The organism is Caulobacter sp. CCG-8 (assembly GCF_037402475.1).
In the GTDB taxonomy this organism is placed as follows: Bacteria; Pseudomonadota; Alphaproteobacteria; order Caulobacterales; family Caulobacteraceae; genus Caulobacter.
Window position 1 is genome coordinate 57,672 of the sequence record NZ_JBBEUD010000015.1, and the last position, 83,683, is coordinate 141,354.

The following is an 83,683-nucleotide window of genomic DNA, read 5'->3' on the forward strand; positions in this document are numbered from 1 at the left end:
ACGTCGGGCTTGCCGACCGTGGCGACGATCTTCTCGGCCAGGGCCTTGCAGAGGCGCGCGCAGCGCTCGGGCCGCATGAACACCAGGTTCTTCTGCAGGAAGACGGGGCTGTGCAGGCCGGAGGACAGCACGAAGTGGCCTTCGCGCAGGGCGCCGGCGGCGCGGAATTCGTCGAGGACGTCGTCGTTGGTCATGAGAGGTGGATATAGCGAACCCGTGCGAGTCTACAAACCGCGACGCGCCGGATCGCCCGAGAAGGGAACAACGGCGAAGCTCGCGCGCTGTGGTGTGGTCCCCGCGTGCGCGGGGCGGGACGACCCAGGGGCTTCCCATGACCGAATACACCGTCGCGACCTCGGCCAACCTCTTCCACAAGGCCGCCGAACTCGACCTGTTGGCCATGCGCGCGGACGGTTCCGTCCACGCCGACGTCTATCAGCGCCTGGCCGACATGAACCGTGTCGCGGCCGCCTTCGCCAAGATCGGCGAGACCCTGGACTGGCGCGACGCGCAGGCCGGTGTAGGGAAGGACGCATGTCCGATGAATCATCCGTCCCTCTCCGCCCTCGCATAGGCTGCGGCGCCGCCATCCTCGACGGCCAGGGCCGCATCCTGCTGGTTCAGCGCAAGCGGCAGCCCGAGGCTGGCCACTGGGGCCAACCCGGCGGCAAGCTGGACTGGGGCGAGAGCGGCCGGACCTGCGCCGAACGCGAGATCCTGGAGGAGCTGGGGATCACCATCGTCGCCGGTCCCGTGCTGTGCGTCACCGACATGATCGCCGACGACAGCCACTGGGTGGCCGTCACCTACCGCGCCGACGGCTGCGTGGGCGAACCGGCGATCCAGGAGCCGCAGGCCCTGGCCGACTGGGGCTGGTTCCCGCTGGGCGCCCTGCCCTCGCCCCTCACCGCCGCGACGCTCGACGCGGTCGCCGCCCTGGCTTCAAAGGTTTAGAGCGGGCATAAGCGGCCGCAAATCGTCTTCCCCAGGAACACCGCCATGTCCGTCGTCACCCTCAAGCGCTGGAACATCTCGATGGGCGCCGGCCAGCCTCTGGCCGTGATCGCCGGCCTGAACGTGCTGGAGAACCTGGACCTGGCCCTGGAGGTCGGGCGCGAGCTCAAGGCGGTCACCGCCGAGCTGGGCCTGCCCTATGTGTTCAAGGCCAGCTTCGACAAGGCCAACCGCTCGTCGATCACCAGCTACCGCGGTCCGGGCCTGAAGGACGGCCTGGCCATGCTGGCCGAGGTCAAGGCCAAGCTGGACGTGCCGATCGCCACCGACATCCACGAGGTCGACCAGGCCGAGCCGGTCGCCGCCGTCGCCGACCTGGTGCAGATCCCCGCCTTCCTGTGCCGCCAGACCGACCTGATCGTGGCCGCCTCGCGCGCCACCGCCGCCCAGGGCGGCTGGCTGCACGTCAAGAAGGCCCAGTTCATCGCTCCCTGGGACTGCAAGAACATCGTCCACAAGGCCCGCGAGGCCGCGCCGGACCTGCAGATCGTGCTGTGCGAGCGCGGCGCCTCGTTCGGCTACAACAACCTGGTGGTCGACATGCTGGGCATCGGGCAGATGCAGAGCCTGGGCGTGCCGGTGACCATCGACGCCACCCACGCCGTCCAGCTGCCGGGCGCCGACCCGCGCACCAGCGGCGGCTCGACGGGCGGCCGCCGCGAGGGCGTACCGATCATCGCCAAGGCCGCCGTGGCGGCCGGCGCCGACGGCGTGTTCCTTGAATTCCACACCGATCCCGACAAGGCCCTGTGCGACGGTCCCAGCTGCCTGCCCCTCACCGACGCGGCGGGCCTGCTCAAGACGCTGAAGACCCTGCACGCGGCCGTACGCGCCTAGGGCCGGAGCTTTTTCCAGCAAGCGGCGTTATAGCGAAGCTGTTCGCCGCGTCGCTGGAACCCTCGTGGACCTCATGCCTCTCGACAGGAGCCTGACGCTCGCCCAGGTCTTCCCGGGCGACAGCGACATGGCGCGCCGGATGCGCGAGGCGGACTGGTCCGACTCGCCCCTGGGCCCGCCCGAGACCTGGCCCACCGGCCTGAAGACGCCGCTGGCCATGATGCTGACCTCGCGGTTCGAGATGTGGCTGGGCTGGGGCGACGACCTGCGCTTCTTCTACAACGACGCCTACATCCCGACCCTGGGGATCAAGCATCCGACGGCCCTGGGCCGGCCGTTCCACGAGGTCTGGCGCGAGGTCTACGCCGACGTCGAGGCCCAGGTCCATTCGGTGCGCCAGGGCGTCCCCACCTGGAACAAGGCCTTGCTGCTGCTGCTCGAGCGCAGCGGCTATCCCGAGGAGACCTACCACACCTTCTCCTACAGCCCGCTGCGCGAGGGGACCGACATCAAGGGCTTGATGTGCGTGGTCACCGAGGAGACCGAGCGGGTGATCAGCGAGCGGCGGCTGGGGACCCTGCGTCGCCTGGGCGAATGCCTGATCGGCGCGGTGACCCACGACACCGTGCTGCAGGGGATCTGCGACGCCCTGGCGGCCAACACCGAGGATTTCCCCTTCGCCCTGGCCTATGTGAGCGACCCACTGGGCGGGCTGGTCGGTTGCTCGGCCACCGAGGAAGGGCGCGACCTGCTCCAGCGTCGTTGGCCGCTGGAGGACATCGGCCCGGCCCCGGTCCAACTCCGCCTGCCCCAGGGGACCTATCCGACGGGCGCGTGGTCGATCCCGCCGACCGAGAGCCTGATCGTCCCGATCCCCAGCGCGCACGGCGAGCCGGCGGCGATCCTGGTGCTGGGCCTCAACCCGCACCGTCGCGACGACCAGGGCCTGCGCGACCTAGCGACCCTGGTCGCCGACCGCGCGGCCGGGGCCTTCGCCCAGGCCCGCAACGTCGAGGACGAGCGGCGACGGTCGGACCGCATCTGGACCAACGCCCGCGACCTGATGGTGGTGGTCGATAGTGACGGCGTCTTCCAATCGGTCAGCCCGGCCTGGACCCGCATCCTGGGTCATCGCGTCGAGGACGTGGTCGGCCGTCGCATCGCGGATTTCGTCGTGAACGAGGACGCCGTCGTCACCGACCACGCGCTCGAGGCGGTCTTCCACGGCTCTCAGGTCACCGGCTTCGAGAACCGCTACCGCACCCTGGACGGCGGCGTGCGCTGGATCTCGTGGAACACCGCCTTCGAGGACGGCCTGGTCTACGGCTACGGCCGCGACATCACCGACGAGAAGCAGCAGGCGCAGGCGCTGAAACAGGCCGAGGAGGCCCTGCGCCAGGCCCAGAAAATGGAGGCCATCGGCCAGCTGACCGGCGGCGTCGCCCACGACTTCAACAACCTGCTGACCGTGATCCGCTCGTCGGCCGACCTGCTGCGCAGCCGCGACCTGCCGATCGACCGCCGCCGCCGCTACATCGACGCCATCTCGGACACGGCCGACCGCGCCGCCAAGCTGACCAGCCAGCTGCTGGCCTTCTCGCGCCGCCAGGCCCTGAAGCCCGAGCACTTCAACGTCGCCACCAAGGTCGAGACCCTGGGCGACATGCTGCGGTCGATCCTGGGCGCGCCCATCCGGCTGGACATCTCGACCCTGTGCGAGGACTGCTTCGTGGAGTCCGACATCAACCAGTTCGAGACCGCCCTGATCAATCTGGCCATCAACGCCCGCGACGCCATGGACGGCGAAGGCCTTCTGGCGGTCCGCATCGACGCGGCCGACGCGATCCCCGCCATCCGCGGCCACGCGGCCAGCCGCGGCGACTTCGTCACCGTGGCCGTGGCGGACGGCGGCTACGGCATCGCCGAGGACGACCTCGCGCGGATCTTCGAGCCCTTCTTCACCACCAAGGAGGTGGGGCGAGGCACCGGCCTGGGCCTGAGCCAGGTCTATGGCTTCGCCAAGCAGTCGGGCGGCGACGTGGCGGTGGAAAGCCGCGTGGGACACGGCTCGACCTTCACCCTCTACCTGCCCCGCACCCGGCGCGTCGAAAGCGCCGCCGACGCCTCGCGCGCACCGCTCCGCAGCCGCCATGACGGGCGCGTCCTGGTGGTCGAGGACAACGCGGCGATCGGCGAGTTCGCGACCCAGCTGCTGCAGGACCTGGGCTACCGCACCGAACTGGCGTGCAACGCGGTGGAGGCCCTGGCGCGGCTGGAGGGCGGCGCGACGTTCGACATCGTGTTCAGCGACGTGGTCATGCCCGGGATCGGCGGCGTCGAGCTGGCGCGGATCGTCAAGGCGCGCTGGCCCTCGACCCGGGTGGTGCTGACCAGCGGCTACAGCCACGTGCTGGCCACCGACGCCCATCACGGCTTCCCGCTGCTGCACAAGCCCTATTCGGTCGAGGAGCTGTCGCACACCCTGCGCCTGGCGGCGACGAACGAGCCTGCGCCGGTCGGATAGGATTTTCGGGAACCCATCGCCAAGCTAAGCGTCATAGCCGACGGGCGGCGCGGGGTTCATGGCGTCGGGAAAGCCGTAGAGGCCTGGGGCGGGTGTCGTGACCATCAAGGATGAGGCCGAAGGGGCCGAGCAGGAAACGCGGGAGGCGCGACGACTCCAGGCGCTGCGCCGCTACGAAATCCTCGACACGCCGCGCGAAGCCGCCTTCGACGAGATCGTCCAGCTGGCGGCCGAGATCTGCGGCGCGCCCATCGCCGTGGTCAACCTGATCGACGAGGACCGGCAGTTCTTCAAGGCCGAGGTCGGGCTGGGCGTGCGCGAGACGCCGCTGGAGACCTCGTTCTGCGCCAAGGCCATCCTCGAGGACGACTTCCTGCTGGTGCCGGACGCCACGACCGACGCGCGGTTCCAGGGCAATCCGCTGGTGACGGGCCAGCCGGGCCTGCGCTTCTACGCCGGTGCCCTGCTCAAGACGCCCGAGGGCCTGCCGATCGGCACCCTGTGCGTGCTCGACACCGAACCCAAGGCGCTGACCGCCCTGCAGCAGCGCACCCTGCAGGTTTTGGCCCGCCAGGTGATGAGCCAGCTGGACCTGCGGCTGTCGCTGCGCAAGCGCGACGAGGACGCGCGGCAGTACCGCACCCTGTTCGACTCGATGGACGAGGGTTTCTGCATCATCGAGTTCTTCGACGGCCCGCACGGGCCGCTCAGCGACTATGTCCACGTGGACGCCAACGCCGCCTACGCCCGTCACGCCGGCATCCCCGACGTGGTCGGGCAGAAGCTGCGCGAGATGGTCGGCGACGAGGCCGACAGCTGGGTCGAGCGCTACGGCGCCGTGCTGCGGACCGGCCAGCCGATCCGCTTCGAGCAGGAGCTGATCGCCACCGGCCGCCACCTGTCGCTGTCGTCGTTCCGGATCGAACCGCCCAGCCGCCGGCAGGTGGCGGTGCTGTTCCAGGACGTCACCGAACGCCGCAAGGCCGAACTGGCCCTGCGCCAGCTGAACGAGACGCTGGAGGCCCGCGTCGCCTCCGCCCTGGCCGAACGCAGGATCCTGGCCGACATCGTCGAGGGCACCAACGCCTTCGTCCAGGTGGCCGATCTCGATTTCCGCTGGCTGGCCATCAACGGGGCGGCCGCGCGCGAGTTCGAAAGGATCTTCGGGCTTCGGCCCAGCGTCGGCGACAGCATGCTGGACCTGCTGGCCGACCAGCCCGAGAACCAGGCCCAGGTGCGCGAGGTCTGGGCCCGCGCCCTGGCCGGCGAGGAGTTCGTCGAGGTCGCCGAGTTCGGCTCGCCCGACCGCGACCGCCGCTGCTACGAGATGCGGTTCGGCGTGCTGCGGGACGAGCACGGAGAACGGACCGGCGCCTACCAGTTCGTCTACGACGTCACCGAGCGCCTGCTGGAGCAGGAGCGGCTGAAGGAGGCCGAGGACGCCCTGCGGCAGGCCCAGAAGATGGAGGCGGTGGGCCAGCTGACCGGCGGCCTGGCCCACGACTTCAACAACCTGCTGTCGGGCATCGCCGGCTCGTTCGAGATGATCGGCACGCGGCTGTCCCAGGGCCGCACCCACGACGTCGAGCGCTACCTGGCCGCCGGCCAGGGGGCCGCGCGGCGGGCCGCCGCCCTGACCCATCGCCTGCTGGCCTTCTCGCGCCGCCAGACACTGTCGCCCAAGCCTGTCGTGATCAACCGGCTGATGACCGAACTGGTCGACCTGGTGCGGCGCACCGTGGGGCCCTCGATCGCCGTGGAGACCGTCGCCGCCGCCGGCCTGTGGCCGACCCTGGTCGACGCCAACCAGCTGGAAAACGCCCTTCTGAACCTGTGCATCAACGCCCGCGACGCGATGCCGGACGGCGGGCGCATCACCATCGAGACCGGCAACACGTGGCTGGACCGCCGCGCCGCCGCCGAGCGGGGCATCGAGCCGGGCCAGTACGTCACCGTCTGCGTCAGCGACACCGGCGTGGGCATGGACAAGGCGATCCAGGAGCGGGTGTTCGACCCCTTCTTCACGACCAAGCCCCTGGGCGAAGGCACGGGCCTGGGCCTGTCGATGGTCTACGGCTTCGCCAAGCAGTCGCACGGCCACGTCCGCATCTATTCCGAACTGGGCCACGGGACGATGGTCTGCGTCTACCTGCCCCGCCATTTCGGCGACGAGGAGATCGAGGAGGTCCTTCCCCTCGCCCCGTTCCCCCAGGCCAGCGCCGGCGAGACCGTGCTGGTGGTGGACGACGAGCCGACCATCCGCATGCTGATCATGGATACCCTGGCCGAGCTGGGCTACGCCTGCGCCGAGGCGGCGGACGGCCCGGCGGGCCTGAAGGTCCTGCAGTCGGAAGCGCGGATCGACCTGCTGATCACCGACGTGGGCCTGCCCGGCGGCCTGAACGGCCGCCAGGTGGCCGACGCCGCGCGGGTGCTGCGCCCGGACCTCAAGGTGCTGTTCATCACCGGCTACGCCGAGAACGCGGTCCTCAACCACGGCCACATCCAGCCCGGCATGCAGGTGCTGACCAAGCCCTTCGCCGTCGCGGACCTGGCCGGGCGGGTGGATCGGATGCTGCGCGCCAAGTCGACGGCGGAGTGAGGCCCTAGCCCCGCGTCCGGTCCACGGTCTCGACCGTCGGGCAGGTGCGCAGCGCCGCCGAGATGTTGGTCAGGTGCTTGGCGTCCCGCACCTCGACGTCGATGTCGACGTCGAAGAAGTCGCTCTGGCGGTGGTGCATGCGCAGGTTGACGATATTGCCGCCGGCCTCGCCGATGATCGTGCAGACCTGGCCCAGCACGCCCGGCGCGTTGCCGATCGTGGCGTGCAGGCGGGCCAGCGACACGGTCTCGCGCTCGGCCTCGGGCGTCCAGTTCAGGTCGCGCCAGAGGTCCTCGCGGTCCTCGTATTCGGCCAGCTTGGGGCAGTCGATCGTGTGGACGTCCAGGCCCTCGCCGTCCTCGCGCACGATGCCGACGATGCGGTCGCCCGGCACCGGGCTGCAGCAGTGGGCGAAGTGCAGCGACACGCCGGGGGTCAGGCCGCCGCCGCGCACATAGAGCCGGGCGGCCGTGGCGCCCTCGATCTTGCGGCGCGCGGTGGCCTCGGCCATCACCGCGTCCTTCATGCCCGGGAAGGCCGTTTCCAGCACCTGGCCGGGCAGGACCCGGCCGCGTCCGACGGCGTCGAACAGCCCGTCCTCGGTCTCCAGGGCGAAGCGCTCCAGGATCGGCCGCAGCGACACGTCCTTCAGCTTCTTGCCGGCCCGTTCGAACACCTGCTCCACCGAGGCCCGGCCCAGGCGCAGGAACTCTTCCTTCTCGGTCTGGCGGATGTGGCGGCGGATGGCCGAGCGGGCGCGGCCCGTCACCGTCAGCGAGCGCCAGTCCGGCGGCACCACGGGCTTGGAGCCCCGCACCACCTCGACCACGTCGCCGTTGTTGAGCAGGGTGCGCAGCGGCTTGAGCTCGCCGTTGATCTTCACGCCGATGCAGGTGTCGCCGACGCTGGTGTGGACCGCATAGGCGAAGTCCAGGGGCATGGCGCCCCGCGGCAGGCTGACCAGCTTGCCCTTGGGCGTGAACACGAACACCTGGTCCAGGAACATCTCGAGCTTGGCGTGCTCGACCAGTTCCTCGGCGTCGCCGCCGTGCTCCAGCACCTGGACCAGCTGGCGCAGGTTGGCCAGCGGATCGCGGCCGCCGGCGGCCTCCATGCCTTCCAGGTCCAGGCCGTACGAGGCGTCCTTGTAGCGGAAGTGGGCGGCCACCCCGTCCTCGTTGACCCGGTCCATGGCCTCGGTGCGGATCTGCATCTCGATGCGCATGCCGCGCGGCCCCACCACCGTGGTGTGCAGCGAACGGTAGTTGTTGCGCTTGGGGGTCGAGATGAAGTCCTTGAAGCGGTCGGGCACGCTGGACCAGGCGCGATGCACGACGCCCAGGGCGCGGTAGCAGTCTTCCTCGGAGTCGACGATCACGCGGAAGGCGTAGATGTCGGACATCTGCGAGAAGCCGATCGACTTGCGCTGCAGCTTGCGCCAGATCGAATAGGGCGACTTCTCGCGGCCGAAGACCCGGGCCGGCAGGCCGGCCGATTCCAGGCGGGCCGAGATTTCCTGGCTGACCAGGGCCACCGCCCCGCCCTGCTCGGCGCGCAGGGTGTCCAGGCGCCGGATGATCGCGTTGCGGGCCACCGGATTGGTGTGCTCGAACGAAAGCTCCTCCAACTCCGTGCAGATGCGATGGCAGCCGATGTTGCGGGCCAGGGGCGCGTAGATGTCGCGCGTCTCGCGGGCGATCCGCTCGCGCTTGGCCTGGCTCTTGATGAAATGCAGCGTCCGCATGTTGTGCAGACGGTCGGCCAGCTTGACCAGCAGGACGCGGACGTCCTTGGAAATGGCCAGGATGAACTTGCGCAGGTTCTCGGCCTGGCGGGCGTGCTCGGCCTGCAGCTCCAGCTTCGACAGCTTGGTGACGCCCTCGACCAGCTCGGCGATCTCCTCGCCGAACAGCTTGGAGATCTCCTCCTTGGTGACCGGGGTGTCCTCGATCACGTCGTGCAGCAGGGCCGTGACGATGGTCGCGGTGTCCAGCCGGTATTCGGTGAGGATGCCGGCCACCTCGATCGGGTGGGCGTAGTAGGGGTCACCGCTGGCCCGGGTCTGCGAGCCGTGCATGCGCATGGCGTAGACATAGGCCCGGTTCAGCAGGGCCTCGTCGGCCGTCGGATCGTAGGCGTGGACGCGCTCGATCAGCTCGTACTGGCGGAGGAACTTCTGGCGCGGCTTGGGCGCGGGGGTCGGCGCCGGGCCATCATTGGCGGGGGGAGCGGCCGGGGCCACAGACGACGACGCGCCCGATCCAGGATCGGGCGCGCGTTCGGACGGAGCGGCGGCGGGCGCCGCTTCAAGGATCAGAGGGTCTGCGCCGTCGGGGCTCAGTACCGCTCCTCCTGACCGCCGTCGCGGTCGCTCTGCAGGGCGCGAACGAGTTCGAGTTCGCTCATCTGCATGTGGGTGGGATCGGCCAGCAGGGCGAGGGTTTCGGCCTCTTCCTCGGCTTCGGTGTGCTCATCGACGCGTTGCAGCGTGGTGATCAGCTGTTCCTTGAGGCCCTCGTGATCGACCACGTCGTCGGCGATCTCGCGCAGGGCGACGACGGGGTTCTTGTCGTTGTCGCGATCGACGAGCAGCGAGGCGCCGGCCGAGATGCCGCGCGCCCGGTGGGCGGACAGCAGGACCAGAGCGAAGCGGTTCGGGACCTTCTCGACGCAATCTTCGACGGTGACGCGGGCCATGAATTCCTCGGGCTATGAGCCTTGGTTATCGCAAAATAGGGTCTCGGGCGGCGTTACACAACGCCGCATCGGTAGAGTCCCGGCTTTCGCGAGGGGGCGCTTATGCCGTGTTCGTCGGGAGAAGTCCAGCGGAACGGCGCGGAGGCGCCCCGCCCTAACGGTTCTTCTGCGGATGGATCGTCTCGCCGCGCTCCAGCATGGCGACGAAGGTCTCGATCTTCTTCCTGCGGCCGGCCTCGGTCTTCATGTTGTGGGTGCGGAAGGCCAGGGCGAAGCGGTTCTGCGCCGACAGCTTGGCCAGCATCGCCTTGGCCTTCGGACTGGCGTCGATGGCGGCCTGGAGATCGTCGGGGATCTTCATGTCCTTGCCGGCGGCGTAGGCGCGGTCCCAGCGGCCGTCGGCCTTGGCCGCCTCGACCTCGCGCAGGCCGTGCGGGGTCATCCGCCCCTCGTCGACCAGGCGGGCCACGTTGTCGACGTTGATCTGGCTCCAGATGCTCTTGCGGCCGCGCGGCGTGTAGCGCTGGAGGAAGCTCTTGTCGTCGAAGGCCTTGCGGACCGCGTCAATCCAGCCCCAGCACAGCACCACGTCGATCGCCTGCTTGGCGGTGATCGACGGCAGGCCCGAGTCCACCTTGTGGATCTTGATCCACACCTCGTCCTCCTTGTCGTGGTGACGCGACAGCCAGTCATGGAAGGCGTCGGCGTCGACGAATTCGCGGACGTGGGCGGGATCAACCTTGATCGGGGCCATCGGCGGTTCTCGGGCAAGAGCGTCCCGGGCGCGAGGCCCGGGACTTGAAGGACCTGCCCTACCAGACCTTCACGCGCTTTTCTGGCGGCAGGTACAGGGCGTCGCCCGGCTTGATGTCGAAGGCGGCGTACCAGGCGTCGAGGTTGCGGACCGTGTCGGCGCGGTACTGGTCGGGGGCGTGGCCGTCGGTGACCAGCTGCTGGCGCAGGGCCTCGGGCCGGTCATAGCCGCGCCAGCTCTGGGCGAAGGCCAGGAAGAACCGCTGGTCGCCGGTCAGGCCGTCGATCACCGGGGCCGGCTTGCCGCCCAGCGAGGCGTGGTAGGCGTCCAGGGCCGCGGCCAGGCCGGCGACGTCGGCGATGTTCTCGCTCAGCGTCTGCTTGCCGTTCACGGCCAGGTCGGGGAACGGCTTGTAGCCGTCGAACTGGTCGGCCAGGGCCGTTCCGGCCTTCTGGAAGTGGTCGTAGTCGCTGGGCGTCCACCAGTTGCGCAGGCGTCCCTGGCTGTCGAACTGGGCGCCCTGGTCGTCGAAGCTGTGGCTGACCTCGTGGCCGATCGTGGCTCCGGTGCCGCCGTAGTTGGCCGCCGGATCGAACTCGGCGTCGAAATACGGCGACTGCAGGATGGCGGCCGGGAAGTTCAGGCCGTTCAGCATCGGCAGGTTCACGGCGTTGACGGTCTGGGGCGTCATCACCCACTGGCCGCGATCGACCGGCTTGCCCAGCTGGCCGATCCAGTAGGCGGTCTCGAACTTCTCCGAGCGCTGGACGTTGCCGACCGGGTCGCCGCGCACGATCTCCAGGGCCGAATAGTCGCGCCATTTGTCGGGATAGCCGACGCCGACCTTCAACACCTCGACCTTGCGGCGGGCCTCGGCCTTGGTCGCCGGGTCCATCCAGTCCAGCCCGTCGATGCGACGCACGAACGAGGCCTTGATGTTGTCGACCATCGACGCGACCTCGGCCTTGGACTGGGCCGGGAAGTACTGCTCGACATAGAGTTTGCCGACCACCTCGCCGAGCACGGCGTTGGTCGAGTTGACCCCGCGCTTCCAGCGCGCCGCCAGCTGCGGCGTGCCCGACAGCGCGTTGCCGTAGAAGGCGAAGCGCTCGTCCACGAACGCCTCGGGCAGCAGGTTCGAATAGTGGTCCAGGTAGTGGAAGGCCAGGTAGTCCTTCCAGGTGTCGACGCTCTCGCCGGCGGCGGCCTGCCCGAGGCCGACCACCATGGTCGGATGCCAGACGATGAAGCGCGGCTGGTCGCCCAGGCCGGCGGCGGTGAAGAAGGTCTTCCAGTCCAGCCCCGGGGCCTTGGTCGCGAAGTCGGCCTGGGTCCAGCTGTTGTTGGCCTTCTGGACGTCGGCGCTGTCGGCGCGGCTGCCCGAGGCCTGGGCCAGCTTGGTCTCCAGCGCCATGATCCGGGCGGCCTTGGCCTCGGCGTCGGCGACGCCGCCCAGGGCCAGGACCTTGGCGATGTGGGCCTGATACTTGGCCCGGACGGTCTTCATCGCGTCCTTGTCCGACAGGTAGTATTCGCGGTCGGGCATGCCCAGGCCGCCCTGCAGCAGGAACGGCGCGTACTTGCTGGTGTCGTCGAACGCCGGCGAAGCCCACAGGCCCAGGACGTTGTCGGTGTAGAAGTCGGTGGCGTTCAGGGCGTCGACGTCGGCGCGGACGTTGCCGCCCAGCACCTTGGCCAGGTCGGTGCGGGTCTTGATCGCCGCGATCCGCGCCAGGCCCGCCTGCATCGGCGCCAGCCCGGCCTTCTCGATGGCCGCCTCGTCCATGTAGCTGGCGTAGTAGTCGCCCACCTTCTTGGCGTCGGCGTTGCCGCCGGCCTTGGCCGCGTCCTGGATCAGGTCGACCGTGCGCTTGGCGGTCTTCTCGACCAGGATGGCGCCGACGCCGTAGCTGCTGCGGTCCGGCGGGATCGGATTGGCCTTGATCGCCGTCCCGTTGGCGTAGGTCCAGAACTCGTCGCCCGGCTTGATCGAGGTGTCGAAGGCCGACTTGTCGACGCCGCTCTTCAGGTCGGCGGCGAAGGCGGGCGCGGAGGTCAGCAGCGCGCCGACGGCGGCGCAGGCGAGCAGCGTACGGGTGAAGGTCATGAAGGATGGTCCCCAGGGGGCGCGGGCGCGAGGGCGCTCAGCACGATTTGGCGCGGACTATCGAACCGCCTTGGCCGGGGGGCGAATTAAAGTTTGGCAATGTCGCTGAAGCGGTTGGGGACACGCACAAGTGCATGTCCCCGTCGGAGCCGCGGCCGGGGACATGCGCATGCGCGTGTCCCCAAGTCTCACACAGGTCTCGCGTCCGTTCCCACCGAGGCGGTCGTAGTCAAATCCACCGCCGTCCGTCGGCTGACCGGGTGCCGCCACTCCGGCGCGATCTGGGCCAGAGGTCCCGTCACGAACAGCCGCTCGTGCGCCCGGGGATGCGGGACGACCACCGCGCCCTCCAGCACCGTCCGGCCGTGGGCGATCAGGTCCAGGTCCAGGGTGCGCGGAGCGTTGGCCTCGGCGCGGACGCGGCCGAAGCGGGCCTCGATGCGGTGCAGGGCCGCCAGGGTCCCGTCCGCCGTCAGGGCCGTCTCGACCAGCGCCACGCCGTTCAGATAGGCCGGCGCCGTCGGGTCGGGCCAGGCGGCCGAGGTCCACCAGGACGAGCGCGCGGTCACCGCCAGCCCCTCGGCCGCCAGGGCCTCGACGGCCGCTTCCAGCAGGGCCTCGCGACTCGGGTATGATCCAGGCAGGCTGCAGCCCAGGGCGACCACCACCGCCTGGTCCAGTCCATTTTGATCGAGCTGATTTTTCAAGGAATTCCGATCACGTGACCTTCTACCCGACCGAGCGCCTGGCGCTGTTCATCGACGGGGCCAATTTCTTTTCGGCCGCCAAGGCCCTGGGCTTCGATATCGACTACCGCAAGCTGCTGGACGAGTTCCGCAAGCGCGGGGTGCTAGTGCGCGCCTATTACTACACCGCCATCGCCGAGAACGAGGAGTATTCCCCGATCCGGCCGCTGGTCGACTGGCTGGACTACAACGGCTTCACCCTGGTGACCAAGCCGGCCCGCGAGTTCACCGACAGCCAGGGCCGCAAGCGCTGGCGCGGCGACATGGACATCGAGATCGCCGTCGACATGCTGGAGATGGCCGCCACGGTCGACCACCTGGTGCTGTTCTCGGGCGACGGCGACTTCCGCGCCCTGGTCGAGGCCGTCCAGCGCAAGGGCCGCCGGGTCACGGTGGTCTCCACCATGAAGAGCCAGCCGCCCATGACCAGCGACGACCTGCGCCGCCAGGCCGACAACTTCGTGGACCTGGCCGACCTGGGCAACATCATCGGCCGGCCGCAGGCCAGCCGGAACCCCCTGCCCCGCTTCGTCACCGATCCGGCGCGCGGCGCCGAGCGTGATCAGGACGACGAGGACTAGTCATGGCCCAGCACTCCAACATCCCCGGCGAGGTCGTCCCCTCGCCCGCCGAGCCGCCGCGCGACTGCCCGCTGTGCCCGCGCCTGGTGGCCTATCGCCGCGAGAACCAGGACCTGTATCCCGACTGGTTCAACGGCCCCGCCCCGTCGTTCGGCGACCATGAGGCCCGGCTGCTGGTCGTGGGCCTGGCCCCCGGCCGCAAGGGCGCCAACCGCACCGGCCGGCCGTTCACCGGCGACTATGCCGGGACCCTGCTCTACGACACCCTGATCAAGTACGGCTTCGCCACCGGCAAGTTCGAGGCCCGGCCCGACGACTCCCTGAAGCTGATCGGGGCGGCGGTGACCAACGCCGTCCGCTGCGCCCCGCCCGGCAACAAGCCCGAGACCTCGGAAGAGAACAACTGCCGGCCGTTCCTGACGGCGCGACTGGAGATGTTCCCCAAGCTGAAGGCCATCGTCACCCTGGGCGACGTCTCGCGCCGCAACCTGCTCAAGGCCCTGGGCCTGAAGGCCTCGGCGGGCCTGCCCGGCCACGGCACGGAGTTCCAGGCGGGTCCGTATCGGGTGTTCAACAGCTATCACTGCTCGCGGCTGAACACGAACACCGGCCGGCTGACCACGCCGATGTTCGAGGAGCTGTTCGCCCGGGTGAAGGCGTATCTGGACGCCAATCCCTAGGCGCCGAGCCCGCTGATGGGGACAGTCGCATGCGACTGTCCCCAGCCGGTTCACCAGACCAGACCCGTCGTCTTCAGCCGCACCCGCGCCAGGGTGTGGTTCGAGGCCAGGAACAGCGTCGAGCCGTCCTCGCCGAACGCGCAGTTGGCGATGGCCGTGCCGGTCTCGATCACGCCGATCAGCTCGGCCTCCGGCGTCAGCACCAGCACCCCGCCCGGTCCCGTGGCGTAGAGCCGGCCCTCGGTGTCCAGGCACATGCCGTCCGGCAGGCCCGGGCCGCCGGCGGCCCGCAGCGGCATGGCGTCAAAGAACACGGCCTTGCCCGTCGGCAGGCCGTCCGGCCCCAGGTCGTAGACCACCAGCTCAGGTCCGTCGGGATCGGAGACCGAGACGTACAGCCGGCGCTCGTCCGGCGACAGGGCGATCCCGTTCGGGTAGGTCAGCTCGGCGTCCAGCAGGTCCAGGCCGCCGTCGGGACGCAGGCGATAGACGCCGTTGAAGTCCAGCTCGCGCAGCGGCGAGGCGTTGCGGCCCTTCAGGCCGTAGGTCGGATCGGTGAAGTAGATCGCGCCCGACTTGGCTACCGCCAGGTCGTTGGGGCTGTTGAACCGCTTGCCCTGCCAGCGGTCGATCACGAAGGTCTTCTTCTTCGTCTTCAGGTCGATCCGGGCCAGGGCCCGGTTGCCGTGGTCGCAGGCCAGCAGGAAACCGGCGGCGTCCAGGGCCATGCCGTTCTGGCCCGGCTCGGCGAAGGCGTCGGTGGGCGGGCCGTCATAGCCGGACGGGTTGAGGAACTCGGACAGGCCGTCCGTCTCGCTCCAGCGGTACATGACGTTGCCCGGCACGTCCGAGAACACCAGGTAGCCGCCGTCGCGGACCCAGACGGGCCCCTCCGACCAGACGAAGCCGTCGGCCAGTTGCTGGATCCGGGCGTCCGGCGCGATCACGGCGTCGAGCTTCGGGGAGAGGCGGTGGATCCGGCCGACGATGGGGTAGGTCATCTGGGAACTCGTACTCACGAACGCACTCTGGGCAAGGCGTCGAGCCACCGCGCATAGGCCTCCTCGCGGACGTTGACGCTGACGCCCGGCGTCAGCATCTCCGCCTCGGGACGCGCCTGGACCGCCTCCTTGACCGAGGCGTAGACCCCCGCCCCGACCCCGGCGAACAGGGCCGCGCCCAGGGCCGTGGTCTCCTGGTAGCTGGCGCGGTGCACGGGGATGCCGGTCAGGTCGGCCAGGCGCTGGCTGAACCAGGCGCTCTTCGCCATGCCGCCGTCGATGCGCAGGGCCGCGTCCTCGAAGGCCGAGGGCGCGTCGGCCCGCATGGCCTCGATCAGGTCGCGCCCCTGGAAGACGCAGCTGTCGAAGGTGGCCTGGGCGATCTCGGCCAGGCCGGCGTCGCGGGTCAGGCCGAACACCGCGCCGCGCGCCTCGGCGTCCCACCAGGGCGCGCCCAGGCCGGTGAAGGCCGGCACCACGACCACCCCGTGGCCGTCGCGCGCCGAGCGGGCCAGGGCCTCGGCCCCACGCGGGCCGCCGGTGACGCCCATGCCCTCGTTCAGCCACTGGATCGCCGCCCCGGCCACGAAGATCGAGCCTTCCAGGGCGTAGGTCGTGCGGCCGCCCACCCGGGCCGCCACGGTGGTCAGCAGGCGCGAGGCGGAATGCGGACGATCCTCGCCGGTGTTGACCAGCATGAAGCCGCCGGTGCCGTAGGTGACCTTCATCTCGCCGGGCCGGATGCAGCCCTGCCCCATCAGCGCCGCCTGCTGGTCCCCGGCCACGCCGCGGATCGGCAACGGCCGGCCCAGGATGTCGGCCGTCACCTCGCCATAGTCGGCCGCGCAGTCCAGCACGGTCGGCAGCAGGGCGCGCGGCACGTTCAGCAGCGCCAGCATCTCGTCCGACCAGGCCTGGGCCTGGATGTCGAACAGCAGGGTGCGCGAGGCGTTGGTGGCGTCGGTGGCGTGGACCCGGTTGCCGGTCAGCCGCCAGATCACCCAGGTGTCGATCGTGCCGCACAGCAGCTGGCCGGCCTCGGCCCGGGCCCGCGCGCCGGGCACCTTGTCCAGGATCCAGGCGATCTTGGTGCCCGAGAAATAGGGATCCAGCAGCAGGCCCGTGGCGGCGGTGACGGCGGGTTCGTGACCCGCGTCGCGCAGGCGGTCGCAGACATCCGCCGTGCGGCGGTCCTGCCAGACGACGGCCGGATGGATCGGGCGGCCGGTGGCCTTGTCCCACACCACCACCGTCTCGCGTTGGTTGGTGATCCCCAGGGCGGCGATGTCGGCGGCGTCGCGGTCGCACTTCTCGACCGTGTCGCGCAGCACGCCCACGCAGGCGGCGTAGATCTCCTCGGCGTCGTGCTCGACCCAGCCGTCGCGGGGATAGCTCTGGCGCAGCGGCCGGCTGGCGTCGCAGACCGGCTTGCCGTCGGCCTGGAACAGGATGGCCCGGGTGCTAGTGGTGCCCTGATCGAGCGCGAGGATCAGAGGTTGGCCCATGCGTCTTTCGTCTCCCTCGCCGTGCTTCCGACGGTCTTGTCCTGCGGCATCGCGACGCTTGTCATCGCCCTGCGTGGATTCACCTGTTTAAGCATGTTTTCATCTGACGCCGCCAAGGTCCGTCTTGGTTAAGCTTGGATTTCGAGGAGGCTGGTTGAGCCAGGCCGCCCAGACCGCGCAGCTCCTGTCCCTGGCCCGCAGCCGCGAGCCGGCCGATCGCGAGCGCCTGCTCGCCGGCATCGTGGAGATGTGCGACGCGGGCCAGGCGCGCGGCCAGCCGACCGCGCCCGAGGTCCAGATCCTCCTCGATTCGATCTTCATGACCCTGGTGGTCGAGGCCGAGCGCGACATCCGCGCCCGCCTGGCCCAGAGCCTGGCCGACGCCACCTGGGCCCCGCCGGCCCTGATCAACATCCTGGCGCTCGACGAGATCGAGATCGCCCGGCCGATCATCGCCCGCAGCCCGATCCTGCAGGACCACGACCTGATCCGCCTGCTGGTCCAGGCCACCCTGGAGCACCAGATCGAGATCGCCCGCCGGCCCCAGCTGTCGCCGGCCGTGGTCGACGCCATCCTGGCCAAGGACGAGTCGGCCGTGCTGACCGCCCTGGCCAGCAATCCGACCGCCCAGATCTCGCCCGAGGGCCTGCGCCGACTGGTCGACAAGGCGCGCGACGTGGTCGCCCTGCGCTCGCCCCTGGCCCGGCATCCGAACCTGTCCAGCGACCTGGCCGAGCAGCTGTACCTGTGGGTGGGCCGCGCCCTGCGCGACAGCCTGATCAGCCGCTTCCAGCTGGATCCCGACAAGATGGCCCTGGCCGTCGAAGCCTCGCTGCGCGCCGCCCACGCCGGGGCGCCGCTGGTGGACAAGCCGACCGTCGAGCAGGCCGAGGACCGCGAGGAGATGGAGGCGGCCCTGGTCGAGAAGCTGGACGCCGCCGGCCAGCTGCGGCCCGGCTACCTGCTGCGGGTGCTGCGCGAGCGCCGCCTGCCGCTGTTCCTGTTCGCCCTGGCCCGCCTGGGCCGCTTCGACGTGCGCCAGGTCCGCCGCGCGATCGACAGCAACCGCCCCGAACTGCTGGCCCTGGCCTGCTCGGCCGTCGGCATCGACCGCAGCGTCTTCCCGACCATCCTGGCCCATGTGCGCGAACTGAACGGCGGCCGCCCCGGCGGCGGTCCCGAAGCCGCCCGCAAGGCCAGCGGCGCCTTCGGCCCCTTCGCGCCCGACATCGCGGCCATGGCCTTCCGCCAGGCCGTCAGCGCGGCCTGAGACCCCAGGGACCGATGAGCGGCTTCTCTTCCAATCGGGGACGGGTCCACGCCGTCCGCTGCCTGTGGACGACCTTGGCCCTGGCCCTGATCGCCGGCGCGCTGCTGGTCTTCGACCTGGCGGGCGGACGACATTTCGACCCGACCATCCGTTCCGCCCTGGTCGCGACGCTGATCGTCTCGTCGATCGCCTGCGTCGCGACGCGATGGGCGCTCGCCGCATGGTTCTCGGGGACCTTCACCGACGAACAGGACCTGCTGCGCGACTGAGGCCCAGCACCGGTTTGACAACCCGCCGCCGATCCAGCCACTTGGCGCAATGTTCCAGCCCCTGCCCTTCGTGACTCGCCTGACCTTCAAGGCTAGCGACCGCCCCGAGGCGCAGGAGGCGCGCGAGCGGCTGATCGCGCGCTACGGCGACGTCGGCGACGAGAACGCCCAGGTGATCGTGGCCCTGGGCGGCGACGGCTTCATGCTGGAGACCCTGCACGAGACCCTGCAGCGCCAGACCCCGATCTACGGCATGAACCGCGGCTCGGTCGGCTTCCTGATGAACGAGTACAGCGAGGACGGCCTGCTGGAGCGGATCAACGCCGCCGAGCGGGCCGTGATCCACCCGCTGGCCATGGTCGCCATCGACGCCAACCGCAAGCAGCACCGGGCCCTGGCCATCAACGAGGTGTCGCTGCTGCGCCAGACCCGCCAGACCGCCAAGCTGCGGATCAGCATCGACGGCAAGGTGCGGATGGGCGAGCTGGTCTGCGACGGCGCCCTGCTGGCCACCCCGGCCGGCTCCACCGCCTACAACCTGTCGGCCCACGGCCCGATCATCCCGATCGGCGCGCAGGTGCTGGCCCTCACCCCGATCAGCGCCTTCCGCCCCCGGCGCTGGCGCGGCGCGCTTTTGCCGCAGTCGGCCAGGGTGACGTTCGAGATCCTGGAATGCGATAAGAGACCCGTCAGCGCCGTGGCCGATAACTTCGAGGTCCGCGACGTCGTCGAGGTCCACATCGCCGAGGACAGCAGCGCCAGCCTCTCCATGCTCTTCGACGCCGGTCGAAGCCTCGAGGAGCGGGTCCTGACAGAGCAGTTCTCGGCCTGACAACGTTGGACTTATTGGTCAGGGCGCTCCCCGCCCTTTGGTCAGGGTAGAAATGGGCGTCTCATCTAATGTTAACGCCTTGATCCTACATTTCAGACCAATGCCCAGGGGGAAGCGTCCGTGACCAACAAGTCCGCCGCGGAAGTGATTCAGGTGCCGAACATGCTCAAGCTCAAGGTTGGCGGTCGTGGCGGGATCGATATGGCGGCCATCGCCAAGGCCGAAGCCGCGCTGAAAAGCCTGTCGGGCAACTTCGCCCAGTGGCTCAACGACGAGATCGTCAAGCTGGAAGCGGCCCGCCAGGAAGTCCGCGCCCAGGGCCTGACCGCCGAGACGGTCGAGACCCTCTATCTGCGCGCCCACGACCTGAAGGGCCTGGGCGCCACCTACGAATTCCCGCTGATCACCCGCCTGGCCGCCTCGCTGTGCCGGCTGATCGACGACCCCGAGACCCGCCTGAGCGCGCCGATGTTCCTGGTCGACGCCCACATCGACGCCATCAAGGCCTGCGTGCGCGACGACATCAAGGTCGACACCCACCCCGTGGGCAAGGTGCTGGCCGCCGAGCTGGAAGCCAAGGTCGCCGAATACCTGGCCGGCTGATCACCTTCCCAAACTAGACCTTTCCAAAGGCCCCGGTCCGCGCCGCGGCCTTTTGCATGCGCGGTCCCCGCCCTATCTCCCGACCTCGACCACGCAGGGGATCACATGCTCGAACAGGAACCCAGCCGCACGGCCTGGATGGCGGCCACGCACCGCGCCGCCCATCAGGTGCTGGAGCGCGGCCTGATCTTCAGCGATCCGCTGGCCCTGCGCATCCTGGGCCAGGACGCCGAAAGCGTGGCGAAGGACGCCCTGGCCCATCCCGAGCGGCGGGGGATGCGAGTGTTCATCGCCGCCCGCGCCCACCTGGCCGAAAGCGCCCTGGCGGCCGGCGTCGAACAGCGCGACGTCCGCCAGTTGGTGGTGCTGGGCGCGGGGCTGGACACCTTCGCCTACCGCAATCCGCTGGCCGACCGGCTGCGGGTGTTCGAGGTCGACCACCCCGCCACCCAGGCCTGGAAGCGGCGCCGCCTGGACGAGGCCGGCATCGCCGTCCCCGACGACGTCGTCCACGCCCCCGTCGACTTCGAGCGCGAGGCCCTGCTGGACGGCCTGGCGGCGGCGGGCCTGGACCCGACCCGGCGGACCTTCTTCATGTGGCTGGGCGTGGTCCCCTATCTGACGACCGAGGCGGTGCGCGCCACCCTGGCGGCGATCGGGAGCCTGCCCGGCGGCGCCGAGGTCGCCTTCGACTACGCCGACCCGCCCGCCGCCCTGTCCGACGAGGCCCGCGCGGCGCACCACGCCCGCGCCGAACGCGTCGCGGCGCTGGGCGAACCCTGGCTCAGCTATTTCGAACCCCCGGCCCTGCGCGAGACACTGACGGGCTTGGGCTTCGCCGAGATCGAGGACCTGGGCCCGAAAGGCCTCGCCGAACGCTATTGGCCCGGCGCCGGCCGCGCCGCGCCCGAGCGCGGCGGACACGTGGTGCTGGCGCGGACGGCCTGACCGCTTAGACCCCGAACAGCCCCTTCAGGTACGGGTTGAGCATCCGCCCGTCCGGATCGAGCTTAGCCCGCACCTTCAGGAAGTCGTACCAGCGCGGATAGAGCCCGGCCAGCTGGTCGCCCGAGACGCTGTGCAGCTTGCCCCAGTGCGGCCGGCCGCCGTAGCGGCGGAAGATCGGCTCGATCAGGGTGTAGAGGAAGGCGAACTCGTCCTTGTAGTGGGCGTGGACCGCTATGGAGCCCCGAGGTTCGCCTTGAAAAGGCGACAGCCAGGCGTCGTCGGGCGCGATGCGGCGGCATTCGATCGGGAAGAAGACGTCGGGCCGCTCCTTCTCGATGACGGCCACGATCTCGGCCAGGGCCTTCAGCTGCACGCCGGCCGGCAGGTGGAACTCCATCTCGTTGAAGCGCACCGGCCGTTCGGTGGAGAGCAGCTTCCAGCCCTCGTCGATCGCCTTTTCCGGCTTGGTCCCGCCCAGCAGGGCCCTGGCGGCCGCCTTGCGCAGCGGGGCCGAGAAGCCCAGCAGGTTGCGCAGGCCCTTCAGGGCGTCGAGGAAGACGGTGTCCTGGTCCGGGCCGCGCGGGATCGCCGGCGCGTCGGTCTCGTCGTGGCTGATGCAGGCGGCCAGGCCCGTGAACGGCACGGCGTAGAACTCGAAATTGCGGTGCTTGGCCCAGCGCGCCTCCGCCTGGGCCAGGGCGTCCTCGAACGGCTCCAGCCAGACATTGCGCTCCAGCCGGCGGTTGGCCGTGGTCTTCAGCCGGACCTGGGTGATCACCCCCAGCGCGCCCAGCGAGACCTTCGCGGCCTGGAAGACGTCGGCGTCGCGATGCTCGCCGCAGTCGATGACCTCGCCCTTGGGCGTGATCAGGCGCAGGGCGGCGACGTCGCCGTGCAGGGCCTTCAGGGTCGCGCCCGTGCCGTGGGTGCCGGTGGCCAGGGCCCCGGCCAGGGCCTGCTTGTTGATGTCGGGCAGATTGGCCATGGCCCGGCCCTTGGCGGCCAGGGCTGGTCCCAGGGCGCCCAGACGCGTACCGGCCGCGACGATCGCCTCGTCGCCCTCCCACGCGATGATCCCCGACAGCCCGTCCAGCGACACCAGCGTGCCGTCGGTGGGCGCCAGGGCGGTGAACGAGTGGCCGGCCCCCACCGGGCGGATCGGCGCCACGGCGGTCTTCAGCCCCTGGGCGACCTCGGCCTCGGTCTTGGGGGCCAGGCGGGCGGCGGGATAGGCGTGCTGCACGCCCGACCAGTTGCGCCACAGCAGATGGCCCTTGGCGTCGGTGGTCGGCGGGGCCGGCGGCTCGGGCTTGTCGTGGGTGGCGACCGCATAGCCGCCGCCGACCGCCGCGACGCCCAGGCCCGCGCCGGCCAGCAGCGCCCCCCGTCTCGATATCGTCATCCGTCCGCCCCCCGCGATCTTATCGAGCGGGATCTTCGCGCCCCGCCATGAAGCGTATCAGAGCGTTGAAATCGTTCGGGGTGCAAGCGGCGCATTGTCCGCCGGCCGGCATGGCCTGGAAGCCCTGGACGGCGTGGTCCAGCAGCACGGCCTCGCCCTGTTTCCAGCGCGGGTCCCAGGCCTTGCGGTCATGGACCAGCGGCGCGCCCGTGCCGGGGATCGCGTGGCAGGCCTTGCAGGACTCGCCGTACAGCGCCGCCAGCCGGGGATCGGCGGGAGCCAGCGCCAGGGCCTGGGCCGGCGTCGGCGCGGGCGGGACGGGCTGGGAACAGGCCGCCAGGCCCGCGGCCAGGACCAGGGCGGCCGGGATCCGCACTATTCGGCGACCCCGTTCAGGCGCTTGGCCGCGCTGACGGTGTTGGCCAGCAGCATGGCGATGGTCATCGGGCCCACGCCGCCCGGCACCGGGGTGATCGCCCCGGCCACGGCCTTGGCCTCGTCGAAGGCCACGTCGCCGACCAGGCGGGTCTTGCCGGCGGCCGCGGCGACCGGATCGCGCGACGGGAAGCGGGTGATGCCGACATCGATCACCACCGCGCCCGGCTTGATCCAGTCGCCCTTGACCATTTCGGGCCGGCCGACGGCGGCCACCAGGATGTCGGCCTCGCGGCAGATGCCCGGCAGGTCCTTGGAGCGCGAGTGGGCGATGGTGACGGTGCAGTCGGCCTGCAGCAGCAGCTGGGCCATCGGCTTGCCCATCAGGTTCGAGCGGCCGATCACCACCGCCCGCTTGCCCGACAGGTCGCCGACCACGTCCTTGAGCAGCACCATGCAGCCGGCCGGGGTGCACGAGGTCAGGGCCGGCAGGCCGCTGGCCAGGCGGCCGGCGTTGGTCACGGTCAGGCCGTCGACGTCCTTGTCGGGCGAGATCGCCGCGACGATGGCCGCCTGGCTCATGTGGTCGGGAACGGGGAACTGCACCAGCACGCCGTGGATGGCCGGATCGTCGTTCAGCCGTTCGACCAGCGACAGCAGCTCGGCCTGGCTGGTCTCGGCCGGCAGGCGGTGGGTCTCGGAATGCATGCCGGCGGCCAGGGTCTGCTCGCCCTTGCTGCGCACATAGACCTGGCTGGCGGGGTCTTCGCCGACCAGCACCACGGCCAGGCCCGGCGTCAGGCCGTGCTCGGCCTTCAGCCGCGCCACCTCGGCGGCGACGTCTTCGCGAAGCTTGGCCGCGAAGGCCTTGCCGTCGATGATTCTGGCTTCCGACATCGGCGTCTCCTGTTTGCGCGTGCCTAGCCTCTCGGTCGGTCACAAGCAATATGTGCGGACGCGCGTCAGAAGTCGCTTGAGCTTCGCCCAATCATGCTAGAGCCGAAGCATGGTCTCCGCGTCGTCTTCCCAGCGCGCCGACGTCGTCCTGGTGGGCGGCGGACTGGCCAACGGCCTGATCGCCCTGCGGCTGAAGAGCCTGCGGCCCCGGCTGCGCGTGATCCTGCTGGAACAGGGCCCGACCGTCGGCGGCGAGCACACCTGGTGCCACTTCGCCACCGACGTGGACGCGGTGGAGGCCGGCTGGCTGCGGCCGCTGATCGTCCATCGCTGGTCGGGCTACGAGGTCCGCTTTCCGGGACACAGCCGACAGCTGCCGACCGACTACCTGGCCATCACTTCCCAACGCCTGCACCAGACGGTGACCGCCGCCCTGGGCCAGGACGCCTGGCTGTCGGCCAAGGTGTCGGACGTCAATCCGCACCAGGTGACCCTGGCTGACGGCCGGACCATCGCGGCGGGAGCGGTGATCGACGGCCGCGGCCCGCGCAAGAGCCGCAGCCTGGCCCTGGGCTACCAGAAGTTTGTCGGCCAGGGCGTGCGCCTGTCCGCCCCGCACGGCCTGACCCGGCCGATCATCATGGACGCCACGGTCTCGCAGGAGGACGGCTACCGCTTCGTCTATGTCCTGCCCCTGGACGCCACGCGGCTGCTGATCGAGGACACCCGCTACAGCGACGGCCCGGCGCTGGACCGCCCCGCCCTGCGCCGGTCGATCGCCGCCTACGCCAAGGCCCAGGGCTGGACCATCGCCAAGGTCGAGCGCGAGGAGGACGGGGTCCTGCCCATCGCCCTGGGCGGCGACATCGACGCCTACTGGCGCGAGGCGCGGCCGCACATCGCCGAGGTGGGCCTGCGCGCCGCCCTGTTCCAGCCGACCACCGGCTATTCCCTGCCCGACGCCGCGCGCCTGGCCGAAACCATCGCCGCCCTGCCCCGCATCACCAGCGCCACCGTCCGCGCCTGCGTCGAGGCCCAGTCCAAGACCGTCTGGCGTCGGCGGCGCTTCCTGCGCCTGCTGAACCGCATGCTGTTCCGAGCGTGCGCGCCGGGGGATCGTTACAAGGTGCTCGAGCGCTTCTACCGTCTGTCGCCGGGTCTGATCCAACGCTTCTACGCCGCGCGCTTGAGCCGGTTCGACAAGGCCCGCATCCTGATCGGCAAGCCGCCGGTGCCGATCTCGGCGGCCATCAAATGCATCGGCGAGAGCTCGGTGTTCGGGGGACAAGACGCATGACAACGACGCCGAAGCCGAAGGCCGCCGTGATCGGCGCGGGATTCGGGGGCCTGGCCCTGGCCGTCCGCCTGCAGTCCTCTGGCTTCGACGTCACCGTCTTCGAAGGGCGCGAGAAGCCCGGCGGCCGGGCCTATGTCTGGCACGACGAGGGTTTCACCTTCGACGCCGGCCCGACCGTGGTCACCGATCCCAATTGCCTGAAGGAGTTGTTCGAACTCAGCGGCCGCCGGATCGAGGACTATGTCGAGCTGCTGCCCGTCGATCCGTTCTACCGCCTGGTCTGGGAGGACGGCGACGTCTTCGACTACGTCAACGACCAGGCCGGGCTGGACCGCCAGATCGCCGCCCGCAACCCGGCCGATGTCGAGGGCTATCGCCGCTTCCACGCCTATTCGGAAGAGCTGTACCAGAAGGGCTATGTCGAGCTGGGCGCCGTGCCGTTCCTCGACTTCGGCAGCATGATCGCCTCGGCCCCGGCCCTGATGAAGCTGCAGGCCTGGCGCAGCGTCTACGACAAGGTCGCCAGCTTCGTGAAGGACGAGCATGTGCGCCAGGCGCTGTCGTTCCACAGCCTGCTGGTCGGCGGCAGCCCGTTCGCCACCTCGTCGATCTACGCCCTGATCCACGCCCTGGAGCGGCGCGGCGGCGTCTGGTTCCCGCGCGGCGGCACCCACGCCCTGATCCGGGCGCTGGTGAAGCTGCTGGAAGACCTGGGCGGGACCATCCACCTGGGCCAGCCGATCCGGAAGATCACCACCAAGGCCGGCCGCGTGACCGGCGTGATCCGCGCCGACGGCCAGTTCGAGGCCTTCGACACCGTCGCCTCCAACGCCGACGTCATGCACACCTATCGCGCGCTGCTGGCCGACGATCCGCGCGGCGCCAAGGTCGGCAAGACCCTGGAGGCCAAGCGCTGGAGCCCCTCGCTGTTCGTGGTCTATTTCGGGCTGAAGACCACGCACCCCGAGATTCGCCACCACACCATCTGCTTCGGCAACCGCTATCGCGAGCTGATCGGCGAGATCTACGGCAAGGACGGCCTGGCCGACGACTTCTCGCTGTACCTGCACCACCCCACCGCCAGCGACCCGGCCATGGCTCCCGAGGGCTGCTCGGCCTTCTACGCCCTGTCGCCGGTGCCCAACCTGAAGACGGCGAACATCGACTGGTCGGTCGAGGGGCCCAAGTACCGCGACAAGATCCTGGCCTATCTGGAAAAGCACTACATTCCAGGGCTTTCGGCCGATCTGGTCACCAGCCGCTTCATCACGCCGGACGACTTCGTCAAGGATCTGAACGCCTGGAAAGGCGCGGCCTTCTCGCTGGAGCCGATCCTGACCCAGAGCGCCTTCTTCCGCACCCACAACCGCGACGACGTGATCCCCAACCTCTATTTCGTCGGGGCCGGCACCCATCCGGGCGCGGGCATCCCGGGCGTCGTGGGATCGGCCAAGGCGACGGCGGGGCTGATGATCGACGACTACGTCGTCGAGGGGGAGACGCTGCCCGCATGAGCGACCTGGAGGCGCAAAGTCGGGAGGCGATCCAGAAGGGCAGCAAGAGCTTCGCCGCCGCCGCCACCCTGTTCGACGCCCAGACCCGGGCCGACGCCGAGATGCTGTACGCCTGGTGCCGGCACTGCGACGACGTGATCGACGGCCAGACCCTCGGCCACGGCATGAGTCCGGTGGCCGACGCCCCGGCCCGGCTGGAAGCGCTCTACGCCCAGACCCGCGCGGCCATGGCGGGCCAGACGCCGACCGACCCGGTGTTCGCCGCCTTCCAGACCGTGGCCCTGCGCCGCGGCATCCCCGAGCGCTATGCGCTCGACATGATCGACGGCTTCGCCATGGACGTGGCCGGGCGCCGCTACAAGACGCTCGACGAACTGCTGGAATACTGCTGGGGCGTGGCCGGCGTGGTCGGGACCATGATGGCCCTGGTCATGGGGGTGAAGCCGGACGCCCTGCCCACCCTGCGCCGCGCCCAGGACCTGGGCCTGGCCTTCCAGCTGACCAACATCGCCCGCGACATCGTCGAGGACGCCCGCAACGGCCGGGTCTACGTGCCCGGCGATTGGCTGGCCGAGGCGGGCGTGCCCGAGGACGCGGTCGCCGATCCGGCCCACCGGACCGCCGTGGCGGTCCTCGCCAAGCGCCTGGTCGACGCCGCCGAGCCCTACTACGCCTCGGCCCGCTGGGGCCTGCGCGACCTGCCGCTGCGCTGCGCCTGGGCGATCGGCGCGGCCCGCGGGGTCTATCGCCAGATCGGCCTGGACGTCGTGAAGGCGGGCGACGCGGCCTGGGACGAGCGGGTCGTGGTCAGCGGGCGGATGAAGGCCTGGCGCGCGCTGGAAGGCGGCGTCATCGCGCTGAGGTCGGCGACGCTGGATCGCTGGGGCGAGGCGCCGGAGCGGCCGGCGCTGTGGTCGCGGATCTGAGCGCCCAGGCGCACCTACTTGCCCCCACCTGACCGCTTCGCGGTCTGTCCGCCCCCATAGGGGGCGGAGCGGCACGGCTCTTCCCCCTGTGGGGGAAGACGATCGCGAAGCGATCCGTAGGGGGCAAGCGTTCGCCGCCCTGCGCCCTACTTCAGCACCCCCCGCCGCGTCATCCACCATGCGTACCAGATGAAGAACGCCAGCAGCCCCGCGATGACGGCGCTGGTGATCGCCATCGACTGGCCCATGATCTTGCCGCCGTCCGTCAGGACATAGGTGTAGACCTGCATGAGCAGGAACGCCGCCAGCGACACGGCCAGGACCGGCCAGGCCAGCTTGTTGCGCAGCAGGATCAGCACCGAGCCCGCGAGGGCGCCGAACACCCCGACCGCCCAGTCCAGGGTCATCCAGGCCGGCATCTGCTGAAAGTGCTCGATCTGGGCCGGCGTCATGCCCGCGTTGGCCAGGTAGCTGGGCCCCTGCGCCAGGCTCATCACGAAGTCATAGACGCCGATGCTGTTGAACAGCACCGCCACGACGCCCACCAGCCACAGGTGCCAAGGCGTCCCGACCGTTGTCCCGGTCGTCGTTGTTTCCGTCATCGTCCCCTCCCCGGTTGTCGTTCTAGGCGTCGACACCTCTCTCGCGCAGCTTGGCCTTCAGCTCCCGTACCGGCCGAGCCAGCAGGAAGCCGAACGACACCGCCCCGTCCTTGGTGTGCACCGCGTGGTGGATGCGATGGGCCTGGATCAGCTGCTTCCAGTAGCGCGAGCGGCCCAGCGGGACCTTGAAGCGCTGATGCACCATGCCGTCGTGGAACACGAAATAGATCGCGCCGTAGGCCGTGATCCCCAGGCCGATCGGCAGCAGCCAGGGCGCGCCGTGCACGCCGAAATAGATGGCCACGATGGCCGGCGCGGCGAACACCACCGCGAATAGGTCGTTCAGCTCGAACCGGCCCGTGCGCGGCTCGTGGTGCGAGCGGTGCCAGGCCCATCCCCAGCCGTGCATCACATAGCGGTGCGTGACCCAGGCGAAGCCTTCCATGAAGGCCAGGGCCGCCAGGAACAGGGCCAGGTCCAGACCGAGGGTCGCCATCGTCGTCCCGTCTACCGCCGAAGCCGGCGCGCCAAGGTGTGCGCGACCACCAGGCCGAACAGCCCGACGACGGTCAGCACGCACCAGGCCTTATACACCCCGCCGATCCCGGCGTCGCGCCAGAGGATCGCCTGATAGGCCTCGATGGTCCAGGCGTGCGGCGTGAGCCAGCCCGCCGCCTGAAGCCAGGGCGGCATCAGGAAGCGCGGCACCATGCTGCCCCCGATGGCCGCCAGGACCAGGATCACGAAGGTCGACAGCATCTGGGCCTGTTCACGCGTGCGGCACAGCGAGACCAGCCCCAGGGCCACCCCCGCGGCGCAGGCGCTGGCCGCCAGGGTGGTGGGCAACCACAGCGCCAGGTGCTGGACCACCGCCACGCCGTAGACGACCTGGGCGGTGGCGAAGATCAGCAGGGCCTGGACCAGCCCCTGGCCGACCAGGAACAGGAACTTGCCGCTGACCACCGGCCCCATGCCCGCCGTGCCGGCCAGCAGCCGGTCGGCCACGCCCGTACTCTGCTCGTCCATCAGGCCCAGCGCCCCCTGCATGGCCGAGAACAGGGCGAACAGCATCATCACCGCCCCGGCGTAGTAGGCGATCACCCCGCCGCCGGTCCTGGCGTCCTTGATCGCCTCGCGCTCGAAGAAGCCGCCGTCGTCGTGGGTGGGCGTCTGGCGCATCAGGGCGGCGGCGCTGTCGGCGTTTTCGATCTGCTCGTCGGTGAAGCCGCCCAGGGCGGGCTCCAGCTGGGTGATCGTGCGGCGCAGGGTGACGTCCGGAAGGGCGTTGGCCAGCACCTGCTGCACGCGAGCCTGGGCCAAGGGGGCGGCGACGGCGCGGGCGGGATCGGCGACGATCAGGAACGGTTTCTCGGCCGAGGCCGGGTCGGCCCGGATCACCAGGCCGGCGTCGGCCAGGCCGGCCTTCACGCGCCGCCGCACCTCGCCGGCCGTCGGCGCCCGCTCGGCGCGGACCTCGGGCGAGGCCGCCAGCGCCGCCGCCAGCCGCCCCGAGTCCGGCGTGTGGGCCGTGTCGGCCACCGCCAGCTTCAACTGGATGTCGTCGCCCGTCGTCCCTGCGAACACCGACGAGAAGATCAGGAACACCAGGGGCGGCAGCAGGAAGGTCATCAGCAGGGCGCCGCGGTCGCGCCAGAGGTCCAGCGCCATCACCCGCACCATGGCGGCGATCTTCCACAGCGGCTGCATCACGCGGCCAGCTTCCGGTCGGCCACCAGTGAGAACAGATTGGCCAGGGACGGTTCGCGCACCCGGATCTCGTGCGGCGTCAGACCCGCCTCGCGCAGCCCCTTGTCCAGCTTCGCCGCCGCTGCATAGCCGTCGGCGTCCAGCCGCGTCCAGACCGTCGACCGGCTGGTGCGTTCCAGCCCCTCGGCGGCCAGGCGGCCCTCGCCGGCGGCGTCGACCTCGTGGGCCAGATGGACCTGGACCTCCATCCGCTCGCCGAACGCCTCGGCGATCAGGGCATGGGGTTCGCCTTCAAGCACCAGTCGCCCCTCGCGCAGGAAGCCGACGCGATCGGCCAGGGCGCCGGCCTGGTCCAGGTCGTGGGTGGTCATCAGCACCGCCACGCCCAGGTCGCGCAAACCCCGGATCACCGCGTCCACGGCCTCGCGGGCGTCCAGGTCCACGCCGACGGTCGGTTCGTCCAGGATCAGCAGACCGGGCTCATGGACGATGGCGGCGGCGATGTTGGCCCGGCGCTTGTAGCCGCCCGACAGGTGCTTGATCGGCACGTGGGCGCGGTCGGCCGTGCGGGTCAGCTCCAGGGCGCGGCGCACGGCGGCCGGCAGACCGGCGCGCGGCACGTCGGCCAGGGCGGCGAAGGTCTGGATGTTCTCCACCACCGTCAGGTTCGGATAGAGGGCGATCTCCTGGGGAACCAGCCCCAGGCCGGACCGGGCGCCCGCCACGCGGGTAGGATCGAGCCCCTTGAGCAGGACCACGCCTTCGTCCGGCCGGATGCGCCCGCAGATGGCGCGGATCAGGGTGGTCTTGCCCGCGCCGTTGGGGCCCAGCAGCGCGTAGATTTCACCGGGACGCAGCACCAGGTCGACGCCGCGCAGGACGGGCTTGCCGCCATAGGCGTGGACCGCGCCGCTGACCGTCAGGACCGGCGCGGCGACGGGCGAGTCCGACGAAACGGATTGGGGGGTCACGCCGCCGCCTTGCGCCGGGCGAAGAGGTCGCCGACGTAGCGGCCCAACAGGTCGCCGCAGCCGACCCGGGCCAGGGCGCCGGAGGCCTTGGCCAGATGGTCCTCCATGACCTCGCGGGCCCCGATCGGACCCAGGGTGGAGACCACCGTGGCCATGCCCGCGTCCTTGCCGACGTCCTTGCCGGCCGCCTCGGGCGAGGCCTGGGCGTCGATCAGGTCGTCGCGGATCTGGAAGGCCAGGCCGATGTGGCGGGCGAAGGCGCCCAGCGCCTCGATCGCCTCGTCCGGCGCGCCGGCGACGATCCCCCCGCCCTGGGCCGCGGCGACGATCAGCACGCCGGTCTTCTCGTGATTGAGGCGCTCCAGGACGGACGGGTCGCGCAGCTGGTCGCGGTCGAACAGATCGCGCGCCTGGCCGGCGATCAGGCCCGAAAAGCCCACCGCCTGGGCCGCGCGGCCGGCCAGTTCGGCGCGCAGCGGAGCCGGCAGGCCCTGGTCGGCGGCGATCACCGCATAGGCGTGGTTCAGCAGGCCCACGCCGGCCAGGATCGCGGTGGCCTCGTCGAAGGCCCGGTGGATGGTCGGCAGGCCGCGCCGCAGCCCCGCGTCGTCCATCGACGGCAGGTCGTCCAGGATCAGCGAGGCGGCGTGGATCATCTCCAGCGCGCAGCCCAGGTCCAGCGCCGCGCCCTCCGGTGCGCCGAACTCGGCGGCGGCCAGCAGGGTCACGATCGGGCGGAAGCGTTTGCCGGGAGCCAGGAGGCTGTAGCGCACCGCCTCGACCAGCCGGTCGGGCGCGGAGCCCAGGGGCGGCGCCAGTTCGGCCAGCCGCCGGTCGACCCCGGCGCGCAGGGCCTCGACTCTCTGGAGAAAGGCGGCGTGGTCGTCCATCTCGCGGGTCGCGACCGTTTGTCCACCCCGACGCGGGCGGAGGGCATTTGAGGGGCGCCCGCGAGGGCCGTCAACCTAAAGGTCTCCGCCCCAAAAACGAGGGGCGGGGCGAGGCGACGGTCAGCCCCGGCAGAAGCCGAAGAAGCGCTTGATGTCGGCTCGCTCGGCCGCCGTGCGCGCGTCCTGCGGATAGGCCTTGTCCTCGACCTGGCTGATCAGGCCGGTCTTCTCGAAAGCCGCCAGCACCGCATCGGCCAGCGGGATCTGCCCCACCGCGTCCAGGCCGCCCGCGATCTCGGACGGGGTCAGCTGGGCGGCGAAGCGGCCCTGCGCCTTGCCGGACCGGAACCGCACCGTCCCAGGGCCGGCCTTGCCGCTGCTCAGGGTGGTGTGGAAGCCGACTGCCGAGGTCTTCCTGCGGCACGAGAAGATCACCCCGACCACGTCGCTGTCGGGCAGGCCGTAGGCCAGGCGCTTCTCGTTGTAGGGCGTGGTGAAGGCGTTCCACTTCATCCCGTCGGGGGCGGCGGCGGGCTTCATCGCCAAGGGCGGCGCGGTCGTCGAGCACGCGCCCAGCACCGCCGCGCTGGCGACCAGCAACAGCCACAACCCCTTACGTTTCATGCCCTGTCCCCGTATCGGCCCGTCGCCGATCTAGCCTGTTTCGCGCCGGATGGCGATCCGCGCCGCCCCGGGAACCGCCCCATGGACGGGTCCGGCCCTGCAAGGCAGGGTGGAGCCAGCCGGCGAGCCGCGGCGTTCAGGAGTGATGTTCGCGATGTCCTTCAAAGCCCTTCCCGCCGGCCTCGCCCTCGTCGCCGCCCTGACCACCGCCCTGGTCGCCTGCGATCGCAAGCCCGCGCCGCCGCCCGCCGAGGCCCCGGCCGGATCGTCCGCCCCCGTCGCCGCCGCACCGGCCCCGACGGCGCGGCCCCTGGCCTTCGACCAGACGGACCCGGCGGCCAAGGTCGTCCTGCGCCTGCCCGCCGAGATCGCCAACTATCCCGCCCTGCACGCCCTGCTCTACGACCGCGAGGTGGCTGGGCTGCGGACCTTCGCCGCCAAGGCCCAGACCGACCAGAAGGCCTCGGACGGCAAGTTTCCGTGGCGGCCCTACAACCGCCAGGCCCAGTGGTTCCTGGCCGCCGACGCCGCGCCCCTGGTGGGCCTGCGCGCCCTGTGGTTCGAGGACACCGGCGGGGCCCATCCCAACCACGGCGCCTCGACCCTGATCTGGGACACGACGGCGAACCGGGAGATCCAGGCCAAGGCCCTGTTTCGCCCCGGCGCCGACATGGGCGTGCTCGACCGGGCCATCTGCGACGCCGTGGCCACGGCCAAGACCCATCGCGAGGGCGCCGTGCCGCTGAACGACATGTTCAGCTGCCCCAAGTGGAGCCAGACCGTCCTGGTCCTCGCCCCCTCGACCGAGCCCGGCAAGGTGGGCGGGCTGATCGCCCTGATCGATCCCTACGTGGTCGGCCCCTATTCCGAGGGCGACTACGAGGTCACCGTGCCGGTCTCGGCCTTCCAGGCCCTGCTGGCGCCCGCCTACGCCGGCGCGTTCGGCGGCGCGCCGAAGTCGCCGGGCAACCCGGACGGGACGCTCAGCGTGACGATGGACGTGGTGAAGTAGGGCGAGGAGCGCCCTACAGCGGGATGTTGTCGTGCTTCTTCCAGGGGTTGGACAGTTCCTTCCCCTTCAGGCTCTTCAGCGCCCGGACGATCCGCTTGCGGGTGCCGTGGGGCATGATCACGTCGTCGATATAGCCGCGGCTGGCGGCGACGAACGGGTTGGCGAAGCGGTCCTTGTACTCGGCCTCGCGGGCGGCCAGGGCCTCGGGGTCCTTGGCCTCCTGGCGGAAGATGATCTCGACCGCGCCCTTGGCGCCCATGACCGCGATCTCGGCGGTGGGCCAGGCGTAGTTGAAGTCGCCGCGCAGGTGCTTGGAGCTCATCACGTCATAGGCCCCGCCATAGGCCTTGCGGGTGATCAGGGTGATCTTCGGCACGGTGGCCTCGGCGTAGGCGAACAGCAGCTTGGCGCCGTGCTTGATCAGGCCGCCGTACTCCTGCTTGGTGCCCGGCATGAAGCCCGGCACGTCGACCAGGGTGATGATCGGGATGTTGAAGGCGTCACAGAACCGCACGAAGCGGGCCGCCTTGCGGCTGGAATCGATGTCCAGCACGCCCGCCAGCACCTGGGGCTGGTTGGCGACGATGCCGACGCTCTCGCCGTCCATGCGGGCGAAGCCGCAGACGATGTTCTTGGCCCACTCGCTGCTGATCTCGAAGAAGTCGGCCTCGTCGACGATCTTCAGGATCAGTTCCTTCATGTCGTAGGGTTTGCCCGGATCGCTGGGGATCAAGGTGTCCAGGCTGGGCTCGGCGCGATAGGCCTCGTCGAAGCTCTCGCGCTCGGGGGCCGGTTCGCGGTTCGACGAGGGCAGGAAGTCGATCAGGCGGCGCACCTGGGTCAGGGCCTCCAGGTCGTTCTCGAACGCGCCCTCGGCCACGCCCGACTTGGACGCGTGCACCCGCGCCCCGCCCAGCTCCTCGGCGGTGACCACCTCGTTGGTGACGGTCTTCACCACGTCCGGACCGGTGACGAACATGTAGCTCGTGTCCTTCACCATGAAGATGAAGTCGGTCATGGCGGGGCTGTAGACGTCGCCGCCGGCGCAGGGGCCCATGATCACGCTGATCTGCGGCACGACACCCGACGCCATCACGTTCTCGAGGAAGATGTCGGCATAGCCGGCCAGGCTGTCGACGCCCTCCTGGATGCGCGCGCCGCCCGCGTCGAACAGGCCGATGATCGGCGCGCCCACCTTCATGGCCTGGCGCTGGACCTTGACGATCTTCTGGGCGTGGGTGTTCGAAAGCGAACCGCCGAACACCGTGAAATCCTTGGAGAAAAGGTAGACGACCTTACCGTTGATCGTACCCCAGCCGGTGACGACGCCATCGCCGGGCACCTTCTGATCGGCCATGCCGAACTCGGTGGCGCGGTGCTCGACGAACATGTCGAACTCCTCGAACGAGCCTTCGTCCAGCAGCAGGTCGATCCGCTCGCGCGCGGTCAGCTTGCCCTTGGCGTGCTGGGCGGCCACGCGCTTCTCGCCGCCGCCAGCCCGGGCCTGGTCGCGACGACGATCGAGTTCCTCGAGAATGTGCTGCACGCGGACGCTCCCCTGCTCTCTCACTGGACCTTCACGGCCACCTTATGGGCCGAGCCGTAATGGCGCGAGCCCTCCATGGCAAGCCGTCCGTTACGGCGCCGCAGCAACGCTTGTGGAGCGGCTAAGTGCTTGAACGCCTTGGACGGGCCTAGCGGCGCAGGGCCGCGAACCAGCGCTCCAGCACCTGGGCCTCGACCGCCAGGGCCTCGGCGCGGGCGACCGCCTCGGCGTCCTGCCCCCAGGTCTCGGCCTGGAAGATCTCCTCCAGGCGCGACAGGTCCAGGGCCTTGCGGCCGGTGACCTTGCCGGCCCGCAGCGCCAGGGCCAGGACGGTCGAGCCGAACAGGCCCGCGGCGTAGGCCACGCCCGCCAGGGTGTAGTCGTCCATGGTCAGGGCCAGGGCCTCGACGCTGGCCAGGGCGGCCGGCGACTGCGGCGCGTGGATCACGCCGGCGGCGGGCTTCAGGTGCAGGTCCAACTCGGCCTTGGCCCAGTCCAGCATGGCGCCCCAGTCGCGCTTCTGGCGCTCGACCAGCGGCGTGGGATGCTCGGCCCAGTAGCAGAGCAGGTCCGAGCCGGCGTAGGCCGCGACCTCCCGCGCCACCTCGGCCCGGGTCTCGCGGATGCGGTCGATGGCGGTGAAGGCGAGGCGCGTGGCGGGCATGACCGTGCTGTCGATAACCTCGACCTGGGCGTCCCACTCGGCGGCGACCAGCTGGGCCAGGGCCAGGGTCGGCAGGACCAGCGGCGACTTGGCCGGCGACTTGGGCGTGCGGCCGTCCAGCAGCACGGCGAAGCCGCCCTCGCCGTCCTTGGCGGGTCCAGCCTCGGCGGCCTTGTAGAAGCGGCGGGGACGTTGCTGCAGGTCGGGCTTGTCGGCCAAGGCGGAACTTCTTTTCAATCCGGACATCAAAACATCGGTTTCGGCCTGTTGAATGATCAAACAACACGCCCGTGGCAAGGCCGAGCAGACGGGACCGGGCGGAGACGAGGGAGAGAAAACGGCGTGAGCCTGCCTTCCAACGACGTGATGGCGGCGCTGGCCGCGACCCGTTTCGGCCTGGGCGCCCGCCCCGGCGAGATCGACGCGGCCAAGAGCGACCCGCGCGGCTTCCTGACCGCCCAGATCCGCCCCGAGGGCGCCGACCAGCCGCTGGGCGGCGAAGGCTCGGCCCAGCGGCTGGCCGAGGTCAGCGACTACCAGATGCAGAAGCGCGACGCCAAGACGGCGGGCGATCCCAAGACCCCCGCGGTCAAGGACGCCGACAAGGCCCTGCGCGACCAGGTCGGCGACGACTTCCTGGCCCGGGCGCGACTGGGCGCCAACACCGACGCCGGCTTCCGCGAGCGCTGGGCGCTGTTCTGGGCCAACCACTTCACCGTCTCGTCCACCAGCCTGGGCGTCGCCTCGGTCGCGGACCCGTTCGAGCGGGAGGCGATCCGCCCGCACGTGTTCGGCCGGTTCGAGGACCTGCTGGTGGCCTCGTCCACCCATCCGGCCATGCTGATGTACCTGGACCAGGCCCAGTCGGTCGGTCCCGACAGCAAGACGGCGCAGTACCGGCGCAAGACCGCCAACAAGGCCGGCGGACTGAACGAGAACCTGGCCCGCGAGATCATGGAGCTGCACACGGTCGGCGTCGGAGCGGGCTACAGCCAGGCCGACGTCACCGAGTTCGCCCGGGCCATGACCGGCTTCAGCGTCGGCCGCGCCCAGGATCCCAGCCCGCACCAGTTCCTGTTCCGCGCCAACGCCCACGAGCCGGGCGCGCGCACGGTGATGGGCAAGCGCTATCCGCAGGAGGGCCAGGCCCAGGCCCTGGCGGTGATGCGCGACCTGGCGGCCAGTCCCCACACCGCCCGTCACGTCTCGACCAAGCTGGCGACCCACTTCGTCAGCGACACGCCCCCGCCCGCGCTGGTGGCCCGGCTGGAGAAGACCTACCTGGACACCGGCGGCCGCCTGGACGAGATGGCCCGCGCCCTGGTGGCCGCGCCCGAGGCCTGGGACCCCGCCCCCGCCAAGTTCAAGACGCCCTACGAGTTCGCGATCTCGACCTGGCGGGCCGTGGGCGCCGAGCCGTCGGCGATCGGCAAGCTGGCGCCGGTGCTGACGGGCCTGGGCCAGAAGCCGTTCTCGCCGCCCTCCCCCAAGGGCTGGGACGACCAGGCCCAGACCTGGTGCGCGCCGGACGCCCTGATCAAGCGCCTGCGCTTCAGCGAGGGCTTCGCGGCCGTCGTCGCCGACCGTCTCGACCCGAACGCCTTCGCCCAGTCCGCCCTCGGGGCGCGCCTGACCCCGCCGGTCGCCAAGGCCGTGGCCCGGGCCGAGACCCGCCGCGAGGCCGTGGCCCTGCTCTTGATGAGTCCGGAGTTCCAACGCCGATGAACGCGCCCTTTTCTCCCCAGGTCTCCAGGCGTTCCCTGCTCCAGCGGGCCGCCGGCCTGGGCGTCACGGTCAGCTTCCTGGGCGGCTCGGCCTTCGCCGCCGCCGACGGGGCGATGGCCAAGCGCAAGATGGTGGTGGTCATCTGCCGGGGCGGCATGGACGGCCTGACCGTCAGCCCGCCGGTCGGCGATCCCGACTACGCGGCCCTGCGCGGCGAGGTGGCCGTGGCGCCGGACAAGGCGCTGAAGCTGGACGGGACGTTCGGCCTGCATCCGGCCCTGGAATCGGTGCACGCCCTGGCGCTGAAGGGCCAGGCCCGCATCGCCCCGGCCATCGCCAGCCCGGACCGCGCCCGCTCGCACTTCGAGGCCCAGGACGTGCTGGAGACCGGCGCGGCCCAGGTCTACGGCGTCAACACCGGCTGGCTGAACCGCACCCTGGAGGTCATGGGCCCGTCCAGGGTCGAGGCCCTGTCGGTCGGCGCCACCGCGCCGCTGATCCTGCGCGGCAAGGTCCAGGCCGCCAGCTGGTCGCCGGGCAAGGGCGTGGACGAGACCGCCCGCCTGCCCACCCTGCTGCAGGACCTCTACAAGGCCGATCCGATGATGGGCCGGGCCTTCGCGCGCGGCCTGGAGACCGAGGCCATGGCCCAGCAGGCGATGACCGCGCTCAACCCCGCGCCGACGCCGGTCTCGGCCGACGCGGCCTCGATGGCGCCCAAAGCCATGTGGCAGAACGCGGTGAACACCTCGACGGCGACGCCGCAGGGGATGGCCCCGCCGGCCATGGCTTCCGGCCCCCAGGCCATCGCCGCCCAGCGCCAGGGCCGCGAGGCCGCCCGTCAGCTGGGCTCGACCCTGGCCGGCTTCATGACCCAGCCCGGCGGCCCGCGCATCGCCGCCATCTCGCTGGACGGCTGGGACACCCACGCCGGCCAGGTCGGCCAGTTGAACACCCGGCTGTCCTATCTGGACGCCGTGCTCGACGGGCTGAACACCGGCCTGGGCGCGGAATGGAGCAACACCGTCGTGGTGGCCGCCACCGAGTTCGGCCGCACGGCGCGGGTCAACGGCACCGGCGGCACCGACCACGGCACGGGCTCGACCGCCCTGGTGCTGGGCGGCGGCCTCAAGACGGGCGGCATCATCGGCGACTGGCCGACCCTGAAACAGGAGGCCCTGTTCGAGAACCGCGACGTGCGCCCCACCCTCGACATGCGCGGCCTGTTCAAGGGCGTGCTGGCCGAGCACATGGGCGTCGACCGCGCGGCGTTGGAAAGCAAGGTCTTCCCCGACAGCGCGGACGCCAAGGCGGTGACGGGGCTGGTCTAGACGACCGCCATCGGCCCGCCTCAGGGCGCCGACTTGATATGGTCGATGAAGGCCCGGAGCTTGGGCAGCATCTGCCGCTTGCCCGGATGGTACAGGAACACGCCCGGCGTCGTGACGGCGAGGTCGTCGAGCACGGACTCCAGCCTTCCTTCCGTGATCGCCTTGCGCGCCAGGGGGCCGGGGACCTGAGCCAGGCCCGCGCCCTGGATCGCCGCGCCGATCAGCGTGGGATAGTCGTGCGCGATCAGCGGCCCCGAAACGGCCGCCTCGACCGTCTCGCCGCCGTCGACGAACGTCCAGTGGGCGATCGCGCCGTTCGAGCGGCGCAAGCGCAGGCAGGCATGGCCCCGAAGGTCGTCCACACCCCGCGGCCGCCCATGCCGGGCCAGATAGTCGGGGCTGGCGACGACCAGGAACGGCAGCGGCGGCGTCAGCCGCACCGCCACCATGTCGGGTGCGATGAACTGGCCGAAACGCATCCCGGCGTCGAACCCGCCGGCCGCCAGGTCGACCATCTCCTCGCTGGCGACGATCTCCAGCTCGACCTCCGGATAGGCCCTGGCGAACGAGGCGATCACCGGCTCGAGGAGCAGCGGCACGACGCCCCGGGGCACCGAAAGGCGCAGCAGCCCCGTCGGACGCCGCCCCAGGTCGCGCACGACCTCGCCGGCCGCGACCAGTTCCGCGAAGGCGGGTCCGGCGCGGTCGAGGAACCTCTGGCCGGCCTCGGTCAGGCCCACGCTGCGGGTGGTGCGCGTGAAGAGCGCCGCGCCCAGTCGCGCTTCCAGGCCGCGCACCGCCTGGCTGACGGCGGACGGCGTCACGCCCAGCTCCGCGGCGGCCCGCCGGAAGCTGAGGCTCCTGGCGACCGCGAGGAAGGTTTCGACCCCTTCCAGCGCCCCTTGTCGGACTGTGTAGTTCTGCTTCATGGACCATTCGTATTATATCGAATAGTCCGATGACAGCCCCGGACCTAGACACGTCGCCTCACCCTTGTGGGAGGCTGTCATGCCGACAAACCTGATCTTCCTGACCCAGCTCGTCCTCGGTTACGTCGCCTGGGGCCTTTGCTTCGCGGCCCATGGCCTGCCCAGGCTGAGGGCGATGGACCGCGTGCAGGCCCACCGCGCCGTCGCGGCCCTGCACAGCTTCCGCTTCTTCGGACTGGTCTTCATCCTTCCCGGGGTGGTCGGCCCCGACCTGCCCGCCGGCTTCGCCACGGCCGCCGCCTGTGGCGACTTCGCCGCGGGCCTGCTGGCCATCCTGGCCCTGCTGACGGTCAGGATCCGGCCGCTCTTCTGGACGTTCGTGGTCGGCTTCAACCTGGTGGGCGCCGCCGACTTCATCGCCGACTACGCGCACGCCATCCAGGGCGGCCTTCCCGAGCACGCGGGCGCCCTCGGCGCCGCCTATGCGATCCCGATCCTCTACGTGCCCCTGCTGATGATCACCCATGGCGTCGCGCTCTACGGCCTGGCGCGGGGCTGGCCCAAGGGCGCGGGCGCGGAAGCCGCGATCTAAGCGAAACGCCCCTACCCCGCCGCGTTCAGCTTCTTCTCGACCGCCTCGACCAGTTCCTTGACGTCCTGGTGCTTGCCGTTCTTGAACGCGATGCGCGTGCCGACCTTCAGCGGGCCCGCCAGCGGGCCGTCGGCGGGCACGGGCGCGAAGCTCAGCACCTCGCCCGTATTGATCGAAACCGGCGTGTCGTCCGGGCGGGTGAAGCTGACGAAGGCCATGAAAGTCGATCCCTCAAGGTTGAGAGACCAGCTTTCCACAGCCCAGAGCCGCACTCAAGCCGCCTAGAGCACGCTCTAGGCGGCTTGGCTTGACGCGCTTTCTTCACGCGAACCGGTGTCCACTTCGCTCGAAAGCGCTCTAGCGGCGCTTTGTCTGCCGCCGGGCGAACGGATCGTACTCGGCCTCGTCCTCCGAGAAGCCGAACTTGGCGAAGCCGGCCTTCATCTCGGGGCTGAGCGGGGCCTCGATGGCCAGGGTCCCGACGGTCGGGTGCGGCAGCACGATCGAGCGGGCGTGCAGCTGCAGCTTCAGCCCCTCCGACAGCGGCGCGGATTTGTCGTCGCTGTACTTGGGGTCGCCCAGGATCGGGTGGCCGATGGCCTTCATGTGGGCGCGCAGTTGGTGGGTGCGGCCGGTGTGCGGGCGCAGGGCCATCCAGGTGACGCGCGGACCGGCGCGGCTGATCGAGACGAATTCCGTCTCGGCCGGCTGGGCGTCCGGATCTTTGGGCTCGGCCGGCACCACCAGTTCGCGATCGCCCACGCCGCGCTTGGCGAGATGCAGCTCGATCACGCCCTCGGTGGGGTGCGGGTTGCCCGCGACGATGGCCCAGTAGGTCTTCTGCGCCTTGCGCTTGGCGAACGCTCCCGACAGACGCGCGGCCGCCGCCGGGGTCTTGCCCAGCAGCAGGACGCCCGAGGTGTCGCGGTCCAGGCGGTGGACCAGCTTGGGCCGGTCGACGCCCTCGCCCCAGGCGCTGAGCAGCTTGTCGATGTGGTGGGTGGTCTTGGTGCCGCCCTGCACGGCCAGTCCGGCCGGCTTGTTCAGGGCCAGGACCTCTTCGTCCTCGTACAGCACCAGCGAGCGGGCGAAGGCGATGTCGCGCGGCGACAGCTTGCCCTTCTCGGACGGATCGGGGGCGTCGGGCAGCGGCGGCACGCGGATCTGGCTGCCGGCCGCCAGCTTGGTTTCGGCCTTGGCGCGCGAGCCGTCGACCCGCACCTGGCCGGAGCGGAACAGCTTGTTGAGCTGGATATGGTTCAGGTGCGGCCAGCGGCGCTTGAACCAGCGGTCCAAGCGGACGCCGTCTTCGCCGGCGTCCACATAGAGCGTGCGAACTTCTTTCATGCGGAAAAGATCCTGCGGGCGATCAAGAGGCCCGCGAAAAGGGCCGCCACGGACAGGATCACGCTGGCGGTCGTGTAGGTGAAGGCCTGGCCGTAGGCGCGCTTCTCGATCATCAGCGCGGTCTCCAGCGAAAAGGCCGAGAAGGTGGTGAAGCCGCCCATGACGCCGACGCCGATCAGGACGCGCCAGTGTTCCTGTTGCTCGCCGCCCTTGAGGGCCAGCCAGGCGGCCAGGAGCCCCATCAGCAGCCCGCCCGTCAGATTGACGATGAAGGTGCCGTAGGGCCAGTTCGATCCGAACAGGCGCAAGGCCTGCACGCCCACCAGGTAGCGGGCCGCGGAGCCGAAGGCGCCCCCGACGGCGACGAGGAGGAGCTTGGTCATCGCGCCCTTATGCGCCGGGCGACCGCGAACGCCAAGCCGGGCCGCCGATCGCGCGCCCGGACGGCGGCCGTGATTGCCACGATATGCAGCTCAGGGTAGTATCATTCATCATTAGGGAGACGACCCATGCCCCGTCGCACGATCGTCTTAACCCTGCGATGTCCCGCCGACACGCCCGGTCGGCGGCGCAATCGTCGCGTCGATAGGACGCAAGCCCTTTCGCGGCTGGCAACTCGAAACGACGCTCGAATAACGATAGAAAGCCCGTGGAACGTGCAATTTAACGTTTAAGCCCCTTACGGTAACCTCGTTTGAAAACCGTGTTCCTGCACCGACCGTTAAGGCTGTAAAGGCATCCTATGGTCTCCTCCCGCGTCAAGGCCAACATGCCCTTCGATTCGAGCCATAGCGACGACCGGAACGAGCATCTGGCTCTCAGCGGACCCGTGCTCCAAAGGCTGGCGGGGTCGGAGCTGATCGCGCGCGGCTCGGTCAACATCATCAGCGTCAAGGCGATCCGCCGCTGGGCCGGCGACTGGTGGGACAAGAAGCGCGTCGACGTCTGGACCTATGTCGAGCGCAAGCTGGCCGAACACCTGGACCGCAGCGACCTGCGCGCCCGGATCGGCGAGGAAGACTTCCTGATCGCCATGAACAACGACCAGGGCCTGGCGGCCCAGGCGACCAGCGTGCGCATCCTGGAAGACGTGCTGACCCACCTGCTCGGCGCGGCCGAGCCGAGCGACTTGGGCGTGCGGTCGGTGATCGGCGTCGAGGCCGGCGGCGTCGTCTGCCGCCCCGTCGACGCCTCGGTGATCCTGGCCGCCCGCGCCCGCCGCGACTCGACCCGCTCGCCCATCCGCTTCGAGATCGATCCGCTGGAAGAGACCCGGCGCACGCCCGTGGCCTTCACCACCGCCGGCGGCGCGGCCCTGCGCGTCGACTTCACGCTGGAGCACGTGATCAACCTCAAGCGCAACGTCGCCACGGCGGTGCGCATCGAGCCGGTCGTCACCCACCTGGGCTCGGGCAAGCAGATCAGCGCCCGCGCGGTCTCGCGCCTGCCCGACCGCGACGCCGCCTTCATCGACGAGGCGGCCCTCAAGTACGCCGCCGTCTTCGCCCGCGCCTCGCAGGGCCACGACCGCCCGGACCTGATCGTGCCGGCCTCGTTCCGCACCCTGGGCACCCAGCGCGGCCGCGACATGCTGACCGGCACCTCGGGCCTGTCGCTGGCGCTGCTGCGCGGCGGGATCATGATGGAGCTGGTCGACGTCACCCGCGGCACGCCCGCCGGTCGCCTGCTGGAAGTGGTGGGCCTGCTCAAGGCCCTGACGCGCGGCGTGATCGCCCGCGTGCCGCCCGAAAAGGAAGCGCTGCGCGTGCTGCGCGACGCCCGCCTGGCCGGCCTGACCCTGGACGCCAGCGACCTGGCCGGTCCGGCCGAGAAGATCGCCGCCGACATCATGGCCTTCGGCCGCGACGCCCGGGGCCTGGCTCCCATGGTGACCCTGCAAGGCCTTCCGGCCGAGGGCTATTTCGCCGCCGCCGAGACCGCGGGCCTGACCCACGCGGCCCTGCGCGCGTCGAACCCCATCGCCACGGCGACCAAGAAGGCGGCCGGTTAAGCCACCCGGCTAGACCGCCGCGCGGCCTTCCCCGACCGTCCGGACAATGGCGCGGGCGTCATAGACGTCGGCGTCGCGGGGCGGTTGCCCTCGACCGAACACCACCTCCATCGAACTCGTGATCGACGGCTTGGGGCCGAGGTTGAAGGTCGTCCCGACGCCCAGGCCCACCGAGCTGCCGCCGCCGTGACGGCCGTAGTCGTAGCTGCTGGTGCCGCCGCCGACCGACAGGGTGGAGCCGCTGTTCGACCCGTTCTGCTGGGTCATGCGGTCGGCCACCCGGAACCAGTCATAGCCGTCGCGCAGGGCCAGTTCGGCCGAGCGCAGCAGCACGTAGTCCGAGACCTGGTTGACCGAGGCCCCGGGATTGCCCTGGAAGGTGACCCGGTAGCGGCCGTTCTCGAGGCGATATTCCGAATAGCCGGCGCCGTGCGCGGCGGTCTGCGGCGCATACACCGTCGGCGTCGTGGTGCAGGCGGTCAGCAGGGCGGCTGAAAAAGCGAGGGCGAGCAGACGTTTCATGGCGGAATCTCCTGCCAGGCTTAACGAGTCTCCGGGCGTCCCTGTTCCGGGACAGCCCCCTTGGGGACTTCGAGGCCAAGCTTACCCAGAACCGCGCGCATGTCGTCCGGAATCGGCGCGCTGATCCGGCGCTCGCCGCCCTCGGGATGGGGGAAGACCAGGCTGGCGGCGTGCAGCATCAGCCGCGGCACGGGCGTCCCGCCCAGCATCAGCGCCCCGCCATAGCGGCTGTCGCCGGCGATCGGGCGGCCGATCGAGGCCATGTGGACCCGCAGCTGGTGCATGCGGCCCGTGTCGGGGCTCAGCTCGACCAGGGCCGCGCCGTCCACCGCCGCCAGGGTGCGATAGCGGCTGCGGGCCGTCTCGGCGTCGGGATGGGCGGCCGCGCAGACCCGCATATAGGCCTCACGCCCGATCGACTCCCGGCGCAGCGGGCTGTCGATCTGGCCGCCGCGCGGCTCGGGCGCGCCCGGCGTGACGATGGCCAGGTAGGTCTTGCGGAACCGCTTGCCCATCAGGGCCTTGCCCAGGAAGGTCGCCGCCGGCTTGGTGCGGGCGGTCAGGATCACGCCCGAGGTGTCGCGGTCCAGCCGATGGATCAGGCGCGGCCGGGGCCGGTCCCGCCGCGCCAGGGCCCACAGCAGGTCGTCCAGCGTATGGGCCTGGATGCGCCCGCCCTGGCTGGACAGGCCGGCCGGCTTGTTGAGCACGAACACGCTGTCGTCCTCGTGGATCACCAGCGACCGGGTGAAGGCGATCTCCTCCGGCGTCAGGGCGATCGGCGTGTCGGACGCCTTGGGCTTGGCGACGCCGGGCGGACGCCTGGGAGCCCTGTTGGGCGGCTTGCTCATGCGACGCCCTCCCCCTTCGGCGCGATCCAAAGGGCCCGGCCGTTCAGGAACAGCCACAGCAGCAGCAGCCCGGCCGGGGCCAGGGCCCAGCCTCCGCGCGAGGCGAAGCTGGTGATCAGGAACACCGCGAAGGCCAGCGGCAGGGCGTAGAAGGTGTTGGCCAGGATCGCGGGCCAGTGCGGCGGACGCGTGAAGACCAGCAGCGGCCCGCTGGCCCGCCGACGAAAGACCAGGGGCGGCAGGACCAGCAGCAAGGTCACCGTCGCGATCGGGATCATGGCCACCAGCGCCCCGGCCAGCGGGATCTCCAGGGCGTCCGACCATTCCGGCAGTTGCTCGCGATAGAACTGGTGCAGCGGATCGGCCGCCAGCCCCGCCAGGGTGGCCAGCAGGGCCAGCACGGTCACGCCGATCACGACCAGGGCGCTCTTCTGCGCGCGCAGCAGCCGCGCCCCGAAGCGCATGGCCAGGCCCGTGACGATCGCCGCGCAGACGCCCAGGCTGAGACAGGCGTAGGCGATGTCGGCGTACAGCCATTTACGCGTCGCGTACTGGGTCTGCAGGGCGGCGAACCGGGCGGTGGCCGCCTTGAACGTCTCGGCGTCGGGCTGGCCGAAATACAGGGTGGCGCGCAGGCGTTGCAGCTCGGCGAAATAGGCGTTGGAGTCGCTATGCCACGGCGTCGCCGCCGCCAGTCCCAGCAGGACGCCCCCCGCCAGCAGCAGGACCAGGGCGACGACAGCGGTCACGCGGACCGCGGGGGTGAGCTTCACTTGCCGTCTCTCCGCAGGCGGTTCCAGGCGTCGAGCCGTTCCTTGACCTTGGCCTCGGCGCCGATCGGCTTGGGCTCGTACAGCGCCTGCCGCTCCATGCCGTCGGGCCAGTAGTTCTGGCCCGAGACCCCGCCCTCGACGTCGTGGTCGTAAGCGTAGCCGTCGCCATAGCCAAGGGTCTTCATCAGCTTGGTCGGGGCGTTGAGGATGTGGGCCGGCGGCGACAGGCTGCCGGTCTCCTTGGCCAGGCGCCGGGCGGCCTTGTAGGCGTTGTAGACCGCGTTGGACTTGGGGGCGCTGGCCATGTGGACCACGCACTGGGCCAGGGCCAGCTCGCCCTCGGGACTGCCCAGGAAGTCGTAGGCGTCCTTGGCGGCCGTGGTTAGCAGCAGGCTCAGGGGATCGGCCGCGCCGATGTCCTCGGCGGCCATGCGCACCAGGCGGCGGGCGATGAACAGCGGGTCCTCGCCGCCCTCCAGCATCCGCGCCAGCCAGTACAGCGCCGCGTCCGGATCGCTGCCGCGCACCGACTTATGAAGGGCCGAGATCAGGTTGTAGTGCTCCTCCCGGTTCTTGTCGTAGGCCGGGCGGCGCTTCTGCAGGAACTGGGTCAGCTGGGTGGGGTTCAGCGGCGTGTCCGTGCCGATGGCCAGCAGGGTCTCGGTCAGGGTCAGCAGGTAGCGGCCGTCGCCGTCGGCCATGGCGATCAGCGTCGAACGCGCCTCCTCGTCCAGCGGCAGCTTGCGGTTCTCAGCGGTCTCGGCCTTGACCAGCAGGGCCTCCAGCGCCTCCTCGTCCAACCGCTTGAGCACGAAGACCTGGCAGCGCGACAGCAAGGCTCCGTTCAGCTCGAACGACGGGTTCTCGGTCGTGGCGCCCACCAGGGTGACGATCCCCTCCTCCACGAACGGCAGGAAGCCGTCCTGCTGGGCGCGGTTGAAGCGGTGGATCTCGTCGACGAACAGCAGGGTCGACTGGCCGGCCTGGCGGCGCATGCGCGCCTGCTCGAAGGCCTTCTTCAGGTCGGCCACGCCCGAGAACACCGCCGAGATTTGCATGAACTCGTAGCCGCCGGCCTTGGCCAGCAGGCGGGCGATAGTGGTCTTGCCGGTGCCGGGCGGGCCCCACAGGATCATCGAGGCCAGGCGCCTGGCCGCGGCCATGCGGCCGATGGGCCCCTCGGGACCCAGCAGATGCTCCTGGCCCACCACCTCCTCGAGGGTCTGGGGACGCAGGCGGTCGGCCAGCGGCGACGGCGCATGGGGCGTCAGGCCGGCGGCTTGGAAAAGATCGGACATGGGCTAGGTTTACTTAATCGCGGAGGGAACCACCATGACCAACGAAGGCGATCCCACACGGGCCCCGGAGTCCGGCGTCATCCCCTACATTTCCGTGGTCGGCGGCAAGGCGGCCGTGGACTTCTACAAGCGGGCCTTCGGCGCCGAGGAGACCTTCCGCAACATCGCCGACGACGGCGAGCGGCTGCTGCATTCCCGGATGATCATCAACGGCGACTGGGTGATGCTGTCGGACCATTTCAGCGAAATGGCCCACGGCGACTACAGGCCGCCGGCCGCCGTGACCCTGCACCTGCAGGTCGACGACGCCGACGCCTGGTGGAGCCGGGCCGTCGAGGCCGGCGCGACCGTCGTCTTCCCGCTGGCCGACCAGTTCTGGGGCGACCGCTACGGCCAGCTCCGCGACCCGTTCGGCCACACCTGGTCCATCGCCTCGAGGATCAAGGCCTAGGCCCGCAGCCGCGCCGTGATCCGCTGGCCGTTGCGCTCGATCGTCACCGTCCAGCTCGCCGCGGCGGTGTTGGACACGGCCGCCAGGTCGGCGGTGGTGTTGATCGTCTTGCCGTTGACCTCGCGGACGAAGTCGCCGGGGCGCAGGCCGGCGTTCAGGGCGAAGCCCTGGCCGATCTTGGTGACCAGCACGCCGCGTCCCGCGAACGGATCGACGCCCAGGTCCTGGGCCACGGCGGGCGACAGGTTGACCACCGTGGCGCCGTCGAACGGGTTGCGGCCCTTCAGCACGCGCTCGTCCTTGGCCGGGGTCTCGGGAGCCGCCTCGGCCCGCAGGGTCAGGGTCTGTTCCTTGCCGTTGCGGTTGATCAGCACCGAGACCCGGTCGCCGACCTTGTGGGTGCCGATGGCGAAGGCGCCGCCGCCCTCGTCGTTCACCGCCTGGCCGTCGATCGACAGGATCACGTCGCCGTCGCGGATGCCGGCCCGCTCGGCCGAGCCGCCGGGATAGACGTCCGAGATCACCACGCCGCGAGGAGCCGACAGGCCCAGACTCCGGGCGATGTCGCCGGTCACCGGCTGGCCCTTCACGCCCAGCCAGGGCCGCACCACGCTGTGGCCGCCGCCCAGGGCCGCGTTGACCACCTGGCGGACCACCGAGGCAGGGATCGCGAAGCCGACGCCGGCCGAGGAGCCCGAGCGCGAAATGATGAAGGTGTTGATGCCGATCAGGTCGCCGTCCATGTCGACCAGCGGACCGCCGGAATTGCCCGGATTGATCGAGGCGTCGGTCTGGATGTAGCTGCCGAACTCGGCGGCGCCGACGTCGGTGCGGGCCAGGGCCGAGACGATGCCGTTGGTCACGGTCTGGCCCACGCCGAACGGGTTGCCCAGGGCCAGGACCAGGTCGCCGACCTCCAGCTGCTCCTGGTCGTCGATGGCGATCACCGGCAGGCGCTCGCCCTTGGTGTCGATCTTCAGCACCGCCAGGTCCGAGCGCGGGTCGTCCAGCAGCACGGTGGCCGGGAACTCCCGGCGGTCGGCCAGTTGGACGGTGATGTCGCTCATGTTCTCGATGTTGTGGTGATTGGTGATGATCACCCCGTCGGCGCGGACGATGGCGCCGGACCCCAGAGAACCTTGCACCTGGTCGCGGGTGGCCCCGCCGCCGCCGCCCATGAAGAAGTCCCAGAACGGATCGACCCGCTGACGCACCACGCGCTTGCTGGCCACGTTGACGATGGCCGGGGCGGCCTTCTTCACCACCGGCGCGAACGAGGCCTTCATCGACATCGGGTCGGAGGGCGCGCGGCGGGTCGGCTGGGCCAGGTCCGGGATCGACTGGGCCTTCGAGGGCCCTTGCGGCGAGCAGGCGGCCAGCAGGGCCAGGACGGGAAGCACGGCGCGATAGGATCGCATGATTGTTAGGCGACTCCGTGGAATTCGGCCCGGAAGATCAGCCGAGCTTTCGGGCGCATTGATGGCGGCCAAGGTCCGGGATTGGGCCCGCTGATCAAAGACGATCAGGCGACGCTCGGTTCCACCGCCGCGGGATGGGCCACGCGGATCGCCAGGGCCGTGGCCGCCAGCAGCAGGGCCGCGGCGATCAGGACCGGCAGGCCGGGCATGTGCAGGGTGGCGTCGTGGCGCACGGCCCACGAGAACGGCAGCAGGTACAGCGCCGGTCCGACGATGGCGGTGATGCCCATCATGGCCGAGTTCGCCCCCTGCAGCTGCCCCTGCTCCCAGGCCTGGACCCGCCGGGTCATCAGGCCCTGCAGGCCGGGCTGGATCAGGCCCGAGAAGGCGAAGATCGGCAGGCCGCACAGGTACAGCCACCCCGTCGGCGCCAGGCCGTAGATCATGAAGCCGACGCAGCCCGAGAACAGGCCGATCAGCAGCGCCCCGCGCTCGCCGACCTTCTTGACGATCGGACCCACCAGGAAGCTCTGCAGCAGGATGCCGGCGACGCCGCTGCCCATCAGTGTCAGGCCGATCACCGCCGTCGACCAGTGGTAGCGGAAGCCCATGTACAGCACGAAGACGCTGGGCAGCACGTTGTGCGCCATCTGGAACAGGAAGCCGACGCCCGCTAGGCCCAGCAGGTCGGGCTTGCTCCTAAGCAGGTTCAGCGAGCCCAGCGGATTGGCCTTGCTCCAGTCGAAGCGATGGACCCGCTTCTCGGGCGGCAGGGATTCCGGCAGCACGAAGAAGCCGTACAGCCAGTTGCACAGGGCCAAGCCCGCGCAGACCAGGAACGGCAGCCGGTGGTCGAACTGCCAGAGCCACCCGCCCAGGGCCGGGCCGAAGGTGAAGCCCACCCCGAACGCCGCCCCCATCAGGCCGAAGCCCTTGGCCCGGTCCTCGGGCTTGGTGACGTCGGCCACATAGGCCCCGGCAGTCGAGAAGCTGGCGGCCGTCATGCCGTTGAACACCCGGCCCACAAACAGCCACCAGATGGTCGGGGCGAAGGCCATGAACAGGAAGTCGACGCCCAGGCCGAAGATCGAGGTCAGGATCACCGGCCGGCGGCCCCAGCGGTCCGACATCAGGCCCAGGATCGGCGCGCAGAAGAACTGCATCACGCCCCAGGTGGTGGCGAACAGCATCACCCACAGGGCCGTCGAGGCGGTGTCGCCGCCGTTGAAGCGCTTCATCAGCTCGGGCAGGACGGGGATCATCACCCCCAGCGACAGCACGTCCAGGCAGGCGGTGACGAAGATGAAGCCGAGCGCGGCCTGTCGATGGTTTCGGCTGATGGCCTTGATCATGCGTCGCCCTCCCTGGCGTGGTCTTGTACGTCCATAGCCGCCCGGCTGGCGAGACTTGTCAGCAGCGCACGCCACCACTCGGCATGGCGCTGCAGGAACACCGCGTCCGGGAACCGGTGACGGGCGACGTGCTCGATCGGCACGGTGTCCCAGCCACGATGCTCGACGGTTACGCGGGTCTCGTCGCCGACGGGTTCGAAGCGGACCTCCACCTGGGTGTCCATGCCCGGCGCGAAGCTGGCTTGGCGCCAGCCGAACACCAGGAGCCTGCCGGGGTCCCAGATGTGGACGGGACCGATCTCGAACACCTTGCCCGTCGGCAGGCGCTCGACCAGGCGCGCCCCCTCCCCCGCGCCTTCAAAGGCCAGCACGCCGGGCGAGCGCGGCGTGAACGAGAACAGGGCGTTGGGTTTCCACCACGCGCCGATGTCGGCGGTGAACACCTCGAACACCCGCAGGGGCGCGGCCTTGATGCGCAGGGCGACCAGGACCTTGGAACTCACGCCGTCTCCCCTTCGATATGCGCCTTCAGGGCCAGCAGCTGGTCGCTCCACAATCCCTCGGCCGCCTCGGCCCAGGCCTTCAGCTCGGCCATCGGCGCGGGACGCAGGGCGTAGACCCGGACCCGGGCGTCGAACGGCGGATGGGTCTCCTCGACCAGGCCAGCCTGGCGCAGGGCGCGCAGGTGGCGGCTCATGGCCGGGGGCGACAGGCCGGCGGCCTGGGCCAGCTCGCCCGCCCGGCGCGGCCCCTGGCGCAGCAGGTCGACCGTCGCCCGCCGGTGCGGGTCGGCCAGGGCCGCCAGGGTGGCGTCGAGCGAGGCGCTCACGACGAGCCCGCCGGGGCCCGCGCCGCGTCCAGCAGGGCCAGCTGGCGCTTGTTGGCCTTCAGTCGCCAGGCCGCCTCCAGCGCCCCGCGCAGGGTGGGTTCGTCGGCCTCGGCCAGCACGACCAGGGTCGCGCCCTTCAGCCCCCAGTTCCCCGGCACAGGCCGGAACACCTTGGGCTCGACGCCCACGATGATGTCCTGGTGCTCGCGGGTCAGCTGCACCATGCCGAAATTGGCGTTGGGATAGCCCAGGGTGGCGAAGATCCGCCCCACCCGGAAGTCGACCGTGCCCATGTGCGAGCTCTCGACGGCGTCCGGCAGGGCCAGGGCCAGGCGGCGGAAATCGTCGGGGGTCACGCCCAGCCCTTCACGACCTTCAGGCCCGACGCCGCCTCGGCCTCGTCGACGCCGACGGCGCGGATCGGCGCGCCCACGGTCCAGAAGTGCCCCTCCGGATCGCGGCAGCGATAGGTGCGGTCGCCGTAGAACTGGTCCGCCGGCTCCATCAGGATCTCGGCCCCGGCCGCCCGCGCCCGCGCGCAATGGGCGTCGATGTCGCCTTCCAGATGGATGTGGACGCTCTGGGTGTTGAAGCCCTCGATCGAGGACGGGCTCTTGTGGCGGTCGGTCCACTCGTTGCCGATCATGATCAGGCTGTCGCCGAAGCCCATCTCGGAATGGGCCAGGTTCCCTTCGTTGTCCTCGATCAGCATGGTCAGCTCGAAGCCGAAGGCCGCTTCCAGGAATTTCAGCGCGGCCTTGGGGTCGCGATAGCAGAGGGCCGAGGTCAGGGCGGCGCGTTGCATGGCGAAGCTCCGTTTCCGATATCAGCAATATTTAACGCATATCGAAACTATCTAGGCAAGCGGCGCCGTCACAAATCCGCCGCCGTTCAGCCGAAGGTTGAGGTTCTTGATGGAGCCGCCGATGATGCCGCCTGTTACGCCCGCGCCAGTCCAGCCCGCGCCCGCCGCCTGCGTCCACCGAGACGGTGTCCAGGCTGTGTCGTTCGACGCGCTCCCGGCCGCCATTCGCGCGAACCTGCGCGTCCTCGCACCGGAATTGTCGCCAGCCGGCGGACCGTTCAACGCCAGCGACGTGGGCGCGGGGCCAAGCACGCGCTTTATCGGCGCCGTGCGCAACCGGGACGCCTATGTCGTGGTCTACGAGCACGGCGGACGCGGCTATCACGTCGATCTATTGACCTACAGCGCCAACATCGCCGACGACATCTACGCCGCCCCTCTGGCGCGCCATGTGGCCTTCGCCAAGCCCGATTGCGCGGACTTGGACATAACAGTCGGCCTATCCCTTCCCCGAACGCCCTATCGAGGGCCGGACTGGTAGGTCACTTGAGCGCCGCCTTCACCGGCCCCAACGACCCGTCACCCTTGTCGCCCTTGACGCCGATCAGCCGGGCCAGCAACGGATAGACGTCGACATTGTCGAACACCGGCAGCGTCACGCCCGAGCGGAACGCCGGGCCGTGGGCCACGAACACGGCCCGCATGACGGGATCGTACGGGTCGTAGCCGTGAGCCCCGCCGTCGCGCGGATGGTCCTTCCAGCGCTTGGCGATCGTGCTGGCGGTGGCGAAGTACCAGCCGCGCTCGGCCAGGCAGACGATGGGCGGCACGCGCGGATTGGTCCCGTAGGCGTAGCGGGCCGGGATCTTGCCCTTTTCCCAGCAGGTCAGGTGGGCGTGCGGCTTCAGCATCGCCGCCTTCACCTCGGCCTCGAAGCCGGGCAAGGCGCGCACGCCGACGATCGAGCCGGTGCTGACGAACTTGACCTTGGCGGGATCGACCAGGGTGGACACGTCGACCAGGCCGCTCAGCGGCTGGGGCGCCATGCCGTGGTCGGCGACGACGACGATGTTGGTGGCCTCGTAGAGGCCCCTCGCCTTCAGTCCCGCGACCAGCCGGGCGATCGCGGCGTCCACCCGGCGGGCGGCGGCGTTCACCTCCGGCGAGTCCGGGCCGTAGTGGTGGCCTTCGGTGTCGGTGGCGTCGAAATAGAGGGTGGCAAGGCCCAGCGGCGGAGCCTTGGCGTCGATCCACGACAGCACCATGTCGACCCGGTCGTCATAGGCCAGCTTCTCGTCATAGACCTTCCAGTAGGTGGGCCGAACGCCGTCGATCGCCGCCTCGGAACCCGGCCAGAACAGGACGCCGGCGTGGACGCCCTGCTCTTCCGCGCTGACCCAGATCGGCTTGGCCTGATCCCACCAGCGGGCGTCGCCCACGGCCTCGTGGTTGGACATGCTGAAGCTGACGCCCGGGACCTCGTCGGCCTCGAGCGTGTTGTTGACCATGCCGTGGTGGTCGGGCCGCTTGCCGGTGACCAGGGTGTAGTGGTTCGGATAGGTCAGGGACGGGAACGACGGCCGCATGGCGCCGCGCGCGCCGTCGGCGGCCAGGGCGTTCAGGGCCGGCGTGTTGCCCCGGTCCAGGTAGTCGGCCCGGAAGCCGTCCAGCGAGATCAGGATGGTCAGGGCCGGCGGCGGGGCCGACTTGGCCGCCGCCTCGGCGCCGGCGCCCGCGCCGACTCCCAGGGTCAGGACCAGGACCAGAACCATCCAGCGGAAGACGACGACCATCACGCACCTCGAACTTGGGAACCCTGGCTATAGCCCAGTCTTGTGACGGCCCGCCACGCATGACCGCGACTTAACTTGGCGGGACCCGGCCGCCCGGCCATAGTCGCCCGGCCTAGGTCACTTGGCCTTTCAGGGAGTCGCCCCGCATGACCGCCACCGGAAACCGCTCCACATGAGCTTCGCCCTGGAGGCCGAGGGCCTGGTCAAGACCTACGGCGCGGTGCGCGCCCTGGACGGGCTTTCGCTGAGCATTCCCGCCGGCGGCGTGTTCGGCGTGCTGGGTCCCAACGGCGCGGGCAAGAGCACCCTGTTCCGCATCGCCCTGGGCCTGGTGCGGCCCACCGGCGGAACGGCCCGGCTGTTCGGCGCCCCGGCCGGCCAGTCCTCGTCCCTGCGCCGGGCCGGGGCGATGATCGAGACCCCGCGCTATCCGCCCTATCTGACCGCCCGCGAAGTGCTGCGGATGCTGGCGCTGGAAAGCGGCGCCGGCGGATCGGCCGACATCGACTACTGGCTGGAGCGCGTGGGCCTGGGCGGCGCGGCCGACCGCAAGGCCGGCACCTTCTCGGTGGGCATGAAGCAGCGCCTGGGCCTGGCCGCGGCCTTCTTCACCCGCCCCGAGCTGGTGATCCTGGACGAACCGACCAGCGGCATGGACCCGGCCGGCATCCAGGAGATCCGCGCCCTGATCCGCGACCTGGCCGACAAGGAGGGGGTGACCATCATCCTGGCCAGCCACCAGCTGGACGAGGTGCGCCGGGTCTGCGACCGGGTGGCGATCCTGTCCAAGGGCAAGCTGGCCGCCGAGGGCGACGTCGAGGCCCTGACCGGCGGCAAGCCGCGCCTGCGCCTCACCGTCTCGCCGATCGACAAGGCCCTGGCGGTGCTGGGCGACAAGGGCCAGGCGGACGGCGCGAACGCCGTGCTGGCCGACGTGCTGCGCGCCGAGACCCCCGCCCTGATCCGCGCCCTGGTCGAGGCCGGCGTGGAGATCACCGAGGCCCGCTGGCGCGAGGCCGACCTGGAAAGCGCCTATCTGGGCGCGCTCGAACCCAAGGATCTGGTCGATGCTCGCTGACGCCATCGCCGCCGAGCGTTTCCGCCTGTCCCGCGACCGCGCCTCGCTGTTCTGGGGCTTCGCCTTCGCGCCGCTGATCACCATGGCGTTCAGCATCGCGATGGACATGTTCGCCCGGGCGGTCCTCCACCGGACCATCCCCGGCGAGACGACCGACCTGGCCAACCGGGCCATGGGCGCGGTGGCCGGCGCCTCGGGCCCCTTCACCGCCCTGTTCCTGCTGATCGGCGCGGCGGCGATCTTCGCCGGCGACTATCGCTGGGAGACCTGGCGGCTGATCACGCCCCGCAACAGCCGGGTCAACCTGCTGGCGGCCAAGCTGATCGTCTTCGCCGAGGTCGCGGCCTGGAGCCTGCTGCTGACCGCCCTCACCGCCGTGGTGGCGGGGCTGTTCGGAGCGATGGCCAACCACGCCCGCCTGGTCGGACCGCCGGCCGGCCCGGCCTTCATCAGCCAGTACGCCGGCGTGGCGCTGGTGACCTGGCTGGAGGTGCTGCTGGTCGGCGCCCTGGGGGCCCTGATCGGCGTCCTGACCCGTTCGACCATGGGCGCGGTGATTGCTGGGCTGGTGATCGTCTTCGTGCAGTCGACCCTGGCCGCCACCGTGCAGGCCGCGACCTGGAAGAGCCTGCTGATCCCCGCCTTCGCCGGACGGGTCCTCAAGACCTTCGTCATCGCCCCGCCGGAGATGAGGACCGAGGCGGGCCAGGCCGGCCTGGCCCTGGTGTTCCTGCTGGTCTGGCTGGTCGCCCTGACCGGCGGCGCCCTGGCCCTGTTCCGTCGTCAGGACCTGACGAAGGAATAGTCTCGGAGGCCCCTAGGCCGCCGCCCAGGTCCTCTGGTCGACCCCGACCTGGAAGTGCTCGACCTGGGCCTCCAGGCGCACGGCGTCGTCGGCCAGACCGCGGCTGGCGGCGGTGGCCTGCTCGGCCATGGCGGCGTTCTGCTGGATGACCTGGTCCATCTGGCCGACCGCCAGGTCGACCTCGGCCAGGCCCGCGGCCTGCTCGCGGCTGGACTGGGCGATCTCCTCCATCAGCCCGCCAATCACCCCCACCCGCTCGACGATGTCGCCCAGGGCCGCGCCGGCCTCGCCGACCAGGGTCACGCCCGAGCGGACGTGGTCCGACGACTCCGCGATCAGCCCCTTGATCTCCTTGGCCGCTTCGGCCGAGCGCTGGGCCAGGGCCCGCACTTCCTGGGCGACGACGGCGAAGCCGCGACCGGCGTCGCCGGCGCGAGCCGCTTCCACGCCCGCGTTCAGGGCCAGCAGGTTGGTCTGGAAGGCGATCTCGTCGATCACGCCCAGGATCTGCGAGACCTTGGCGGACGAGCTCTCGATCTGGCTCATGGCCTCGGCCGCGCGGCCGACCACCTGGCTGGAGCGGTCGGCGACCGCTCGACTGTCGATCACGGCGGCGTTGGCCTCGCTGGCCCCCTCGGCGGTGCGTTTGACGCTGGCGCTGACCTCGCCCAGGGCCGAGGCCGTCTCGGCCAGGCTGGCGGCCTGCCGCTCGGTGCGGGCCGACAGGTCCTCGATCGCGCCGCTGATCTCGCCGGCGCCGACCCGCAGGCCGCCCGCGCCCTCGACCACCTCGCTCATGGCTGCTTCGAGCCCGGCGATCGCCCGGTTGAAGTCGCCGCGCAGGCCTTCGTAGGCGCCGGGGAAGGCCGTCTCCAGCCGCGCCGTCAGGTCGCCGGCCTTCAGCCGGGCCACGGCCGCGACCAGGGCCTCGACCACCTGCAGGCGGCCGGCCTCCTCGGTGCGCCGTTCGGAGTCGTGACGGGCCTTGGCGGACTCGGTCTCGTCGCGCTCGGCGGCGATGCGGTCCTCGGCCGCCTGCCGCGCGACGATGGCCTCGCGGAACACGGCCACGGAATTGGCCATCTCGCCGATCTCGTCGCCACGGCCGGCGAAGGGCACGGCCCGGTCGTAGTCGCCGGCCGCCAGCCGGCCCATGAAGCCGGTCATGGCCTGGATCGGCTTGACGATCCGCCGGCTCATCAGGGCGATCCCGCCGCCGACGACCAGCAGCAGCACGGCTCCCGCCCCGGCCAGCAGGATGAAGGTCAGGCGGGTCTGCTCGACGGCGCGCGCCTCGACGGCGGCGGCGTCGTGATTGGCCATGACCACCACCTTGTCGATCACGGCGCGGTGCGCCTCGTAGGCCGCGTCGGCCCGGGCCAGGCCCTGGCGGGCGCGGTCCATGTCGCCCGAACGGACGGCGGGGAGGATTTCCTGGTCGATCTCGCGCCAGAACACCATGGCCGGCGCGGACGACTCGTCGACCAGCATCGCGCGCATAGCGGGATCGATCGGCGCGGTTTTCCAGTAGGCGTTACGGGTGTCGTAGTCCTTGCGCAGCGCCGCCAGCTTGTCGGCGGCGGCGTCCACGGTCTCGGGATGGGCCATCAGCTTGGTCGCCACCAGGTCGGCCTCGACCACGTAGAGCGGCGGCGGCAGGATGTCGGCGACGATGTCCTTGTTGTCGACGATCTGGCGGAACAGCGGACCGCCGACCCGCAGGCCCTCGATCGCGAACAGAGCCAGCCCGCCGGCCAGGATCACCCCCGCCGCGAGCGCGCCGCCGAAGCCGCGCATGACGCCGGAGATCTTCATCTCCATCCCCTCCCCCGAGTTCTTAGCGGCGAAGCATGGGGCGACGAGGTGAACAAAACTCTACCGAAGCGGCGACGGGGGCTGATGCAACCTGTCGCACGCGCCTGGACGCAAAAAAAAGGCCCCGGATCGCTCCGGGGCCTTCTCCGTCAGCCGAGGCTGAAAATCTTAGTCTTCCGAGTCGGCGGTGAACACCGGGCCGGAGTCCTTGCCCTTGGCCGAGACGTCGCGGTCGACGAACTCGATGACGGCCAGCGGGGCGTTGTCGCCGTAGCGGAAGCCGGCCTTCAGGACGCGGATGTAACCGCCCTGGCGGTCCTTGTAGCGGGGACCGATGGTGGCGAACAGCTTGCCGACTTGCTCGACGTCGCGGACGGTCGAGATGGCCTGACGACGAGCGTGCAGGTCGCCGCGCTTGGCCAGGGTGACCAGCTTTTCGACGAACGGACGCAGTTCCTTGGCCTTCGGCAGGGTGGTGACGATCTGCTCGTGCTTGATCAGCGAGGCCGACATGTTGGCGAACATGGCGGTGCGGTGAGCGGACGTACGGCCCAGTTTACGGTGAGCTTTACCGTGACGCATTGTGGTCTCTCCTGGGCCTTGGCCCGCTGTAGCGCGATGAAGAAGCGCTGATTGTCACCAATCCCAGCGGCGTCCCTGCCGGGTTCAGAACGAAGCGCCGGGGCCCTCCACCGCTGTTGCGGCTTCAAAAGGCCCAGGCCGCCTCCCGAAAGAGGCGGCCCGGATTAAGCGCGGTACTCTTATACGCTCTTAGATCTGGTCTTCGAACTTCTTGGCCAGGTCTTCGATGTTTTCCGGCGGCCAGTTCGGCACGTCCATGCCCAGGTGCAGGCCCATGCCGGCCAGCACTTCCTTGATCTCGTTCAAGGACTTGCGGCCGAAGTTCGGCGTGCGGAGCATTTCGGCTTCGGTCTTCTGGATCAGGTCGCCGATGTAGACGATGTTGTCGTTCTTCAGGCAGTTGGCCGAGCGGACCGACAGTTCCAGTTCGTCCACCTTCTTCAGCAGGGCCGGGTTGAACGGCAGTTCCGGCTTGGCCTCGTCGGCGGTCTTGGCCTTGGGCTCTTCGAAGGTGATGAAGATCTGCAGCTGGTCTTGCAGGATGCGGGCGGCGTAGGCCACCGCGTCCACCGGCGTCACGGCGCCGTTGGTTTCCACTTCCAGGATCAGCTTGTCGTAGTCCAGCGACTGGCCCTGACGGGTCGGCTCGACGCGATAGGCGACGCGCTTGACCGGCGAGTACAGGGCGTCGACAGCGATCAGGCCGATCGGCGCGTCTTCCGGACGGTTGCGGTCGGCCGGGACGTAGCCCTTGCCGGTGTTGACCGTGAACTCCATGCGCACCGAAGCGCCGTCGTCCAGCGTGCAGAGCACGTGGTCGGGGTTCAGGATCTCGATGTCGGCCGGGGTTTCGATCTGACCCGCGGTCACCGGGCCGGGGCCCGTGGCGCGCAGGGTCATGCGCTTGGGGCCTTCGGCGTGCATGCGCACGGCCAGTTGCTTGATGTTCAGAACGATGTCGACGACGTCTTCGCGGACGCCCTCGAGAGAGGAGAATTCGTGCACCACGCCATCGATCTGGATGGCGGTGACGGCGGCGCCTTGCAGCGAGGAGAGCAGGACGCGGCGGAGAGCGTTGCCGAGCGTCACACCAAAGCCGCGCTCGAGCGGTTCAGCCACGATGCGAGCCTTGCGGGTCGCGTCGGCGCCAGTCTCGATTTGCGGCTTCTCAGGACGGATCAGCTCGTTCCAGTTTCTTTCGATCACGTGGTCGATCCCTTGAACGCGACTCGCCGGCCGCGTTTTGCGCAGCCGGCGAAGGAGAATTGGGTCTTAAAAGTACTAGACGCGACGACGCTTGGGCGGACGGCAACCGTTGTGCGGGATCGGCGTCACGTCGCGGATGGTCGTGATGGTCATGCCGGCGGCCTGGAGGGCGCGCAGGGCCGATTCACGGCCCGAACCCGGACCCGACACGTTGACCTCGAGGGTCTTCACACCGTGCTCGGCGGCCTTCTTGCCCGCGTCTTCCGCAGCCATCTGAGCGGCGTACGGGGTCGACTTGCGCGAGCCCTTGAAGCCCATCATGCCGGCGCTCGACCAGGAGATGGTGTTCCCCTGGGCGTCGGTGATGGTGATCATGGTGTTGTTGAACGAGGCGTTCACGTGCGCCACGCCCGAGGTGATGTTCTTGCGTTCGCGACGTTTAACGCGAGCCGGTTCCTTGGCCATCGGTCAGGCTGCCTTACTTCTTCTTGCCGGCGATCGGCTTGGCCGGACCCTTGCGGGTACGAGCGTTGGTGTGGGTGCGCTGACCGCGGACCGGCAGGCCCTTGCGGTGACGCAGGCCGCGATAGCAGGCCAGGTCCATCAGACGCTTGATGTTCATCGAGTTTTCGCGGCGCAGGTCGCCCTCGACGGTGAAGTCCTTGTCGATCGTTTCGCGGATCGCGAGGACTTCGGCGTCGGTCAGCTGGTTGACCCGGCGAGCGTCGTCGATGCCCACCTTCGTGATGATGTCACGAGCGGACTTCTGGCCAATGCCATGAATGTACTGAAGCGCGATCAAAACGCGCTTGTTCGTCGGGATGTTGACGCCTGCAATACGGGCCACGTCTAATGTTCTCCTAGTCACGCACTAAAGACGCGAACGGCGCGCCCGGCCCGGTCTTGCGACCCAGTCCGGCGCGCACAGATCGCGCCCTTTCGCGGAAGCGCCCCGTTATAGGGATAGTTGCGCGTCCGTCAATGGCGGAATCCGCTCAATCGAGAGGATTCCAACGAAGTCTTAAGCCACGACCGAAAGCGCGGCGTCGATGGAAGCGGCCACGGTTTCCACCGAGGCCATGCCGTCCAGCTCCGTGAGCTTGCCTTGCTCGCGGTAGTACGGGAGCAGCGGCGCGGTCTGGGCGTTGTAGGCGGCCAGGCGCGTCACGAACACTTCCGGATTGTCGTCGGGGCGGCCCTGCTCGGCGAATCGCTTGGAGATCCGTTCGATCAGAGCGGGCTCGTCTACCTTGAGTCGGAGAACCGAGTCGATCTTCTGCCCCCGCTTGGCCAGGATGGCGTCCAGGGCCTGCGCCTGGGGCACGGTGCGCGGGAAGCCGTCGAAGATGGCCCCGCCGGCGGCTTCCGCCTCGGGCAGCCGCTCCTCGATCAGGGCGATGACGATCTCGTCGGTGACCAGCTCGCCGCGATCCAGCACGTCCTTGACCTTCTGGCCCAGCTCGGAGCCCGAGGCGATCGCGGCGCGCAGCATGTCGCCGGTCGACAGCTGGACCATGCCACGCTGCTCGACCAGGCGCTTGGCCTGGGTGCCCTTGCCCGCCGCCGGCGGCCCGAACAGGATCAAGTTCATCAATGCGCTTCCTGCGTTTCCGCGGGTCTGCCGCCCGCGTCCCGCCCAGACCTAGAGTGGGTTCGATAAAAACGGAAGCCGGTTTGTCACAAACCGGCTTCCGCGTTTTGGCCTTCCGTAGGGTCCAGAAGCGCCTAGCGCCCCTTGCCGCCCCGCAGCTTCGACTTCTTGATCAGCCCTTCGTACTGGTGGGCCAGCAGGTGGGACTGGATCTGGGCGACCGTGTCCATGGTCACGGTCACGACGATCAGGATCGAGGTGCCGCCCAGGGTGAACTTGGTCGGGCCCATGCTGTTCATCAGCAGTTCCGGCAGGATGCAGACCGCGGTGATGTAGGCCGCGCCGATCACGGTCAGGCGGGTCAGGACGTAGTCCAGATATTCCGCCGTCCGCTTGCCCGGACGGATGCCCGGCATGAAGCCGCCGTACTTGCGCAGGTTCTCCGCCGTCTCGTCGGGATTGAACACGACCGAGGTGTAGAAGAACGAGAAGAAGATGATCAGGGCCGCGTACAGCACCATGAACAGCGGCTGGCCGTGCTGCAGGGCGCCGACCACGGTCGGCAGCCATTGCAGCCAGTTGGGCAGGTTGGCCGTGGCCAGGAAGCCCATGGCGGTCGTCGGCAGCAGCAGCAGGCTGGAGGCGAAGATCGGCGGGATGACGCCGGCGGTGTTCAGCTTCAGCGGGATGAACGAGGTGTCGCCGCCGATCATCCGGTTGCCCTGCTGGCGCTTGGGATAGTGGACCAGCAGACGGCGCTGCGAACGCTCGACGAAGACGATGAAGAAGATCACGGCCACGGCCAGCACGGCCACGGCGAACAGGGCGAAGCCCGACATCGCGCCGGTCTGGACCTGGGTGAACATCTGCACCACGCCCAGCGGCAGGGCCGAGACGATGCCGGTGAAGATGATCAAGGACACGCCGTTGCCGACGCCGCGGCTGGTGATCTGCTCGCCCAGCCACATCAGGAACAGGGTGCCGCCGGTCAGGGCCACGACCGTGGAGGCGATGAAGAAGCCCGGCGCGATGCCGCCGACCACCATGTTGGCCTGGCTGCTGAGGCCCACGGCGATCGAGAACGACTGCACCACGGCCAGCACGACCGCCAGGTAGCGGGTGTACTGGTTCAGGGTCTTGCGGCCGGCTTCGCCGCCTTCCTTCTTCAGCTTTTCCCACGGCGGATACACCGAGCCCATCAGCTGCACGATGATCGAGGCGCTGATGTAGGGCATCACGTTCAGCGAGAAGATCGCCATGCGCTGCACGGCGCCGCCCGAGAACATGTTGAACATGCCCAGGATGCCCTTCGACTGCTGCGAGAACGCGGCGGCGAAGGCTTCCGGATTGATCCCCGGGATCGGCACATAGGTGCCGAGCCGGTAGACGATCAGGGCGATGAGCGTGAACCAGATGCGCTTGTGAAGTTCGGTGGCCTTCTGGAAGGACCCGAAGTTCATGTTGGCTGCGAGTTGTTCGGCGGCCGAGGCCATTCAAATCCCCACGTCGAGAGCGCGCGCCGCTTCCGCGGCCAGGTCGCGCTCCTAGCATTATGCAGGGCCAGGTCCGGTCGGCGATGAATCGCCGGGGCCGGACAAAGCCCGAGTACGGAGCCGTACATAGGTGAGGCTCGCCGCGATGTCACGGCGAGCCTCGTTATTCTGTCATCCCGGTGGGAAACGGCGGGTCCGGCGGGGTCTCCCCTGCCCTCTCCGCGATCCCGGCGACGGCGCCGATCAGCGCCTCCGGGATGACATTATGGTCTTAGGCTTCGGCTTGCGCCTTGGCCTTCTTGGTCACGGTGACCGAACCACCGGCGGCCTCGACGGCCTTGATGGCGGCTTCCGTGGCCGAGTAGACGGTCAGCTTCAGGGCGGTCTTGATCTCGCCCTTGCCCAGCAGCTTCACGCCGTCCAGTTCGCGACGGATGACGCCGGCGGCCACCAGGGCGGCGGCGTCCAGCTCGGCGCCCTTCTTGAACTTGCCGGCGGCGACGGCCTGCTCCAGGCGCCACAGGTTCACTTCAGCGAACTGCAGGCGGAACGGGTTGTTGAAGCCGCGCTTGGGCATGCGCATGTGCAGCGGCATCTGGCCGCCTTCGAAGCCGGCGATGGCGACGCCCGAGCGCGCCTTCTGGCCCTTCACGCCGCGACCACCGGTCTTGCCCTTGCCCGAGCCCGGGCCGCGGCCGATGCGCATGCGGCCCTTGGTGGAGCCGGGAGCCGGAGCCAGTTCGTTAAGCTTGGTCATATGTGCCTCTCCTTGGAGATCTGCGCCCGGCCGACGGCCGGACTCGGCTTTTGGAAACAAAGAAACTCAAAACGAAAACCACCCCGGTTTTCACCGGGGTGGCGATTTCGACGTCTCGTAGCAGAACTACTCGACGATTTCCAGCAGGTGCTGGACCTTGCGGATCATGCCGCGAACCGAAGGGGTGTCTTCCAGCTCGGACACGCGGCCCAGCTTGTTGAGACCCAGACCGGCGAGCGTGGCGCGCTGGTCCTTTTCGCGACGGATCGGGCTGCCGGTTTGGCGCACCTTGACGGTCTTTGCAGTAGCCATGTCTTAGCCCTCGATGGCGTCCGGAGCCGAGGCTCCGTCGGCGCGGCGGCCGAGAATGTCGCCGACCTTCTTGCCGCGCTTGGCGGCGATCTGGCGGGGCGACGATTGGACCTTCAGGGCCTCGAACGTGGCGCGGACCATGTTGTACGGGTTCGAGGAACCCGTCGACTTGGCCACGACGTCCTGGACGCCCAGGGTTTCGAGAACCGCGCGCATCGGACCGCCGGCGATGACGCCCGTGCCGGGAGGGGCAGCGCGCATCATGACCTTGCCAGCGCCCCAACGGCCGTAGCCGTCGTGGTGCAGGGTGCGCGACTCGCGGAGCGGGACGCGGACCATGGTCTTCTTGGCTTCTTCGGTCGCCTTGCGGATGGCTTCCGGCACTTCACGCGCCTTGCCATGACCGTAGCCGACGCGGCCCTTTTGGTCGCCGACGACCATCAGAGCGGCGAAGCTGAAGCGACGGCCGCCCTTAACGGTGGCGGCGACGCGGTTGATGTGGACGAGCTTTTCGACGATGTCGCTGTCGACCCGCTCCTCGGGGGCGTTGCGGTCGCGACGGTCCCGGCGTTGGCCGCCTTCACCGCGCTGTTGGTCACCACGAGCCATGATGTTTCCCTTAGAAGTTCAGGCCGGCTTCGCGCGCGGCGTCGGCCAGGGCTTTCACCCGTCCGTGGAAGATGTAGCCGCCGCGATCGAAGACGACGTCCTTGACGCCCTTTTCGATGGCGCGTTCGGCGACGAGCTTGCCGACCAGAGCGGCCGCGTCCTTGTCCGCGCCCTTGGTCTTGCCTTCACCCTCGAGGGTGGAGGCCGAGGCCAGGGTCACGCCGCGTTCATCATCGATGATCTGGGCGTAGATGTTCTTGGACGAACGGAAGACCGACAGACGCGGACGGCCGTTGGCCAGCGACTTGAGGCGGGTGCGGGTGCGTTGAGCACGACGCACGGCGGATTCGCGAGGTGTGAGCGCCATGGCTTACTTCTTCTTGCCTTCCTTGCGGCGAACCTTTTCGCCAGCATAGCGCACGCCCTTGCCCTTGTAGGGCTCCGGCGGACGAATGCGGCGGATCTTCGCGGCAATCTCGCCGACCGCCTGCTTGTCAGCGCCGGCGATCTTGATTTCGGTCTGCTTGGGCACCGCGAAGGTGACGCCGGCCGGAGCCGCGACGTCGACTTCGTGGGAGAAACCGAGCTGCAGCGACAGGGCGGTGCCCTTCATCGCGGCCCGGTAACCGACGCCCACCAGCTCGAGGGTTTCCTCGAAGCCCGTGCTGACGCCGTGCACCATGTTGGCCACCAGCGTGCGGGACAGGCCCCACATCGCCTTGGCGCGCGTGGTTTCCGAACGCGGAGTCAGGGTCAGCTCTTCGCCTTCCTGCTTGACTTCGATCTCTTCGGGAACCGTCCAGGAGAGTTGGCCCTTGGGCCCCTTCACCGACACCGTCTGGCCTTCGAGCGTCGTGGTGACGCCCTTGGGGATCGAGACGGCCTTCTTACCGATACGTGACATGCTCTTTCCCTCCCGCGCCTAGTAGACGCGGCAGAGGACTTCGCCGCCGACGTTAGCGTCGCGCGCGGCAGAGTCCGACATGACGCCCTTCGGCGTCGAAAGGATCGAGATGCCCAGGCCGTTTTTGATCGGCTTCAGGTCCTTGATCGACGAATAGACGCGACGGCCAGGCTTGGACACGCGGCTGATCTCGGCGATCACGGGCTCACCGTCAAAATACTTGAGCTCGATCTCGAATTCGGGGAACGCGCCGGGCTTCTCGACCAGCGAGTAGCCGCGGATGTAGCCTTCGTCGGCCAGCACGTCCAGGACGCGGGCGCGCAGCTTGGAAGCCGGCGTCGCGACCTTGGCGCGCTTGCGCGTGGCGGCGTTCTTGATGCGAGCGATCATATCGCTCAGGGGATCGTTCATCGACATCTGATCGTCCTCACCAGCTCGACTTGACGAGGCCGGGGATCTGCCCCTGCGAACCCAGTTCGCGGAGAGCAACCCGGCTCATCTTCAGCTTGCGATAGTAGGCGCGCGGGCGGCCGGTCACTTCGCAGCGGTTGCGAATGCGAACAGCCGACGAGCTGCGCGGAAGCTTCGCGAGCTTCAGGCGGGCTTCGAAGCGTTCTTCCAGCGGCAGGCTTTCGTCGTTGGCGATCGCCTTCAGCGCAGCGCGCTTTTCGGCGTATTGCTTGACGAGGGCCTTGACCGCGAGATTACGGTTAACGGCGCTTTTCTTGGCCATGGTGTGTTTCCCTGCCCGCTCTTAATTGGTGAACGGGAACTGGAATTCCTTCAGGAGAGCCTTGGCTTCCTGATCGGTCTTCGCAGTGGTGCAGACGATGATGTCCATGCCCCAGATCTGTTCGATCTGGTCATAGTTGATTTCCGGGAACACCAGGTGCTCCTTCAGGCCCATGGCGTAGTTGCCACGGCCGTCGAAGCTCTTGCCGTTCAGGCCGCGGAAGTCCTTCACGCGCGGCAGCGCGATCGTGACCAGGCGGTCCAGGAATTCATACATCCGGTCCTTGCGGAGGGTCACCTTGGCGCCGACCACCATGCCTTCGCGCAGCTTGAAGCCGGCGATGGACTTGCGGGCCTTCGTGGCGACCGGCTTCTGGCCGGCGATAGCCATCAGATCCTTCAGCGCGGTCTGGGCCTTCTTGGAGTCGGCCACGGCCTCGCCGATACCCATGTTCAGGACGATCTTGTCCAGCTTGGGGATCTGCATTTCGTTCGTGTAGCTGAACTGCTCCTTCATCGCGGCGCGGATGCGCTCGCGATAAACGGTCTTCAGCCGGGGTTCGTAAGCTTGATCAGCCATTGATCACCTCGCCCGTGGTCTTGGCCACGCGCACCTTCTTGTCGCCTTCGATCTTGAAGCCGACGCGGGTGGGCTTGCCCTTGGAGTCGACCAGCGCGACGTTCGAGACGTGCAGCGCGGCTTCCTTGGTCTTGATGCCGCCTTGCGGTTCGGCTTGGGTCGGCTTGGTGTGGCGTTGAACCAGGTTCACGCCTTGCACCAGGACACGGTTTTCCTTGGGGAGAACCTGGGTCACAGCGCCTTGCTTGCCCTTGTCCTTGCCGGCCAGGACGACGACGCGGTCGCCCTTCTTAATCTTGGCAGCCATTACAGCACCTCGGGGGCGAGGGAGATGATCTTCATGTGGTTCTTGGCGCGCAGTTCGCGGGGAACCGGGCCGAAGATCCGCGTGCCGACCGGCTCGCTCTGCTTGTTGACGATGACCGCGGCGTTCTTGTCGAAACGGATCAGCGACCCGTCCTTACGCTTCATGCCTTGGTTCACGCGAACGACGACGGCGCGGAGCACGTCGCCCTTCTTCACGCGGCCGCGCGGAATGGCTTCCTTCACGGACACGACGATCACGTCACCGACGCTGGCGTAGCGACGACCCGCGCCACCCAGCACCTTGATGCACATGACCCGGCGGGCGCCGGAGTTATCGGCGACTTCCAGGTTAGTTTGCATCTGGATCATGGTTCAAACCTTCCAGATTAAGCAGAAGCCTTGGGAAGGACTTCCCAGGTCTTCAGCTTGGACTTCGGAGCGCACTCGATGATGCGGGCGATTTCGCCCGCCTTGTACGCATTGCTCTCATCGTGCGCGTGATACTTCTTCGACTGACGCACAATCTTCTTCAGCAGCGGGTGAACGATGGTCCGTTCGACCTTTACCACCACGGTCTTGTCGCCCTTATCGGAGACGACAACCCCTTCGAGGATACGCTTGGGCATATCGTTCTCCTTAAGCCGCGGCCTTGGCGCGCAGCACGGTCTTGATGCGGGCGATTTCCTTGCGGATCTCGCCAACGCGGTGGGTCTTTTCCACCTGACCGGTCGCCGCCTGGAAGCGCAGGTTGAACTGCTCTTTCTTCAGGTTGAGCAGCTGCTCGGCGAGCTGGTCGGGGGTCATGCCCCGGATGTCAGCAATCTTGGTCATGCCGCTTCGGCCTCCAGAGCCGCACCGGCGTCGATGCGGGTGACGACGCGGGTGCGGATCGGCAGCTTGGCCGCGCCGAGGCGCAGGGCTTCGCGCGCGATATCGTCCGGCACGCCGTCGATTTCGAACATGATGCGGCCCGGAGCCACGCGAGCGGCCCAGTGGTCCACGGCGCCCTTGCCCTTACCCATCCGGACTTCAGCCGGCTTGCCGGTGACCGGCACGTCCGGGAAGATACGGATCCAGACGCGGCCTTGACGCTTCATCTGGCGGGTGATGGCGCGACGAGCAGCTTCGATCTGGCGAGCCGTGATGCGCTCCGGCTCGACGGCCTTCAGGCCGTACGAACCGAAGTTCAGCAGGGTGCCGCCCTTCGAGGTGCCGTGGATGCGGCCCTTGAACTGCTTGCGATACTTGGTTTTTTTCGGTGACAGCATAGCGCTCTATCCTTAGCCCCGATCGCGACGGCCGCGGTCGCCCCGGTCGGGACGATCGCCGCGCTCGCGTCCACCACCTTCGCCGGCCGGGCCGGATTCAGTGGCGAGACGCTTGTCGAGCGCCATCGGGTCATGCTCCAGCACTTCGCCTTTGAAGATCCAGGTCTTCACGCCGATGATGCCGTAGGTGGTCTTGGCTTCCGCGAAGCCGTAGTCGATGTCGGCGCGCAGCGTGTGGAGCGGCACGCGACCTTCGCGGTACCATTCCATACGAGCGATTTCCGCGCCGCCGAGGCGGCCCGACACGTTGATGCGGATGCCCTTGGCGCCGAGACGGACGGCCGATTGGATCGACCGCTTCATGGCGCGACGGAAGGCGATCCGGCGCTCGAGCTGCTGGGCGATGGACTCGGCCACCAGCTGGGCGTCGGTTTCCGGCTTGCGGATCTCGACGATGTTCAGGTGAACTTCGCCTTCGGTCATCACCGACAGGTCCTTGCGGAGCTTGTCGATGTCGGCGCCCTTCTTGCCGATGATCACGCCCGGACGCGCCGCGTAGATGGTCACGCGGCACTTCTTGTGGGGACGCTCGATGATGATGCGCGAGACGCCGGCTTGATACAGGCGCTTCTTGAGCATCGCACGGACCGCGAGGTCTTGGTGCAGGAGCTTGCCGTACTGCTCGCCGTCGGCGAACCAGCGGCTGTCCCAGGTACGGTTGACGCCGAGCCGCAGCCCGACCGGATTGACTTTCTGACCCATCAGGCGGCCTCACCCAGTTCGCGGACCACGATGGTGATCTCGGAGAACGGCTTTTCAACGCGCGTGGCCCGACCGCGAGCACGCGGCGAGAAGCGCTTCATCACCAGGTTCTTGCCCACATAGGCCTCGGCGACGACCAGCGAGTCGATGTCGAGGTTGTGGTTGTTTTCGGCGTTGGAGATCGCCGAATACAGCGCCTTGCGGACGTCCTGAGCGATACGCTTGTGGCTGAACTCGAGCTCGTTCAGAGCGCGCTGGACGTTCAGGCCACGAATGGACTGAGCGACCAGGTTCAGCTTGCGGGCGCTGGTGCGCAGGGTGCGAACCTTGCACATCGCTTCATTGGCCGGCAGGCGGCGAGGTTGTTTAGCTTGGCTCATGGCCTACTTCCTCTTCGCCTTCTTGTCGGCGGCGTGGCCGGGGAAGTTGCGGGTGGGAGCGAACTCACCGAACTTCATGCCGACCATGTCTTCCGACACGGAGACGGGAACGTGCTTCTGGCCGTTGTGCACGCCGAAGGTCAGACCGACGAATTGCGGCATGATGGTCGAACGGCGCGACCAGGTCTTGATGACGTCCTTGCGGCCCGACGACAGAGCGGCGTCGGCCTTCTTCAGGAGGTACCCGTCGACGAACGGGCCTTTCCAGACGGAGCGGGTCATGGCTTAGCGGCCCTTCTTCGCTTTGTGGCGCGAACGGATGATGAACTTGTCCGTGGCCTTGTTGACACGGGTCTTGGCGCCCTTGGTCGGCTTACCAGCCGGGGTCACCGGGTGGCGACCGCCCGAGGTGCGGCCTTCACCACCGCCGTGGGGGTGGTCGACCGGGTTCATGGCGACGCCGCGGACGTGCGGACGACGGCCCATGTGACGAACGCGCCCGGCCTTGCCGAGGTTTTCGTTCATGTGGTCCGGGTTCGACACGGCGCCGACGGTGGCCATGCAGGTGTCCAGCACCATGCGCAGTTCGCCCGAGTTCAGGCGGATCTGGGCGTAGCCGGCGTCACGACCCACCAGCTGGGCGTAGGCGCCAGCCGAACGCGCGATCTGACCGCCCTTGGCGGGCTTCAGCTCGACGTTGTGGATGATCGTACCGATCGGCAGGGTGCGCAGCGGCGAGGCGTTGCCCGGCTTCACGTCGACCTTGTCGGCGGTGACGACTTCGTCGCCGGCCTTCAGGCGTTGCGGGGCCAGGATGTAGGCCAGCTCGCCGTCCTGATACTTGATCAGGGCGATGAAGGCGGTGCGGTTCGGATCGTACTCGAGGCGGACGACCGTGGCCGTGCCTTGCTTACGACGCTTGAAGTCGACCAGACGGTACAGGCGCTTGGCGCCGCCGCCGCGGAAACGGACCGCGATACGGCCGTTGCCGCCGCGACCGCCCGACTTGGTCAGACCTTCGACCAGCTTCTTTTCCGGGCGGCCCTTGTGGAGCTCGCTGCGGTCGATCAGCACCAGGCCGCGCTGGCCGGGGCTGGTCGGGTTAAAGTGCTTCAAGGCCATGTCTTAGAGCCCCGTCGTGATGTCGATCGACTGGCCGTCGGCCAGGGTCACGATGGCTTTTTTGACGTCGGAACGGCGTCCGACGATGCCACGGAAGCGCTTGGTCTTGCCCTTGGTGACCAGGGTGTTGACCTTGGTGACCTTGACCTTGAACAGCTCTTCGACTGCGGCGGCGATTTCGTCCTTCGACGCATCGGCGGCCACGCGGAAGACGACCTTGTTCTGCTCGCTGAGCAGGGTGGCCTTCTCGGTGATCACCGGCGACAGGATCGTGTCGTAGTGGCGGGCGGTAGCGGCCATTACGCGGCTTCCTTCTCAGCGAAACGCGCCGAGATCGCCTCAATCGCGTCCTTGGTCAGGACGAGCGTTTGGCGACGCAGCACGTCGTAGACGTTCAGGCCGGCGTTCGGCAGCACGTCCACGTTCGGAATGTTGCGGGCGGCGAGCTTGAAGTTCTCGTCCACTTCCGGACCGGCGATGACCAGGGCGTTCTTCAGGCCGATCTTGTCGAAGTTGGCGCGCAGGGCGGCCGTCTTCGGGTCGGTCAGAACGGCGCTGTCCAGCACGACCAGCGCGCCGGCCTTGGCCTTCGAGGACAGGGCGTGGCGCAGAGCCATGGCCCGGATCTTCTTCGGCAGGTCGAAAGCGTGGCTGCGGACGACAGGGCCGTGGGCCTTGGCGCCGCCGACGAACTGGGCCGCACGGCGCGAACCGTGACGGGCCGAGCCGGTGCCCTTTTGCTTGTACATCTTCTTGCCCGTACGAGAGACCTCGTTGCGGACTTGAATCTTGTGGTTGCCCGAGCGGCGCTTGGCCAGCTGCCAGGTCACGACGCGCTGCAGGATGTCGCCGCGGATGTCGGCGATGCCAAAGATGGCGTCGTCGAGATCAACGGAGCCGGCCTTGCCGCCGTCCAGTTTGATGACGTCGAGTTTCATTAGCCTTCGCCCTCTTCGGTCGTCGCCGCGGGGGCTTCCTCAGCGGGGGTTTCAGCGGCGGCGGCCGGAGCCTCGCCAGCCTTGCGGAAGGCGCCCGGACGCGGCAGGTCGGCCGGAGCGGCCTTCTTGATCGCGTCGCGAACCTTGACGTACGAGCCTTCGTGGCCGGGGACGGCGCCCTTGACCAGGATCAGGCCGCGTTCGACGTCGACCTTCCAGACCGTGACGTTCAGGGTGGTGACGGTTTCCTGACCCAGGTGACCAGCCATCTTCTTGCCCGGGAACGTACGACCCGGATCCTGGCGGTTACCGGTCGAGCCGTGCGAACGGTGCGAGACCGAGACGCCGTGGGTGGCGCGCAGACCGCCGAAGTTCCAGCGCTTCATGGCGCCGGCGAAACCCTTACCGACGGTGATGCCTTGGATGTCCACCTTCTGGCCGGGAACGTAGTGGTCGGCGGTGAATTCCGCGCCCACATCGATCAGAGCGGCTTCATCGACGCGGAATTCGGCGACGATGCGCTTGGGCTCGACCGAGTTCTTGGCGAAGTGACCGCGCAGGGCCTTGGAGGTGTTCTTGGGCTTCTTGGCGCCGGCGCCGAGTTGCAGGGCGGTGTAACCGTCCTTTTCCACGGTGCGGTGGCCGGTGACCTGGCAACCATCCAGCGACAGGACGGTGACCGGCACGTGCTGTCCGGTTTCATCGAAGAAGCGGGTCATGCCCAGCTTCTTGGCGATCACGCCAGTACGATTAGCGGGGAGAGTCATCTGTTCGGCCCTCCTTACAGCTTGATTTCGACGTCGACGCCGGCCGACAGGTCGAGCTTCATCAGCGCGTCCACGGTCTGCGGAGTCGGATCAACGATGTCGAGGACACGCTTGTGCGTACGGATCTCGAACTGCTCGCGCGACTTCTTGTCGACGTGCGGCGAGCGGTTGACGGTGAATTTCTCGATAAGCGTGGGCAGGGGGATCGGGCCCCGTACCGTCGCACCCGTGCGCTTGGCCGTGTTCACGATCTCGCGCGTGGAATGATCCAACACGCGGTGATCGAAGGCCTTGAGCCGGATGCGGATGTTCTGACGATCCATATCGCTCGGTTTCCTAGTGGGCTGCGCCCGCGTCTCGAACCATTTCAAAGACCAACCCGGACCCCTCTTTCGAGACATCCGAACGCAGCGTCCGCAAAACAAATTGGCCCGCCCGGTCTCCCGAGAGGGCCTGTGACTGAAAACTGCGCCCCAGAAGGCGCGATCAGCAGTCGTTCGCGAACCGCGTCTGAGCTCGAAAGCTCACAGCCGGTCCAACAGAGGGGGGCTTTTACGTGTGTGAATCGGTTTCGTCAAGCGGTTCCCGGGACCGTTTTCGAAGGCCGGACAGGACGATCCTCCCCTCCCCGATCCGCGGGCCCGGCCAAGGTCGGAAATGAAGCTTGAGCTTATCGAGGGTCTTCCGATCACGACCGTGACGCCCTGCGGAGGGCGCAAACGACCAAGCCCTCCTCCGATAAAGAACCTCGTCGCACGAAACATGCTCAAATCAAGGCGCAGATGAGCATGAACGTGCAGGCGTACGCGATAGGGACGTTAACCCGTCGCTGCAAGTGTCATAAAACTGCATCAATTCGCCGCCGACCGCCTCCGCCGGCCTTGCCGCCCAGGGCGAAGCTCCATAAATCCGCCGCTCCTCGACGGACCGGCGGCCCTCCCCAAACGACCGCCGGCCGATCGAGGCCACACAGTAAGGGGATTACCCACTATGAAGACCCAACTCTTTGCCGCCGCCGCCGTCCTGGCCGTGGCCGTCTCGGCTCCCGCCTTCGCCCAGAACGTCGGCTCGGTCGGCGCCGCCGTGAACTACACCGACGTCAAGGCCACCGGCATCGACGCCGACGGCACCTCGTTCAAGGTCGACGGCAACGTCGCCATCCCGACGGGCGCCTGGACCGTCACCGTGAACGGCAACGTCTCGGTCAACGACAACGACCTGAGCGACGAGACCGTCGCCTCGACCGCCGCCCACGCCACGACCCTGGTCGCCGGCGACACCGTGCGCGTCGGCGGCTTCGCCGCCCTGTCGCGTCCGTCGAACGACACCCTGTGGGCCGTCGGCGCCGAAGCCAGCAAGTACTTCGACAAGGCCACCGTCACCGGCCTGGTCGCCTACGGCCAGTCGAACGACCTGGACGCCGACCTGGTGGCCGTCCGCGCTGACGCCCGCTACTTCGTCTCGGACGACTTCCGTCTGGACGCCGGCGTCGGCTACTCGAACATCGACCCGAAGGGCTTCCAGAGCGCTGACCTCTGGGACTTCAACGTCGGCGGCGAATACAAGTTCGCCAACAGCGGCTGGTCGACCTTCGGCAAGTACACCCACACCGAAGCCAAGGACCTGGCGGACCTGAACGCCGAGGCCGTGAAGGTCGGCTTCCGCTACACCTTCGGCGGCAGCCTGAAGACCCGCGACCGTTCGGGCGCCGACCTGATCGACGCCGACACCCTGTTCGGCTTCGGCATCCGCTAAGCGGAAGTCGTCTCGCGATCAGCGGACTGAAGGAACGCCCCGGAGCTCAGGCTCTGGGGCGTTTCACTTTATATATATGTGTCGCGTGAGCGCGGTTCCGCGAACCGCCGTCACCTCGGGGGGACCAGCCCGCCCTCGACCGGCGCCTCCCGATCGACCGTCAGCGCCCCGCCCTCTTCCCTCAGCTCGGCCACCTGCACCACCGTGCGCTGTCCGTAATAGGGGTCGGCCTTGGCCTCCGGTTCGTTGGACTGGTGAACGAAGTAGTAGAGGAACGCCCTGCCCCCGCTGACCACCACGTCCGGATGCTGGCCCTTGGCGGTGTCGGTCGGCTGAAGCCCCGGCTGCTCCAGGAGACGCCGCGGCTGCAGGCTCCAGGTCCGGGCGTCGTCCGAACGCAGGACGATCAGCCCCTTCCAGGCGTCGGCGATCATCCACCAGGCGCCCTTGAAGCGGAACACCTTGGGGCCCTCGGCGGCCATGTCGACCACCGGCCCGTCGCCCGTCGGCGTCCAGTGGACCAGGTTGGTGCTCTCCACCGCCAGAATCCGGCTGCCCTTGCGCTCGTCCTTGTACCAGAGGCGATAACGGTCGCCGATCTTGGCCACGCTGGCGTCGATCACCCGGTCCGAACCCAGGTCCGGCGTGTCGCCGCAGGTCCAGGTCGCCAGGTCCTTGCTGGTCAGGTGGACGATCCGCGCCGTCGCCGCCTTGTCGCCCCAGCGGTGGAAGACGCCGGGCACCACCGTCAGCCACATGTGATAGACGCCGCCCTCGGCGTAGAGCTCGGGCGCCCACAGGGTGGGGCCCGTGCATTGGGCCGGGATGGCGGCCACGCCCTTGTAGGTCCAGGCCAAGCCGTCCTTGGAGGTCGCCATGCCGATCGGCGTGGCGTGGACCCAGGCGACGTCCTTGGGGTCGGGGTCCTTCAGGGTGGCGCGACGGTTGGTGTAGAACATCACCCATTGGCGATGAGCCTTGTCGAACACGATCGACACGTCGGCCGCCCCGTCGGTGATCGGATCGCGATACAGCGGCTTGGGCGCCGCCGCGCCGCAGACGCCCGGCAAGGCCAGCGCCCAGACAGACGACAGGGCCAGGATCAGCGTCCGCAGCTTCATGCCGTTTCCTCCCATGAACCGCGCCAGCGTAGCCGGTTCAGGAGAAATCACAAAGTGGGACATGGTCCCGCATAATGAAATCCCGACCACCGCGGAGCGCGGGGCCGGGATGACAGCGATCTATATATAAAGTGCCGCCGGCTACTGGCCGATGATCACATTGCCCGAGCCCGCCACGTGCTTGCTCACGGGCCCCGTGGCCCTGGCGATGCGCACGTCGCCCGAACCGGCGATGGAGGCCTCGACGTTACCGGCCTCGCCGCCGAAGTCGACGTCGCCGGAGCCCATGATGTTGACCTCGACCGAGCGCGCGCGGCCGCCGTTGACGGTCACGCCGCCCGAACCCGCGATATTGGCCTCCAGGCCGCCGTTGACGCTGGCGGCGACCACCCCGCCCGAGCCGGCGATGCTGATCTCCAGATCACTGCCGACGTCCTGCATCTTCACGTCGCCGGAGCCGGCGATGTTGATTTCGGCCGAACCGACGCTGCCGACCCGGGTGTCGCCCGAACCGGCCTGGTTCAGGTCCAGCTTGCCGCGCACGTTGGCGACCGTCCAATCGCCGCAGCCGGCGTTGGACAGCTCCAGGTGCTCGGTGCGGCCGACGTTGCCGAACACCGCGCCGCCGGCGGCGACCTCGGCCTTCATCGGCACGCGGATCACGATCTGCGGGATGTCCTCCCACTTCACGTCGCCGACGCCGCGCACGTGGATCACGCGCTTGCCCATCACCGTGTTGCAGCCGTTGATCCGGTTCATCCGCAGGCCGCCGTCGACCGTCACGTCCGAGCCGTTCTGATGGATCTTCAGCGGCAGGCTCTGGTTGGTGGTCAGGAATTCGACCTTCACGTCGCCGCGGGCTTCCGGGATCACCTCGACCCGGGCCACGGCGTCCTTGATCTTCACCGACGGATCGGCGGCGGCGGCCCCGGCGAAGCCCAGGGCCGTGGCGGCGGTGGCCAGGAGAAGAAGAGCGCGCATCGGTTGTTCCCTCGAAACAAAAGCGTTGTTGAGGGAAGGCTAGCCGCGCCCCTGCCGGGAGACGACTTAATTCGAGGTCATGACCCCCTTGTCATGATTGGGCCTCAATTGGCGCTGGCGGCCAGCCGCACGGGAACCGACTTGTAGGCCGGCGTGCCGCTGCGGCGATCGTGATCCTCCAGCGCCACCAGCATGTTGGTCTCCGGATAGTAGGCGGCCAGGCAGCCGCGCGGGATGTCGCGCTCCACCAGGGTGAAGCCGCGCACCGCCCGTCGACCCGTGTCGTCGAAGGCGGCGGTCAGGTCGATGCGGTCGCCGGCCTTCAGTCCGCGCGCGGCGATATCGTCCGGATGGGCGAAGACCACGTCGCGACGGCCGAACACGCCGCGATAGCGGTCGTTCTGGCCGTAGATGGTGGTGTTGTACTGGTCGTGGCTGCGCAGGGTGGTCAGCAGCAGGACGTCGGCGTCGCCCCGCCGGGCGTCTTGGCCGTCATGACGATGGGCCAGGAACTGGGCCTTGCCGCTGGGGGTCTTCCAGACGCGGTCGGACGGCGGCACCGGCAGGCGGAAGCCGCCCGGCTGACGGACGCGCTCATTATAATTGGCGAAGGCCTCGGGGAAGACCGCTTCGATCAGGTCGCGGATCTTGTCGTAGTCGCCGGCCAGGCCTTGCCAGTCGACGATGTCGTCCGGCCCGAACAGCGCCGCCCCGATCCCGGCGACGATCGCCGGCTCGGACTTCAGCTGGTCCGAGGCCGGTGGGTTCAACCCGCGCGAGGCGTGGACCATCGACATCGAGTCCTCGACCGTCACCGCCTGGCGGCCGCCGGCCTGCAGGTCGATCTCGGTGCGGCCCAGGCAGGGCAGCAGCAGGCTTTCATCGCCGTGCAGCAGGTGGGTGCGGTTCAGCTTGGTGGCGACGTGGACCGTCAACCCCGCCTTCCTGATCGCCGCGTGGGTGCGGGTCGGATCGGGCGCGGCGACGGCGAAATTGCCGCCCAGACCGACGAACACCCTGGTCTGCCCCGCCTCCATGGCCGCGATGGTCTCGACCACGGTGTGGCCGTGCTCGCGCGGCGACTTGAAGGCGAACACCCGGTCCATCGAGTCCAGGAACGCCGCCGAGGGCTTCTCCCAGATCCCCACCGTCCGGTCGCCCTGGACGTTGGAATGGCCCCGCAGCGGACAGATCCCCGCCCCCGGCCGGCCGATATTGCCCTTCAGCAGCAGCAGGTTGACCAGCTGCTGCACGGTGCTGGACGACGACCGATGCTGGGTCAGGCCCATGCCGTAACAGAGGATCGTCGCCTTGGCGTTCGCGTAGGCCCGAGCCGCCTCCTCGATCTGGCCGCGGGTCAGGCCCGAGCCCGCCTCGATCTCGTCCCAGCCCAGGTCCTCGACGACGGCCTTCACCGTCTCGAAGCCCTCGGTGTGCTCGGCGATGAAGGCGCGATCCAGCACCGTACCCTGGCTCTCGGCGTCCAGCTGCAGCACCGCCTTCATGATCCCCTGCACCGCCAGGGCGTCGCCGCCGATGGCGACCTGGTAGTAGGCCGAGGCGATGGGAGTCGAGGTCAGGGTCGCCATCTCGACGGGGTCCTGCGGCGCGGCGAACCGCTCCAGCGCCCGCTCCTTCAGCGGATTGAAGGCCAGGATTGTCGCGCCACGCTTCGACGCGTCGCGCAGGGTCGTCATCATCCTGGGATGGTTGGTGCCGGGATTGTGGCCGAAGCTGAGGATCAGGTCGGCGTGGTCGAAGTCCTCCAGCGTCACCGAGCCCTTGCCCATGCCGATGGAGTCCGGCAGGCCCACGCTGGTCGGCTCGTGGCACATGTTCGAGCAGTCGGGGAAATTGTTGGTCCCCAACCGCCGGCCCAGCAGCTGGAACAGGAACGCCGCCTCGTTCGAGGCCCGGCCCGAGGCGTAGAACTCGGCCTGGTTCGGATGGTCTAGCGCCCTCAGGGCGTCGGCGGTGCGCGCGAAGGCGTCCTCCCAGCTGATCGGCAGATAGCGATCCGTCGCCTTGTCATAGGCCATGGGATGGGTCAGCCGGCCCAGGTCCTCCAGGGCGTGGTCGTTCCAGGTCAGGAGCTCGGTCACGGCATGGGCCGCGAACGTCTCGGGCGTGGCGCGCTTGGTCGTCGCCTCCCAGGCCACGGCCTTGGCCCCGTTCTCGCAGAACTCGAACGAGCTGGTGTGCTTGGGATCGGGCCAGGCGCAGCCGGGGCAGTCGAAGCCCTCGGGCTGGTTGGCGCGCAGCAGGGTCTTGCCGCCCCCGATCACCGTCTCCTGGTCGGTCAGGGCCCCGGCCACCGCTTTGAGCGCGCCCCAGCCGCCGGCGGCGTTGTCGTAGCGATGGATGCCGCGGACGCCCGCATTGGGTTTGTCGTGGGCCATCACGCATACTCCGGTACGGTGTCGAGCAGGCGCTCGGCATAGGTGAACACGGTGTGCCCGTCGGCGCGGGCCAGGGCGACCAGGGTCAGGCCGGACTCCTCGGCCCGGCGGATCGCCAGGTCGGTCGGCGCCGAGACCGCCACCAGGATCGAGCAGCCCATCCGCACGGTCTTCTCGACCATCTCGAACGAGCAGCGGCTGGTGACCACCACGAAGCCCGTCGAGGCGTCGCGACCTTCCCGGGCCATCGCCCCGGCCAGCTTGTCCAGAGCGTTGTGGCGGCCGACGTCCTCGCGGACCACGACCAGCGCCCCCTCCCCGTCCGCGAACGCCGCGGCGTGGGTGGCCCGGGTCAGCCGGCCCAGGGCCTGGGCGTCGCCCAGGGCGTCGACGGCGCGCTGCACCGCCTGGTGCGAGACCCTGGCCCCGCCTTCCAGGCGCGGTAGCGGCCGCACGGCGTCGGCCAGGCGCTGAACGCCGCACAGCCCGCAGCTGGAGCGTCCCTCCAGCGTCCGCGGCCGGGCCTTGCGCTGAATCGCGCCGGGCTGGAGCTTCACGTCGGCCAGAAGGCCCAGGTCGGTCCGCGTGACCTCGACGGCCAGCACGTCAGCCGCCTTGGCCACGGCCTCGGTGACGGTGAAGCCCAGGGCCAGGTCCTCGACGTCGTCGGGCGTGGCCATCAGCACCGTATGCGGCCGGCCGTCGAACGACAGGCCCACGGCGACTTCCTGGGGGGTGTCACGGGCGATGGTCTCGGACCCGGCCCCGACCCGCCACTGGGTGGCGGAACGGCGTTTAGCGGCGGCTTTCGACATGGGCGGACTCTACCGCCTGGCCGCCTCCGCGTCCAAGGCCGCTCTTCACGGCGCGAACGTTCAAATCCGATGCGGATGTAGATGACCGAACGGCGATCCTGACGCACTCTAGGGTCATGGCCATCATGGATACCCGCCGCGATCAGATGTTCCCCCTCCTCCTGCCGGAGGAGATCGATCGCATCCGCCGGTTCGGCGACATCGCCCACGCCAAGGCCGGCGCTATGCTGGCCCAGGCCGGCGAGGTCTCGCCCGGGCTCATGGTCGTGCTCGAGGGGCGCGCCCGCGTCAGCCGGCGCGACGCCCACGACGAGAGCCACGTGATCGTCGAGCACGAGCCCGGCCATTTCATCGGCGAACTGGCCCAGCTGTCGAACCGCCCGTCCCTGGTCGACGTGCAGGCCATCACCGACGTGGAGGTGCTGCGCATCAAGCCCGATCGCCTGCGCGCGGTGCTGATCGCCGAGGCCGAGCTGGGCGAGCGGATCATGCGGGCCCTGATCCTGCGCCGCGTCGGCCTGCTGGAGCTGGGCGCCGGTCCGATCATCCTGGGCCGGGCGAACGACGGCGACGTCATCCGCCTGTCCGGCTTCCTGGCCCGCAACGGCCACCCCTTCAAGCAGCTGGACCCGGACACGGTCGACTGCGCCAAGGTGCTGATCGAGCGCTTCTCGCTGGACGAGGCCGAGCTGCCGATCGTGCTCTGCCCCGGCGGCCAGATCCTGCGCCATCCGTCCAACGCCGAGCTGGCGCGCTGCATCGGCATGGTCGGCGACCTGGACCCGACCCACATCTACGACGTCGCCGTGGTCGGGGCCGGTCCCGCGGGCCTGGCCACCGCCGTCTACGCCGCCTCCGAGGGCCTGTCCGTGCTGGTGCTCGACACCCGGGCGTTCGGCGGCCAGGCCGGCGCCTCGGCCCGGATCGAGAACTATCTGGGCTTTCCCACCGGTGTCTCGGGCATGGCCCTGATGGCCCGCGCCTACAACCAGGCCCAGAAGTTCGGCGCCAACCTGGCCATCCCCGACGAGGTCGCCAGCCTGGAATGCACCGCTGACGCCACCGGCGACAGCGCCCTGGACGGCTATCACCTGAAACTGGTCAGCGGCGAGACCACCCAGGCCAAGACCGTGGTGATCGCCAGCGGCGCCCGCTACCGGCGGCTGGACGTCTCCAACCTGGACGCCTTCGAAGGCAGCAGCGTCCACTACTGGGCCTCGCCGCTGGAGGCCAAGCTGTGCGCCGGCCAGGAAGTGGCCCTGGTCGGGGCCGGAAATTCGGCGGGCCAGGCGGCGGTCTATCTGGCGGCCCACGTCAAGAAGGTGTGGCTGGTGATCCGCGGCAAGAGCCTGGACGCCAGCATGTCGCGCTACCTGATCGAGCGCATCGAGAGCCTGCCCAATATCGAGGTCGTCACCCGCAACGAGATCGTCGAGCTGGAGGGCGAGGACGGCCAGCTGCGCGCCATCCGCCATCGCGACCTCGACACCGGCGAGGAAGACCGCTGCGAGATCAGCCACCTGTTCCTGTTCATCGGCGCCGCGCCCAACACCGCCTGGCTGACCGAGTGCCGGGTCGAGCTGGACAACCACGGCTTCGTGCGCACCGGCCAGGACCTGGCCCCCGGCCACCCGTCGCTGCAGACCAGCCGCCACGGCGTGTTCGCGATCGGCGACGTGCGGGCGGGCTCGGTCAAGCGCGTGGCGGCGGCCGTCGGCGAAGGCGCCCAGGTGGTGGCGGCGATCCACGCCTATCTGGCCGAGCCCGTCACCACGGCCTGACGCCTGCCCTGAAGACAGAACCATGACGCACTGTGGCCGGCCGGCCACGGCCGTCTTCGCGTCGGCTCCGCAACAAACCGCGTCCCGCCCGCCGCTATGTCTTGCCCCGTGATCCGTTTCGGGCCGCCGCGCGCCTATATGACGTTTCGGCGACAATCCACAGATGGGGCACAATCGTCCCTGCGAGTCTGAAACATCGGGACTCCAGCGCGTACGGCCGCACACATTCGAGAAAAAGCCGCCCCATACCCAAGGCCCCAAGCGAATTTCCTTTCGCCGGTACCGGCCATCGTCGCTCTCACGATGGCCCATTTGGGGATACTTCATGTCGAGAACGCACTACCTCGCGGGCGCGTCCGCGCTCGCCTGCCTGATCGCGGGCGCGCCTCTGGCGGCCCACGCCCAGACCGCTTCGGCCGACACCTCGGTCAGCGCCATCGAGGAGATCGTCGTCACCGGTTCGCGCATCGCCCGCCGCGACTACGTCTCCAACAGCCCGATCGTCACCGTGGGCCAGGACGCCATCCAGAAGACCGGCTCGGTCACGGTCGACACCCTGCTGAACCAGATGCCGCAGTTCGTGCCGTCGGTGTCGTCGACCTCGAACAACCCGTCGAACGGGGGCCAGGCCAATATCGAGCTGCGCGGCCTGGGGACCGCCCGCACCCTGGTGTTGCTGGACGGCCACCGCGTGGTCGCCTCCAACTCCGACGGCAGCGTCGACATCAACATCCTGCCCACCGCCCTGATCCAGAACATCGAGGTCATCAGCGGCGGCGCCTCGGCCACCTACGGGTCCGACGCCGTCGCCGGGGTCGTCAATTTCAAGCTGGACCACAACTTCACCGGCCTCGCGGTCGACGCCCAGTACGGCATCAGCCAGCACGGCGACGGCAAGGAGACCGCGGTCAGCGTCACCGCCGGCGGCAAGTTCGCCGACGATCGCGGCCACGCCGCCGTTTCGCTGGCCTATTCCCAGCGCGGCGACGTGTTCAACTCGGCCCGCGACTTCGCCGCCGTCTCCGGCGCCTCGTCGACCACGCCCTACGGCCGCTATGACGCCACGGGCACCAACCTGCCGACCCAGGCGGCCATGGACGCCGTCTTCGCCAAGTACGGGATCGCGGCCGGCACGGTGAAGGCCGGCGCCAACCTCGGCTTCAACGACGACGGCACGCTGTTCTACAACGGCGTCAACTACGGCGGCTCGACGGCCATCGACTACGCCACCATCCCGGTGAACGGCACCTACAACACCGGCGCCCTGAACCTGCTGCAGCTGCCCCTGACCCGCTACTCGGCCTATGGCGAGGCCCAGTACGAGATCAATTCGCACGCCGAGGCCTACGGCTCGTTCAACTTCACCCACTACGACTCCCGCACCGTCCTGGCCCCCGCCCCGGCCGCCAGCACCACGGGCTTCACCGTGCCGGTGACCAACCCGTTCATCCCGGACGACCTGTCCACCCTGCTGGCCAGCCGCGCCGATCCCACGGCCGACTTCCTGCTGCGCAAGCGCTTCACCGACGTCGGCCCGCGGGTGTCGGACACCACCTTCAACGTCTTCCAACTGGCCACCGGCGTGCGCGGCGAAACCGGCTTCAAGGACTGGACCTACGACGTCTACGGCTCGTTCGGCCGGTCCGAGCAGAACGAGATCCAGTCGGGCAACATCAGCCACTCGGCCGTCCAGACCCTGCTGAACGCGGCCGACGGCGGCGCCAGCATCTGCAGCGGCGGCTACGACCCGTTCGGCCTGAACGCGCTGTCCTCGGCCTGCCGCAGCTACATCTCGCGCACGACCAAGAACTGGACGGCCGCCGAGCAGCGGGTGGTCGAGGCCAACCTGCAGGGCGGCCTGTTCGACCTGCCGGCCGGCGAGGTCCGCGGCGCCTTCGGGGCCGACTACAAGTACGACAGCTTCAAGTACGTGCCCGACAGCCTGCTCTCGACCGGCGACGTGGTCGGCTTCAACGCCGCCGACGCCATCGACGCCTCCACCGACGTCAAGGAGATCTACGGCGAGCTGCTGGTCCCGGTCCTGAAGGACCTGCCCTTCGTCAAGGCCCTGAACCTCGACCTCGGCTACCGCTATTCCGACTACCAGACGATCGGCGGCGTCTCGGCCTACAAGGTCGACGGCGACTGGGAGATCGTCGAGGGCTTCCGCCTGCGCGGCGGCTATCAGCGCGCCGTTCGGGCCCCCAGCCTGGGCGAGCTCTATTCGCCGCAGAACCAGAGCTACGAGACGATCACCGAGGACCCCTGCGCGATCGACAGCTCGGTCCGCACCGGCTCCAACGCCACGGCGGCCCGCGCCCTCTGCCTGGCCCAGGGCGTGCCGGCGGCGATCATCGACACCTACACCTACGCCAACACCCAGGTCGACGCGACGGTCGGGGGCAACAGCGACCTGCACGAGGAGACCGCCGACACCTACAGCGTGGGCTTCGTCTGGACGCCCGTGTTCGAAAACCCGCTGTTCCGGCGCCTGTCGCTGTCGGCCGACTACTACTCGATCGACATCAAGGACGCGATCGGCACCATCTCGGCCGAGGACGCCCTGCAGAACTGCTACTCGGCCACGGCCAACCCGACCGCCAGCACCAGCAACTACTACTGCAGCCTGTTCACGCGCAGCGCCGCCACCGGCGAGGTGTCGTCGATGAGCCTGATCAACCTGAACCTCTCGGAGTACAAGACCCGGGGCGTCGACTTCCAGGTCGACTGGGCGTTCGGCCTGGGCGCCGTCGGGCTGGACGACAAGTACGGCTCGCTGCGCGTCAACGTGATCGGCAGTTGGCTCGACAGCTTCCAAATCCAGAGCCTGCCGGGCGAGGACTTCGTCGAGCTGAAGGGCACCATCGGCAACGACCAGGTCAGCAACACGGCCGTCGCCCACCCCGAGTGGAAGGTCAACACCTCGCTGACCTACACCCTGGGTCCGGTCGACCTGGGCGTGGCCTGGCGCCACATCGACGGCATGCAGGACTATGCCGACGAGGACAGCGCCACGCCGAACATCGACTATTTCGACCTCAGCGGGACCTGGCGGGTGAACCAGACCTACGAGTTCCGCGGCGGGGTGACCAACGTCACCGACAAGGCCCCGCCGTACTTCAGCTCGTACGTCCAGGCCAACACCGACCCGTCGACCTACGACGTGTTGGGACGGCGGTTCTATGTGGGGGTGAAGGCGCGGTTCTAGGCGCCTGATCACCGACAGACGAGGGGCCGGAGGGGAAACCTCCGGCCCTTTTTCGTCCGCCTCCGCCCCCTATGGGGCGGACAGACCGCGAAGCGGTCAGGTGGGGGCAAGTCAGTGAGCCACCAAAGCAAAAGGCCCCGGAGATCGCTCTCCGGGGCCTTCGCTTGGTCAGCTAGTCGCTGAGATCGGATT

The 83,683-nt window shown here is 69.3% G+C and carries 93 protein-coding genes (1 of these 93 running past the window's edge); 27 read left to right on the forward strand and 66 right to left on the reverse strand.

Annotated features, from left to right (window positions below; translation table 11 throughout):
- Nucleotides 1-194 carry the 5' end (the start) of an orotate phosphoribosyltransferase gene (gene pyrE / locus WAE60_RS15470; protein ID WP_029912509.1) on the reverse strand. 391 nt of this gene lie to the left of the window's left edge, so only the first 194 of its 585 coding nucleotides appear in the window; its start codon is at nt 192-194; its stop codon lies beyond the left edge, outside the window.
- 137 nt (nt 195-331) lie between these two features.
- Between pyrE and WAE60_RS15475 the strand changes: the two genes are divergently transcribed.
- From WAE60_RS15475 to WAE60_RS15495, 5 genes are all read left to right on the forward strand, one after another.
- A complete protein-coding gene (locus WAE60_RS15475) occupies nt 332-574 on the forward strand; it encodes a hypothetical protein (RefSeq protein ID WP_029912508.1) in 243 nt (80 codons plus the stop codon).
- Nucleotides 535-954 carry an NUDIX domain-containing protein gene (locus WAE60_RS15480; RefSeq protein ID WP_337687453.1) on the forward strand — a complete coding sequence of 140 codons (420 nt, stop codon included), beginning with the start codon at nt 535-537 and terminating at the stop codon, nt 952-954. Before WAE60_RS15475 ends, WAE60_RS15480 begins: the two co-directional genes overlap by 40 nt.
- 45 nt (nt 955-999) lie before the next feature.
- Entirely contained in the window at nt 1,000-1,851 is an 852-nt protein-coding gene (gene kdsA, locus WAE60_RS15485; protein ID WP_337687454.1) for a 3-deoxy-8-phosphooctulonate synthase, read from the forward strand.
- 73 nt (nt 1,852-1,924) lie between these two features.
- Nucleotides 1,925-4,375: an ATP-binding protein gene (locus WAE60_RS15490; protein ID WP_337687455.1), complete on the forward strand. Its 2,451-nt coding sequence runs from the start codon at nt 1,925-1,927 to the stop codon at nt 4,373-4,375.
- Between the two features lie 97 nt (nt 4,376-4,472).
- Nucleotides 4,473-6,977, forward strand: a complete 2,505-nt coding sequence (locus WAE60_RS15495; RefSeq protein WP_337687456.1) for a PAS domain-containing protein — start codon at nt 4,473-4,475, stop codon at nt 6,975-6,977.
- Nucleotides 6,978-6,981: 4 nt separating this feature from the next.
- Here the strand turns inward: WAE60_RS15495 and WAE60_RS15500 are convergent, their stop codons facing one another.
- From WAE60_RS15500 to folK, 5 genes are all read right to left on the reverse strand, one after another.
- On the reverse strand, nt 6,982-9,219 hold the full coding sequence (locus tag WAE60_RS15500) for a bifunctional (p)ppGpp synthetase/guanosine-3',5'-bis(diphosphate) 3'-pyrophosphohydrolase (RefSeq protein ID WP_337687457.1): 2,238 nt from the start codon (nt 9,217-9,219) through the stop codon (nt 6,982-6,984).
- A gap of 95 nt (nt 9,220-9,314) precedes the next feature.
- Nucleotides 9,315-9,674: a DNA-directed RNA polymerase subunit omega gene (rpoZ, locus tag WAE60_RS15505; RefSeq protein ID WP_007671240.1), complete on the reverse strand. Its 360-nt coding sequence runs from the start codon at nt 9,672-9,674 to the stop codon at nt 9,315-9,317.
- Nucleotides 9,675-9,828: 154 nt separating this feature from the next.
- Nucleotides 9,829-10,428: a YdeI/OmpD-associated family protein gene (locus WAE60_RS15510; RefSeq protein ID WP_029912493.1), complete on the reverse strand. Its 600-nt coding sequence runs from the start codon at nt 10,426-10,428 to the stop codon at nt 9,829-9,831.
- Nucleotides 10,429-10,486: 58 nt separating this feature from the next.
- The gene (locus WAE60_RS15515; RefSeq protein ID WP_029912490.1) at nt 10,487-12,535 is read right to left on the reverse strand and encodes a M13 family metallopeptidase; all 2,049 of its coding nucleotides are present in this window, start codon (nt 12,533-12,535) and stop codon (nt 10,487-10,489) included.
- Nucleotides 12,536-12,723: 188 nt separating this feature from the next.
- Nucleotides 12,724-13,242: a 2-amino-4-hydroxy-6-hydroxymethyldihydropteridine diphosphokinase gene (gene folK, locus WAE60_RS15520; RefSeq protein WP_051695624.1), complete on the reverse strand. Its 519-nt coding sequence runs from the start codon at nt 13,240-13,242 to the stop codon at nt 12,724-12,726.
- A gap of 14 nt (nt 13,243-13,256) precedes the next feature.
- On the opposite strand from folK, the gene WAE60_RS15525 reads away from it, so the two are divergent.
- Nucleotides 13,257-13,862: an NYN domain-containing protein gene (locus tag WAE60_RS15525; RefSeq protein WP_337687458.1), complete on the forward strand. Its 606-nt coding sequence runs from the start codon at nt 13,257-13,259 to the stop codon at nt 13,860-13,862.
- A 2-nt stretch (nt 13,863-13,864) separates the two neighbouring features.
- A complete protein-coding gene (locus WAE60_RS15530; RefSeq protein ID WP_029912481.1) occupies nt 13,865-14,542 on the forward strand; it encodes a uracil-DNA glycosylase in 678 nt (225 codons plus the stop codon).
- Between the two features lie 50 nt (nt 14,543-14,592).
- On the opposite strand, the gene WAE60_RS15535 is transcribed toward WAE60_RS15530, so the two are convergent.
- Complete coding sequence (locus WAE60_RS15535; protein WP_337687459.1) at nt 14,593-15,543, reverse strand: SMP-30/gluconolactonase/LRE family protein; 951 nt, start codon at nt 15,541-15,543, stop codon at nt 14,593-14,595.
- Between the two features lie 14 nt (nt 15,544-15,557).
- Complete coding sequence (gene glpK, locus WAE60_RS15540) at nt 15,558-17,048, reverse strand: glycerol kinase GlpK (protein ID WP_337687460.1); 1,491 nt, start codon at nt 17,046-17,048, stop codon at nt 15,558-15,560.
- Between the two features lie 184 nt (nt 17,049-17,232).
- On the opposite strand from glpK, the gene WAE60_RS15545 reads away from it, so the two are divergent.
- The 5 genes from WAE60_RS15545 (at nt 17,233) to WAE60_RS15565 (ending at nt 20,970) form a co-directional block, all read left to right on the forward strand.
- Nucleotides 17,233-18,318 (forward strand): DUF2336 domain-containing protein, encoded by a 1,086-nt coding sequence (locus tag WAE60_RS15545; RefSeq protein ID WP_035018468.1) that lies wholly within the window; start codon nt 17,233-17,235, stop codon nt 18,316-18,318.
- A 14-nt stretch (nt 18,319-18,332) separates the two neighbouring features.
- Nucleotides 18,333-18,587 carry a hypothetical protein gene (locus WAE60_RS15550; RefSeq protein WP_337687461.1) on the forward strand — a complete coding sequence of 85 codons (255 nt, stop codon included), beginning with the start codon at nt 18,333-18,335 and terminating at the stop codon, nt 18,585-18,587.
- A gap of 49 nt (nt 18,588-18,636) precedes the next feature.
- On the forward strand, nt 18,637-19,419 hold the full coding sequence (locus tag WAE60_RS15555) for an NAD kinase (protein WP_029912465.1): 783 nt from the start codon (nt 18,637-18,639) through the stop codon (nt 19,417-19,419).
- A gap of 120 nt (nt 19,420-19,539) precedes the next feature.
- Nucleotides 19,540-20,022, forward strand: a complete 483-nt coding sequence (locus WAE60_RS15560; protein ID WP_029912462.1) for a hypothetical protein — start codon at nt 19,540-19,542, stop codon at nt 20,020-20,022.
- A 105-nt stretch (nt 20,023-20,127) separates the two neighbouring features.
- Entirely contained in the window at nt 20,128-20,970 is an 843-nt protein-coding gene (locus WAE60_RS15565; protein ID WP_337687462.1) for an SAM-dependent methyltransferase, read from the forward strand.
- A gap of 4 nt (nt 20,971-20,974) precedes the next feature.
- On the opposite strand, the gene WAE60_RS15570 is transcribed toward WAE60_RS15565, so the two are convergent.
- The 3 genes from WAE60_RS15570 to folD are packed head-to-tail and all read right to left on the reverse strand — an operon-like array spanning nt 20,975 to nt 23,644.
- Nucleotides 20,975-22,372 (reverse strand): D-arabinono-1,4-lactone oxidase, encoded by a 1,398-nt coding sequence (locus WAE60_RS15570; RefSeq protein ID WP_337687463.1) that lies wholly within the window; start codon nt 22,370-22,372, stop codon nt 20,975-20,977.
- Between the two features lie 19 nt (nt 22,373-22,391).
- Nucleotides 22,392-22,748, reverse strand: a complete 357-nt coding sequence (locus tag WAE60_RS15575) for a c-type cytochrome (RefSeq protein ID WP_029912452.1) — start codon at nt 22,746-22,748, stop codon at nt 22,392-22,394.
- Nucleotides 22,748-23,644: a bifunctional methylenetetrahydrofolate dehydrogenase/methenyltetrahydrofolate cyclohydrolase FolD gene (gene folD / locus WAE60_RS15580; protein ID WP_029912449.1), complete on the reverse strand. Its 897-nt coding sequence runs from the start codon at nt 23,642-23,644 to the stop codon at nt 22,748-22,750. Before folD ends, WAE60_RS15575 begins: the two co-directional genes overlap by 1 nt.
- Before the next feature lie 109 nt (nt 23,645-23,753).
- On the opposite strand from folD, the gene crtY reads away from it, so the two are divergent.
- Genes crtY through WAE60_RS15595 form a run of 3 tightly spaced genes read left to right on the forward strand, consistent with a single transcriptional unit; the run spans nt 23,754 to nt 27,381 of the window.
- A complete protein-coding gene (gene crtY, locus WAE60_RS15585) occupies nt 23,754-24,941 on the forward strand; it encodes a lycopene beta-cyclase CrtY (RefSeq protein WP_029912448.1) in 1,188 nt (395 codons plus the stop codon).
- Complete coding sequence (locus WAE60_RS15590; RefSeq protein WP_337687464.1) at nt 24,938-26,455, forward strand: phytoene desaturase; 1,518 nt, start codon at nt 24,938-24,940, stop codon at nt 26,453-26,455. Before crtY ends, WAE60_RS15590 begins: the two co-directional genes overlap by 4 nt.
- A complete protein-coding gene (locus WAE60_RS15595; RefSeq protein WP_337687465.1) occupies nt 26,452-27,381 on the forward strand; it encodes a phytoene/squalene synthase family protein in 930 nt (309 codons plus the stop codon). The genes WAE60_RS15590 and WAE60_RS15595 overlap by 4 nt, the downstream gene beginning before the upstream one ends.
- Before the next feature lie 146 nt (nt 27,382-27,527).
- Here WAE60_RS15595 and WAE60_RS15600 read toward each other — a convergent pair whose 3' ends face one another.
- From WAE60_RS15600 to WAE60_RS15625, 6 genes are all read right to left on the reverse strand, one after another.
- Nucleotides 27,528-27,983, reverse strand: a complete 456-nt coding sequence (locus tag WAE60_RS15600; RefSeq protein WP_337687466.1) for a hypothetical protein — start codon at nt 27,981-27,983, stop codon at nt 27,528-27,530.
- Nucleotides 27,984-28,005: 22 nt separating this feature from the next.
- Complete coding sequence (locus WAE60_RS15605; RefSeq protein WP_029912435.1) at nt 28,006-28,479, reverse strand: sterol desaturase family protein; 474 nt, start codon at nt 28,477-28,479, stop codon at nt 28,006-28,008.
- An 11-nt stretch (nt 28,480-28,490) separates the two neighbouring features.
- Entirely contained in the window at nt 28,491-29,690 is a 1,200-nt protein-coding gene (locus WAE60_RS15610; RefSeq protein WP_029912431.1) for an ABC transporter permease, read from the reverse strand.
- Nucleotides 29,690-30,661 (reverse strand): ABC transporter ATP-binding protein, encoded by a 972-nt coding sequence (locus WAE60_RS15615; protein ID WP_337687467.1) that lies wholly within the window; start codon nt 30,659-30,661, stop codon nt 29,690-29,692. Before WAE60_RS15615 ends, WAE60_RS15610 begins: the two co-directional genes overlap by 1 nt.
- The gene (locus WAE60_RS15620; RefSeq protein ID WP_337687468.1) at nt 30,658-31,551 is read right to left on the reverse strand and encodes a polyprenyl synthetase family protein; all 894 of its coding nucleotides are present in this window, start codon (nt 31,549-31,551) and stop codon (nt 30,658-30,660) included. The genes WAE60_RS15615 and WAE60_RS15620 overlap by 4 nt, the downstream gene beginning before the upstream one ends.
- A 120-nt stretch (nt 31,552-31,671) precedes the next feature.
- A complete protein-coding gene (locus WAE60_RS15625) occupies nt 31,672-32,175 on the reverse strand; it encodes a hypothetical protein (RefSeq protein WP_337687469.1) in 504 nt (167 codons plus the stop codon).
- A gap of 154 nt (nt 32,176-32,329) precedes the next feature.
- Between WAE60_RS15625 and WAE60_RS15630 the strand changes: the two genes are divergently transcribed.
- On the forward strand, nt 32,330-33,187 hold the full coding sequence (locus WAE60_RS15630) for an RsiV family protein (protein ID WP_337687470.1): 858 nt from the start codon (nt 32,330-32,332) through the stop codon (nt 33,185-33,187).
- 13 nt (nt 33,188-33,200) lie between these two features.
- Here the strand turns inward: WAE60_RS15630 and WAE60_RS15635 are convergent, their stop codons facing one another.
- Nucleotides 33,201-34,733, reverse strand: a complete 1,533-nt coding sequence (locus WAE60_RS15635) for an acyl-CoA carboxylase subunit beta (protein ID WP_029912417.1) — start codon at nt 34,731-34,733, stop codon at nt 33,201-33,203.
- A gap of 148 nt (nt 34,734-34,881) precedes the next feature.
- Nucleotides 34,882-35,616, reverse strand: a complete 735-nt coding sequence (locus WAE60_RS15640; protein WP_337687471.1) for an ATP12 family protein — start codon at nt 35,614-35,616, stop codon at nt 34,882-34,884.
- 123 nt (nt 35,617-35,739) lie between these two features.
- Here WAE60_RS15640 and WAE60_RS15645 point away from each other — a divergent pair, with 123 nt between their 5' ends.
- Nucleotides 35,740-37,122, forward strand: a complete 1,383-nt coding sequence (locus tag WAE60_RS15645; RefSeq protein ID WP_337687472.1) for a DUF1800 family protein — start codon at nt 35,740-35,742, stop codon at nt 37,120-37,122.
- Nucleotides 37,119-38,453, forward strand: a complete 1,335-nt coding sequence (locus WAE60_RS15650; protein ID WP_337687473.1) for a DUF1501 domain-containing protein — start codon at nt 37,119-37,121, stop codon at nt 38,451-38,453. The genes WAE60_RS15645 and WAE60_RS15650 overlap by 4 nt, the downstream gene beginning before the upstream one ends.
- 20 nt (nt 38,454-38,473) lie before the next feature.
- Here WAE60_RS15650 and WAE60_RS15655 read toward each other — a convergent pair whose 3' ends face one another.
- Complete coding sequence (locus tag WAE60_RS15655) at nt 38,474-39,382, reverse strand: LysR family transcriptional regulator (RefSeq protein ID WP_337687474.1); 909 nt, start codon at nt 39,380-39,382, stop codon at nt 38,474-38,476.
- 79 nt (nt 39,383-39,461) lie between these two features.
- On the opposite strand from WAE60_RS15655, the gene WAE60_RS15660 reads away from it, so the two are divergent.
- The gene (locus tag WAE60_RS15660) at nt 39,462-39,974 is read left to right on the forward strand and encodes a hypothetical protein (RefSeq protein ID WP_337687475.1); all 513 of its coding nucleotides are present in this window, start codon (nt 39,462-39,464) and stop codon (nt 39,972-39,974) included.
- A gap of 11 nt (nt 39,975-39,985) precedes the next feature.
- Here the strand turns inward: WAE60_RS15660 and WAE60_RS15665 are convergent, their stop codons facing one another.
- The 3 genes from WAE60_RS15665 to crcB all read right to left on the reverse strand — a co-directional run bounded on the left by WAE60_RS15665 (nt 39,986) and on the right by crcB (nt 41,704).
- Nucleotides 39,986-40,192 carry a hypothetical protein gene (locus WAE60_RS15665; protein ID WP_029912397.1) on the reverse strand — a complete coding sequence of 69 codons (207 nt, stop codon included), beginning with the start codon at nt 40,190-40,192 and terminating at the stop codon, nt 39,986-39,988.
- A gap of 139 nt (nt 40,193-40,331) precedes the next feature.
- Nucleotides 40,332-41,321, reverse strand: coding sequence for an RluA family pseudouridine synthase (locus WAE60_RS15670; protein WP_337687476.1), 990 nt, complete (start codon nt 41,319-41,321; stop codon nt 40,332-40,334).
- Nucleotides 41,318-41,704 carry a fluoride efflux transporter CrcB gene (gene crcB / locus WAE60_RS15675; RefSeq protein ID WP_029912391.1) on the reverse strand — a complete coding sequence of 129 codons (387 nt, stop codon included), beginning with the start codon at nt 41,702-41,704 and terminating at the stop codon, nt 41,318-41,320. Before crcB ends, WAE60_RS15670 begins: the two co-directional genes overlap by 4 nt.
- 386 nt (nt 41,705-42,090) lie before the next feature.
- On the opposite strand from crcB, the gene WAE60_RS15680 reads away from it, so the two are divergent.
- Nucleotides 42,091-43,332, forward strand: coding sequence for a hypothetical protein (locus tag WAE60_RS15680; RefSeq protein ID WP_029912388.1), 1,242 nt, complete (start codon nt 42,091-42,093; stop codon nt 43,330-43,332).
- Nucleotides 43,333-43,341: 9 nt separating this feature from the next.
- Here the strand turns inward: WAE60_RS15680 and WAE60_RS15685 are convergent, their stop codons facing one another.
- From WAE60_RS15685 to WAE60_RS15700, 4 genes are read right to left on the reverse strand one after another with little or no spacing between them, the layout of a single operon-like run.
- Nucleotides 43,342-43,854, reverse strand: a complete 513-nt coding sequence (locus tag WAE60_RS15685; protein WP_029912386.1) for a hypothetical protein — start codon at nt 43,852-43,854, stop codon at nt 43,342-43,344.
- A gap of 20 nt (nt 43,855-43,874) precedes the next feature.
- Nucleotides 43,875-44,705: an RluA family pseudouridine synthase gene (locus tag WAE60_RS15690; RefSeq protein ID WP_337687477.1), complete on the reverse strand. Its 831-nt coding sequence runs from the start codon at nt 44,703-44,705 to the stop codon at nt 43,875-43,877.
- The gene (locus WAE60_RS15695; protein ID WP_337687478.1) at nt 44,702-45,478 is read right to left on the reverse strand and encodes a hypothetical protein; all 777 of its coding nucleotides are present in this window, start codon (nt 45,476-45,478) and stop codon (nt 44,702-44,704) included. Before WAE60_RS15695 ends, WAE60_RS15690 begins: the two co-directional genes overlap by 4 nt.
- A complete protein-coding gene (locus tag WAE60_RS15700; protein WP_337687479.1) occupies nt 45,475-46,776 on the reverse strand; it encodes a replication-associated recombination protein A in 1,302 nt (433 codons plus the stop codon). Before WAE60_RS15700 ends, WAE60_RS15695 begins: the two co-directional genes overlap by 4 nt.
- A 34-nt stretch (nt 46,777-46,810) precedes the next feature.
- On the opposite strand from WAE60_RS15700, the gene WAE60_RS15705 reads away from it, so the two are divergent.
- Nucleotides 46,811-47,227: a VOC family protein gene (locus WAE60_RS15705; RefSeq protein ID WP_029912376.1), complete on the forward strand. Its 417-nt coding sequence runs from the start codon at nt 46,811-46,813 to the stop codon at nt 47,225-47,227.
- Here the strand turns inward: WAE60_RS15705 and WAE60_RS15710 are convergent.
- The 6 genes from WAE60_RS15710 to WAE60_RS15735 all read right to left on the reverse strand — a co-directional run bounded on the left by WAE60_RS15710 (nt 47,224) and on the right by WAE60_RS15735 (nt 51,631).
- A complete protein-coding gene (locus WAE60_RS15710; RefSeq protein WP_029912374.1) occupies nt 47,224-48,645 on the reverse strand; it encodes a DegQ family serine endoprotease in 1,422 nt (473 codons plus the stop codon). The two genes, WAE60_RS15705 and WAE60_RS15710, sit on opposite strands and share 4 nt — an antisense overlap.
- A 104-nt stretch (nt 48,646-48,749) precedes the next feature.
- Complete coding sequence (locus WAE60_RS15715) at nt 48,750-49,997, reverse strand: TCR/Tet family MFS transporter (RefSeq protein WP_337687480.1); 1,248 nt, start codon at nt 49,995-49,997, stop codon at nt 48,750-48,752.
- Nucleotides 49,994-50,500, reverse strand: a complete 507-nt coding sequence (locus WAE60_RS15720) for an SRPBCC domain-containing protein (protein WP_337687481.1) — start codon at nt 50,498-50,500, stop codon at nt 49,994-49,996. The genes WAE60_RS15715 and WAE60_RS15720 overlap by 4 nt, the downstream gene beginning before the upstream one ends.
- Complete coding sequence (locus WAE60_RS15725) at nt 50,497-50,826, reverse strand: metalloregulator ArsR/SmtB family transcription factor (RefSeq protein WP_337687482.1); 330 nt, start codon at nt 50,824-50,826, stop codon at nt 50,497-50,499. Before WAE60_RS15725 ends, WAE60_RS15720 begins: the two co-directional genes overlap by 4 nt.
- Nucleotides 50,823-51,182: an MmcQ/YjbR family DNA-binding protein gene (locus WAE60_RS15730; protein WP_337687483.1), complete on the reverse strand. Its 360-nt coding sequence runs from the start codon at nt 51,180-51,182 to the stop codon at nt 50,823-50,825. Before WAE60_RS15730 ends, WAE60_RS15725 begins: the two co-directional genes overlap by 4 nt.
- Entirely contained in the window at nt 51,179-51,631 is a 453-nt protein-coding gene (locus WAE60_RS15735; RefSeq protein WP_337687484.1) for a VOC family protein, read from the reverse strand. Before WAE60_RS15735 ends, WAE60_RS15730 begins: the two co-directional genes overlap by 4 nt.
- Before the next feature lie 109 nt (nt 51,632-51,740).
- Here WAE60_RS15735 and WAE60_RS15740 point away from each other — a divergent pair, with 109 nt between their 5' ends.
- The gene (locus tag WAE60_RS15740) at nt 51,741-52,172 is read left to right on the forward strand and encodes a hypothetical protein (protein WP_337687485.1); all 432 of its coding nucleotides are present in this window, start codon (nt 51,741-51,743) and stop codon (nt 52,170-52,172) included.
- A 1-nt stretch (nt 52,173) separates the two neighbouring features.
- Here the strand turns inward: WAE60_RS15740 and WAE60_RS15745 are convergent, their stop codons facing one another.
- Nucleotides 52,174-53,424 (reverse strand): ectonucleotide pyrophosphatase/phosphodiesterase, encoded by a 1,251-nt coding sequence (locus WAE60_RS15745; RefSeq protein ID WP_337687486.1) that lies wholly within the window; start codon nt 53,422-53,424, stop codon nt 52,174-52,176.
- Between the two features lie 172 nt (nt 53,425-53,596).
- On the opposite strand from WAE60_RS15745, the gene WAE60_RS15750 reads away from it, so the two are divergent.
- Together WAE60_RS15750 and WAE60_RS15755 are read left to right on the forward strand one after the other, a co-directional pair.
- Nucleotides 53,597-54,502, forward strand: a complete 906-nt coding sequence (locus WAE60_RS15750) for an ABC transporter ATP-binding protein (RefSeq protein ID WP_029912349.1) — start codon at nt 53,597-53,599, stop codon at nt 54,500-54,502.
- Nucleotides 54,492-55,307: an ABC transporter permease gene (locus WAE60_RS15755; protein WP_337687487.1), complete on the forward strand. Its 816-nt coding sequence runs from the start codon at nt 54,492-54,494 to the stop codon at nt 55,305-55,307. The genes WAE60_RS15750 and WAE60_RS15755 overlap by 11 nt, the downstream gene beginning before the upstream one ends.
- A gap of 12 nt (nt 55,308-55,319) precedes the next feature.
- Here WAE60_RS15755 and WAE60_RS15760 read toward each other — a convergent pair whose 3' ends face one another.
- The 28 genes from WAE60_RS15760 to rpsJ all read right to left on the reverse strand — a co-directional run bounded on the left by WAE60_RS15760 (nt 55,320) and on the right by rpsJ (nt 71,754).
- The gene (locus WAE60_RS15760; RefSeq protein WP_337687488.1) at nt 55,320-57,122 is read right to left on the reverse strand and encodes a methyl-accepting chemotaxis protein; all 1,803 of its coding nucleotides are present in this window, start codon (nt 57,120-57,122) and stop codon (nt 55,320-55,322) included.
- A gap of 168 nt (nt 57,123-57,290) precedes the next feature.
- Complete coding sequence (rplQ, locus tag WAE60_RS15765; protein WP_026176397.1) at nt 57,291-57,704, reverse strand: 50S ribosomal protein L17; 414 nt, start codon at nt 57,702-57,704, stop codon at nt 57,291-57,293.
- A 189-nt stretch (nt 57,705-57,893) separates the two neighbouring features.
- Nucleotides 57,894-58,910 (reverse strand): DNA-directed RNA polymerase subunit alpha, encoded by a 1,017-nt coding sequence (locus WAE60_RS15770; protein WP_018061159.1) that lies wholly within the window; start codon nt 58,908-58,910, stop codon nt 57,894-57,896.
- A gap of 75 nt (nt 58,911-58,985) precedes the next feature.
- On the reverse strand, nt 58,986-59,375 hold the full coding sequence (gene rpsK, locus WAE60_RS15775) for a 30S ribosomal protein S11 (RefSeq protein WP_010919150.1): 390 nt from the start codon (nt 59,373-59,375) through the stop codon (nt 58,986-58,988).
- Between the two features lie 13 nt (nt 59,376-59,388).
- On the reverse strand, nt 59,389-59,757 hold the full coding sequence (rpsM, locus tag WAE60_RS15780; RefSeq protein WP_029912335.1) for a 30S ribosomal protein S13: 369 nt from the start codon (nt 59,755-59,757) through the stop codon (nt 59,389-59,391).
- A 174-nt stretch (nt 59,758-59,931) separates the two neighbouring features.
- A complete protein-coding gene (locus WAE60_RS15785; RefSeq protein WP_337687489.1) occupies nt 59,932-60,501 on the reverse strand; it encodes an adenylate kinase in 570 nt (189 codons plus the stop codon).
- Nucleotides 60,502-60,635: 134 nt separating this feature from the next.
- Nucleotides 60,636-61,994 (reverse strand): preprotein translocase subunit SecY, encoded by a 1,359-nt coding sequence (gene secY, locus WAE60_RS15790; protein ID WP_029912331.1) that lies wholly within the window; start codon nt 61,992-61,994, stop codon nt 60,636-60,638.
- 271 nt (nt 61,995-62,265) lie between these two features.
- Nucleotides 62,266-62,751 carry a 50S ribosomal protein L15 gene (rplO, locus tag WAE60_RS15795; protein ID WP_029912329.1) on the reverse strand — a complete coding sequence of 162 codons (486 nt, stop codon included), beginning with the start codon at nt 62,749-62,751 and terminating at the stop codon, nt 62,266-62,268.
- A 126-nt stretch (nt 62,752-62,877) separates the two neighbouring features.
- Nucleotides 62,878-63,063, reverse strand: coding sequence for a 50S ribosomal protein L30 (rpmD, locus tag WAE60_RS15800; protein WP_029912327.1), 186 nt, complete (start codon nt 63,061-63,063; stop codon nt 62,878-62,880).
- 3 nt (nt 63,064-63,066) lie between these two features.
- Nucleotides 63,067-63,672 carry a 30S ribosomal protein S5 gene (gene rpsE, locus WAE60_RS15805; protein ID WP_018113050.1) on the reverse strand — a complete coding sequence of 202 codons (606 nt, stop codon included), beginning with the start codon at nt 63,670-63,672 and terminating at the stop codon, nt 63,067-63,069.
- 10 nt (nt 63,673-63,682) lie between these two features.
- Nucleotides 63,683-64,039: a 50S ribosomal protein L18 gene (gene rplR, locus WAE60_RS15810; protein WP_029912325.1), complete on the reverse strand. Its 357-nt coding sequence runs from the start codon at nt 64,037-64,039 to the stop codon at nt 63,683-63,685.
- Between the two features lie 3 nt (nt 64,040-64,042).
- Nucleotides 64,043-64,576, reverse strand: coding sequence for a 50S ribosomal protein L6 (gene rplF / locus WAE60_RS15815; RefSeq protein ID WP_029912324.1), 534 nt, complete (start codon nt 64,574-64,576; stop codon nt 64,043-64,045).
- Nucleotides 64,577-64,594: 18 nt separating this feature from the next.
- Nucleotides 64,595-64,993 carry a 30S ribosomal protein S8 gene (gene rpsH, locus WAE60_RS15820; RefSeq protein ID WP_007662733.1) on the reverse strand — a complete coding sequence of 133 codons (399 nt, stop codon included), beginning with the start codon at nt 64,991-64,993 and terminating at the stop codon, nt 64,595-64,597.
- A gap of 10 nt (nt 64,994-65,003) precedes the next feature.
- Entirely contained in the window at nt 65,004-65,309 is a 306-nt protein-coding gene (rpsN, locus tag WAE60_RS15825; protein WP_029912321.1) for a 30S ribosomal protein S14, read from the reverse strand.
- A 21-nt stretch (nt 65,310-65,330) separates the two neighbouring features.
- Nucleotides 65,331-65,888, reverse strand: coding sequence for a 50S ribosomal protein L5 (rplE, locus tag WAE60_RS15830; RefSeq protein WP_029912318.1), 558 nt, complete (start codon nt 65,886-65,888; stop codon nt 65,331-65,333).
- A complete protein-coding gene (rplX, locus tag WAE60_RS15835) occupies nt 65,881-66,195 on the reverse strand; it encodes a 50S ribosomal protein L24 (protein WP_029912315.1) in 315 nt (104 codons plus the stop codon). The genes rplE and rplX overlap by 8 nt, the downstream gene beginning before the upstream one ends.
- Nucleotides 66,195-66,563: a 50S ribosomal protein L14 gene (rplN, locus tag WAE60_RS15840; protein WP_007662742.1), complete on the reverse strand. Its 369-nt coding sequence runs from the start codon at nt 66,561-66,563 to the stop codon at nt 66,195-66,197. The genes rplX and rplN overlap by 1 nt, the downstream gene beginning before the upstream one ends.
- Nucleotides 66,564-66,580: 17 nt before the next feature.
- Nucleotides 66,581-66,820 (reverse strand): 30S ribosomal protein S17, encoded by a 240-nt coding sequence (gene rpsQ / locus WAE60_RS15845; protein WP_029912307.1) that lies wholly within the window; start codon nt 66,818-66,820, stop codon nt 66,581-66,583.
- A 10-nt stretch (nt 66,821-66,830) separates the two neighbouring features.
- Nucleotides 66,831-67,025, reverse strand: a complete 195-nt coding sequence (rpmC, locus tag WAE60_RS15850) for a 50S ribosomal protein L29 (RefSeq protein WP_029912302.1) — start codon at nt 67,023-67,025, stop codon at nt 66,831-66,833.
- Nucleotides 67,022-67,462 carry a 50S ribosomal protein L16 gene (rplP, locus tag WAE60_RS15855; protein WP_012285672.1) on the reverse strand — a complete coding sequence of 147 codons (441 nt, stop codon included), beginning with the start codon at nt 67,460-67,462 and terminating at the stop codon, nt 67,022-67,024. The genes rpmC and rplP overlap by 4 nt, the downstream gene beginning before the upstream one ends.
- Nucleotides 67,463-67,474: 12 nt before the next feature.
- A complete protein-coding gene (gene rpsC / locus WAE60_RS15860) occupies nt 67,475-68,224 on the reverse strand; it encodes a 30S ribosomal protein S3 (RefSeq protein WP_028041108.1) in 750 nt (249 codons plus the stop codon).
- Nucleotides 68,224-68,604, reverse strand: coding sequence for a 50S ribosomal protein L22 (gene rplV, locus WAE60_RS15865; protein WP_012285670.1), 381 nt, complete (start codon nt 68,602-68,604; stop codon nt 68,224-68,226). Before rplV ends, rpsC begins: the two co-directional genes overlap by 1 nt.
- 3 nt (nt 68,605-68,607) lie before the next feature.
- Nucleotides 68,608-68,886, reverse strand: a complete 279-nt coding sequence (rpsS, locus tag WAE60_RS15870; protein WP_029912294.1) for a 30S ribosomal protein S19 — start codon at nt 68,884-68,886, stop codon at nt 68,608-68,610.
- A 3-nt stretch (nt 68,887-68,889) separates the two neighbouring features.
- A complete protein-coding gene (gene rplB / locus WAE60_RS15875) occupies nt 68,890-69,726 on the reverse strand; it encodes a 50S ribosomal protein L2 (RefSeq protein WP_029912291.1) in 837 nt (278 codons plus the stop codon).
- A 3-nt stretch (nt 69,727-69,729) separates the two neighbouring features.
- A complete protein-coding gene (locus WAE60_RS15880) occupies nt 69,730-70,026 on the reverse strand; it encodes a 50S ribosomal protein L23 (protein WP_029912290.1) in 297 nt (98 codons plus the stop codon).
- The gene (rplD, locus tag WAE60_RS15885) at nt 70,026-70,664 is read right to left on the reverse strand and encodes a 50S ribosomal protein L4 (protein ID WP_337687490.1); all 639 of its coding nucleotides are present in this window, start codon (nt 70,662-70,664) and stop codon (nt 70,026-70,028) included. Before rplD ends, WAE60_RS15880 begins: the two co-directional genes overlap by 1 nt.
- Nucleotides 70,664-71,431 (reverse strand): 50S ribosomal protein L3, encoded by a 768-nt coding sequence (rplC, locus tag WAE60_RS15890; RefSeq protein WP_337687491.1) that lies wholly within the window; start codon nt 71,429-71,431, stop codon nt 70,664-70,666. The genes rplD and rplC overlap by 1 nt, the downstream gene beginning before the upstream one ends.
- Before the next feature lie 14 nt (nt 71,432-71,445).
- Nucleotides 71,446-71,754: a 30S ribosomal protein S10 gene (gene rpsJ, locus WAE60_RS15895; RefSeq protein ID WP_004616952.1), complete on the reverse strand. Its 309-nt coding sequence runs from the start codon at nt 71,752-71,754 to the stop codon at nt 71,446-71,448.
- A 667-nt stretch (nt 71,755-72,421) separates the two neighbouring features.
- Here rpsJ and WAE60_RS15900 point away from each other — a divergent pair.
- Nucleotides 72,422-73,186, forward strand: coding sequence for a hypothetical protein (locus WAE60_RS15900; RefSeq protein WP_337687492.1), 765 nt, complete (start codon nt 72,422-72,424; stop codon nt 73,184-73,186).
- 110 nt (nt 73,187-73,296) lie between these two features.
- Here the strand turns inward: WAE60_RS15900 and WAE60_RS15905 are convergent, their stop codons facing one another.
- From WAE60_RS15905 to fdhD, 4 genes are all read right to left on the reverse strand, one after another.
- Nucleotides 73,297-74,307, reverse strand: a complete 1,011-nt coding sequence (locus tag WAE60_RS15905; RefSeq protein WP_337687493.1) for a glycoside hydrolase family 43 — start codon at nt 74,305-74,307, stop codon at nt 73,297-73,299.
- Nucleotides 74,308-74,448: 141 nt separating this feature from the next.
- Complete coding sequence (locus tag WAE60_RS15910; RefSeq protein ID WP_029912280.1) at nt 74,449-75,288, reverse strand: DUF2807 domain-containing protein; 840 nt, start codon at nt 75,286-75,288, stop codon at nt 74,449-74,451.
- A 104-nt stretch (nt 75,289-75,392) separates the two neighbouring features.
- Complete coding sequence (locus WAE60_RS15915) at nt 75,393-77,687, reverse strand: FdhF/YdeP family oxidoreductase (RefSeq protein ID WP_337687494.1); 2,295 nt, start codon at nt 77,685-77,687, stop codon at nt 75,393-75,395.
- Nucleotides 77,687-78,502 carry a formate dehydrogenase accessory sulfurtransferase FdhD gene (gene fdhD / locus WAE60_RS15920; RefSeq protein ID WP_337687495.1) on the reverse strand — a complete coding sequence of 272 codons (816 nt, stop codon included), beginning with the start codon at nt 78,500-78,502 and terminating at the stop codon, nt 77,687-77,689. Before fdhD ends, WAE60_RS15915 begins: the two co-directional genes overlap by 1 nt.
- 146 nt (nt 78,503-78,648) lie before the next feature.
- Between fdhD and WAE60_RS15925 the strand changes: the two genes are divergently transcribed.
- A complete protein-coding gene (locus tag WAE60_RS15925; protein WP_337687496.1) occupies nt 78,649-80,283 on the forward strand; it encodes an FAD-dependent oxidoreductase in 1,635 nt (544 codons plus the stop codon).
- A gap of 325 nt (nt 80,284-80,608) precedes the next feature.
- Entirely contained in the window at nt 80,609-83,491 is a 2,883-nt protein-coding gene (locus WAE60_RS15930) for a TonB-dependent receptor (RefSeq protein ID WP_337687497.1), read from the forward strand.
- Nucleotides 83,492-83,683: the final 192 nt, after the last annotated feature.

What these genes read in the sequence shown, in the direction of transcription:
- rpsJ (WP_004616952.1), bottom strand. Translation starts at nt 71,754, where the DNA reads ATGGATCGTCAGAACATCCGCATCCGGCTCAAGGCCTTCGATCACCGC.
- secY (WP_029912331.1), bottom strand. Translation starts at nt 61,994, where the DNA reads ATGGCCTCGGCCGCCGAACAACTCGCAGCCAACATGAACTTCGGGTCC.
- WAE60_RS15690 (WP_337687477.1), bottom strand. Translation starts at nt 44,705, where the DNA reads ATGAGCAAGCCGCCCAACAGGGCTCCCAGGCGTCCGCCCGGCGTCGCC.
- WAE60_RS15475 (WP_029912508.1), top strand. Translation starts at nt 332, where the DNA reads ATGACCGAATACACCGTCGCGACCTCGGCCAACCTCTTCCACAAGGCC.
- WAE60_RS15755 (WP_337687487.1), top strand. Translation starts at nt 54,492, where the DNA reads ATGCTCGCTGACGCCATCGCCGCCGAGCGTTTCCGCCTGTCCCGCGAC.
- WAE60_RS15750 (WP_029912349.1), top strand. Translation starts at nt 53,597, where the DNA reads ATGAGCTTCGCCCTGGAGGCCGAGGGCCTGGTCAAGACCTACGGCGCG.
- rplN (WP_007662742.1), bottom strand. Translation starts at nt 66,563, where the DNA reads ATGATCCAGATGCAAACTAACCTGGAAGTCGCCGATAACTCCGGCGCC.
- WAE60_RS15915 (WP_337687494.1), bottom strand. Translation starts at nt 77,687, where the DNA reads ATGGCCCACGACAAACCCAATGCGGGCGTCCGCGGCATCCATCGCTAC.
- WAE60_RS15535 (WP_337687459.1), bottom strand. Translation starts at nt 15,543, where the DNA reads ATGACCTACCCCATCGTCGGCCGGATCCACCGCCTCTCCCCGAAGCTC.
- rpsE (WP_018113050.1), bottom strand. Translation starts at nt 63,672, where the DNA reads ATGGCTCGTGGTGACCAACAGCGCGGTGAAGGCGGCCAACGCCGGGAC.
- WAE60_RS15490 (WP_337687455.1), top strand. Translation starts at nt 1,925, where the DNA reads ATGCCTCTCGACAGGAGCCTGACGCTCGCCCAGGTCTTCCCGGGCGAC.
- WAE60_RS15680 (WP_029912388.1), top strand. Translation starts at nt 42,091, where the DNA reads ATGCCCTTCGATTCGAGCCATAGCGACGACCGGAACGAGCATCTGGCT.
- crtY (WP_029912448.1), top strand. Translation starts at nt 23,754, where the DNA reads ATGGTCTCCGCGTCGTCTTCCCAGCGCGCCGACGTCGTCCTGGTGGGC.
- WAE60_RS15745 (WP_337687486.1), bottom strand. Translation starts at nt 53,424, where the DNA reads ATGGTCGTCGTCTTCCGCTGGATGGTTCTGGTCCTGGTCCTGACCCTG.
- WAE60_RS15600 (WP_337687466.1), bottom strand. Translation starts at nt 27,983, where the DNA reads ATGACGGAAACAACGACGACCGGGACAACGGTCGGGACGCCTTGGCAC.
- WAE60_RS15930 (WP_337687497.1), top strand. Translation starts at nt 80,609, where the DNA reads ATGTCGAGAACGCACTACCTCGCGGGCGCGTCCGCGCTCGCCTGCCTG.
- rpmC (WP_029912302.1), bottom strand. Translation starts at nt 67,025, where the DNA reads ATGACCAAGATTGCTGACATCCGGGGCATGACCCCCGACCAGCTCGCC.
- WAE60_RS15735 (WP_337687484.1), bottom strand. Translation starts at nt 51,631, where the DNA reads ATGCAACGCGCCGCCCTGACCTCGGCCCTCTGCTATCGCGACCCCAAG.
- folD (WP_029912449.1), bottom strand. Translation starts at nt 23,644, where the DNA reads ATGTCGGAAGCCAGAATCATCGACGGCAAGGCCTTCGCGGCCAAGCTT.
- rpsS (WP_029912294.1), bottom strand. Translation starts at nt 68,886, where the DNA reads ATGACCCGCTCCGTCTGGAAAGGCCCGTTCGTCGACGGGTACCTCCTG.
- rplR (WP_029912325.1), bottom strand. Translation starts at nt 64,039, where the DNA reads ATGGCGCTCACACCTCGCGAATCCGCCGTGCGTCGTGCTCAACGCACC.
- WAE60_RS15510 (WP_029912493.1), bottom strand. Translation starts at nt 10,428, where the DNA reads ATGGCCCCGATCAAGGTTGATCCCGCCCACGTCCGCGAATTCGTCGAC.
- WAE60_RS15910 (WP_029912280.1), bottom strand. Translation starts at nt 75,288, where the DNA reads ATGCGCGCTCTTCTTCTCCTGGCCACCGCCGCCACGGCCCTGGGCTTC.
- WAE60_RS15480 (WP_337687453.1), top strand. Translation starts at nt 535, where the DNA reads ATGTCCGATGAATCATCCGTCCCTCTCCGCCCTCGCATAGGCTGCGGC.
- rplB (WP_029912291.1), bottom strand. Translation starts at nt 69,726, where the DNA reads ATGGCCTTGAAGCACTTTAACCCGACCAGCCCCGGCCAGCGCGGCCTG.
- WAE60_RS15670 (WP_337687476.1), bottom strand. Translation starts at nt 41,321, where the DNA reads ATGAAAGAAGTTCGCACGCTCTATGTGGACGCCGGCGAAGACGGCGTC.
- WAE60_RS15515 (WP_029912490.1), bottom strand. Translation starts at nt 12,535, where the DNA reads ATGACCTTCACCCGTACGCTGCTCGCCTGCGCCGCCGTCGGCGCGCTG.
- WAE60_RS15625 (WP_337687469.1), bottom strand. Translation starts at nt 32,175, where the DNA reads ATGAAACGTAAGGGGTTGTGGCTGTTGCTGGTCGCCAGCGCGGCGGTG.
- rpoZ (WP_007671240.1), bottom strand. Translation starts at nt 9,674, where the DNA reads ATGGCCCGCGTCACCGTCGAAGATTGCGTCGAGAAGGTCCCGAACCGC.
- WAE60_RS15655 (WP_337687474.1), bottom strand. Translation starts at nt 39,382, where the DNA reads ATGAAGCAGAACTACACAGTCCGACAAGGGGCGCTGGAAGGGGTCGAA.
- WAE60_RS15880 (WP_029912290.1), bottom strand. Translation starts at nt 70,026, where the DNA reads ATGGCCGCTACCGCCCGCCACTACGACACGATCCTGTCGCCGGTGATC.
- rplF (WP_029912324.1), bottom strand. Translation starts at nt 64,576, where the DNA reads ATGTCACGTATCGGTAAGAAGGCCGTCTCGATCCCCAAGGGCGTCACC.
- kdsA (WP_337687454.1), top strand. Translation starts at nt 1,000, where the DNA reads ATGTCCGTCGTCACCCTCAAGCGCTGGAACATCTCGATGGGCGCCGGC.
- WAE60_RS15665 (WP_029912397.1), bottom strand. Translation starts at nt 40,192, where the DNA reads ATGGCCTTCGTCAGCTTCACCCGCCCGGACGACACGCCGGTTTCGATC.
- WAE60_RS15785 (WP_337687489.1), bottom strand. Translation starts at nt 60,501, where the DNA reads ATGAACTTGATCCTGTTCGGGCCGCCGGCGGCGGGCAAGGGCACCCAG.
- WAE60_RS15605 (WP_029912435.1), bottom strand. Translation starts at nt 28,479, where the DNA reads ATGGCGACCCTCGGTCTGGACCTGGCCCTGTTCCTGGCGGCCCTGGCC.
- WAE60_RS15650 (WP_337687473.1), top strand. Translation starts at nt 37,119, where the DNA reads ATGAACGCGCCCTTTTCTCCCCAGGTCTCCAGGCGTTCCCTGCTCCAG.
- rplP (WP_012285672.1), bottom strand. Translation starts at nt 67,462, where the DNA reads ATGCTGTCACCGAAAAAAACCAAGTATCGCAAGCAGTTCAAGGGCCGC.
- WAE60_RS15715 (WP_337687480.1), bottom strand. Translation starts at nt 49,997, where the DNA reads ATGATCAAGGCCATCAGCCGAAACCATCGACAGGCCGCGCTCGGCTTC.
- WAE60_RS15570 (WP_337687463.1), bottom strand. Translation starts at nt 22,372, where the DNA reads ATGACGATATCGAGACGGGGGGCGCTGCTGGCCGGCGCGGGCCTGGGC.
- WAE60_RS15610 (WP_029912431.1), bottom strand. Translation starts at nt 29,690, where the DNA reads ATGCAGCCGCTGTGGAAGATCGCCGCCATGGTGCGGGTGATGGCGCTG.
- WAE60_RS15905 (WP_337687493.1), bottom strand. Translation starts at nt 74,307, where the DNA reads ATGAAGCTGCGGACGCTGATCCTGGCCCTGTCGTCTGTCTGGGCGCTG.
- rplO (WP_029912329.1), bottom strand. Translation starts at nt 62,751, where the DNA reads ATGACCAAGCTTAACGAACTGGCTCCGGCTCCCGGCTCCACCAAGGGC.
- WAE60_RS15700 (WP_337687479.1), bottom strand. Translation starts at nt 46,776, where the DNA reads ATGTCCGATCTTTTCCAAGCCGCCGGCCTGACGCCCCATGCGCCGTCG.
- rpsH (WP_007662733.1), bottom strand. Translation starts at nt 64,993, where the DNA reads ATGTCGATGAACGATCCCCTGAGCGATATGATCGCTCGCATCAAGAAC.
- WAE60_RS15760 (WP_337687488.1), bottom strand. Translation starts at nt 57,122, where the DNA reads ATGAAGATCTCCGGCGTCATGCGCGGCTTCGGCGGCGCGCTCGCGGCG.
- rplE (WP_029912318.1), bottom strand. Translation starts at nt 65,888, where the DNA reads ATGGCTGATCAAGCTTACGAACCCCGGCTGAAGACCGTTTATCGCGAG.
- WAE60_RS15550 (WP_337687461.1), top strand. Translation starts at nt 18,333, where the DNA reads ATGAGCGGCTTCTCTTCCAATCGGGGACGGGTCCACGCCGTCCGCTGC.
- rpsQ (WP_029912307.1), bottom strand. Translation starts at nt 66,820, where the DNA reads ATGCCCAAGCGTATCCTCGAAGGGGTTGTCGTCTCCGATAAGGGCGAC.
- rpsN (WP_029912321.1), bottom strand. Translation starts at nt 65,309, where the DNA reads ATGGCCAAGAAAAGCGCCGTTAACCGTAATCTCGCGGTCAAGGCCCTC.
- WAE60_RS15705 (WP_029912376.1), top strand. Translation starts at nt 46,811, where the DNA reads ATGACCAACGAAGGCGATCCCACACGGGCCCCGGAGTCCGGCGTCATC.
- WAE60_RS15660 (WP_337687475.1), top strand. Translation starts at nt 39,462, where the DNA reads ATGCCGACAAACCTGATCTTCCTGACCCAGCTCGTCCTCGGTTACGTC.
- glpK (WP_337687460.1), bottom strand. Translation starts at nt 17,048, where the DNA reads ATGGGCCAACCTCTGATCCTCGCGCTCGATCAGGGCACCACTAGCACC.
- WAE60_RS15595 (WP_337687465.1), top strand. Translation starts at nt 26,452, where the DNA reads ATGAGCGACCTGGAGGCGCAAAGTCGGGAGGCGATCCAGAAGGGCAGC.
- WAE60_RS15925 (WP_337687496.1), top strand. Translation starts at nt 78,649, where the DNA reads ATGTTCCCCCTCCTCCTGCCGGAGGAGATCGATCGCATCCGCCGGTTC.
- WAE60_RS15740 (WP_337687485.1), top strand. Translation starts at nt 51,741, where the DNA reads ATGGAGCCGCCGATGATGCCGCCTGTTACGCCCGCGCCAGTCCAGCCC.
- rplV (WP_012285670.1), bottom strand. Translation starts at nt 68,604, where the DNA reads ATGAGCCAAGCTAAACAACCTCGCCGCCTGCCGGCCAATGAAGCGATG.
- rpsK (WP_010919150.1), bottom strand. Translation starts at nt 59,375, where the DNA reads ATGGCCAAGGAACCGGCTCGCGTTAAACGTCGCGAACGCAAGAACATC.
- crcB (WP_029912391.1), bottom strand. Translation starts at nt 41,704, where the DNA reads ATGACCAAGCTCCTCCTCGTCGCCGTCGGGGGCGCCTTCGGCTCCGCG.
- rplC (WP_337687491.1), bottom strand. Translation starts at nt 71,431, where the DNA reads ATGACTCTCCCCGCTAATCGTACTGGCGTGATCGCCAAGAAGCTGGGC.
- WAE60_RS15620 (WP_337687468.1), bottom strand. Translation starts at nt 31,551, where the DNA reads ATGGACGACCACGCCGCCTTTCTCCAGAGAGTCGAGGCCCTGCGCGCC.
- WAE60_RS15565 (WP_337687462.1), top strand. Translation starts at nt 20,128, where the DNA reads ATGCTCGAACAGGAACCCAGCCGCACGGCCTGGATGGCGGCCACGCAC.
- WAE60_RS15530 (WP_029912481.1), top strand. Translation starts at nt 13,865, where the DNA reads ATGGCCCAGCACTCCAACATCCCCGGCGAGGTCGTCCCCTCGCCCGCC.
- WAE60_RS15630 (WP_337687470.1), top strand. Translation starts at nt 32,330, where the DNA reads ATGTCCTTCAAAGCCCTTCCCGCCGGCCTCGCCCTCGTCGCCGCCCTG.
- WAE60_RS15710 (WP_029912374.1), bottom strand. Translation starts at nt 48,645, where the DNA reads ATGCGATCCTATCGCGCCGTGCTTCCCGTCCTGGCCCTGCTGGCCGCC.
- rplX (WP_029912315.1), bottom strand. Translation starts at nt 66,195, where the DNA reads ATGGCTGCCAAGATTAAGAAGGGCGACCGCGTCGTCGTCCTGGCCGGC.
- rpsC (WP_028041108.1), bottom strand. Translation starts at nt 68,224, where the DNA reads ATGGGTCAGAAAGTCAATCCGGTCGGGCTGCGGCTCGGCGTCAACCGT.
- fdhD (WP_337687495.1), bottom strand. Translation starts at nt 78,502, where the DNA reads ATGTCGAAAGCCGCCGCTAAACGCCGTTCCGCCACCCAGTGGCGGGTC.
- WAE60_RS15590 (WP_337687464.1), top strand. Translation starts at nt 24,938, where the DNA reads ATGACAACGACGCCGAAGCCGAAGGCCGCCGTGATCGGCGCGGGATTC.
- WAE60_RS15685 (WP_029912386.1), bottom strand. Translation starts at nt 43,854, where the DNA reads ATGAAACGTCTGCTCGCCCTCGCTTTTTCAGCCGCCCTGCTGACCGCC.
- rplD (WP_337687490.1), bottom strand. Translation starts at nt 70,664, where the DNA reads ATGAAACTCGACGTCATCAAACTGGACGGCGGCAAGGCCGGCTCCGTT.
- WAE60_RS15555 (WP_029912465.1), top strand. Translation starts at nt 18,637, where the DNA reads ATGTTCCAGCCCCTGCCCTTCGTGACTCGCCTGACCTTCAAGGCTAGC.
- rplQ (WP_026176397.1), bottom strand. Translation starts at nt 57,704, where the DNA reads ATGCGTCACGGTAAAGCTCACCGTAAACTGGGCCGTACGTCCGCTCAC.
- rpmD (WP_029912327.1), bottom strand. Translation starts at nt 63,063, where the DNA reads ATGGCTACTGCAAAGACCGTCAAGGTGCGCCAAACCGGCAGCCCGATC.
- WAE60_RS15900 (WP_337687492.1), top strand. Translation starts at nt 72,422, where the DNA reads ATGAAGACCCAACTCTTTGCCGCCGCCGCCGTCCTGGCCGTGGCCGTC.